The following is a 115,343-nucleotide window of genomic DNA, read 5'->3' on the forward strand; positions in this document are numbered from 1 at the left end:
AGCGATTTAATCGGTTTATTCCCGGCGGCGGGGGTGTCCTCCTCCTGCCAGCCCACCCCCGCCACCCCGGCCAGGCGGTGCCGCGCCACCACGCATGGAACCCGTCGGCATTGCCGGCCGGCGGCCGACTCAGAGCCCCCCTCGGCAAAGAAGAAGGGTTCCCCGCCCTGATACGCACCTCGCGGCCCTGACACGCACCTCGCGGCGGCTGCACCACGTCGTCGACGTCAACCTCGGGTCGCCATGCCACGAGCGCCACAGCGCGGCGTACACGCCGCCCGCACGCACCAGACCGGCGTGCGGTTGAGCCGAGGCAAAACCTGATTCATTCCAGAAGAGTGGACTATATTCATCACGTGCCGTCCGACTTCGAGACCCAGCTGCGGGCGGTCTCGCTGCGCGTGACCCGGCCTCGACTGGCGGTGCTCGCAGCGCTGCGCGACCATCCGCACGTCGACACCGACACGGTGATCGCGCTGGTGCGGATTGCCCAGCCCACGGTCTCCCACCAAGCGGTCTACGACGTGCTGCGCGCGCTCACCGACGCCGGCCTGGTGCGGCGCATCCAGCCCGCCGGGGCGACCGCCCGCTACGAGTGCCGGGTGGGCGACAACCACCACCATGTCGTGTGCCGCTCCTGTGGCGCGATCGCCGACGTCGACTGCGCTGTCGGCCGTGCCCCCTGTCTTACCGCCTCCGACGACCACGGCTTCACGGTCGACGAGGCGGAGGTCGTCTTCTGGGGCACCTGCCCCGGGTGTGCGGCCGAACGCACCTCCCAGTGGTCCGCCAGTTCGGAAGGAACCAGATGAGCGACATGCAGGACAACGCTCCCTCCAGCGCGCAGGGCGTGGACAAGAAGGAGGCGGCCGGCTGCCCGGTCGCGCACGACTCCGTGACCGCGCACGGCAGCGAGAGCGAGAACCCGGCGATCGACTCGCCGACGCCGAAGACCGGAGGTCGTCCGCGCACCAACCGGGACTGGTGGCCCAACCAGCTCGACCTGTCGGTGCTGCACGCCCACTCGTCCAAGTCGAATCCGCTGGGGGAGAGCTTCAGCTACGCCAGGGAGTTCGCCAAGCTCGACGTCGAGGCCCTCAAGCAGGACATCGTCACGGTCCTCACCACCTCGCAGGACTGGTGGCCGGCCGACTTCGGCCACTACGGCGGCCTGATGATCCGGATGAGCTGGCACGCGGCGGGCACCTACCGCATCCACGACGGTCGCGGCGGCGCCGGCGACGGCGGGCAGCGGTTCGCCCCGCTCAACAGCTGGCCGGACAACGCCAACCTCGACAAGGCCCGCCGGCTGCTGTGGCCGGTGAAGCAGAAGTACGGCCAGAAGGTCTCGTGGGCCGACCTGCTCGTGCTCGCCGGCAACGTCGCCCTGGAGTCGATGGGCTTCAAGACCTTCGGCTTCGCCTTCGGGCGGGAGGACGTCTGGGAGCCCGAGGAGATCTTCTGGGGCCCGGAGGACGCCTGGCTCGGCGACGAGCGCTACGTCTCCGAGAAGGAGATGGCGCCGGAGGTCGGGGCGACCGAGATGGGTCTCATCTACGTCAACCCGGAGGGCCCGAACGGCAACGCGGACCCGGCCGCGGCGGCCCACTTCATCCGCGAGACCTTCGCCCGGATGGCCATGAACGACGAGGAGACCGTCGCCCTCATCGCCGGCGGCCACACCTTCGGCAAGACCCACGGCGCCGGCATCGCCGACGACCACGTGGGCCCCGAGCCCGAGGCCGCCCCGCTGGAGGCGCAGGGCCTGGGCTGGCTGAGCACCTACGGCAGCGGCAAGGGCGCGGACACGATCACCAGCGGCCTCGAGGTGACGTGGACCGACGTACCGACGCAGTGGAGCAACCGCTTCTTCGAGATCCTCTTCGGCCACGAGTGGGAACTCACCACGAGCCCCGGCGGCGCGAAGCAGTGGGTCGCCAAGGACGCCGAGGCGATCATCCCGGACGCCCACGACCCGTCGAAGAAGCACAAGCCGACGATGCTCACCACCGACCTGGCGCTGCGCGTCGACCCGGCGTACGAGAAGATCTCGCGCCGCTTCCTGGAGAACCCCGACGAGTTCGCGTTGGCGTTCGCCAAGGCCTGGTACAAGCTGCTGCACCGCGACATGGGTCCCGTCAGCCGCTTCCTCGGCCCGTGGGTCCCGGAGCCCCAGCTGTGGCAGGACCCGGTGCCGGCCGTCGACCACGAGCTCGTGGGCGACGCCGACGTCGCCGCCCTGAAGGCGAAGGTCCTGGCGTCCGGCCTGACGACCGCCCAGCTGGTCTCCACCGCCTGGGCCTCGGCCGCCAGCTTCCGCTCCACCGACAAGCGCGGCGGCGCCAACGGCGCGCGGATCCGTTTCGAGCCGCAGCGCAGCTGGGAGGTCAACCAGCCCGAGCAGCTCGCGACGGTCCTGGAGGCCCTCGAGGGCATCCGGCGGGAGTTCAACTCCGCCGGCGGCGCGAAGATCTCGCTCGCGGACCTGATCGTGTTGGCCGGCTCGGCCGCCGTCGAGAAGGCGGCGCGCGACGCCGGCGTCGAGGTGACCGTGCCGTTCCACCCGGGCCGCACCGACGCCAGCCAGGAGCAGACCGACGTCGAGTCGTTCCGGGTCCTCGAGCCGCGTGCCGACGGGTTCCGCAACTACCTGCGCCCCGGCGAGAAGACCCAGCCGGAGGTGCTGCTCCTCGACCGTGCCTACATGCTCAACCTGACCGCGCCCGAGATGACCGTCCTCATCGGCGGCCTGCGTACCCTCGGGGCCAACGTCGGCGGCACGCGGCACGGCGTCCTCACCGACCGGCCCGGCGTGCTCACCAACGACTTCTTCGCCAACCTGCTCTCTCCGGGCACCCGGTGGAAGGCGTCGGAGTCCGACGAGCACGTGTACGAGATCCGGGACCTGGCCACCGACGAGGTGAAGTGGACCGCCACCGCGGTCGACCTCATCTTCGGCTCCAACTCCCAGCTACGGGCCCTCGCGGAGGTCTACGCCAGCCAGGACGCGCGCGAGAAGTTCGCGGCGGACTTCGTAGCCGCCTGGACCAAGGTCATGGAACTCGACCGCTTCGACCTCGCCTGACCCGGCTCCGCACGACGAGCCCCGGCCGATCCGTCAGCGATCGGCCGGGGCTCGCCCCACGATGCGGTCCCGGCGGCCGGCGCTGCGGGACGCCCGTCGACGGCGGCGTGAGAGCGCGCCCGGGACGAGGCCGCGAGGCTGGCTAGCATCTGCCCATGACGTTCTGGGTCCACTACGTGATCCCACCCGGCGCGGCGGCCGAGGGCATGCTCGTGCCTCCGGGTGACGACGTCCTCGTCTTCGCGCAGACGGTCGAGGTGGGCCCGGGCGACCGGACCGTCGAGTTCTCCCTCCTCGCCGCCGGCGACGGAGTCCAGATCGCCACCGACATCGACTGCACCGCGTTGCTGCGGGGAGAGCCGGAGGAAGTCGCCGTCGTCCGGGCCGTGGACAGCTGGGTGCTGGAGCGCGCCGCACAGGCCGGGCGGATACACGAGCTGCTGCTCCACCGGTGGCACGAGGTCAGCTCAGAGTCCCACCGGTCGTCGCTCGAACCGCTGCGGCGATGGCTTCTGGCTCACGACCGCCCCGGCGACTACTGGAAGCTGCTCGGCACGGCGGCCGGGCAGCCGAGCCGGGGTGATCGAGGTGGCCCCGCCTCCAGGAGGGACGCCATCCCCGCGGCCCGCGTCACATGACGTCGCCGAGCTGGTCGGCCCGGCGAGCGCCAGGGCCGCGCGTGTCCGGCGAGGAACGCAGCCGCGGTGGGCCGGCGGGCACCTCACCCGGCGGCTCCAGCGGTCGCAGGGGGCGTTGACGCTCAGTCGCCCGGGCCCGCCGGCGCCGCGCCGTTGTCGACGAAGTCGAAGGTCAGGCCCTCACCGGCGTCGCCCTCGCGCACCCGTTCGACGACCAGTCCCTGCCGATCCGTCGCCCGGAGGCGGACCTCGCCCTCGCCGCTGATCGTGTAGGTCGGGCGGCCTTCGCTCTTCTCTCGCGTCTTCTCGATGGTGAACAGTTGGCCGGCCCGGCCGGCGTCGCAGGGGGTGGCCACGACCGTCGCCGGGGCGCTGCCGTCGTCACGCAGGCCCATGCAGTCGGGCTCGCCGCCGCCGTGCGCCTTCGCGGTCCGGATCTGGTACTTGTTCCCGCGGGCGGGCAGCAACACGAACAGGCTCTTGTCCGTGTCGCCGTCGGTCAGGTTCAGTCGACCCTTGGCGTCGACCGCCAGGATCGACTCGAACGATCCGACCGGCCGCAGGACGATCTGCCGTTCGCCCCGCATGATCGGGTCTGCGCCGCCGGCCGCCCCGGGGCTGGCCGTCTGCGACTCGGTCGCCGACGTGGAGCCGGTGGGCGAGGGCGTGTCGCCGCCCCCGCTGGCGGGTGCCGACGTCACCGGCGAGGCGGTCGGTTCCCCGGCCGGGGGAGTCGCCGTGGTGCAGGCCGGCACGGACGCGGCGACACCGACGGCCAGCGCGGCCGCGACGGCGGCACGCATCGCGGGGAAGGGGGACGACAGGTTCGGCATGGCCAACTCCTTGAGTGGATCTCCACGAGCCTAATCCGCCACCGCTGCCCGCGCAGAGGTCGTGCCGCCGCTCAGGATCCGAGTGCCTGGCACGCCCACCGCCCCGCCCCGGGGCGGCAGCCGCCGCGTGCGCCGCCCGTGCTCCGCGACGGTCGTCGACATACTCGGCTGCGACGCGCGGAACCTGGTCGACGCCAGGCAGGTCGCCGACGTCCTCATTCCGCGCGTCTGACCACGTCCCGGAGGGCGGTCTCGTACCGCCCGACGGGCGAGCCGGCCGGAGCCGGCCTTGCCGAACGCGATCTGCAACGCCAACCAGGCGACGGCCGACGCGGTCAGCCGGGGCGGAGTCGGCGGTACTGCGGCGCGAGTCCACCGAAGCCGAGACCGTTCTCGTCCAGGGCGTTGTAGACGGTCAGCCAGCCGTCCGGGAACCGCAGGGCCACGGTCACGGCGCCGTCAGCCAGGTCGCCGCCGGCCCATTCGAGAAGCTCCACCGCCTCGACCCGTTGCCCGCGCCGGGCCGCCAACACGGCGGGGACGTCGTCGCGCCACCGCAGGCGGAAGTCGTCCGACGTCGGCCACACGGGCGCCCGCGTCACGTCCACCGAATTCCACGTGATCGACAGATCGTCGAACTTCTGGGTGGTTGACCTCCACGCGCTCGCCGGCGAAGTCGAGCACCACCGGGCAGTCGGCGAACCACTCGTCGTCATCGTCGTCCCACACCACCCAGGTGCGGGTCAGCCGGCGGCCGACGAGGCCCCGCAGCCGGCGGCCGTGGCGGTCGGTGATCTCGTCGATCCCGTTGAGCCAACCCGGTCGGTAGCCCGCGACACCGAAGTCGAACACCACCGGGGGATTGTGCCTGACACCCCGCCACCGCTCGGCTCCGGCAGCCGTCCCCGGGCGCCGCACCCGTTACGAGGGGAGTCGACGCCGGGCGCGGCCGTCGGCCCGCCGTCCGGGCGCCCACCGGCCACAGTGGTGCGTCCCGCCCGGCGGGTCCTGCGGTCGTCACGTATGCTGCGGCGGGTGTCCGCCCAGGCGATCATCGATGGCTACGGCGCGTCCCCCACGGCCGCCCACCAGTGCCGGCGCGCGCTCCCCGATCGGCAGACATCGAGGTCGATGGCCTCGGCGGAGCGGTGGACCCCACGCGGGTGACCACCTCTGAGGCGCGAACGAAGGAGCGAGTCCGTTGACCGGTACCCGTCTCATACCGGCCGTCGAGCGTCCGGACGATCCGCCGGCCCGGCTCTCGGCCTGCGTCATGGCCCATCCCGCACGGCAGACGGCCGCGGAGCGTCTCGCCGGAGCGCTACGCGAACTCGGCGCGGGGGTGGTGACCGACCCGAAGCCCGGCTCGGCCGGCGGCACGCTGCGCACCTCGCGCCTGGCGTGGTCGCGGGTCGAGCCGGGCGCGACGCACCACCTCGTCGTCCAGGACGACTCCGTCCTGGCACCGGATTTCGTACGGCACGCACTCGCCGGGCTGCGCGCGCTGCCGGGGCACGCCCTCGGACTGTTCACCGAGTGGGGTTCGTTCACCTCGTACGCCCTGCGGACCGCCGCGCTCGTCGGCGCCGACTGGGTCGAGGTCGTCGACGGGTACATGCCGGCCCAGGCCCTCATCCTGCCGGCCGACGTCGCCCGCGAGTTCGACCCGTACGCCGCGCGGGTCGCCGCCGGCGACGAACCGGACGACGAGGTCCTCCTGGGCTTCCTGCGGGCGATGGGCGTGCCCATGGTCGTGTCGGTGTCGAATCTCGTCCAGCACGGCGACGAGGTGAGCATCGCCGGCAACGGCTGGCACGGCCTGCGCAAGGCCGCGTGCTGGCGGGCGGCCGACGCGGTGGCGCCGGGCGGGACCGTCCTCGACCGGATCGCCCTGGTGCCGTTCTTCTCCTGGTTCACCGGGAAGGCCATCTGCCGGTTCCGCCACCAGCCGACCAGCGACGACTGGCGGCAGGTGCCGGCCGTCGACCTGCTGCGGGCCTACGGCCTCGGGGACGACGACGTCCGGCGCCTGATCGCCAACGCAAGCCCGCCACGCACGGGCGACACGGCGGTGCCGGCCGATCTGACCGAGGCCCTCCTCACGGCGGCGGTCGCCGTGGGGCTCGTGGCAGCCGAGTGCGGCGCCCTCGGCGGCGCGCGGACCAAGGAGCCGGTCGCGGCAGCCGCGCTGGCCACCCTCGCGCCGGGTGGCCTGCGCAACTTCGTGGCCGGCGACGCCCTTCCCGCGGTGAGCGAGCGACTGCTCCCGGTCGTGGAGGCGGCGACGCAGTTGGGCCTGGAGACGGCGCAACGGACGTCCCGCTCGGGCCATGACCTCCCGGCGGCCCGCCACTCTCCACAGTGGTCCGGCCCTATTGATGATCACTCCGGCCGTCGATAGGCTCGCCGCGTCTGGTGGTCGGTCCCACGCCGATGACCTCGGGCGGTAGGGGAGGCTCGGTGGCACCTTTGGCGCTCGCCGTCAGGAACCGGTCCACCCGCTGGCTCGAGATGATCCGCCTGTTGCCGCACGCGGGGCGCGGTCTGGCCCTCGGCGCCCTCGCGCTGAACCTCACGCTCGGCCTGCTGCCGTCGGCGTTCATCGTCTCCACCAGCCTGCTGCTGTCCCGGGTGCCGGACCTCGCCGCGGCTCCCGGAGGGCTCTCCTGGGGTGGCATCGTGGTCGCCTTCGCGGTGGCCCTCGGCGCGTTCGTCCTGCAACAACTGCTGACGCCGTTCCAGTCCGCGGTCACCGAGGTCATCGCGCGCCGGGTCGACGAGGTGTGCATCGAGCGTCTGCTCCACGCGTCGCTGGACGACGCGCCGATCGCCCTGCTGGAGGACCCCGAGGCGCTGGACCTGCTCGCCGACGCGCGGGCGGCGTTCGAGCGGCAGGCGTACACCCCCGGCGACGCCGTCGCGGCGATTCCCGCACTGGTGTCCCGCTACTGTCAGCTGACAGCTGCCGTGGTGCTCGTCGGTCTGGTGTTGAGCCCGCTCGCGGGGCTGACCCTGATGGTCACCGCACTGGTCATCCGGGCGGGGGTTCGCGGCACGCTCGGGCGTTTCGCGGCGGTGTCGGAGTCCCTGGCCGGGCACCGGCGACGGGCCGGGTACATCAGTGGCCTGGCGACCGGCGCGACCGCCGCCAAGGAGATCCGCGTGTTCGGGCTGCTGACCTGGCTGCGCGAGCGGATGCGCTCGGACACCATGGCCAACCTCCGACCGATGTGGGCCGGTAGCCGACGCCTGCAGTTCTGGCCGTTCGTCGGGTTCTCCGCGGTCGGGTTCGTCGGTGGGGCGGTCGCCATCACGATGCTGGCCGTGGCGGCCGGCCGGGGACAGGTCGACCTCTTCGCACTCGCCGTCGCCCTGCAGGGGGTGCTGATCCCCATGCGCTTCGGCGTCTACTTCCCGGAATGCGACGTGCAGACGCAGTTCGGACTGCACTCCTTCCACGCCCTGAAGCGTTTCGAGCAACGAGCGGCCAGCGGCAGGCCGGTCGACGCGCGGGCGACGGCCACGCCGGTGCGACCGAGCCGGGAGATCCGGTTCGACAAGGTGAGCTTCCGGTACTCCGCGGACGGTCCCGCGATTCTCGACGGCCTGGACCTCACACTTCCGGTCGGCCGCTCCACGGCCATCGTCGGCCTGAACGGCGCCGGCAAGACCACCCTGGTGAAGCTGCTCGCCCGCCTCTACGAGCCGACCAGCGGGAGGATCACCGTGGACGGGGTAGACCTGACCCGCTTCGACCCGGACGCCTGGCGCCGCCAGCTCGCGGTGATCTTCCAGGACTACGTCCGCTACGAGCTGACCGTGGCGGAGAACATCGGCTTCGGGGCGCCGCAGCTGCTCGCCGACGACGAGGCGATCCTGGCCGCGGCCGAACGGGCCGGTGCCCTGGACGCGCTGAGCGCGGCCCCGGACCCGCTTCGGACGCCGCTGTCCTCGCGCTACCCCGGTGGTACGGACCTCTCGGGCGGGGAGTGGCAACGGATCGCCCTCGCCCGGGCGCTGCTCGCCGTCCACGGCGGTGCCTCGGTGCTGGTGCTCGACGAGCCGACCGCGCAGCTGGACGTCCGGGCGGAGGTGGAGTTCCACGAGCGGTTCCTGGCCACCGCGAAGGGGATCACGAGCCTCCTGATCTCCCACCGTTTCTCCACGGTCCGCCACGCGGACCAGATCGTGGTGATCGAGCGCGGCCGGGTCGTGGAACGCGGCGACCACGACGAACTGGTTCGGCACCACGGCCGGTACGCCGAGCTGTTCGAGTTGCAGGCGAGCAGGTTCCGGACGGGCGCGGCCGAACCGACGGCGGCGAGATGACGAGGATCGCCCGGGCGGCCGGCTTCCTCCTGCGCCTCGGCTACCGAACCGACCGCCGCAGACTCTTCACCGCGATCGTCCTGATGACGGTGGGCTACCTCTCGACCCCGATGATCGGTGTCGTCCTCGCCGCCTTCACCAACGCCGCGCTCGCCCGGGACGGCACGGTGGCCGTGGCGCTGGCCCTGGCCGCGGCCCTGCTGCTGGTCTTCGAACTGACCATGATGCACTTCGCCCACCTGTCCTACTTCGAGTTGGGCGACCTGGAGCAACTGGCCCTCACCGACGAGGTCGCCGCGATCGTCAACGGCAGCGCCGGCATCGGCCACTTCGACGACCCGAAGTTCGCCGAGACCCTCACCCTGGTGACCGAGAACCTGATCCGGGTACGGAACGCCCTGGAGTCCACGCTGCAGTTGGGCGGAGTCGTGCTGCAGATCGGCGTCACCGCCGTACTGCTGGTCAGCGTCGATCCCTGGCTCGTCATGCTGCCGCTCGCCGCCCTACCGCCGGTGCTGCTGAGCAACCGTGCCCAGCGGATGATCGATGTCGCCCAGGAGACCGCCGCCGTCGACATCCAGGTGTCCCGGCACCTGGTGAAGGTGGCGACGACCGGTAGCTCCGCGAAGGAGATCCGGCTCTTCGGCGCCCGGGACGTGGTGGTCTCGCGGCAGCGAGCGGCCTGGGCTGCGACGACCCGCCTGCTGTGGCGGGCGCACTGGCGCAGCGCCCTGCTGCGCGCCGGTGGGCAGGTGCTGTTCGCGGCGGCGTACGGGACGGCGATCTTCCTCGTCATCCGAAGCGTGGTGCGCGGCGAGGCGAACATCGGTCAGGTCGTCCTGGTGCTCACCCTCGCGGTCCAGGTCAGTGTGCAGGTGGCCGGTCTGCTGGGGATGCTCGGGCTGTTGCAGCAGATGGGTCGTACCGTCGAGCGCATCGACGAGCTGCGGCAGTTCACGGCCGCTTCGGGGCCTGCCCCCGCGGCCGCTGCGGTCCGGCGCCGGGAGCAGGCCGGCCAGCCGCCCGTCGGGCGGACGGCGGTGTCGCGGACGCCCGTGCGGCTGCGCCAGGGGATCCGGCTGGAGCAGGTGTCCTTCGCCTACCCGGGCGTCGACGAGGCCGTGCTCCAGGACGTCTCGATGGAGATCCCGGCCGGCAGCACGTTGGCACTGGTCGGTGAGAACGGCGCGGGCAAGAGCACCCTGGTGAGGATCATCTGTGGCCTCTGTCAGCCGACGTCGGGCCGGATCACCGTGGACGGCGTCGATCTGCGTGAGCTGACCCCCGAGCACTGGCGTTCCCGGGTCGCCACCCTGTTCCAGGACTTCGCGCGTTTCGAACTGCTGCTCCGGGAGAACGTCGGGACGGGCCGGCTCGCGGCTGTGGACTCCGACGAGGAGATCATGACGGCGCTCGACCAGGCGGGTGCGCGGGGCATCGTGCAGCGGGTTCCCGGCGGCCTGGACGGACTGCTCGGGCACAGCTACGGCGACGGCGTCGAGCTGTCCGGCGGTCAGTGGCAGGCGCTGGGGCTCGCCCGTACCCGGATGCGGCCCGACCCGCTGCTCGTGGCCCTCGACGAGCCGGCGGCGGCCCTGGACGCACTGGCGGAACACGCGATGTTCGAGCGACTCGTGAACACCGCCGCGGACGTGCGCAGAGAGCGGGGTGTGATCACCGTCTTCGTGTCACACCGCTTCTCCACCGTCCGGGCCGCGGACCAGATCGTCGTCCTCGGCGGGGGGCGGGTGCGTGAGTCGGGCAGCCACGCCACGCTGATGAGCGCGGGCGGCCTCTACGCCGACCTGTTCACCGTCCAGGCGAACGCCTACCGGTGACGGCGGCTCCGCGTCGGCGGCCGGGTCGCCCCGGCCGCCGACGGTGGGAAGCGCCGCGCCGAACGGCGCCCTACCTCGTGCCGGCGAATCTCCGGTCCACCGGGTAGCGGACCTCGGTGCGGGAGGACGCCGCCATGAACTCGCAGTAGGCCAGGTGATAGGCGAGGCCGGCGAAGTGCGGAACCGTCTCGTTGAACAGGTACGTGAAGTGGTCGATCTCGACGCGCCCGCGCCAGTCCTGCAACAGCAGACCGGAGTTGCGTCGCGCGACCCCGCGCAGGATCTCGGCGGCGGCCTCGTACTCCTCCCTGGCCTGGCGGACCAGCCCGCGGTTGATCTCGGCGTGCAGCAGGTCGGGTTCCAGCGCGAGCGCCGCCGTGAAGGCCGCTTCGGCTTCCTCCAGCTCGTTCAGCATGAGATGCATGACGCCGACCATGTTGAGGAAGATGGAATCCTCCGGGGCCAGTTTGGCGGCGGTCTGGAACGCCGCGAGGGCCTCCTGCGGACGGTCCACCGCACGGAGCACATGGCCGTGGTAGCCCCACACCCGCGCTGCCGACGGATCCGCCTCGACGGCCCTGGAACTCCACTCGACCGCCTGCTCGAAGTTGCCGAGGGCGCGCTGCAGGAAGCCTGCGTAGGCGGGCCAGAGGCCACTGCCGGGGAAGTCCCCGATCTGCTTCTCGGTGAGGTCGAGGTATCGCCGCAACTTGGCGGTGCGGTCCGCGACCGGCCGGACGTTGCCGGGATGGTTGAGGACGAGACCCGAGGGCGCGACGACGCCCCCCACGTCCTGCACCGCGTCCTCCACCGACTCACCCACGAGCCGCCGGTACCGGATGTCCGGGTGGCTCCGGAAGATCCGGGTCGGGCGGTCCACCCAGATCGCGCCCACGGCCGTGAGGTTGAAGCGAAGGACGGTGTAGGCGAGATGGTCGTCGGCGGCCTGCGCGATGCAGGCGGCGACCCGTGGCCACTCGGTGGCGGGGAACTCCTCGTCCGCGTCGAGGAACAGCACCCAGGGTGTCTTCACCCGCTCCAGGGCCAGGTTCCGCGCGGCGGAGTAGCCGCCCTCCATCGTCGTCTGGATGAACGTGTCGGTGTAGGAACGCGCGATGTCCTGCGATCCGTCGCTCGAGCCGGTGTCCACGATGACGACGTCGCCGCAGACGGGAGCGGCCTCCGCGAGGCACCTCGGGAGGAACGGTGCCTCATCCTTGACGATGAGGCACAGCGTGAGCTCCGGAATTCTGATCTTGTCCAGTTCCAACGGTCTCTCCATGGTCCGGTCCGTCAGGGCACGGCTGTGGGGTGGGCGGCGGTCGATTGCGTCCATCGGTCTCTGCCGGATCAGGGCCCCGGCTGCATGCGCCGCGTCGCCTGCCGGACCGTCGTCGCCCAGGCCCGTTCGGCCGTCAGGGCGTCGTCGTAGCTCTGCGCGAGCCCGTCATCGAGCGTGCCGCCGCCGGCGAGCGCCCGCTCCACGAGCACGCGCCACCGTTGCGCGGCGGCTGCCGCGGCGAGCTGGCAGGCCGCCGCGTCGGCGGGGCTGGCGCCGGCCCGGTACAGGATCAGCCGCGCCGCGGCCCCCAGGATGTGCTGGCTGTCCACGTAGCCGAACTGGCGCCACGCGGAGTCCGGTGTGACCCCGGCCAGGAACTCGGCCTTGCCCCGTACCGGTGCCTCGCCGGCGAGAACCGCGTCGGCCACGTCGGCGAGCTCGGTCGCGGCGTCGCGGGCCACTGCGGCGGCGGTCGTCGACGTCGGTCCGGCCGAGACGGTCATCACCTGCCCGACCAGGTAGGGAACGCCGTGGGCGGCCCAGGCCAGGTGCGCCCGGACGAGGTGTTCGCTCGGCACGTAGGCCGTCGTGCAGACGTCGCCGAGAACCTGCCGGAGGGTGACCGTGGGCTCGAACGGCACCGCGAACCGTAACGGGGTCTCCCAGGGATCGGGCGGCGCCTGCCCACCCGTCGAGCCGACGTGGAACAGCCTGGCGTTCGTCAGCGATTCCAGGTGCAGCCCGTCGAGCACGGTGAACATCTCGCGCTGCCTGCGGTAGCCGGTCACCACGATGACGTGCCCCGAGTGGTGGCCCTCGTAGTAGGCGCGGCACGACGGCAACTCACCCATGTCCATGGGAAGCAGCGGAACGCGGTCCTCACGCAGGAGCCCGGCGAGCGTCTCCACCACGTTCTCGTCGCCGGAGCTGAACGTGTCGAGACGCAGTCCCAGGTGCGTGCGGAAGATGCGGTCCTGGACCGCGTCCACCTCGGCGCCCATGCCGGTGTCCCAGCCTGTCGCGCTGTCGGCGCCCCGCCAGCGGTCACCGACGTCGTAGCGGTCCCACCGGTGGTCGTAGTGGACCCAGAGTTGGAAGTGCACGTAGAAGGCGTCGTGTCGCTCCCGGCCCCACCGGGACGCGGCGAGCGCCCGGGGCACCCAGAAGCAGTGGAGCCCGTCCCGGTCGTACATGAGTGGCACGTGGGAGTGCGTGAAGCCGTCCAGGTCGATCTCATCCATGTGTTTCCCCGCGCTGCTGGTCGTGCCGCGTCCGCTCGTCCGACACCCGGGCCGCCCGCCCCGACCCGGCTGGCGGGGCCGACCGGCCGGCGAGTCGTCGGCCAGCCCGCTGAAGTGGCTGACCCGGTCGCGTGGCTGGGAGGAGGAAGTAACGGAACGCACCACCGTGGACCAGCGGGAGCGTCGACAGGGCGCGGCCGGACGGTGACGCGGCACCGCGGTGCGGGGTGCGCGTCGACCGGCGCGCTACGTCAGGGGTGACGACGTGGGGGAGCATGCGCGACACCGGGCGTTCCACCCGGATCGGGGCCCTCATCGGAGTCGATGCCGTGACCGTCGGTCCGAGATCGGCTGTGTCGAGGCCGGTGACCGACTCGGAAGGGCTGTGAGCAGGGCGTACCCTCAAGCCGTCTTCTTCCTTCCCGTCGCGCGCCGGTGGGCGTGGCGGTCTTGCTGAGGACGGCTCGACGGTACGCGATCAACCGTCTGGGCACGACCCGTCGCAGGCCCCGATTTACCGCGGGTGGAAGCCCGGAGACGGCGGCGGGTACGAGCCGTCCGACGTCTCCGACCGGTCCACTATGGATGTCTGGTCGCGGCGGTCGGGCCCTGTCGTATCCGAGTCAGCGGTACAGGAGGCCGCAGGCCAGCAGCGCGCAGCCGAGCCAGCCGCTGAACGCCGCCAGTGTGCCCGTGGCCGTCGCCGACGCGATCCGGCCGACGAGGAACCGGTGCACCAGCAGCGAGACGACCAGGCTTCCCGCGAGCGGCAGCGCGCCGAGCCGAAGCAGGTCCCATACGCCCGGGCCGTCGTAACACGCCAGCGTTTTCTCCGCGCACAGCCTCGCGGGGCCGGGGGATTCCGGGCCCAGGCCCAGGAACCCCGGACCGAGGATCCAGGTCGCCGCGGCGATCGGTGCGAGCACGGCGAACGCGTACCAGCCGGCCAGCACGGCGAGGCTCCGTCGGGCCACGGTCCACTGCATCGCGCGACACTAGCAACCGGGGCACGGCCGACCGTCGGCGTCGACGCCCACCGGATCGCTGCGGGCCGCCACCGCCCCCAGCGCGGGCGGCGCGACCGAGGTCCGGCCGGTCGCCCGGGTCACGGCGTCAGGCGCTTCTCGAACCAGTGGTGGGCGTAGGGCTCGGCGTTGTACGCCTCGATCTCGCGGTAGCCGCAGGCGCGGTACATCGCGATCGCCTCGGTGAGGGTGCGGTTGGTGTCGAGCCGGACGGCCGTCCAGCCCCGCTCGGCCGCGTGCCGTTCCAGCTCGCTCAGCATCCGCCGCCCGATCCCGAGCCCGCGTACGGAGTCCGCCACCCAGACCCGCTTGATCTCGGCGGGCGCGTCCCGGTGCAGCTTGACCGCGCCGCAGCCGACCGGCTCGGCGTTGAGGGTGGCGAGCAGGAACACGCCGGCCGGGGGGACGAGTTCCTCGTCGTGGACCGGATTGCTGCGGCCCGGGTCGAACCCGCCGTCGAAGCGTCGCGCGACCTCCCGGGCGTAGGCCCGCACGCACGCGCGGGCCCGCGGGTCGCCCGGCGGGCAGGGCCCGATGAGCACCATCGACGCGACGAGCAGCCGCTCCACCTCGGCCATCGCCGCGACGAGCCGCTCGCGGCGTCGCCCGGTCAGCGGCGCCAGGATCGACCGGGCGAACCCGTCGGAGCGCTCGTCGAGTTCGGTCCACTCGGCGCGGCCGGCGTCGGTGAGCGCGGCGACCCGGACCCGCCCGTCCCCGCCGACCTGGTCGGAGGGCCCGACGGTGACCAGCCCGTCGCCCTCCAGCGCGCGCAGGAGGCGGCTGAGGTGGCCCGAGTCCAGCCCGAGCCGGGACCGCAGCGCCGCGACCTCGGCACCGCCGGGGCCGATCTCCCACAGCAGGCGGGCCTGCGCGAGGGGGCGGGCCCGCGCCATGTACTCGTCGTCGAGCGCCCCCACCCGTTGGGTCACCGTCCGGTTGAACCGCCGCACGGCGGCGATGTGCTCCGCTTCCATGATGCCTGACCTTAGTCAGGCATATGCCGCCCGCGCCAGCGCCGCGCGCAGGAGTGCGGGGCGGGGCCCTGCCGGCGATCCTGCGGGGGCCGGCGCGACGGCCCCGGGTCGGCGCCCGCCGCGCCGCCCCCGGGGCCGTCGAACGGGCCGTCCTCAGGAGGCGGTGCAGGAGCGCACCTGCGGGCGGGTCCAGGTGCCGTTGGCCATCGTGGTGAACCCGAAGACGTTGCCGCTGCCGTTGGACCGCATGGTCATGACGTTCCCGCTGCCGTCCCAGCTCGGGGTGCCGTTCCAGGTGGCGGAGACCTTCTGCGGGGGCGTCACCTCGACGACCACGGTCCAGTTGGTGGCGCCGCTGACCGTCACCTCGCTGTTGAACCGGTCGCCCCACCGGGTGCCGTCGCGCAGGGTGGCGGTGCAGCTTCCGCCCGGCGGCGGGGTGGTCGGGCCGGTCGTCGGCGGCGGCGTGGTCGGCGGGGGAGTGCCGTTGTTGAGGGCGGCGAGGACCGCGTCGTACGCGGGCTTGCGGTTCCCGCCGTTGTCGAACAGCAACGGTGTGTCGGAGGCCCGCCAGGAGTCGCTGTCCCGGATCCCCCACACGGTGATGCCGGTGCACCGGGCGACCGCGAGGCAGTCGTTGACCACGTTGCGGTACGTGGTGGGCGAGGCCCCGGCGATGTCCAGCTCGGTGATCTGCACGTCGACGCCGAGCGCCGCGAAGCTGGACAGCGTGGTGCGGTAGTTGCCCGGGTAGGGCGAGCCGCTGTTGAAGTGCGACTGGAGGCCCACGCAGTCGATGGGCACGCCGCGCTGCTTGAAGTCGCGGACCATCGCGTAGACGGCCTGGGTCTTGGCGTGGCTCCAGTCGTCGGTGTTGTAGTCGTTGTAGCAGAGCTTCGCGCCGGGGTCGGCGGCCCGGGCGGCCCGGAACGCCGCCTCGATCCAGTCGTTGCCGGTGCGCTGAAGGTTCGAGTCGCGCCGGGCGCCGCTGCCGCCGTCGGCGAACGCCTCGTTCACCACGTCCCAGGCCACCACCTGACCGCGGAAGTGGGTGGCCACCTGCGTGACGTGGTTGAGCATCGCCTGGCGCAGCGCGCTGCCGCTCATGTTCTGCATCCAGCCGGGCTGCTGCGAGTGCCAGGCCAGGGTGTGGCCCCGCACGCTCATGCCCCGGCTGCGGGCGTGGCTGACGATCCGGTCGGCGTTGGCGAAGGTGAACTGCCCCTGCTGCGGCTCGGTGGCGTCGATCTTCATCTCGTTCTCGGGTGTCACCGAGTTGAACTCACGGTTGAGGATCGTGACGTAGGTGTTGTCGCTGAGCTTGTTGGCGGCGACGGCGGCGCCGAAGTAGCGCCCGCGCTCCGCCGCCGACGCGCCCAGGGTGGTCCCGGCGTTCGCCGCGCCGGGCAGGACCGTGGCGCCGGTCGCCGCGAGCAGTCCCACGGCGGCGACGACGAGGGCCGCGCGTGTGCGCGAGCGCGATCTCGGCCGGGTGTCCCGGTGGCACCTCTCGATCATTCCTGCTCCTTCCGGGGGCCGTTCCGCACCGTCGGGGGCGGACCGGTGTGGTGGGGGGTGTGCCGGACCGGGGCCGCTCGGCGGACTGCGCGGCGGGGGCTGCGAACCCACTGTCATCGACCCCGGTGGATGTGGAGTATGTCAGCGCGACGCGCGGACGAGCAAGAATTTCCGGAAAACTATCGAGAGCCTAGAAGGGGGTCTCCCCGGGGCGTCCGGGAGGCACGGCAGGTCAGCAGGGTTAGATGAAGCACGATGGGCACTCGTGCCGATCCTCGTGCGATCAGTGCGAGTGCCCGTCGGCTGGATTTTTCGGGGTGGTTCCGTAACGGGGCAGGGGTGTTGTCAGGCCCGGCCGCCCGGCGATCAGGCCCCGCGCCTGGCCAGGCCGCCCATCTTCACCGCCGTGAACACCGCCGCGGCCAGCGCCACGTCGGAGAGCAGCATCAGGCCGATCGCGTACGACCCCTGCACGCCGTACACCCAGCCCATCACCAGCGGCGGGACGAAACCGCCGAGCCCGCCGGCGGCGCCGACCAGCCCGGTGACCGCGCCCACCTGGTCGGCGGGGGCGACCCTGCCGACGAGGGCGAACACGGCCCCGCTGGACGCGCCGAGCAGCACCGCCATCCCGAGCAGCGCGATGGTCGCCACGGGCAGCAGCGCGGGCTCGAAGGCCTGCACCACCGCGAAGGCGGCCACCCCGCCGAAGCACCACACCAGCACGGGCACCGGGTGCAGCCGGTCGGAGAGCCAGCCGCCCAGCGGGCGGGCGAGGACGGCGAGGACCACGAACCCGGCCGTACGCAACGCGCCGTCGGCGGCGTCCAGGCCGTAGGCGGTGCCCAGGTACGCGGGCAGGTACACGCTGAAGGCCACGAACCCGCCGAAGCCGACCGCGTACAGGAAGCACAACTGCCAGGTCACCGTCAGCCGGCCGACCGTCGCGAGACGCCGCCACGCCGACCCGGTCGGCCGGACGCGGTCCGGCGCGTCGCGCAGCAGCAGGAACGACAGGACCGCGTAGCCGGCGAGGATCGCGGCGACGAGCAGGAACGGCGCCCGGGCGCCGTAGGCGTCGGCGAGCCGGACGGTGGTGAAGTTGGCGATCGCGGTGCCGCCCATGCCGATGCCGAACACGCCGATCGCGAAGCCGCGCCGCGCGGGCGGGTACCAACCGGAGACCAACGGCACGCCGACGGCGAAGGCGGTGCCGCCGATGCCGAGGAAGAAGCCCGTCACGATCAGCGCCGGGTAGGAGGAGACCGCGCTCAGGGTCAGCACCGGCACGATCGTGGCGAGCGTGACCAGCGGGAAGACCACCCGGGCGCCGTACCGGTCGGTCAGGGCGCCGACCGGGATGCGGCCCAGCGACCCGACCACCACCGGTACGGCCACCAGTAGGGACTGCGCGGCGAAGCTGAGGTCGAGGCGTTCCTTGATGCCCGGCCCCAGCGGCCCCAGCAGCGCCCAGCCCCAGAAGTTGACCAGGAAGCCGAGGGTGGCAAGGACGAGCTGGGTCGTGGCGCCGGACCTGCCCGGCCCCGGTGCGCCGGTAGTGCCGGGGGAGGCCGCACCCGGCTTCGGGGTGGCCCGCGTCGACTGTCCGTCAGGGGCGATGCTCATGGCTGTTCTCCGTCGAATCGTCCTGCTGCGGCCGTCACCGGCCCGAGCGGCTGCGGCCCCCGCGCGGGGTGGGCAGCTTCGGCGGGCCCTCCCAGCCGGGGCGGCCCGGCCGCAGCCCGGGCCGGTCGTCGCGGCTGCGGTAGACGACGTACGGGCGGGTGGCGTAGCCGACGGGCGCGCTGAACGCGTGCACCAGCCGGGTGAAGGGCCAGAACGCGAAGAGGGCGAACGCCGCCAGGATGTGGATCTGGAAGGCCACCGGCACGCCGGCCATGACCTCCGGGTCCGGGCTGAGGTAGAACAGCGACCGGAACCACGGCGAGATCGTCTCGCGGTAGTTGTAGCCGGGCCCCGACACGTTGGCGCGCACGGTGGCCCAGAGTCCGAGCACGATCACGCCGGCGAGCACCACGTACATCGCCTTGTCGTTGCGGGTGGTGGCGGCGAAGACCGGGCCGGTGAGGCGCCGACGGGCGACGAGGATGCCCAGGCCGATCAGGGTGCAGAAGCCGGCCACCGTGCCGACGAACACGGCCATCAGGTGGTAGCCGTGCTCGGTGATGCCGACCGCCTCGGTCCACGACTCGGGGATCAGCAGGCCGCCCACGTGCCCGATCAGGACCATCAGCACGCCGAAGTGGAACAGCGGGCTGCCCCACCGCAGGATCGTGCTCTCGTAGAGCTGCGAGGAGCGGGTGGTCCAGCCGAACTTGTCGTACCGGTGACGCCAGATCAGCCCACCCACCAGGACCACCAGGCACAGGTACGGGTACACGACCCAGAGCAGCGTGTTCATCGGTCTCGTCCTCCGTTCGCGGTGGCGGTGCTCCGGGCGCTCACCGGTGGCCTCTTTCGTTCGCGACTGCGGTACTCCGCTGCGCTGCGTTCCTCGCGCTCACCGGCGACCGCCCAGGGTGGTGGTGTCGACGAGCCCGAACGGCTCCAGGCCGACCTGCTCCACCGGGGGGCCGGTACGGGCCAGCCGGGCCGCGGCGGCGAGATCCGCCGGCCCGGCGGGCGGCAGCATCTCCCGGACGGCGGCCACCGCCTGCCGGTACACCGACCGCTCCCGCCCCAGCGCCTCCACCAGCAGGTCCAGGCCGACCCGGCTGTCCCGCAGCAGCCGCCACCCGCCGTCGTCCACGGCGGACAGGTCGAGCACCGCGGGCAGGAAGTCGGGCAGCTCGCCGTCGACCACCTCCAGGCCCGCCCGCTTGTACGCGGCGGCGAAGCCGACGAGGGCCTCGCCCCGCTTCCGGGTGTCCCCGCACGTGTAGTACGTCAGGTGCAGGCAGCAGCGGCGGCGGAAGTCGAACAGCTCGACGTACGCCGAGCGGAGCTGGCCGGGGTCGGTGGCCTCGCGGTGCGCGACCACCTCGCGCAGCGGCCCGGCGACCGCCGCCGGCAACTCGTCGAGGGCGGCGCGCAGCACCGGCAGCGCCGCCATGACCTCCCCGTCGGGGTAGCGCAGCAGCAGCGAGGCGGCCCGCGCCCCCACCGCCCGCCAGGTGGGCCCGCTCATCGTCCGTCCCCGTCCTGCTCGGCGTCACGAGGTCGGGGCGGGAAGAGCCCCTTCGGGGTGCCCTTGCCGTCCCAGTTGAGCAGGTTCACCCGGCGGGGCTCGTCGCCCGGGTCGGTGAACCCGTCGGCGGTCTGCCGGTCGCGCAGCATGTGGAAGGTCTCCACCTGCACCGGCACCGGCGTGCCCGACGACTCCCCGAAGGGACCCTGCCCGTACGGGCCGCCGCCGCCCATGCCCGGGCCGCCCTCGTAGTCGAGGCTGCACTCGGTGGCGATCTTCTCCAGCCCGTGCGCGTCCTCGGCGTGCGCCGCCGGGATGACGTAGCGCTGCTCGTACTTGGCGATGGCCAGCAGCCGGTACATCTCGTCCATCTGCTCCCCGGTCATGCCGACCGCGGCGGCGATCGACTCGTCGGGCGCCTCGCCGAGGTTGATCCGGCGCTGGTAGGAGCGCATGGCCGCGAGCCGGTTGAGCACGGCGCGCACCGGAGCGGGATCGCCGGCGCTGAAGAGCTCGGCGAGGTACTCCACCGGGATGCGCAGCGCGTCGATCGCGCCGAAGAGGTTGCCCGCGTCCTCCGCGTCGTGGCCGGTGTCGCGCAGCACGTCGGCCACCGGAGACAGCGGCGGGATGTACCAGACCATCGGCATGGTCCGGTACTCCGGATGCAGCGGCAGCGCCACCTCGTACTTCATGATCAGGTCCCAGACCGGGGAGCGCCGCGCGGCGTCGATCCAGTCGTCGGGGATGCCGGCCGCCCGGGCGGCCTCGACCACGGCCGGGTCGTGCGGGTCGAGGAAGACCGAGCGCTGGGCCTCGTACAGGTCGTCCTCGTCCCTGACCGCCGCGGCCTCGGCGACCCGGTCGACGTCGTAGAGCATCAGCCCCAGGTAGCGCAGCCGGCCGACGCAGGTCTCGGAGCAGATGGTCGGCTGGCCGATCTCGATGCGCGGGAAGCAGAACGTGCACTTCTCGGCCTTGCCGGTGCGGTGGTTGAAGTAGACCTTCTTGTACGGGCAGCCGGTCACGCACATCCGCCACCCACGGCACCGGTCCTGGTCGACCAGCACGATGCCGTCCTCGGCCCGCTTGTAGATCGCCCCCGAGGGGCAGGACGCCGCGCAGGACGGGTTGAGGCAGTGCTCGCAGATGCGCGGCAGGAAGAACATGAACGTCTTCTCGAACTCCTGCTTCACCTGGTCGGAGACCTTCGCCAGCACCGGGTCGCCGGCGGCGATCTCGTTGCCGCCGGCAAGCGAGTCGTCCCAGTTGGCGCTCCAGGTGATCTTCGTGTCCTGGCCGGTGAGCAGGGACTTCGGCCGGGCGACGGGCGTGTCGTCACCCGCCGGCGCGGTGAGCAGGTGCTCGTAGTCGTACGTCCACGGCTCGTAGTAGTCCTGCATCGACGGCAGCTTCGGGTTGGCGAAGATGCCGAACATCTTCTTCACCCGGCCGCCGGAGCGGGGCTTCAGCTTCCCCGAGCGGGTTCGCACCCAGCCGCCCTGCCACCGCTGCTGGTCCTCGTACGTGCGTGGGTAGCCCTGGCCGGGCCGCGTCTCCACGTTGTTGAACCAGACGTACTCGACGCCGGACCGGTTGGTCCACGCCTGCTTGCACGTCACCGAGCAGGTGTGGCAGCCGATGCACTTGTCGAGGTTCATCACCATCGCCATCTGGGCCATCACGCGCATCAGTACTGCACCTCCTGCGAACGGCGGCGGATCACGGTGACCTCGTCGCGCTGGTTGCCGGTGGGCCCGAGGTAGTTGAACGCGAACGACAACTGGGCGTACCCGCCGATCAGGTGGGTGGGCTTGACCAGCAGCCGGGTCAGCGAGTTGTGGATGCCGCCGCGCCGGCCGTTGACCTCGGCCTTCGGCACGTCGATCACCCGCTCCTGGGCGTGGTACATGTAGACCGTCCCCTCGGGCATCTTGTGGCTGACCACGGCCCGGCAGACCACGACGCCGTTGCGGTTGACCGCCTCGATCCACTCGTTGTCCCGTACGCCGATCTTCGCGGCGTCGATCTCGCTCATCCACATCGTCGGTCCGCCCCGCGACAGCGTCAGCATCAGCAGGTTGTCCTGGTACTCCGAGTGGATCGACCACTTCGAGTGCGGCGTGAGGTACCGGACGGTGATCTCCAGCTCGCCGTTGCGGCCCAGCCTCGGCTCGCCGAAGAGCCGGTGCATGTCCAGCGGCGGCCGGAAGATCGGTAGCGCCTCGCCGGCCTCGTGCATCCAGTCGTGGTCGAGGAAGAAGTGCTGCCGCCCGGTGAGCGTGTGCCACGGCTTGAGCCGCTCGGTGTTGATGGTGAACGGCGAGTAGCGTCGACCGCCGTGCTCGCTGCCCGACCACTCCGGGCTCGTGATCACCGGTACCGGGCGGGCCTGGGTGTCGGCGAAGGTGATCTGCTTGCCCTCGTGCTCGGCGGCCAGGTCCGCCAGGCGTACGCCGGTGCGCTTCTCCACGTCGCGGAAGCCGGCGGTGGCGACGCGGCCGTTGGTGGTGCCGGAGAGGGCGAGGACCGCCTCGCAGGCGTGCACGTCCGTCGCCAGCGACGGCCGCCCGTCGGCCACCCCGCCGCGCACCTCGCCGTTCTTGCGGCGCAGGTACGCCACCTCCGGCCGCACGTCGACCGCCACGCCCTTGCCGGACGTGCCGAGGGTGTCCATCAGCGGGCCGAGCGCGGCCAGCTTCTCGGCGACCGCGCCGTAGTCGCGCTCCACCACCACCAGCTTCGGCATGGTCCGGCCGGGCACCGGCGTCTCGCCCTCGGCCGCCCAGTCGCGCACCCGGCCGTGCGGGGTCGCCATCGCGTCCGGGGTGTCGTGCAGCAGCGGCGCCGCGACGAGATCCTTGCGTACGCCGAGGTGCTCCGCCGCCAGCGTCGAGAACGCGCGGGCAATGCCGTGGAAGGCGTCGAAGTCGGTGCGGGTCTGCCACGGCGGGTTGATCGCCGGGGTGAACGCGTGCACGAAGGGGTGCATGTCGGTGCTGCTCAGGTCGTGCTTCTCGTACCAGGTCGCGGCCGGCAGCACGATGTCGGAGAAGAGCGTCGTGGAGGTCATCCGGAAGTCCAGCGACAGCAGCAGGTCGAGCTTGCCCTCCGGCGCCTCGTCCCGCCAGGTCACGTCCTTCGGCCGCAGCTCCTCGGGCGCCTCCTCGGCGCGCAGGTTGGCGTCCGTGCCGAGCAGGTGCCGCAGGAAGTACTCGTTGCCCTTCGCCGAGGAGCCGAGCAGGTTGGCCCGCCACACGGTCAGCACCCGCGGCCAGTTCTCCGGGGCGTCCGGGTCGGTGCAGGCGAAGCGCACCCGTCCCTCGCCGAGCTGCTCGGCCACCCAGCCGACCGGGTCGTCGGGGCGGGCGGCCAGGGCCTCGTCGGCCAGGTCGAGCGGGCTGCGGTCGAAGGTCGGCATCGACGGCATCCAGCCCGAGCGCGCCGACTGGGCCAGCAGGTCCATGGTGTGCTTGCCGGCGAAGGCGCCCGTGCCGATGGGGGAGGAGACCACGTCGGCGGAGTACGTGTCGTAGCGCCACTGGTCGGTGTGCACGTACCAGAAGGCGGTGCCGATCATCTGCCGCGGCGGGCGGACCCAGTCCAGGCCGAACGCCAACTGCGCCCAGCCGGTCGCCGGTCGGCACTTCTCCTGCCCGACGTAGTGCGCCCAGCCGCCACCGTTGACGCCCTGACAGCCGGTGAGGGTCACCAGCGCCAGGATCGCCCGGTAGGTGGCGTCGGAGTGGAACCAGTGGTTGGTGCCGGCGCCGAGCAGGATCATCGAGCGGCCGCCGGAGCGCTCCGCGTTGTCGGCGAACTCCCGGGCCACCCGGGCCACCTGCGCCGCCGGCACGCCCGTGATCGGCTCCTGCCACGCCGGGGTGTACGGCGTCGCGGCGTCGTCGTAGCCCGCCGGCCACTGCCCGGGCAGCCCGTCGCGGGCAACCCCGTACTGGGCCAGCAGCAGGTCGAACACGCTGGTCACCATGATTTCTTCGCTCGCGCCCGTCCGCCGGATGCGCCGCGTCGGCACCCCGCGGCGCAGCACCTGCGGGGTGTCGGTGTCGAAGCGGGGCAGCTCCACCTCGACCGCGTCGCCGGCGCCGAGGCAGGTCAGCGCCGGCTCCAGGTCGCCCAGGTCGAGGTTCCACTGGCCGTCCCGCTCGCCCCAGCGGTGCCCGAGGCTGCCGCGCGGCACGGCGGGCGCGTCGGTGGCCGAGTCCCACAGCACCGTCTTGAAGGCCGCCTCCTTGCCGTCCTCGCCCAGGTCCTCGGCGGTGAGGAACTTGCCCGGCCGGTACGCGCCGTCGGCCCCCGGCTCCAGCGTCACCAGGAACGGCAGGTCGGTGAAGCGGCGGACGTAGTCGACGAAGCGCGGGGTGCGCCGGTCGACGAAGAACTCCTTGAGCACGACGTGCCCCATCGCCATCGCCAGCGCGCCGTCGGTGCCCGGCTGCGCGGGCATCCACTCGTCGGCGAACTTGACGTTGTCGGCGAAGTCGGGGCTGACCACCACGACCTTCTGGCCCCGGTAGCGCGCCTCGGCCATCCAGTGCGCGTCGGGGGTGCGGGTCACCGGGACGTTGGAGCCCCACATGACGAAGTAGGAGGCGTCCCACCAGTCCCCGGACTCGGGCACGTCGGTCTGGTCGCCGAACACCTGCGGCGAGGCCACCGGCAGGTCGGCGTACCAGTCGTAGAAGGACAGCATCGACCCGCCGAGCAGCGACACGAACCGGGCGCCGACGGCGTGCGACACCATCGACATCGCCGGGATCGGGGAGAAGCCGGCGACCCGGTCGGGACCGTACTCGGCGATCGTGTGCACGTGCGCGGCGGCGATCATCTCCTGCGCCTCGTCCCAGCCGATGCGCACCAGGCCGCCCTTGCCGCGCGCCTTCTGGTAGCGGCGGCGGCGCTCCGGGTCGGCCTGGATGTCCGCCCAGGCGGCGACCGGGTCACCGAGGCGCGCCTTGGCCTCGCGGTACATCTGGACCAGCACACCCCGGGCGTACGGGTAGCGCACCCGGGTGGGGGAGTAGGTGTACCAGGAGAACGCGGCGCCCCGGGGACAGCCGCGCGGCTCGTACTCCGGTCGGTCGGGCCCGACGCTCGGGTAGTCGGTCTGCTGCTGCTCCCAGGTGATGATGCCGTCCTTGACGTACACCTTCCAGGAGCACGAGCCGGTGCAGTTGACCCCGTGCGTGGAGCGCACCACCTTGTCGTAGGACCAGCGGTCCCGGTAGAAGGCGTCCGCCTCCCGGCCGCCGATCTGGTGCAGCGTCCGGCCGTCGGCGGACACCTCGGCCCGGCGCACCAGGCCGCCCATGGCCAGCAGCGCCCGCCCTGCCCCCTCGGTCGCTCGTGACATATCCACATCCCTCCGGTAGATCACCGTGAGCCCCACGTTTGCGGCGATTACCCCGGAGCGCAACCGGAGGCGGGGGCCCGGAGCCCATCGTCGCGACCCACAGCCCGGGGCGACCGGGCCGAAGGTCCCGAGATCATCGGGACTTCCGGCGGCCGGTCCCGGCCCAGCTCGGGCGGCATATCTCGCCGCCTGAGCGGCGGTGGCGGGCACCGCGATCGACGTCGATAAGCGTGCCGGCGGCGAGGAGTCCGGCTTCCCCGTGACCTACCGCGCGGCGCCGGCCGCCGGGGTGATCCGGTCCCAGGCCGGGATGGGCAGCGCGATCACCGCGGCCGGGAAGAGCCCGTGCTCCTCGTTGTCGATGTGGCGGTGGAGCCGGTCCAACGCGGCCAGCACCGCCGGCCAGTCCGGCGCCGTCCGGTCGACCGCGCCGAGCACCCCGTGGATGTCCTCGTGCTCGGCGCAGAGCTTTTCCACCGCGTCGGCCAGGCTGCCCTCCGCCCGCAGTTCGACGAAGAGCCCCTCCTCCTCGGTGGTGGTGTGCGGGATCAGCAGGGCCAGCAGGGAGTCGAGCGCCGCCAGCGCGTCCGCGCCGCCGGCCCGCACCGCGTCACGCACCCGGCCGGCGGCGTTGGCGATCGCCTCGTGCTCGGCGGAGAGTTGGCCGACCAGGGGGAACTCCCGGCAGCCGCAGTAGTTGCACATGCTGATCATCTCCAGGATCACGACGACGTCCGGTCCCATCCTCGGCGCGGCCGCGGCACCGCCGGCAGGGCCGACCGGCCCGGTACGCCGGGACGACGGGCCCGCCCCCGACCGTCGCCCGCCCGTCGCGGCTGCACCGCCGCCCGCCTGCCGGCTCAACGGCGGCCCGTCGGGTGACGGCGTGGCTGGCCGGCCGGTCGCCCGGCTATGGTGGGCGCATGCAGGATCGGCACGGCCTCCGCCGCGCCGGCAGGCGGGTCTCGCTGCCGGCGCTGCTGATGCTGACCGTGCTGGTCATGGTCCTCTCCGCGGCGCGGGCCGTCGGGCTGTGCATCGTGTTCCGGCGCGCGCGACGGGCCGTCCCCGGCTGCGTGCCCGCGTGGTCGGCCGACCGCGCTCCGCCCGGGCTGACGTTCGCCGTCTGAAGCCCGTCCGCCTTCCCGCGTCCGACGACGCGGGCCCGTGGCTTGGAGCGCCATGCCCACCCCGCACCATGATCGATCCATCCTGCCCCGCTCCGTCCGCGACGGAGCCCGGATCATGCCCGCCCCGCGACGGGGGTGGTGAGCATGCTTGCCCCCGGCGCGTACGCCCGTCTCGGCCTGCGCCATCCCGTCGCCCTCGACCTGGGCACCTCGACGGTGCGGCTGTGGACGCCGACGTGCGGCACGGTCGTCGCCGAGCCCGCCGTCGTCGCGTGGAACTCGGCCGGCGCCCAGGCCGTCGGGCGGGCCGCCATCGCGCTGCGCGACACCGGTGACGTGAAACTGGCGTGGCCGGTGCGGCACGGCGTGGTGACCGACTTCTTCGCCTGCGTACACCTGCTGCGGGTGGTGGCCGCGGCCAGCGGACGGCCCGCCGACGACGTCTCCCCGGTCGTGGTCGGCGTGCCGGCCACCGCCACGCTGCGGCAGAAGGACCTGCTCGTCGCGGTGGTTCGCCACGCGTTCGGCGGGCGCGTCGCCACGGTGGAGGAGCCGCTGGCCGCCGCCCTGGGCTGCCGGGCCGACCTCGACGGCGACGACGTGGTGGCGGTCGACATCGGACAGGGCCGCACCGAGATCGCCCACATCGCCGACCGCGCGGTCGAGGCCGCCGAGCGCGTGGACGTGCCCAACGCCCTCGACCAGGTGTCGCTGATCGCCGCCGCGGTACGACGTCTGGGCGCGCGGCCCGTGTGGCCGGGGCGCCGCCGGCTGCTGATCACCGGCGGCGGGGCGGTGCACCCCGAACTCGGCGCCCGGCTGGCGGCGCTGACCGGTCGCGTCGTCACTATGCCCGCCGATCCGCACCTGGCCACGCTCGCCGGCCTGCGCCTGCTGCTCACCGGCTGAGGCGGTGGGCGGCCGCCCGGCCTGCGGTGCCGCGCGACCGCCCACCGCGCCGCCCCATCGCGCCGGGACCCGACCCGTCCCGGCCCCTCCCCGCATCCCCTGGAGTTTTCGATGGACGTCGAACTGACCCCGCTGCCCGGTATCGGGATCCGCCGCATGTTCACCACCGCCGCCGGACTGCGCGTCGGGGTGGTGACCCACCACGCGGGCGGCCGGCGCGAGCTGGTCCACTCCGACGGCGACGACCCCGACGCCACCCGCAGCATCAGGCTGGAACGTGACGAGGCCGTCGTCCTGGCCGGACTGCTGGGCCTACTCGACGCCCTCGACGTCACCGCCTCCGGCGCCGGAGTTCCGGCGACGACTACCCCAGCCGTCGGCGGGTAAGCCCCCCCGACCGGCCGGGGGAGGAGGCGACGTGGGGCGAGCGCCGGGTGGTCCGCCGGGCCGCCGCCGGACACCGGTGACGCTCAGCCCTGCTGTCGTAGGTAGGGGCCCAGAAGCTCCCGGGTGAGGGCGAGCACGGCGGCTTCCGGGGTGCCGTTCTCGATCATCTGTGAGGACGCGTAGACCACCGCCTGAACCAGTTCCGCCGCGGCGGCCGGGTCGCTCGCGCCGTGCTCGGCCAGGGCCGCCACCAGCGGCGTACGCAGCTGGTCGTGCAGGACGCGGCTCTCCTCGGCGAGGACGGCGCCCGGCACGCTGGCGGCGAGCCCGCGCATGACCGCGTGCTCCCCCTGGGCGACGAGGCGCAGGTTGGCCTCGACGTAGGCCAGCACCCGCCCGCCCGGGTCGGTGGCCTGGTCCATCTGCTGCGTGACGTACGCCGACCACTCCGGGAACATGTCGGCGATCACGGCGTTGAGCAGGTCCTCCCGCGACTTGAAGTACTGGTAGACGCTGGGGCGCGCCAAGCCTGTCCGCTTGCCCACCTCGGCCAGGCTCGGCGCCTGCGCCCCGCTCTCCGCGAGGATCTCCCGCGCCGCCGCCAGGATCGCCCGCCGCTGCCGGGCACGGTGCTGGGCCACCGTGGGCGCCTGGATCTTCGGCACGGAACCCCCCCCATCGTCACGGCACGGGCATCAGTCGCCCGTCGATCATCTCGTACACCGTCGTGCAGTGGCGCAGCACGTCGTGGTCGTGGGTGACCATGACGGTGGCGACGTCGTTCTCCTTGGTCTCGCGGGCGAGCAGCTCCACCACCTCGTGACTGCGGGCGCGGTCGAGGGCGGCGGTCGGCTCGTCCACCAAGAGTAGTCGTGGCCGGTTGACCAGGGCACGGGCGATGCCGACACGTTGCCGTTCGCCACCCGAGAGCTGGTGCGGTCGGCGGTTCGCCTTGTGGGCCATCCCGACCTCGTCGAGCAGGGCCGTCGCCTCGCGGGCCCGGGAGCCGTGACCGCCGAAGCGGGCCGGCAACCGCAACTGGTCCACGGCGGTCAGCGCGGGAATGAGGTTGCTGGACTGGAACACGAAGCCGACGAACTCCCGGCGCAGGGCCGCCCGCGCCCGCGCGCTCGGCACGGTCATGTCCCGCCCGGCGAGGGTGACCTGGCCCGAGGTCGGGACGGTCAGCCCGCCGGCCACCGCGAGCAGGCTGGACTTTCCGGCCCCCGAGGGGCCGACGACCGCGACGAACTGCCCGGGGGCGACGGTCAGGTCGACGCCGTCCAGGGCCGGTACGGTGTCGTCGCCGTCGCCGAAGCGCAGGCTCACGCCGCGCATGACCAGTCCGGTGTCGGTCATCGGTTCGCTCCCAGTGCGGTCAGCGGATCCACCGCGGCGATCCGGACGATGGCCACGGCCGCTCCGACCAGGCCGAGGACGAGCAGGAGGAGGGCGGCCACCGCGGTCGCCGGCGCGCTGAGCGCGAACGGGATGTTGCTGCCGACCAGGCTGCCGGCCGCGGTGCCCACCGCGACGCCCGCGCCGACGGCGAGCAGCAGCAACGCGAAGGCCTGGGCCAGCCCGTCGCGCAGCAGGTATCCCGTCGGAGCGCCCATGGCCCGCAGCACGGCGATCTCCGCGCGGCGTTGGATGGTCCACACGGTGAAGAAGGCACCGACCACCAGCGCCGAGATGGCGTAGAGGAACCACTCGATCAGTTGCAGGGTCGACGTCTCGGCGGTGTATCCGGGCGAGGCGCCGTACGACTGGGTGCGGGACAGGCTCTCGGTGCCGGCGGCACGGTCACCGGCCGCCAGGTCGACCTCGGCGCCGTCGGCGGCCCGCACCGCCACGGCGGTGATCTCGTCGTAGGTGCCGCCCGGCACGGGCTCGCCGGGGCGGACGCCGGCCTTGATCTCCTGCCAGACCCGCAGCGGCAGGTAGGCCACGTCGACGTGCCCGAACGTGTGCTGCTCGGCCATGGCGCCCACCACCGTGAGCCGGGTGCCGATCCGGTCGACGGTGACCGTGTCGCCCACCCGCAGCCCGGCCTCGATCGCGGTCCGGCTCACCACGATGCCGTCGGCGGCGTCCAGCCGGGCGCCCTCGGCCACGGGCGGGGAGAGGAACGAGTCGGTGGGCACGCCGAACAGGGCGAGGTCGATCTCCACGCCCGAGTCGCTGCGGGCGTTGATCAGCGCGTTGCCGAAGGGCGCCGCGTCGGCGACCCCGGACTGCTCCTTCCACGACTCGACCGCCGAGGCGTCGACGACGCTGCGGGAGAACGCCGAATCGTGCTGCACCCCGTCGGCGAAGGCGAAGGAGGTCGCCGGGATGCGCTGGAGCCCCGACACGCCGTCGTTCACCAGGCCCGTGGAGAGCCCGGACAGCAGCACCACCAGCACCGCGATGAGGGCGACGACCGCCCCCATCAGGCCGAACCGGGCCTTGGCGAACCGCAGTTCGCGTACCGCTAGGAACATGCCCACCACCGGGGGCGCAATTTTACCGACTGCATGTCGGCATCGTACCAACATGCTGTCGGCATCCTTGCCCGGCGCCGGCGGGGCGGCGCCTGGCTACACCGACCCGACGAACTGGCTGACGTGGTAGGCGGTGCTGCGGTTGTCGGGTGTCCTGGTCCACTTCGAGACCATCAGGTGCAGGTCGTTGGGCCGCCGGCTGGACCACGGATGGATGAAACCGCCGTAGAGGCCGGGCTCCTGCCAGGAGGTGACCTGGATCCGCTCCGGCGTCCAGACCCGGTCCGGCCCGTCCGCCGTGCGCGTGACGATGCACCCGGTGGCGCAGTTCAGGTAGGACATCACCCAGGTGCCGTCGGCGAGCCGCCGCACCGAGGGCTCGCCGAAGCGGCCGGTCAGGATCGGGGTGCACGGGCGGCCCCAGCCCCAGTTGCTGCCGTTCCAGCCCCAGCCCTCGTACGACTCGGGGAAGAACAGCCGGTCCCAGCGGACCCGGCGCAGCATCATCGGCCCGTGCTGGCGGCCGGCGCGCACCGAGAAGACGTACACCCAGTCCCCGTCGCGCTGCATCGTCCACATCTGGAACGGGTCGGTGTTGGCGCCGTCGTTCCACCACTTCAGCGGCGTACGGATGAAGTCGTTGCCGTTGTCGCTGTAGGCCAGCCCCGCGTAGCGCGACCGCCAGTGCGGCCCCGCCGGGCCGGCGGAGTGCCAGTTCTCGATGCTCATGTACGACACGAGCTGGCGGCCGGTCTCCGGGAAGGCGATGCCGTCGTTGGGGATGACGGTCACCTCCCAGAGGCCGTCGATGCCGATCCCGTGGTGGCCGTTGTGCATCAGCTCCGGGGCCCGGCCGTTGCCCGCGACGCGGGCGGCACTGTCGAAGACGATCCCACCGGCGGCGCCGGGGTGCACGGCGGAGCGCAGCATCACCGGTGAGCGCCAGTCGTTGGGCAGCGGCGGACCCTCGGGCCACGGGGTGTCGAACGTGTCGCCGAACAGGTAGCCGATCGAGCCGTTCTCCAGCACGTACGGGATGCCGAGGTCCGTGCCCGCGACCCGCCACCGGTGGTTGGTGTCCAGGTCGGCGCCGGTGAGGCGCTTCTTCCACGAGGCGGCCCGGGCCGTGCCGGGGGCGAGGACCGGCGCGACGGCGGTGGCCAGGCCGGCCGCGGCGACCGTACCGAGTAGCGAGCGGCGGGTGATCGTCATGACCGTCCTTGTCGCGAGGGGGCCCGCAGGGCCGCGGACGTGGGGACCGGACCGGGCGCGCCGGCCACATTCAACCATCGATGTCGATGTGTGGTTGGAACGTACGGCCAACCGGCCGGCATGGTCAAGGACCGCCGGTGCGCCCCGACGCCACCCCCGCGGACCGGCGGCGGGGCCCGGTCGCCGGACTCGTCGACGACGAAGCCGCACGTGGCGGATTGGACGGGGCCAGCGCGGGCATGACAGGGTGCTGCTGGTGCGCACGGGTGAGGGGTAAGCGTCTGTGGCCGATCCGCATACAGGCTGGTCTTCCGGCGATCCGCAGGCGGTGCTCGACGGCTTCGAGCAGCTGCCCGGATTCGTGTGGATCTTCGAGGGGCCCGAGCTGCGGGTGGTGGCCGCGAATCCGGCGGTACGCGCCGCCGTCGGCAACCGCAGCGGCCTGATCGGTGAGCCCTTCCGGCAGGCGGTGCCGGAACTCGCCGGCCAGCACATCTTCGAACTGCTCGACCAGGCCCTGCACGGCATCCGTTCGCACGGCTACGAGCAGCGCGTGCTGACCGACCGGGACGGCGACGGCAGGCTGACGGAAGCCTTCTACACCTTCGACATGGCGCCGTGGCACAACCCGGACGGCTCGGTGCGCGGGGTGATCGTGCAGGCCGTCGACGCCACCGGTGTAGTGGCCGCCCGGCAGGCTGCCGAAACCGCCGCCGCCACCGCCGAACGCCGCTACCGTCAGGCCGCCGGCCTGGTCCTGGAGCTGCAACGCAGCCTCCTGCCCGACATGTTGCCCGTTTTGCCGAACGTCCAGGTCGCCGCGCACTACCTCGTCGCGAGCAGCGACCTGGTCGCCGGCGGGGACTGGTTCGACGCGGTCCCCCTGCCCGACGGACGGCTCGCGCTGACCGTCGGCGACATCGTCGGGCACGGCGCCACGGCCTCGGCGGCCATGGGTCAACTCCGCACGGTCGCCCGGCAGGCGTTGCAGTCGGGGGGCGGCCTGCCGCAGGTGCTGGCCGCCCTGGACGACTTCGCGGCGCGCACCCCCGCGACCCGGGCCGCCACCACCTGCCTCGCGGTGCTCGACCCCACCAGCGGGGCGCTCGAGGCGGCCAGCCACGGACACCCGGCGCCGCTGGTGATCGGCGCCAGCGGCGACAGCCGGTACCTGCCGCTGGCGCCCGCGGGACCCCTGGGCACCGGAGCCGGCCCCGCCCCGGTCCACGCCTGCCAGCTGCGGGCCGACGACGTCCTGCTGCTCTACACCGACGGCCTGATCGAGCGACCCCGGCAGAGCCTGCGCGAGGGCGCCCGCGTCCTGGCGGACACCGCCACGGCAGCTCGGCGAGGAATGTTGACCGAGGCCACCACCGTCCCGCAGCGGCTACCCGACCGAATCTGCACCCTCGTCACGGAGCGCCTCGCCCTGGCCGGCGGCGGCTTCGGCGACGACACCACGCTCCTCGCCGCCCACCTCCTGCCGAAGCCCGTCGCGCCCCTGCACCTGACCCTTCCCGCCGACACGACGGCGCTGCGCCCGATGCGTCGGCAGATGAGCGACTGGCTCACCCGGATCGGGGCCAGCGGCCCGGATGCGAGCGACCTCGTCCACGCCGCGGGGGAGGCCGCGACCAACGCCATCGACCACGCCTACCCCAGCGGCACGGCCGGGATGTTCACGGTGCACGCCACCCTGGACGACCAGGGCGTCGTGCACGTCACCTGCGCCGACCAGGGACGGTGGCGGCCACCGGTCCCCGACCCGGGGGGCCGCGGCCGTGGACTGACGATGATCCGCGGGCTCGTCGACCGGGCGGAGGTCCGGCACACCGAGGCGGGCACCACCGTCGGCATGCACCACCACATCGGCCAGGCCACCAACGTCACCACCGTGGCCACCGCCCAGGCGGCCGGCCCCCACAAGCAGGCCACCGTCGCCGAGGAGTTCGCGGTCGCCGTCATCGAGACACCGGCGGGTCGGGTGCTGCGGGTGCAGGGGCCGGTGGACCTGGTCACCGGCCCACAGCTGCGCGCCGCGATCATGCAGGCCAGCCGCGGCGGCAGCCTGCCGCTGACCATCGACCTCACGCCGGTCACCCACCTGAGCAGCACCGGCGTGAAGATCCTGCACGAGGTCGGTCGGATCATCACGAGCCTGCGCGTCACCGCCACCGGGCAGAGCCCGGCCCACGGGGTGCTGGAACTGACCGGGCTGGGGCACCTGCTGCCGGAGGCCACCGCGAGCGGAAGCGACACCGGGCACCAGCGGTAGTCGGACCGGACAGCCGCGTGGCCGCCCGCCGGCACGGGAGGCATCCTGGTGGCGGCGGGCCGTCACGGGTACGGGCCCGCGCCGGACCCCGTTCCGGGAAAGAAAACCCGGGCGGGCTGTCCAATCGGCCGTCTCCCGTCCGTAGTGAGGGCGTACGGCGGTCGTGCCGTACGACAGGGACGCGACACGAGGGAGTCGGATCGTGAAGTACATGTTGCTCATCAACGCCGGTGCGGTCGGCGAGGACGGCGGGGCCGACGGGTGCGACGTCGGCGACTGGATGGCCTACGACAAGCAGGTGCGCGAGGCGGGGATCCTGGTCTCCGGCGAGTCGCTGGCGGACCTGGTCACCGCCACCACGGTGCGGGTCGGGCAGGACGGCAGGCGGACCGTCACCGACGGCCCGTTCGCCGAGACCCGTGAGATCCTCGGCGGCTTCTACGTGATCGACGTGCCGGATCTCGATGTCGCGCTCGACTGGGCGGCGCGCTGCCCCGGCGCGCGCGGGGGCGGCTCCGTCGTGGTCCGGCCGGTCGCCGAGTTCGGGAGCTGAGCGCGGTGGGCGGAGCGCCCGCCGGCACCGGGGGGACGGACGAGGCGCCGGCGGCGGTCGTGGAGGCGGTGTTCCGTGAGGAACGCGGTCGACTGCTGGCGGCCCTCGTCCGCCGCTTCGGCGACCTCGACCTGGCCGAGGAGGTCACCTCCGAGGCCGTCGAGGCGGCGCTCGCGCGGTGGCCGGTCGACGGCGTTCCGCCCAGGCCCGGCGCCTGGCTGATGACCACGGCGCGCCGCAGGGCGGTCGACCGGCTGCGCCGGGACCAGGCCCTCGCCGCGCGGCTGGCCATCCTCCAGGCGGAGGCGGACCGGGCGGACCCCGCCCCCTCCTCGGGGACGGACGGCGGGCTGCCGGACGAGCGGCTCCAGCTCTTCTTCACCTGCGCGCACCCGGCGCTCGCGGCCGAGGACCGCGGGGCGCTGACCCTGCGCTACCTGGCCGGGCTGACCACGCCCGAGGTGGCCCGGGCCTTCCTGGTGCCGACGGCGACGATGGCCAAGCGGATCACCCGGGCGAAGAAGAAGATCCACGAGGCCCGGATCCCGTTCCGCGTGCCCGGCGCGCAGGAGCTGCCGCAGCGGCTGCCGGGAGTGCTCCAGGCCGTGTATTCGATCTTCACCGAGGGCTACGCGGCCAGCGACGGCCCGCGTCTGCAGCGGCTCGACCTCGCCGAGGAGGCCATCCGGCTGGCCCGGATCCTGCGCCGGTTGCTGCCCGCCGAACGGGAGGTCGCCGGGCTGCTCGCGCTCATGCTGCTGGTCCACGCCCGCCGCGACGCCCGCACCGGCCCGAACGACGAACTGGTGCTGCTCGACGAGCAGGACCGGGGCCGCTGGGACCGCCCGATGATCGCCGAGGGCCTCGACCTGGTGCCCGTCGCGCTGACCGGCGGCCCGCCCGGCCCGTACGGCGTGCAGGCCGCGATCGCCGCCCTGCACGTCGAGGCGGCGGACCTCGCCACCACCGACTGGCCGCAGATCGTGGCGCTCTACGACGTGTTGCTCGCCCTGGCGCCGTCCCCGGTCGTGGCGCTGAACCGGGCCGCCGCCGTGGCGATGCGCGACGGCCCGGGGGCGGGCCTGGCGCTGCTGGACGAGCTGGCCGACGAACCGCTGCTGCGGGGGCACCACCCCTACCCGGCCGCCCGGGCCGACCTGCTGCACCGCCTCGGCCGGCACGCCGAGGCCGCCGAGGCGTACCGGGAGGCGCTCGGCCTGGCCGGCACCGGACCCGAGCGGGCCCTCCTGCGACGCAGGCTGGAGGCGATCGAGCGGCCCCGCCCGTCGGGGACGTGACGGCACCCGGCCGGGTCCGGGCCCGCGCGCCGTGCGGGCGGGGGAGGGGAGGTGCCGCCCGCCCGGCCCGGGGCGCAGCTGATCTGGCACGATCGGAGCCCATGCATCCCTTCGGGCGCTTCCTCCCTGCCGGGTTCAACCAGGTGGCCGCCGACAGCTGGGCCAACGACGAGCGGATCGTGATCCAGGCGACCTTCTTCAACCTGGTTCCCGACCTGCCCGCCCCGCTGACGGATCCGGCCGCGCTGCGGCGGGGGATGGCGAAGATGGCGGCGGCCCAGGGCGGCGCGCTCATCGAGGCGGACGTCACGCCGGTCGGCGGCCAGCCGGCGCTCCGCCAGATCGTCAAGGTCAAGCTGCCCAACCAGCCGCACGGCCAGGCGTTCCTGGGCAGCTACATCGTGCCGAAGGCCGCGTGCAGCGCGGTGTTGCGGGTGCAGGCCGCCGAGAGCGGGAGGTCCGGCCAGCGGGAGGCGACGGTCATGGACCAGGTCGGCCCCACGAACTACTTCCGGCCCCACCCGTACGGGCCCGACGGCGAGGGCGGCCTGCCGTCGCACGTCGCCGACGACCCGGCGTACGACGCGCGGTTCCCGCAGCACCCCCTGACCCGGGTGCGCCAGGTGATGGCCCAGCTCGCCCGGCAGGTCGAGCTGCACCCCGGCTTCGCGGCGCTGCCACCGTTCGCCGGCTGAGCCCGGGCGCGCGGCGGAACTCACCGCCCGCCAGCTGCGCGGCGCTGCGGGCCACGCTGCCCGAGCACATGATCCCCTCGCGCTTCGTGCAGGTGGCGGCGATACCGTTGACCGCGCACGGCAAGACGGACCGCCGGCGCCTGGCCAGGGGGGAATATCCCGTCAGTCCCGGATCACCCGGACGATAGACTGCCCAGACCCGGGCCGCGCACGGTCGCGGCCGGGTGCCCCCAGCGGCAGAGATGGAGTTGTAACCCGTGCTGACGATGCAGGACGCGCTTGCCCGCCTCGACGAGTACTGGATCGGGCAGGGGTGCCTGACCGTACAGCCGATGAACACCGAGGTGGGTGCCGGAACGCTCAACCCTGCCACGTTCCTGCGTGTCCTCGGTCCCGAGCCCTGGCGGGTCGCCTACGTCGAGCCGTCCGTGCGTCCCGACGACGCGCGCTACGGCGAGAACCCGAACCGCATCCAGTGCCACACCCAGTACCAGGTGATCATCAAGCCGGAGCCGGGCAACGCCCAGGAGCTCTACCTCGGCAGCCTGGCGGCGCTCGGCATCGACGTGCACGAGCACGACGTCCGCTTCGTCGAGGACAACTGGGCCTCGCCCGCCCTGGGCGCCTGGGGCCTCGGCTGGGAGGTCTGGCTGGACGGGCTGGAGATCACCCAGTTCACCTACTTCCAGCAGGCCGGCGGGGTGAACCTCAAGCCGGTCTCGGTCGAGATCACCTACGGCATCGAGCGCATCCTCATGGCGCTCCAGGGCGTCCGCCACTTCAAGGAGATCCGCTACGCCCCCGGGGTCACCTACGGCGAGGTGTTCGGGCAGGCCGAGTACGAGATGTCCCGTTACGCCCTCGACGACGCCGACGTCGAGTCGACCCGCCGGATGCTCGACCTCTTCGCCGCCGAGGCCCAGCGGATGATCGATCTGCGGCTGCCGATCCCCGCGCACACCTTCGTGCTCAAGTGCTCCCACGCCTTCAACGTGCTCGACGCCCGGGGCGCGATCTCGACCGCCGAGCGGACCGCCGAGTTCGCCCGCATGCGCAAGATGTCCGCCGCCGTGGCCGAACTGTGGGTCGAGCGCCGGGCCGAGCTGGAGCACCCGCTGGGCGTGGCGTCCGCCGCCGAGCCCGCCGCCGCGCCGGCGCTCACCCCGGCTGCCGGCTCCGGCGCCCGCCGCCTGGTCCTGGAGGTCGGCGTCGAGGAGATGCCGCCGAGCGAGGCCCGCTCGGCCGTCGCCCAGCTCCGGACGCTGGTCACCGAGGCGCTGGCCACGACCCGCCTGGAGCACGGCGTCGTCGCCGTCGACGCCACGCCCCGCCGGCTGGTCGCCGTGGTCGACGACGTGGCCGCCCGCGAGGCGGACCACGAGCGGATCGTGCGCGGCCCGCGGCTCACCGCCGCGTTCGGCGCCGACGGGTCGCCCACCCCCGCCGCCCTCGGCTTCGCGCGGTCGCAGAAGACCGACGTCGACGCCCTGGAGCGCGTCGACGTGGACGGCGTCACCTACCTGGCGGTCGTCCGCAAGGAGCAGGGCCGCGACGTGCTGACCGCGCTCTCCGGCGCGCTCGCCACCGCCGTCGGGACGCTGCGCTCGGCGAAGAACATGCGCTGGTCCGACCCGCAGCTGTCGTTCACCCGGCCGATCCGCTGGATCGCCGCCCTCTGGGGCGACGAGGTCGTGCCCTTCACGGTCGGTGCGCTGGCCGCCGGCCGCACGACCCGGGTGCTGCGCAGCAGCGCCCAACCGCAGTTCGACGTCGCCTCCGCCGAGGAGTTCACCGACAGGTTGGCCGCGGCCGGCATCGTGCTGAGCACGCAGGCCCGCCGGGAGACGATCGTCGAGGGCGCGGTCAAGCTCGCCGCCTCGGTCGGCGGTCACGTCGACGTCGACGGTGAATCCGCCCTGCTCGACCAGATCGCCTACCTGGTCGAGGCGCCGACCCCGGTGCTGGGCTCGTTCGAGGTGGACTACCTGCGCGTGCCGCACGCGATCCTGACCACGGTCATGCGCAAGCACCAGCGCTACCTGCCCGTGCGCGACCAGGACGGCGGGCTGCAGCCGTACTTCGTCACCATCGCCAACGGCGCGATCGACGAGGACGTCGTGCGGGCCGGCAACGAGGGCGTGCTGCGCGCCCGGTTCGAAGACGCGTCGTTCTTCTTCGTCGCCGACTCCGAGGTGGCGCCGGAGCAGATGCGGACCCGACTGACGACGCTGACCTTCGCCGACAAGCTCGGCTCGATGCACGACCGGGCCGACCGGATCAGTGCCATCGCGGCCCGGCTGGCCGACGCGGTCGACCTCGACGCCGCCGACCGGGCGGTCCTCGACCAGGCCCGTGAGCTGGTCAAGTTCGACCTGGGCTCGCAGATGGTGACCGAGCTGACCAGCCTGGCCGGTGTCATGGCCCGCGAGTACGCGCTCGGCGCGGGGAAGCCGGAGCCGGTCGCGCAGGCGCTGCTGGAGGTGGAGCTTCCGCGCAGCGCGGGTGACGCCCTGCCGGGCACGCCGGCCGGCGCGATCCTCTCCCTGGCCGACCGCCTCGACTACCTGTGCGGCCTCGCCGCGACGGTGGGCCTGCCGACCGGGAGCAGCGACCAGTACGCGCTGCGCCGGGCGGCGCTGGGCCTGCAGGCGGTGCACCGGGCCTCCGCGGTGCTGTTCCCGCTGTCGCTCGTGGACGGGTTGCGCATCGCCGCGGCACAGCAGCCGGTCGACGTGCCGGACGCGGTGCTCGACGGGATCGGCGAGTTCCTCGGCCGGCGCCTGGAGCAGGCGCTGTCGGAGGAGGGCGTCCCGGTGGACCGGGCCCGCGCCGTCATGCTGCACAGCGACCGGCCGGCCCTGGTCGACGCGCTGTTGCGCCGGCTGCAGCAGGTCGAGGACGACGAGGACTTCCGGCGGCTGGTGGAGACGATGCAGCGGATCCGCCGCATCGTGCCGGCCGGCACCGCCCCGACGTACGCCGCCGAGGTGCTGCGCGAGCCGGCGGAGCTGCGCCTGCACGGGGCGCTGCAGGCCGTCGCCGGGTCGCTCGGGGACGTGACCGACCTGGCCGCGTTCGCCCGCGACACCCGCGAGCTGAACGCGGCGGTGACGGCGTTCTTCGAGGACGTGTTCGTGATGGCCCACGAGCCCGAGGTGCGCGCGGCCCGGCTGGGGCTGCTCGCCGCCGTCGCGGACCTCGGGACGCCGGCCCTGCACTGGGAGCACCTGCGCGGCGCGTAGCGGCGCCGCGGCGGACGCCGTCACCGCGGGCCACCCGGGTGGCCCGCGGTGACGGCGGGGCTCAGCCGACCGACTTGTTGTAACTGTCGATGGCGCTCTGCACGCTCGCCGCGGCGTCCTTCATGGCCTGGTCGGCCGGCTTGCTACCGACGATCGCCGCCTCGAGGCCGTCCTCGGACGCCTTGCGGGCCTGCGGCATCACGCCCAGCAGGCACCCGGCCGACGCGACCGACGGCGGCAGCGCGTGCAGCTGGTCGACGGCGGTGCGGAACTGGGGGAACTTCGCCATCCAGTCCTTGTCGATCTGCTCGTCGAGCGCCTTGGCGTTGATCGGCACGTACCCGGTGCTGGTGTGCCACTTGGCCTGCTGGACCGGGCCGGAGGCGAACTTCACGAACTCCCAGGCGGCCCGCTTCTCCTTGTCGCTGTGGCCGACACCGTTGATCCACAGCGAGGCGCCACCGATGATCGGCCCGCCGGTGGACGAGCTGCTCACCTTCGGGTACGGGGCGGTGAGCACGGTGAACTTGCCCTTCGCGGCGTCGACGTAGCCGCGCAGCACGCTGGTGGACTCCAGGTGCATGGCGACCGTGCCCGACTTGAACGCGGCCTGGGCGTCGTCGGTCTTGCGGCCGGTGTTCGTCGCGTAGCCGCCCTTCACCAGGTCCGTCCACCACTGCGCGACCCGCACGGCCGTCTCCTGGTCGAACTGCACCTTGGTGGCCAGGCCGCTGCGCCCGTTGCCCTTGTCGCAGTACTCCTTGCCGTCGGTGGCGAGCAGCTGCTCCACCAGCCAGCCGTAGATGGCGGCGTTGAAGCCGTACTGGACGGTCTTGCCGCTGGCGTCCTTGACCGTGAGCTTCTTCGCCAGCTCGCCGATCTCGGTGAGGTCCTTCGGCGGCTTCGTCGGGTCGAGGCCGGCCCGCTCGAACGCCTCCTTGTTGATGTAGAGCAGGGGCGTCGAGGAGTTGAACGGCATCGACCAGAGCTTGCCGTCGACCGAGTAGTAGCTGGCGATGTTCGGCTCGATGTCGCCGGCGTTGAAGCCGTCCTTCTCGATGAACCTGTGCATCGGCACGACCTGCTTCGAGTCGACCATGAAGCGGCTGCCGATGTCGTAGATCTGCACCAGGGCCGGCGTGCTCTTCTGCTGCACCGACGCCTTGTACTTCGCGATCGTCTCGTCGTAACTGCCCTGGAAGACCGCCTTGACCTCGACCTTGCCCCCGCTCTGGGCGTTGAAGTCGGCCACGAGCTGGTCGACGGCGGTGGCGTTGGCCCCCTTCATCGCGTGCCAGAACTCGATCGTGGTCTTGTCCGTGGCCTTCTCCAGCACCTCGGCGCCGGGCGCGTCCAGCGCGCCGCTGCCGCCGTCGGTGCCGGACCCGGAGTCGCCGCAGGCCGTGAGCGCGGCGGCGGCCACGACGGCGACGAACGCCGCCGCCGTACGGCGGAGCCGAGGTCTTCTCATTGGTTCTCCTTCTCGATGGTTCAACGCAGCGCCCCGGCGGTCAGCCCGCGGACGATGTAGCGCTGGCCGAAGATCACGACGGCCAGCGTGGGCAGCAGCGACAACGCGACGCCGGCGAGGACGAGACCCGGCTGCGCCGCCTCGGCGTCGTTGAGCTGGGAGATGCCGATCTGCAGCGTCTGGAACTCGGTGTCGCGGATCAGGATCAGCGGCCAGAAGTACTGGTTCCAGGCCGAGAGGAAGACGTAGACCCCGACCGCCGCGATGGAGGGCTTGGACAGCGGCACGATGACCCGCCACAGCAGCCGCCAGTGGCCGCACCCGTCGATCACCGCAGCGTCGCGCAACTCGCTGGGAAACTGCAGGAACGCCTGCCGCAGCAGGAACGTCCCGAACGCCGAGGCGAGGAAGGGCAGCACCAGGCCGAGGTACGTCAGCCCGCCCCGCGTCAGGCCCCAGTCGGAGATGGCCAGGTAGTTGGGGATGATGATCGCTTCCCACGGCACCATGAGGGTGGCGAGGAAGAGGCTGAACGTCGCCGCCTTCGCGGGCAGGCGAAGGAACGCGAAGGCGTACGCGGCGAAGATGCTGGTCACGACCTGCGCCACCGTGACGACCCCGGCCTGCACGGCGGAGTTCGCGTAGAAGCGGCCGAGCGGCACCGAGCGGAACACGTCGGTGACGTTCTGCCAGTGCAGCGCGCTCGGCACCAGCGCGGGCGGATAGGTCGCCAGGTCGCCGGGGCCCATCACGGCGCCGACGAAGCCGTAGTAGACCGGGAAGAGCACGGGGATCGCCGCCAGGCCGAGCACGAGGTAGACGGCGACCCGCCCGAGGTTGAGCTTTTTCATCGGTAGTGGACCCGCCGTTCGAGGACGCCGAATTGGACGGCCGTGCAGCCGAGCATGATGACCAGCAGCACGACGGCCTGCGCGCTGGCCGCGCCGAAGTCGGAGGAGCCGAAGGCGAACGCCTTCTCGTAGATCGAGTAGACCAGGGTCGTGGTGGCCTGGTCCGGCCCGCCCTTGGTCAGGATGTGGATCTGCCCGAAGCTCTGCAACGCGTGGATCGTGGAGACCACGACGAGGAAGAACAGCTGCGGGGAGAGCAGCGGCACGGTGATCCGCGACGCCAGCCGCCACCCGGTCGCGCCGTCCAGCCGCGCCGCCTCGACCACCTCGGGCGAGATCGCCGAGACCCCGGCGGAGAGCACGAGGATGTTGTAGCCGAAGTTCATCCACACCGTCGCGGCGCAGACGGCGGGCAGCGCGATCGACGGGTCGGTGAGCCAGTTGACCCGGTCGATCCCCAGCGAGCCGAGCAGGCCGTTCGCCACCCCGATCGCGGGGTTGTAGATGACGGCGAAGATGACCGACGCGGTCGCCACCGAGAACGCGAACGGCAGCGCGAACGCGGTGCGCAGCGTCCGTACGCCGCGGATGCGCGCCTCCAGCAGCAGCACCACGAAGAGCGCGCCCAGCACGGCCGGCACCACGGAGAAGAGCGTGAACAGCGCCGTCGTGGCCAGCACCTCGCCGAACTCCGCGGACAGCATGTCCCGGTAGTGTGCCGCGCCGACGTACTCCGACGCGGCGCCGAAGATGTCGTTGCCGTGCACCGACAGGTACAGCGTCCGCCCGAGCGGCCAGAACACGAACAGGGCGAAGACCGCCACCGAGGGCAGCAGCATCAGCCAGGCGAGACCGGTTTCGCCGAAGCGTGCGCGCCGGACCTGTCGGGCGGTGGAGGGCGCGGACACGGGGGTCAGGGAGCGGTCGCCCGGTGGCGCGCCGACGGTGGAAGGGGGAGGCACCGCAGCACCCTACCAACGCCATCGAAGGATAGACATCATTTGGTCACGGGCGTGTAAGGCGCCGTACATGCCGTGTTCATCTGGTGCCTGTCGGTCGAATCCGAGGCGGATCGCCGGGAGGGCGTCGAGGCCAGGTGCCGCTCGGCGCACCCCGTACCGCCGTGCGCCGCGCGACGCGGAAGGCGCCCGCACCGGCACGGACGCGGGACGCGTCCGCACCGGTACAGGCGCCCGGCGGGCGAGCAGGCCGGCGTGCGGCGCCACGGCGAGGTCCTCGCCGTGGCGCGCCACCGTCAGCGCAGGCGGGCCTCGATGGCCTCGATGATGCGCGGGCGCAGTTCCGCCGCGCGGACGACGGCGTCGACGGAGCCGACGTCGACCGCGCGCTGGATGTTGTGCACCCGGTCGAACTCCGCGGCCACCTCGCCGAGCTTTTCCACGCGCACCGACGAGCGCAGCTCGTCGAGCTCCGCGGTCAACGCCGCCCGGTCCGTGCCGGAGGCGGCCGCGACGCGGGCCTCCAGCTCCCGCACGCGCGGGTCGGCCGCGGTACGGGCGTTGACGTCGCCGGAGAACACCACCGCGGCGGCGGGGGCGCCGCCGAGCACCGAGGCGAACGAGCCCTCCAGCGCGAGCACGGTCATGTTCGGGTTCAGCGCCTTCGAGAAGACCACGAACGCGCCACCGTGGTACCGCGAGATCACGCAGAACACGATGGGCCCGCGGAAGTTCACGATCGCGCGGCCGATCTCGGCGCCGTACTCCAGTTGCAGCTTCCGCATCGACTCCGGCGAGCCGTCGAAGCCCGACAGGTTCGCCAGCACCACCAGCGGCCGGTTGCCGCTGGCCGCGTTGATCGCCCGCGCGGCCTTCTTCGACGACCGCGGGAACAGCGTGCCCGCGGTGTAGGTGTCCGGGCCGTCGGTGGGCGGGAACCCGCGCCGCGGCACCGCCCGCGACTCGATGCCGATCAGGCACACCGGCATGCCGCCGAGATGTACGTCCTGCACCGCCACGGTCTCCGCGTCGGCCATGCCCGCCCACCGCTCCAGCACCGGGTGGTCCTGGTCGGAGAGCGCCCGCATCACGGTCCGGATGTCGAACGGCTTCTTGCGGTCCGGGTTGGCCTCGGCGGAGAAGATCTCGCCGACGGTGGTGAAGTCGCTGCCCACCACGACGTGCGGGAAGTCGGAGATGTCGCGGTCGACGGGGTCGGTCGTCCGCGCCCGCCGCGGTGCCTCCTCGCCGGGCGCGACGTACGTGTGCTCGTAGTGCGCCATCAGCACGTCCCGCGCGGCGGTCAGGTTCGGCGCCCAGTACTGCGCCTGCCCGTTCGGGCCCATCACCCGGTCGTAGCCGCCGATGCCGAAGTTGTCCTCGGCCGACACCCCGCCGGAGAAGTCGAGCGACTGCTTGCCGGTGAGCACCATCGCCGAGTCCGGCGTCATCACCAGGACGCCCTTGGTGTGCATCAGCATCGTCGCCTCGGCGTTCCAGTACGGCTGCGCGCCGACGGTGATGCCCGCGACCACGATGTTGATCTCGCCGCCGTCCTGGGTGAACTCGACGATCCGCTTGAGCGCCGCAGCCACCCAGTCCATGTTCTCCGTGCCCGACTCCATCGAGATCCGGGCGCCCGCGGACAGCGCGTACCACTCCAGGGGCACCTGCATCCGCTCGGCCAGGTCCAGCGCGGCGATCACGCGGCGGCACTCCGGCTCCGACAGCGCGCCGAGCGCCTTCGTCGGGTCGCCGAGCAGCACGACCCTGGTGACGCCCTGCGGGTGCCGCCGGGTCGGCGTGGTCACCACGCCCGCGACGATCGCCGCGCTGTTGCGCCCCTTCGGCCGGTCGACCGGCACCAGCGCGTGGTCGTCGTCGAGGTCGTGCTCGACGAAGTTGCCGAGCAGGCCGGTCAGCTCGTACGGGTACACCGCGTTGCGGCTGCTCGCGCGCAGCACCTTCTGCCGGTAGTCGTCGAGCGGCTCGACCGGCTCGTCCGACGGCTCGCCGACGGTCAGCTCGGTGCCGCCGGTGGCGTCGAAGGAGATGCGTACGGCGATCTTGCTCAGTTCGCCGGTCCGCCGGTCGCGCTGGCGCGCGATGAACAGGATCTCCTCCAGCCCGGCGCCCGCGGTCGTCGGCAGCACGCGCCGGGCGATCATCCTCAGCTCCGCGCGGGTGAGGTCGCTCGGCGGCCAGACGTAGACCACGATCCGGTTGGTGCTGAAGCGCTTCTTCGACGGCCGCCGCGACTGCGCGCGGCGGATCGAGTCGAGGCAGGTGGCGAGGACGTCCTCGGCCGTCGGCAGCGCGACCAGCCGGCCGTCGTGCTCGCGCAGCTCGGTCAGGTCGCGCACCTGCGCGAACGCGACGAGGCGGTCGTCCGACGGGTTCTCCCGCGCCACGCACTGGAAGAGGTAGACCTCCTCGTCCGACGACGGCAGCCGGGTGAGGTCGAACTTGCTCAGCCGCTCCATCTGCATCCGCTGCGCGATGTACGGGTGCAGGCCGCGGATCAGCCGCTCCTCGATCATCCCGATGGTCGAGGGACGGAACGTGAAGTGGTGGTGCATCACCGCGCCGCTGCGACCCGCGACGGTGGTGGTCAGCCTGCGGACCTGGTTCGGCAGCGGGTGCGCGCTGACGACCTCGTGCAGCGCCGCCGCCATCGCGTCGAAGTCCGCCGGCTGGTTCTCCCAGGCCAGGTAGATGTCGACGTCGATGGCGTCGTGGCCGCTCGCCAGCTCCGTGAGGCCGCGCAGCGCGCTGCCCAGCGCGTCGAAGCTCACCGCGGAGGAGACCACGCACGAGTCCGTCCGCTCGGCGACGACGAACGTGCAGCCCTCGGCCTCGCTGGTGCGGACGTCGGTGAGGTCCTTGTTGCCGTAGTACCGCCGGGTCAGCACCTCCAGCATGACCGCGTTGTCCAGGTGGTCGCGGACGATCCGCTGGCCGAGCAGCCGCACCAGCGGCTCGGTGGAGCGCACCATCTCGGCGATGCGCTCGGCGCGGTCCGGCGCGTCCGGGTGCGCGTCCAGGTGGCGCAGGTGGCGGCGGACGTCGGCGTAGACGCGGGCGCGGTTGCGGCGCAGCAGCGGCTGGGCGAACCAGGCGAACACCACGCCGCGCGCGAGGTCGCAGACCACGGGGAAGCGGACCTGCGTCGCGGCCACCAGCCGCTCCAGCGCGAGGCCGGCCGGCTCGCGCAGCGACTCGTCCGGCGGCGGCTCCCGCAGCCAGGCGCGCAGCAACGTCGCGACGACCGTGGCGTCGGCGGACGCGCGCTGCTGGGCGAGGAAGATCCGGAACACGGCGGCTTCGAGCGCGGGGGAGCGCTCCAGCTCGGTGACGCCGTAGTGCCCGAGCGCCTTGGCGAGCTTGGCCTGGAACGCCTCCGGCAGCCCGGCCCGGTCGACGTCGAGGCACTGCAGGTAGGTGTGGAAGTACTCGCGGGCGCTGGGCACGTGGCCGGCACCGCCGCCGTCCTCGCCCGTCGGCCGGTTGCGGCTCAGCTCGGTGAGGTCGGCGAACACGCCGATGAGGCCGAGTTCGTCGGCCAGCGGCCGGTGGCCGTCCTCGGTGGCCGCCCGGCGCGCGGCGAGGTAGTCGTCGAGCAGCCGGCGCTCGTCGTGCGGGTCGACGTCGAAGCCGAGCAGCAGGCTGCGCAGGTCCTCCTGGCCGCGCGTGGCGCGCTCCCGCGCGGGGATGGTCGCGGGCGCGGCGGGCAGGTCCAGCTCGACGGCCTCGCCGGCCGAGGTCTCACCGGCCTCGGCGTCGTCGGCGAGCGGCTCCAGCCGCAGCAGCGGCGCACCCGTCTCCACCTGGGTGCCCACGGCCACGACGCATTCCTTCAGCCGCGCCCTGAACGGCGCCCGCAGCACCGTCTCCATCTTCATGCTCTCCAGCACCAGCACCGGCGCGCCCGCCTCGACCTCGGCGCCGACCTTCAGCGGCGTGGCGACGACCAGCGCGGGCGAGGGCGAACGGAGGACGCCGCCCTCGTCGCGGCTGACCCGGTGCGCCACGCCGTCGACCTCGACCAGGTGGATCGGGCCGTGCGTGCCGATGAGCAGGCGGTAGCGGGTGCCGTTGACGAGGATCTGCCCGGTGTGCCGGTCGAAGCGGTCGAGCTCGACGTCGGCGGTGCGGACGGTCGTACCCGCCTCGATGCCGACGCGGAACCGGTGCGCGCCCACCCGCGCGACGCGCACGCGGTACGCGACGCCCCGCAGCTTGAGGTCGAGCGGCCGGCCGCTCTCGTGCTGTACCTGCGGGCGCCCGCCGAACGCCGTCGACAGCAGCCGCTGCCGCTCGACGCGTTCCTCCTCCTCGTACGCCTCGATGGCGGCGGCCGCCAGCGCGACGGCGGAGTGTCGGTGCGTCACGAGCCTGCCCTCGCCCCGGACGCGGTCGATCCAGCCGGTGTCCGCGCTGGCGTCGACCACCTCCGGCTGGTCGAGCAGGTCGAGCACGAAGCTCTTGTTCGTCGTGCCGCCCTCGATGATCACCGTGGTCTGCGCCATCGCCCGGCGCAGCCTGCCGAGCGCCTCGTCGCGGTCGCGGCCGTACGCGATGATCTTCGCGATCATCGAGTCGAAGTCGGCGGGGATGGTGTCGCCCTCGCTGACGCCGGTGTCCACGCGGATGCCCGGCCCGGCGGGCAGGTCCAGCCGCGCGATGCGGCCGGGGGAGGGCGCGAAGTCGCGGTCGGGGTCCTCGGCGTTCAGCCGGGCCTCGATGGCGTGGCCGCGCTCCACCGGCGGCTCGCCCTCGAGCCGCCCGCCCGCGGCCACGTGCAGCTGCGCCTTGACCAGGTCGAATCCCGTGGTGGACTCGGTGATCGGGTGCTCCACCTGCAGGCGGGTGTTGACCTCGAGGAACGCGAACAGCTTGTCGCCGGGGTGGTAGAGGAACTCCACGGTCGCCGCGCCGCGGTAACCGACCGCGACAGCCAGCCGTTCGGCCGACGCCTTGAGTTCGGCCGTCTGCTCCGGACCGAGCACCGGCGACGCCGACTCCTCGATGACCTTCTGGTTGCGCCGCTGCACCGAGCAGTCGCGGACCCCGAGCGCCCACGCGGTGCCCTGGCCGTCGGCGATCACCTGGACCTCGACGTGCCGGGCGCCGGTGACCAGGCGCTCCAGGAACACGACGCCGCTGCCGAACGCCCGCGCGGCCTCCTGGCTGGTGCGCTCGTAGGCGTCGGCGAGCTCGGCCTCGCTCGTGATCACGCGGATGCCGCGCCCGCCGCCGCCGGCGGTCGCCTTCAGCATCAGCGGGTAGCCGATCCCGGCCGCCGCCGCCAGGGCGGCGTCCAGGGTCTCGACCGCGCCGCGGCTCCACGGCGCGACCGGCACGCCGACCTCCTCGGCGAGCAGCTTCGCGCCGATCTTGTCGCCGAGCTTGCGCATGGCGTCCGGGCTCGGTCCGACGAAGGTGACCCCGACCTTCTCGCATAGCTCCGCGAACGCCGGGTCCTCGGCGACGAAGCCCCAGCCGACCCACGCGGCGTCGGCCCCGGTCTCCACCAGCGCACGCTCCAGCACCTTCAGGTCGAGGTACGGGCGCGCGGACGCGGGACCGAGGTCGTAGGACAGGTCCGCCTCGCGGACGAAGGTGGCCGTACGGTCGACGTCGGTGTGCAGGGCGACGGTCTCGATCCGTGTCCCGGTCTCCGCGGCGATGTCCCGTACGGCGTGGATGAGCCGCATGGCGGCCTCACCACGGTTGACGATGGCGACACGACTGAACACCGACCGAGCCCTCCTTTAGACCAATGATGCGCGCGCCGCGATGCGGCGGCACCTTCGGCAGTGTCCACCCTTCTGCCTGTGGATCAAAAGGTCAGGGGGCCGAGTCCTCGTGGCGAGCGCCGGGCATCACGGCCATGAGCAGCCAAAACGCCGCCCGGGGCCTTGATCGTTTCCCGGCATGTGCTGCGGTCTTCCACTTCGTGGGAGGGTCCTTCCATCGTGCTCAGATGTTACTGACGGGTCCGTCTCGACCGGCGCCGCCGCGCGCCGGCCAGGGCGTGGCCCTCGGGCGTGCTCGCGCGGGTCGTCCCGTGCGAGCGCGACGTCGCCGCCGTGGGCCTGCGGACCGACCACGGCGCGCGAGGTGCGGGGGCTCAGGAAGGAGCGGTGCCGTCGTCGAGGTCGCCGGCGAGCGGCTCCGGGACCCGCATGCGCCACGCGTCGGTGACGAGTTCCCTCAGGCGGTCCACGGTCACCTGCGCCAGCCGCAGCATGACCAGGGGCAGCCCGTCGTACGCGGGCGTGGTGAAGAAGACCTCGGGCTCGCCGAGGAGCAACGCCTGCTTCTCCGCCTCGTCGCCGACGTACAGCACCGCGACGTCGGTCCGGATGACGCGCGGCCTGCCGGGTCGGCGCTCCGGGTAGGACCAGACGAACCCCTTGTCGGCGACCCGGAAGTCGAAGCCCTCGCTGTCGACCTCGACCACGTGCGGCAGCGCCCGTGCCAGGTGCCGGACGTCGTCGGCGTCAGCCATCGAGGTTGCTCCAGAACATCGTCTCCCGCACCCGCGCAGACTAGCCGCCGCGTGGGACACGACCGCGCCCGGCGAGCCCGTTTCCACTGCCTCGGCGCGCCTCGTCGCTCGCCCCACGACCGCCGCCGCAGGGCTGTGAGCTCGGTTACCTCACCGCCGAGCGGGAATGAGATCACCGGATCCGGATTTGGAGCCAGATGTGACTCCTGCACCCTGCCCAGCCCGGCTGCGCACCGACCGGTCGGAGGCGAGCCGATGACGGCCGCCGTCGACGCCCCCGAGAACCCGGCAGCCCCGCTGACGCGGGGTGACCTGATGAGCCCCCGGCAGCGCCTGCGGCTGGTCCTCGTCCTCGGCTCGCTGACCGCGGTGGGCCCGCTGACCATCGACATGTACCTGCCCGCGCTTCCCGCGCTCGTCGCCGACTTCCAGACCACGTCGGCGGCGGTCCAGCTGACCCTCACCGGCACGCTGGCGGGCCTCGCCCTCGGCCAGTTGCTGATCGGCCCGCTCTCCGACGCCGTCGGCCGGCGCGCCCCGCTGATCGCCGGCGTCGCGCTGCACGTCGTGGCGTCGCTGCTCTGCGTCGTCGCGCCGAACATCGCGGTGCTCGGCGCGTTGCGGGTGGTGCAGGGCCTCGGCGTCGCCGCGGCCTCCGTGGTCGCGATGGCCGTGGTCCGTGACCTGTTCGACGGCGCGGCCTTCGCCAAGCTGCTCTCCCGGCTGCTGCTGGTCATGGGGGCGGCGCCGATCCTCGCGCCGACCCTCGGGGGCGGGGTGCTGCGCTGGACGGACTGGCGCGGCGTGTTCGTGGCGCTGGCCGCGTTCGGCGTCCTGCTCGTCGTCGTCGCCGCGCTCGGCCTCCCCGAGACGCTGCCGCCCGACCGGCGCCGGCGCGGTGGCGTGGTCGCGACGGTGGCGCTCTACGGCTCGCTGCTGCGCGACCGTACGTTCGTGGGCCTGGTCCTGGTCGCCGGGCTGGCCATGGCCGCGCTGTTCGCGTACGTGGCCGGGTCGTCGTTCGTCCTGCAGGAGCAGTACGGCCTGGACGAGCAGGAGTTCGGGTTCGCCTTCGGGGCGGGCGCGGTCGGGCTGATCGCGGCGACCCAGTTCAACGTACGGCTGCTGCGCCGCCACTCGCCGCAGCGGATCCTCGTCGTCGCCCTGGGCGCGGGGAGCGTGGCCGGACTGGCGCTGCTCGCCTTCGCCGTGACCGGCCTCGGTGGGCTGCCGAGCCTGCTGGCGTCGCTGTGGGTGGTGCTCGCGGCGGCGGGCCTGGCGATGCCGAACGCGCCGGCCCTGGCCCTGTCCCGCCACGGGGAGGCGGCCGGTACGGCCTCCGCCCTGCTCGGCGCCGTGCAGTTCGGCGTCGGTGCGCTGGCCGCGCCCCTGGTGGGCGTGCTGGGCACCGGCGCGGTCGCCATGGCCGTCGTCGTCGCGGGGGGCATGCTGGCGGCGACGGCGGTCCTGCTCGTGGTCGTGCGACCGGCCCGGCTCGCCGGCCTCGAGCCGGATGCGGTGGTCCTGGCCGCGCACTGACCTGTCGGCGGACCGATCCGCAGCGGGGCAGCCGTGCCGGAATCGCGGAAGCGGGCATCCGTCGCGCGCCCGGCCGGCTCAGTCTGTTCCGGCAGCGTCCGTGCGTGCGTCAAGGTCCGCTTGACGTGGCGGGCCGGCGACGGCCCGCTTCCCCGGAGGGCGGACCGGCGGCAGGCGGGGGCTAGGTAGGGCTTCCTGCTCACGTGAGGCCCGCTCAGGTGCTGGGCGGGTTTTGGCCGCGCCGCCAAACCTCACCTTGGACGGCATGACGCTCCGCCGCGTACCGCTCTTGCGTAGACCTGGCATCGCGGGCCGCAGCCGAGTCCTCGGGCGAGGAGTGCCGCTTCCGGTCTCGCCAGCCAAGGAAGATGAATGCCGCGATCAGCAACGCGACAACCGCTACGAGGGACACCACCACCGGCTTCATGCCATCGACGCTACGACATGCGTGTCAGAAAGCGCCGTCGGCTTCGTCCGGCGGGTGACTGACTCGGGGAGTCGTAGCCCTCAGTTGACCGATGAGGCACCACCCAGTGGCGACACCGAGCACCGTGGTCATCGATCCGTAACCGATTCCCCGACGAACACATGATCATGGAGCGGCTGCCTGCCACGCTGCGGTGACACACAGCTCATCGACGGTCCAGCGGCCGTCGCGTTCACCGTCGCGTAAGAGCCACCGCACCCGTGGCAGATCCGCTGTCGGTGGAACATCGAGGACGACAAGTCCGAACATGCCCGCCCCGCTCACCTGCAACGGGGCGAAGTCAGCCAGGACAACGTCCTCGAAGTGTTCAAGATCGTTCCCATCAGGGGCCCAGATGCGGATCGCGCAGTAGCCCGATGCCGCGACCTTCTCCTTGACCCACCACTGGCCGTCGCGGTCGCGCTCGACACGAAAAATGTCGTGCATCGCGGCGTCGAACGCGCCCCGCGGCGCCCTCGGCAACCGCACCCGATCCGGTGCCACCAGTTCCGCGCCCATCCCCATGCTCGTCGCATTGCTGCCAGGCGGCATGAGAAACCACACCTGCACCCACCCGTCCGGCAGGTTGAGCATCAACTTTCTCCTTCCCGGCGATCGATCAGCGTTCGACACCCTAAGCACGCAGGGCGCCACCGATATTGGCAGCGGTACGCGGCGATCCCGGTCGTTCTTGGGCAGGCCGGAGACCACCACGACGTGACGACCAGGCCGGGCCGCCCGTGGACGATAACCTGCTGTCCGAGAACTGGCAGGGACGCCGGTATTCGGAGCGCCCAGAAGGTGAATCATGGTGAGTATGGACCGGGCGATGATCGCCGAGGCGGCGATACGCCGTATCGACGCGTGGCTCCGACAGCACGCGCCCCGAGCTCGTGCGGTGCTGCGACCGCCGGCTTCAGAGACCGATCTCGCAGCGGCTCAGGAGGCGGTCGGCCGGCAACTGCCACCCGACCTGCGGGCCTGGTGGCTGTATGCCGACGGAGCACGTTTCGGCCTTGACGTCGATGGCGGCACGCTCATCCCGCCCGGTTTCGTTCCCTACTCTGTCGACCAGGCCCTCGAGAGCCGCCGATTGTGGATGGACGTCGCCCGGCAGCTCGCGCTCTTCGACCAGCTGGAAGCCTTCATCAGCTCGGAGAACAACCGTCCGGCCGGAACGAGATGCGACACCTGGCTGCCCGCCTGGCTGCCCGTCGCCACCAACGGAGGCGGCGGAAACCTGTTCGTGGACCTGCGTGGCGGCCCTAAGCACGGCTGCGTCATGGAGTTCTACCGGGATGTGGGAGCCATGGCTGAGCACGAGTGGGCGGACATGGCCGCAATGCTCTATGACATCGCCGACCGTCTGGCGGAGAACGAGGCGTACCTTGATGACGCGGGCCGGATCTTCTGGCCGTGATGCCACACCAACGGTCGCTGGAGCCCGGCGGAAACTCGCCGGTCGCGATGCGTTCGGCGAGGTCGTCGGCGGTCTGCTCGTAGCGGTAGCACGGTGGAAAGCGGTTGTCGGCGAGGTGGTGGCCCCCTAGCCTGCTGGCTGTGCATGCCCCCAAGCAGCGGATGCGCCGGGTGAACCGGTGAGCAGCCGCCTCCGCGAGGTCGCCCGGCAGACGGTGGCGATCGCCGAGTTCGGCCGGTACCGCACCGGCGCCGGCGACGAGGTCGTCATCGGTGCGCAGGTGCGGGCCGCCGTCGCCGGCACCCGTCACCACCTGCCCGACGAGGTGCTCCCGGTCGGGGAGACGGTGGCCGGGGCCGGCGACGTCGAGGTGACGTACGAGTCGACGTTGCAGGCGGCCCACCGGCTCGGGCCGGGTGCGGCGTGTCTCGTGTTCGCATCGGCCAAGAATCCGGGCGGCGGGTTCCTCGGCGGGGCGAAGGCGCAGGAGGAGAGCATCGCGCGATCGTCCGCGCTGTACCCGTGCCTGCTCGCCGCGCCCGACTTCTACGCGTTCCACCGCGGCCAGCGCGACCTGCGATACAGCGATCGGGTCATCTACTCCCCGCGCGTGCCGGTGTTCCGTGACGACAAGGGCACCCTGCTCGACCAGCCGTACACGACGTCGTTCCTGACCGCCGCGGCGCCGAACCTCGGCGCGATCGTCCGCAACCAGCCCGCGCACGCCGCCGATGTGCCGGCGGTCCTGCGCCGCCGTGCGCGGCGGGTGCTCGAGGTGGCCGCCGCGCACGGGCATCGGACGATCGTGTTGGGCGCGTGGGGGTGTGGCGTGTTTCGCAACGATCCCGCCACGGTGGCGGCTGCCTTCGCCGACGCGCTGCGCGAGGTCGACCGGTTCGACCGCGTGGTGTTCGCCATCCGCGACAACCTGTCGGGCACTCCCGTGTACGGCGCGTTCGTGGCACGTTTCAGGACCACCGCGCCCGGCCCGGCAGGCGGTCGCGGCTGAGCGGTGCGGCTCGACGACGCGCGAGCCCGGTGCCAACCGCGCAGCGCCGCCGGCCGTGGTCAGCGCGGCTGCTCGGCGAGGCCCCGGATGCCCTGCAACGTGTCGGTCATGGCGTCCCGCAGCGCGGCCAGCCGGCGTTCGATGACCTCCTCCTCGTGCTCCGGGGCCCGGTCGATGACCAGGCTGAGCCCGGTGCGGCTGGGGCCGATCCGCACGGAGTGCGACAGCCGGCAGCCGCCGTCCTCGGCGGTGAGGCGGTACTGCCAGGTGGCACCCGGCCGGCTCGGGTCGGCGGGGCCGCCGCCGAAGCGGTTGTCGGGGTCGAGCACCACCCAACCGAAGACCTGTGGCTCGTCGAACCGCACGATGTGCGAGACGGTGCGCCACTCGCCCAACGCGGGATGCTGGTTGTGCCCCTCGAACCGGGCGCCGAGCTTCGGCCCCTCGCTGCCGTCCAGCCACCGCACCCGGCGCAGCTCCGAACTGAACCGCACGGGCAGCTCGATGTCCGTGACCAGCTCCCACACCCGGGCGGGATCGGCTGCCAGGTGGAGGTCGCACTCGACCGCCGGGCCGTCGACGTAGCGCACGGCATCCTCCTTCTCGTGTCCTTCACGGTCCTTCGCTCTTTCCGACCGCACCCGCCGTCGGAGGACGGGCGACAGCCGCACCGCACAAGGATGGCCCTCGGAGGGCCGACCGCGCAGCCCCGACGCGCTGACGCGTGTCGATCGGTGGCGCCGCCGCGATCGGCGTGACCGCCCGCGGTGCGGGGCGGTCCGGCAGGTGGGGGCCGGTATGGGCCCGTCCGGCCGCTGGGCCACGCTCGCCCTCGCTGTCGGTGTTACGACCGGCGGGTGACCCGGCGTCGGGGTCATGGCGGCGGCGCAAACGGGTATGCCGACGCATGGGAACCGAGGTGGTCGTGGTCGGCGCCGGCTTCTCCGGGCTGGCCGCCGCGCTCACGCTCGCCCGCGCCGGCGTGCGGACGCGGGTGCTGGAGGCGCGCGACCGGTTGGGTGGGCGGGTGCTCACCCGGTGGCTGGCCGACGGCACCCAGCTCGATCTGGGCGCCCAGTGGGTCGGCCCGACCCAGGACCGGGTCAACGGGCTGCTCGCCCGGTACGGGATCGCCACCTTTCCCTCCGCGGCGTACGGCGCGTCGTCGGTGCTGTTCCCCGACGGCCGGCACGCCGGGCCGCCCGAGGCCGCCGCGAAAGTCCTCGACCTGCTCGACGCCTACGCCGAGCGGGTGGACCCCGCCGCGCCGTGGGCGGGGGCCGAGGCCGCCGAGTGGGACCGTACGACGCTGGCCGGCTGGCTGCGCGCGGCCGCCCCGGACCCGGCCACCGCGCGCTATCTCGGGCGGCTGCTCGCGGGCGGTCTGCTGGCCGCCGGGCCGGACGAGGTCTCCCTGCTCCAGCTGGCGTTCTACCTGCGCGCCGGCGGCGGCAGCCGGGCGCTGCTCGCCATGGCCGGTGGCGCGCAGCAGGACCGGATCGTCGGCGGACCGCCGGTGCTGGCCGAGGCGCTGGCCGCCGCGCTCGGCCCGGACGCGGTGCGGCTCTGCGCGCCCGTGCGGGCGATCGGGCAGGACCGCGCCGGCGTGGTCGTGCACACCGACACCGACCGCGTCGAGGCGGACGCGGTGGTGGTCGCCGTGCCGCCGACGCTGGCCGGGCGCATCCGGTACGACCCGCCTCTGCCGCCCCTGCGCGACGCGCTCACCCAGCGGATGCCGATGGGCTCGGCGATCAAGGTCCACGCGATCTACCCGGAGCCGTTCTGGCGCGCGGACGGCCGTTCCGGTGTCGCCTTCTGCCTCGTTGGGCCGGTCACCGAGACGGTGGACAACAGCACCCCGGCCTCCCCGCGCGGGGTGCTGACCGCCTTCAGCTACGGCCCGGAGGCGAACGCCCTGCGACGGATGTCGCCGCAGGCCCGGCGCGCCAGCCTGCTCGACGCCCTGGCCACCGTCGCCGGACCGGCGGCCGGACGGCCCGAGGAGTTCGTCGAGTACGACTGGTCGGCGGACGAGTGGACGCGGGGGTGCTTCTGCGGGGCGCCGACCCCCGGCTCGTGGTGCGGCTACGGCCCGGAGCTGCGCCGACCCGTGGGGCGGGTGCACTGGGCCGGCACGGAGACCGCCACCCGGTGGGCGGGATACCTGGACGGGGCGATCGAGGCCGGCGAGCGGGCGGCGGCGGAGATCCTGGCGCGGCAGGGCAACTGACCCCGCCGCGCCGCTTCGCGGACCCGTCCGGGGGCCGCGGCTGTGCGACGATCGTCGGGCGTCGTGCCGACCGGTCCGCCCACGCACCGGTCTCCGGCAGGCATGCGGGAAGGCGCCACCTCGTTCGTCCCCCTTGGAGAGCATGATGTCCATGTCCCCGGCGCGGGTGCTCGCCGCGCTGAACGCGGTGCGGCCACCCGACCGGGCGTCCCCGGTCATCGGCAGGGCCGTCGTGATCGGCGGCAGTGTCGCCGGGTTGATGGCGGCCCGCGTGTTGTCCGACTACGCGGAGAGCGTCGTCGTCGTCGACCGGGACGATCTACAGGTGACCGGCGGGCGGCCGGGCGTGCCACAGGGCACGCAGCTGCACGCGCTGCTGCCCGGCGGCTTCCTCCAGCTCGAGCGGCTGTTTCCGGGATTCCGCGAACAGGCCGTGGCCCAGGGGGCGATCGAGGCGCCGCCCGCCGCCAGGCGGAACTACCTCGACGGCCGCCTGAAGGTCGTCGTACCCGACGACGCCGACAGCCTGGCGGGCACCCGACCCCTTCTGGAGGGGCTGATCCGCCAGCAGGTGCTGCGACTGCCCAACGTCAAGACGGTCACCGCCCGCGCCACGGGTCTCGTGTGCGACGGTGCCGTGACCACCGGGGTCCGCTGCGATGCCGGTGGCGTGCCCGGCGTCGAGTCGGGCGATCTCGTGGTGGACGCCATGGGACGCTCGAGCAGGCTTTCCGAGTGGTTGGAGCAGGCCGGCTGGGATCGGCCCGCCCTGCGGCGGATGACCGTGAACCTCAACTACGCGACCGCCCTGTTCCGACGCCGTGAGGCGGACCCCGAGGCCACGGTCGTCCTGGCGCTGCACACGCCGAGGAAGTCGTCGGACGTGGCCGGCGCCGCGTTCTTCGCCGTCGAGGGCGGCCGGTGGATGGCCATGATGGCCGGTTACGGCGAGAACCGTCCAGGGCGCACCGCGGACGACTTCGTACGCCGGCTGCGCGACCAGTTCCCGCCGGAGTTCGGCGAGGTCGCCGGGAACGAGCTGCTCGGCGACGTCCAGACCTACCATCATGCCGACAGCCGGCGGCGGGACTTCCACGGGCTGAAGCGGCTCCCGGCCGGGCTCGTCAGCGTCGGCGACGCGGTCGCCTCGTTCAACCCGGTGTACGGGCAGGGGATGACGGCGGCGGCCCTGCACGCCGCGTGCCTGTCGACGTACCTGCGGTCGGGCCCGGATCCGGGCGTGCCCGCGCGCCGGTTCTTCGCCCTGCAGAAGGTCGTGGTCGACGTGGCCTGGTCGATGTCGACCTCCGCCGACCTGGCGCTGCCGCACGTCGACGGGCCCTACCCGCGCGGCTACCGGTTCTCCAGCTGGGTCAGCAGGCAGATCGTCGCGGCGACCGTCACGGACGTGCCGACCGCCCGGCGCTTCAACGAGGTCGTGTCAATGCGTGCCCACCCGAGCTCGCTGGCCACACCCGGCGTGATCCTGGGCGCGCTGCGCGCCAACCGCCGCGCCCGCTGACCGGGCCGCCGAGGCCACCCGCCGGGGCCGGCGTCCGGGTGCCGGCCGGCGACTCGCGGAGCCCGGTGGAGCCCTGAGGTCGGCTGACCGCTCGGGGTGAGCTGCGACGCTGTCCTCGGTCCCACCCGGACACCCGGCTTCGCACGTCACCACTGGTCCGTGCCGCCGCCGCTCGGTGGTCGTCCCCGCCGTGACCCGGTCTCGGCGGTCACGGCGGGGATCCGTCGGTCAGAGGGTGGTTTCGCCGTTGAGGCCGAAGAAGTCGTGCCATTTGGTGCTGGGGTTGAAGGTGGTGCCGGTGGAGAGTGCGACGTAGACGTCGTTGGTGGTGTTCTTGGTGAAGACGATGATGTCGTCTTTGCCGTCGCCGTTGGCGTCGGCGAGGTAGGGGAATTCGCCGGTGAGGCAGAAGTGGTCGTGCCATTTGATGGTGGTGCCGGCGAACGACGTGCCGGTGGAGGTGGCGGCGTAGACGTCGGCGTTGGTGTTGCAGGTGAAGGTGACGATGTCGTCGCGGCCGTCGCCGTTGATGTCGCCGACGCGGGGTTGTTCGGTGCCGACGGCGAAGAGGTCGTGCCATTTTTGTGGTGTGCCGAAGGTGGTGCCGGTGGAGAGGGCGACGATGACGTCGGAGGCGGTGGTGGGTCCTTGGGTGAAGGTGATGATGTCGTCTTTGCCGTCGCCGTTGACGTCGCCGAGGGCGGGGTGTTCGCCGGTGATGGAGAAGTAGTCGTGCCACTTCACTGCGGTTCCGGTGAATGATGTTCCGGTGGAGAGGGCGACGTAGACGTCGGCGGTGTTGTCGTGGGTGAAGGTGATGATGTCGTCGCGGTTGTCGCCGTTGACGTCGCCGACGGCGGCGACTTCGGTGTGGGGGGCGAACCAGTCGTGCCATTTGGTGCTGGGGTTGAAGCCGGTGCCGGTGGAGAGTGAGACGTGGACGTCGGCGAGGGTGCCGTGGGTGAAGGCGACGATGTCGTCGCGGTTGTCGCCGTTGAAGTCTCCGGTGAGCAGGGTTTCGCCGTTGAGGCCGAAGAAGTCGTTCCACTTGACGGAGGTGCCGGCGAAGGTGGTGCCGGTGGAGGTGGCGACGTAGACGTCGTTGAGGGTGCCCTGGGTGAAGGCGACGATGTCGTCGCGGCCGTCGCCGGTGAAATCCGTGGGCGAACCCGCCAGATACCGACCACCGGCACCGGCGTTGACCAGGGAGATGTAGTAGTTCCAGTTCCAGTGGGGACCGGGATCGGTGTGGTCGTTGCCCGGCATCTCGTGGTGGCCCTTGATCGCGGTGCGGTTCTTCGGCAGGCCGTACTTGTCGCAGAGGTAGCGGGTCAGCGCGGCCGACGAGCGGTACATGGCGTCGGTGAACCAGCTCGGGTTGTCGACGTAGCCCTCGTGCTCGATGCCCAGCGAGTACGGGTTGGCCGACCGCGCGTGGTAGGCGGTGTCGCCCTCGCGCACCATCTGGGTGACCTCGCCGTTGCTCGACTTCACCACGTAGTGCGCGCTCACCCCCGCCGACGGGTTCTGGAACCAGCTCACCGTGCCGGCGTACGAGCCCTGGGTCACGTGCACCACGACGGTGGTGATCCGCGAGGACCGGCCCGCCGCGTAGTTGCCGCCGTACGCCGCGATCCAGCGGGCCGGCGCGTACTCCGGCACCGCCGCGGCGAGAGCGCCCGGCGCCGCCGCCCCGGCGGGGGCGACGCGGGCGTAGCGGCCGAGTTCCGGCTGTACCCGCCGGGGCGCGACCCGTACGGAGGCCGTGGTGATGCCGTCGCGCAGGAGGTCGTAGACGTGGTCGGCGTACAGGCGGGCCGTCGCGTCGTCGGCGGCGTGCGCGTACCGCGCGACCACCGGGTACCAGGCGGAGAGCCGGTCCCGGTCGGCGGCCGTGAGCCGCTCGGCGTCGGCGATGTCGCGCAGGAGGGCCGCGCCGCCCCTGATGTTGGCTGAGGTCACCGACCTGAGAGCGGCCACCGGCTGCCCGGTCAACTCGGCCGCCCGCTCCAGGGTGCGTTGCCGGGGGTTGCTGACCAGGTGCATCACGCCGTAGCCGTTGGCCTGGCTGGGCTGGCCCTCGTGGCCGTCGAGCCGGGTCTCGCCGTAGCCGACGGCGACCAGCAGGTCCCTGGGTACGTCGAACTCGCCGGCCGCCCGGATGAAGGCCGTGTCCAACGCAGTGGTGGGCGTGGCCGTGGCGGCGGTGGCCGGCGCGACGGGGCTCAGCAGCGCCGCCGCGAGGACGGCGGCGGCGCCTGCGCGCCAGGAGAGTCTGCTGGGTCTCATGGTGGTCTCCCGTCCGCGGGTCACAGGGTGGTCTCGCCGTTCAGGCCGAAGTAGTCGTGCCACCTGGCGCTGGCGCCGAAGCCGGTGCCGGTGGAGAGTCCGACGTAGACGTCGTTGGTGGCGCCCTTGGTGAAGACGACGATGTCGTCCCTGCCGTCGCCGTCGACGTCGGCGAGGTAGGGAAACTCGCCGGTGAGGCAGAAGAAGTCGTGCCACTTGACGGTGGTGCCGGCGAACGACGTGCCGGTGGAGGTGGCGGCGTAGACGTCGGCGTTGGTGTTGCAGGTGAAGGTGACGATGTCGTCGCGGCCGTCGCCGTTGATGTCGCCGACGCGCGGCAGTTCGGCACCGACGGCGAACAGGTCGTGCCACTTCTGCGGGGCGCCGAAGGACGACCCCGTCGACAGGGCGACGATGACGTCGGAGGCGGTGGCGGGTCCCTGGGTGAAGGTGATGATGTCGTCGCGGCCGTCGCCGTCGACGTCGCCCAGGGCCGGGTACTCGCCGGCGATCGAGAAGTAGTCGTGCCACTTCACCGCCGTCCCGGCGAACGACGACCCCGTGGACAGCGCCACGTAGACGTCGCCGGCCGCGTTGTGCGTGAAGGCGACGATGTCGTCGCGGCCGTCGCCGTTGACGTCGCCGACCGCACCGATCTCCGCGCCGGGGGCGAACCAGTCGTGCCACTTCTGGCCGCCGCCGAAGCTGGTCCCGTTCGACAGCGCCACGTAGACGTCGCCGGTGTTGCTGTGCGCGAAGGTGACGATGTCGTCGCGGCCGTCGCCGTTCACGTCACCGGTCGAGGCCGTCTCGCCGCCGATGGAGAAGAAGTCGTTCCACTTCACGGAGGTCCCGGCGAAGCCCGCGCCCGTGGAGGTGCCGACGTAGACGTCGGCGAGGGCGTTCTGGGTGAAGCTGACGATGTCGTCGCGCCCGTCCCCGCTGACGTCGGTGGCGGACCCACCGGCGATGGCGTGGGTGCGCGCCGCCTCGTCGAGCAGGGTCCGCGCCTTGGCCGCCACCTGGTCGTAGCGGTCGGGGAAGCCGGAGCGCTGCACGCACTGGGCGACCTGACCGGCGGTGTAGCGGGGGTTGTTCCGGTCGCAGACGATCGCGCGGGTGATGTACTGCGTGCTGGCGTAGACCGGGTCCATGATCTGCTCCGGCGTGCCCCAGCCGTAGTCCCAGCGCTGTTGGAACACCCCGAGCGAGGACTTGTCGCCGCACGGCAGGTTGTTCATGTGCGACTCGACCCAGCCGGCCTCGAACGCGGAGAGCATGACCTTGTCGTTGACGTCGTGGGCGCGGGCGACCCGGTAGACGATCAGGCTGATCGCGGGGTCGTGGTTGGCGGGGATGGTGGAACAGGCCAGTGTGCCGATCGGCGCGTCGGCCTGCGCCGGCGCGGTCGCCGCGACCGACGCCAGCGCGGTGCAGAGGCCGACCAGCAGGGCGAGGGGAGTACGTCTCACGATGCTCCTCTGAGGGGTGTCAGCGGGGCGGCGAGCGGTTCCGCCACGGGGGCGCGCTCTCCCGCCGGGAGGCTGACGGATGCGCCGCCGCGTCGACACCTCCTCGTCGGTGGGAAATCGATTGCCGAGGAGTATCGCCAGGACCCAGACGGCTGTCAATGCGTCCTGGAATCTTCCTTCGGCAACTGAGCGGCGGCGGTAAAGTATTGACATCTCGCGATGTCCGCAGTTGACTGCCGAGCAATCGATTTCCCGCGGTTCCGCCGGCCATCCTGGAGGGACATCCATGAAGCCCCACGTACGCCGCTGGCTGGCTCTGGCCGCGGCGCTGGCGAGCATGATCCCCCCGTCGGCGGCGCACGCCGCCGAGCCCGCCCCGGCCCCGCGCGGTGCCGGGGCGCTCGCCGTGGCGGACGACAAGGGCCCGGTCGGCTGGGACGTGTACCGCCGGCTCGACCGGCTGCCCGAGCTGGCCGCCGGCAGCCGCATCCGGCAGTTCTCCAGCTTCGCCCGGGACGGCTCCAACGACGATGGCTTCGTCGGCACCTACTCGTGCCTGCGGCAGGCCGGCGGCTGCGTCATCGCCGAGGACCGCGGAGCCGGCGAGGTGCAGTCCATCTGGTTCACCCGCGACGACGGCAACGTCAGCGCCACCGGCTGGATCCGCATCGAGCTCGACGGCGTCACGGTGGTCGACACCGGCCTGCAACGCCTCGTCGACGGCGGCCTCGGCCACCCGTTCGTGTGGCCGCTGGTCACCAACGCCGACCAGACCTCCGGCGGGGTCACCGTCAAGGTCCCCATGCCCTACCGCGAGTCCATGCGGATCACCACGCAGTTCAATCCGCTCTTCCACCACGTCACCTACCGGACGTTCGCCGACGCGGTCGGGGTGCCCACGTTCGACCCGACCGACCCCGCCGCCGACGTGGTCGACAAGCTGCGCGCCGCCGGCCAGCGCGACCCGAAGCCCACCCAGCCCGGCGCGAGCACCACGACCGCCCGGGCCGACGTCCCGGCGGGCGGGCAGGCGACGCTCGCCACGCTCACCGGCCCCGGCGCGGTCACGGCGCTGCGGTTGCGGCTGCCCGACGCCGCCGCCACCGCGTCGACGCTGTCCGGCCTGCGGCTACGGATCGCCTTCGACGGGCGGGGCACGGTCGACAGCCCGGTGGGCGAGTTCTTCGGCGCCGGCCTGGGCGAGCGCTCCGTGCGCTCCCTGATGTTCGCCATGGACCCCGCGCCCGGCGGCTGGTACAGCGCCTGGTGGCCGATGCCGTTCCGCGCCACCGCCACCGTCTCGGTCGCCAACACCACCGGCGCACCCGTCACCGGCGTCCAGGCGGAGGTGACCACCGCGCCGGGCACCGCCTGGACCGGCGCCCTCGCCGCCGACGGCCCCGCCGGCTACTTCACCACCCGGTCCCGTCGGGCGGAAACGGTGGGGGGCAGCGACTGGACCGTCGCCGACCAGGCCGGCCGGGGGCGGTTCGTCGGCGTGTCGCAGACCGCCCGTGGGCACATCACCGGCGGGAACACCCGCAACTACCTGGAGGGCGACGAGCGCGTCCACGTCGACGGCTCGCCCACGCCGCAGATCCACGGCACCGGTACGGAGGACTTCTACGAGTCCGGGTGGTACTTCAACCGCGGCGAGTACAGCGGCGCCTTCACCGGCAACACCGCCCACCTGTTGCGCTCCGGCGGCTGCGCCGACGAGTGCGACGCCATGTACCGGCTGATGATCGGCGACGCGGTGCCGTACGTGACGGCGCTGCGCTTCGGCATCGAGCACGGCCCCGCCAACGACATGCCGGCCGAGTACGCCTCGACCGCCTTCCTCTACACCCAGCCGACCGTCGCCCTGCGCCGCACCGACACGCTGGTCACCGGCGACGCGGCCAGCCGCGCCGGGCACGCGTACGCCGACTCCGGGACGCAGTACCCGCTCACCGCCGGGTACGAGGGCGACGACGACAACGTCCCCGTCACCGGCCAGGTGCGTGCCACCGCCGGCGCCGTCAGCTTCCGGCTCGCCGTCGACCCCGCCAACCAGGGCGTACGGCTGCGCCGGCACGGCGACCAGGCCGGCGCGTACCAGGAGGCCGCCGTGTCGGTCGACGGCAGGCCGGCCGGGGTGTGGCGGCAACCGCTGGGCAACGACCGGCAGCGCTGGCTGGCCGACGAGTTCGTCCTCGCGGCCGCGCTGACCGCCGGGCGGTCGACGGTCACGGTCACCCTGACCCCGGCGGCCGGCGCCCCGGCGTGGACGGCGGCCCGCTACGAGGCCGACAGCATGGTCGCCCCGTTCCTCGACACCACCGCGCCGGGCGCGGTCACCGGGCTCGGCCTGGCCGCCGGCCGGGTGCACGCCCTCGGCCTGTCCTGGTCGGCGTCGCCGGACGACGTGGGCGTCGCCAGCTACCGGGTCTACGCCTCGCGCAACCCCGGCGTCGCGATCACCCCGGCCAACCTGGTCGGCACCACCCGGACGACCACCTTCCGGCACGGCCCGCTGCCGGCCGGACAGACCCGCCACTACCGGGTCGTCGCGGTCGACGGCGCTGGCAACAGCTCCGCGCCGTCGGCCGAGGTGTCGGCGACCACCCGCACCCGCAACACCAGCGACGCCAACGGCGACCGCCGCGACGACGCCATCGCGTTCACCCGCGGCGCCGCCGCCGACGTGACCACGTCCCTGTCGGACGGCACCAGGTTCGTGCCGGACGCCCGGAGGTGGAACGACTACTTCGCCGTCGGCCAGGAGATCCCGTTCACCGGCGACGTCGACGGCGACGGGCGGGCCGACATCGTCACCTTCACCCGCGGCGACAGCGCCGACGTCTACGTGGGGCTCTCCACCGGCACGACCTACGCCGCCGGGGCCAAGTGGCACGACTTCTTCGCCACCGGCACGGAGATCCCCGCGGTCGGCGACGTGAACGGCGACGGGCGCGCGGACATCATCACCTTCACCCGGGGCGCGGCCGGGGACGTGTACGTGGCGCTGTCGACCGGCAGCGGCTTCGGTCCCGGCGTCAAGTGGCACGACCACTTCGCGCTCGGCGACGAGCTGCCGGCGGTGGGCGACGTCGACGGCGACGGGCGCGACGACGTCGTGACCTTCACCCGGGGCGCCACCGCCGACGCCTTCGTCTCCCTCTCCGACGGGACCCGGTTCGTCGAGGACGGCTGGAAGTGGCACGACTCGGTCGCGCCCGGCGATCAGCTGCCGGCGCTGGGCGACGTCGACGGCGACGGGCGCGACGACGTCGTGACGTTCGCCCGGGGCACCACCGGCGACGTCTTCGTGGCGCTCTCCGACGGCACCCGGTTCGTCCCGCAGGCCGCCAGGTGGCACGACTGGTTCGCGGTGGGCGACGAGCTGCCCGGCGTGGGCGACTTCAACGGCGACGGAAGGGCGGACCTGGTGACGTACACCCGGGGCACCAGAGCGGACGTGTACGTGGCGCTGTCGACCGGCGGCGGCTTCGGCGCCGGTGTCCGGTGGCACGACCAGTTCGCCCCCGGCGCCGACCTGCCCCGCCCGAGCGTGTCGTGATGCGCGCGCCCCGGATGCTCGCGGTGCTCCTGCTCGGCGCCGCGCTGGTGGGCGTCCCGGCCGCGCCGGCCGCCGCCGAGGAGGTCGTACGGGCGGAGGCGGAGTCGCTGACGGTGCTCTCGTCCACCGCCCCGGTCGAGGCGCAGGCCAACTGCTGCGGGGTCGCCTGGTCGGCCGGCCGCCAGCTGTGGCTGCGCGCCGCCCGGGCGGGGGACTCGGTCACCGTGTCGCTGCCGCCGGTGCCGGCCGGGCAGTACGACATCGGCGGCGTGCTGACCCGCGCCGCCGACTACGGCACCCTGCGCTTCGCCGTCGACGGGGTGGCCGTCGGTCAGCTCTTCGACGGCTACGCCCCCACCGTGCGGCGCGTCGAGGCGGTGCCGCTGGGATCGGCCTCGCTCACCGCCGGCAGCCACCGGCTGACGGTGACGGTGACCGGCCGGTCCGCGTCCTCGACCGGGTTCTTCGCCGGCCTGGACACGGTCACCCTGCGCCGCGTCGGCCCGCTGGCGGCGGTCACCACCACGGCGTACGAGACGGTGGCCGAGACGCCGGCGCGCGGGCCGCTGACCCGGGTCTACGACCCGGGCGCGGGGGAGCCGACGGCCTGGTACTACAACGACCACACGATCGTGCGCGACCAGCGGACCGGGCTCTGGCACGCCTTCGCCATCGCCCACGCGGAGCCGGGCGCGCCGCAGGACGAGAAGAGCTTCGGGCACGCCACGGCGCCCACGCCCACCGGGCCGTGGACGAAGCAACCACCGGCGCTGACGGCCGACCCGGCGAGGGGCGAGCAGTGGATCTGGGCGCCCCACGTCGTCTACGACCAGGGCGTCTACCACATGTTCTACGCGGCCGGCAGCCCCGACTACGCGAACTACCGGATGCACCTGGCCACCTCGACCGACCTGTTCACCTGGACCCGCAGCCCGGCCAACCCGCTGTTCACCGACGGCTGGGAGGGGCGCGACCCGATGGTGACCCGGGTCGGCGACCGGTGGGTCATGTACTACACGGCGACCTCCCACCCGCAGGGCGGCAACCACGTGGTCGCCTACCGCACGAGCACCGACCTGCGGACCTGGAGCGGCCGGGGCGTCGCGTACGCCTCGCCGCACACCGGGCGGGCAGCCGGGCAGACGGAGTCGCCGTTCGTGGTGCGCCGGGGGGACTGGTGGTACCTCTTCGTCTGCTGCGACGGCACCGACTACGGCGCGGCGTACCGGCGCACCGCCGTCTACCGCAGCCGGGACCCGCTGCGCTTCGAGGGGGCGGAGAAGGTGACCGTGCTCGACGCGCACGCCGCGGAGATCGTGGTGGACGGGGGGAACTGGTACCTGAGCCACGCCGGCTGGGGCCAGGGCGGGCTGTGGCTCGCCCCGCTGACCTGGTCCACCCAGGTCGTCGCCCGGGGCTACCAGGTGAGCACCGGCTTCCTGCGCGCCGACGTGCGCACCTGGCCGCACACCCGCATCGCGTCGCTGGCGGTCGACCCGGCCGGCGGCGGGGCGTACCGGCCGGCGCTGGACTCGTCGCACCGGGGGACGGGGCCCTACCTGGCGGTCGGGCGCTTCGACGTCACGGACCGGGCGGGCCCGCCGGCGCGGGTGGACGTCTCCGCCGACGGTTCCCGGCTCAACCTGGTCGGCATGCGCATGGGCGACGAGCCGGTCACCGCCGACTGGCTGCTGACGGTGGCGCCGCGCTGGACCGGGCCGGCGCTACAGAGCGACGTCACCTGGTCGGTGACCGGCCCGACCACCGCGCCGGTGTGGGAGGTGGCGTTCAACGTCGACGGCGCCCTGCCCGCGGTCGGCGACCCCGCCGTCGCGGCCCGCCCGACCGGGGACGTGAGCGGGATGCCGACCTGGTCGATGACCTCCGGCACGGACCTGTCCCTCGTGGCCGCGCACCGCTGGGCCTCGGCGTGGCGCGGCGACAACACCTGGTACGACGCCGGCCACGCGATGGCGGCCTGGCAGCCGCTCTGGCGCAACGGGGGCACGGCGTGGCCGCCGGGGTCGTACCCGGGCGGGACGTGGCGGTTCGCCGCCAGCGGGGTGGGGCGGGACACCTCGTTCGCCGAGACCGTCCACGCGGCGGTCAACGCCGTGCCGTGACCGGTCGCCCCGGTGCGGGTCGGCGGTGGCCCGGCCCGCACCGGCGGCCTTGACAGCATTTCGACGCTCCTCTATGTTTCGCCAGAAATCGATTTCCGATCTCTCCGGAGGCCCGCGTGAGCGACCAGGTGGTCGTCGCCATGTCCGGCATCACCAAGCGCTTCGGCGGCGTGCACGCCCTGCGCGGCGTCGACCTCACCCTGCGCGCCGGCGAGGTCCACGCCCTGCTCGGGGAGAACGGGGCCGGGAAGTCGACCCTGATCAACGTCCTGTCCGGCGTCGTCACCGACCACGACGGGGAGATCTCGATCGGCGGCCGGCCCGTACGCTTCGCCGGCCCGGCCGCCGCCCAGGCCGCCGGCATCGCCACGATCCACCAGGAACTCGACCTCGTGCCGGCGCTCTCCGTGGCCGAGAACCTCGTGCTCGGCCGGGAACCGCGCACCCGGCTGCGGACGCTCGACCGGCGGGCGATGACCCGCGCCGCCCACGACTGGTTGGGCCCGCTCGGCGCCGACCTCGATCCGCGCCGGCCCGTCGGCTCGCTGCGCGTCGGCGAGCAGCAGCTCGTCGAGATCGCCAAGGCGCTCTCCCTCGACGCCCGCGTGCTCATCATGGACGAACCGACCGCCGCGCTCGCCGACGCCGAGGTGCGGCGGCTGATGTCCACCATCCGCGCGCTGCGCGAGCGCGGCGTGGCCGTCGTCTACATCTCCCACCGGCTCGAGGAGATCGAGCAGATCGCCGACCGGGCCACCGTCCTGCGCAACGGCGAGGTGGCCGGCACGCTGCGCCCGGACCGCGCCGACCGGCAGCGGATCATCACCCTGATGGTCGGCCGACCGGCGGAGGCGCTGTTCGGCGCGGGCTCCGGCGGCGCCGGCGCGGCGAACCCCGCCGGGCCCGCCGTGCTGGAGGTCGACGACCTCGCCGTGCGGCCCCGGGGCACCCGGCCCGGACGCTGCGAACCCGCCGGCGTCAGCCTGACCGTCCGCGCCGGCGAGATCGTCGGCCTGGCCGGCCTGATGGGGGCGGGCCGCACCGAGCTGCTGGAGACCCTGTACGGCGCCGGCCCGCCCGGCCGCCGCACCGGCCTGGTCCGGCTGGCCGGCCGTCCGTACGCCCCGCGCGGCCCCCGGTCCGCGCTGCGCGCCGGCGTCGGCTTCGTCCCCGAGGACCGCCGCCGCTCCGCCCTGGTCCTCGAACACCCCGTCGGCCGCAGCATCGTGCTGGCCGCCCTGCGCCGGCTCAGCACCGCCGGAATCGTCCGCAACGGACGCGAGCGGGACGCGGTGCGCCGGCAGGTCGCCGCCCTGGCGATCAAGACGCCGTCGGCCGCCGCGCCGGTCGGGTCCCTCTCCGGCGGCAACCAGCAGAAGGTCGTCTTCGCCCGGCACCTGCTCACCCGCCCCCGCCTGCTGCTGCTCGACGAGCCGACCCGCGGCGTCGACGTCGGCGCCAAGGCGGAGATCTACCGGCTGCTGCGCCGGCTCGCCGACGACGGGATGGGCATCCTGCTCGCCTCGTCGGAACTGCCCGAGCTGACCGGCGTCTGCGACCGGATCGTGGTCCTGCGGCGCGGGCGGGCCGTCGCGGAACTGCCGGCCGACGGGTGCACCGGCGAGGACATCCTGACCGCGGCCATGGGCGGCGCGACCGCCGGAAGGGACGACCGATGACCCACCTGCGCGCACCGGACCAGGGGCCCGGCACGCCGCTCGTGCCGGCCGGCGGCGGCGCGGCGGCCGGCGCGGGCCGGTGGCGCCGACCCGGCGGCCGGGGCGACCTCGTCGAGCGGCTCTTCGCCGTGCAGAGCCTCTTCGCGCTGCTGCTGGTGTTCGTGCTGGCCATCGCCGTCTCGCCCCGCCGCGACGGCGAGATCCTGTTCCTGTCCACGGAGAACCTCGGCAACATCGTCCGCGCGGTGTCCGAGATCGGGATCATCGCGATCGGCATGACGTTCGTCGTCCTGCTCGGCGGCATCGACCTCTCCGTCGGCGCCATCCTCGGCCTCTCCGCCGTCGGCACCGCGACGCTGATGGTCGACTCCGGCCTCGGCATCCTGCCCGCGGTCACCGTCGTCCTGCTGATCGGCGCCCTCTTCGGCGCGTTGCAGGGCTACGCGACGGCCCGCCTCGGCATCCAGTCGTTCATCGTCACCCTCGCCGGCCTCCAGGTCGCGCGCGGCCTCGCCCGGATCTGGTCGGGCGGGCTCGGCGTCCCGATCGCCTACGGCGACGGGCCGCAGGAGGCGCCCCCGGCGTTCGAGATCCTCAACGGCACCGTCAACGGGGTGCTGCCCGTGCCGGCGGTGCTGTTCATCGGCATCGGCGTGGCCGCGATCGTCGTGCTGCGCAAGACCGCGTTCGCCCGCCACGTCTACGCCATCGGCGGCAACGAGAAGGCCGCCCGCCTCTCGGGCGTACCCGTGCTGCGGGTGAAGGTCGCGGTCTTCGCCGTCGCGGGCCTGCTCGCCGCGGTGGCCGGCATCATCCACGCGGGGCAGCTCAACCAGGGCAGCCCCAACGACGGCGCCGGCTACGAACTGGACGCCATTGCCGCGGTGGTCATCGGCGGCACCAGCCTGGCCGGGGGCACCGGCTCGATGGGCGGCACGCTCGCCGGGGCGCTGCTGCTCGGCATCCTCAACAACATCCTCGCGCTCAACAACATCGACGCCAACGTGCAGCTACTGATCAAGGGACTGGTGATCGTGGCCGCCGCCGGGCTGCAGAAGCTACGCCGCAGCATCGCCTGAACCGCCACCTGACAAGGAGCGTCATCATGCGCACCCGTACCGTCCTTCTCGCGCTGCTGTGCACCGGCGCGCTCGTCGCCTCCACCGCGTGCAGCGTGGAGAAGCCGTCCGACGGCGGCGACGCCGCCGCCGCGAAGTGCGGCGCCGGCAAGGACTTCCTGATCGGCATGTCGCAGGCCAACAACGCCGAGCCCTACCGGCAGGTCATGAACAACGACGTGCAGACGGCGGCGAAGGCCGTCGCCGGATTCAGCGTGGTGGTCTCCGACGCGGCGCAGGACAACAGCAAGCAGGTCGCCGACGTGGAGAACTTCCTCACCCAGAAGATCGACCTGCTGATCATCTCGCCGAACGAGGCCAAGCCGCTGACCGCCGTGGTGCGCAAGGCGTACGACCGGGGCGTCCCGGTCATCGTGCTGGACCGCAAGGTGGAGGGCGAGGCGTACACGGCCTTCATCGGCGGGGACAACGTCGCCATCGGCAGGGCCGCCGGCGAGTTCTACGCCACGACGCTGCTGCCCGCCGGCGGCAAGGTCATCGAGATCGCCGGGCTGCCCGGCTCCACGCCGGCGGCCGAGCGCGCCCGGGGCTTCCGGGAGGGCATCGCGGGCAACCCGAAGATCGAGGTCGTCGCCTCCCAGCCCGGGGACTGGCTGCGGGAGAAGGGCCAGTCGGTGGCCGACGCGCTGCTCAAGGCGCACCCCGACGCCGCCGCCGTCTACGCCCACAACGACCCGATGGCCGAGGGCGCGTACCTGGCCGCGAAGGCGGCCGGGTTGCACACGAGGGTGAAGTTCACCGGCATCGACGCGCTGCCGGTGCCGTCGGGCGGCATCAAGGCCGTCGAGCAGGGCCGGCTCGCCGCGACCTTCCAGTACGCCACGGGCGGCCGGGAGGCCGTCGACCTCGCCCGCCGGATCCTCGTCGACTGCGCCACGGACGTCCCGCGCAGCACCACGCTCGACACGATGCGGATCACCAGGGAGAACGCCGCCGAGACGTACGCGAAGCTCGGTGGCGTCGCCTGACCGCCGCGCGGCCCGGCCCGACGGCCGCGACCCGGACCCGCAGATCGGGGGGAACTGGCATGACGGTGGCCGCGGTGCTCGGAGTCGACATCGGCACGTCCAGCAGCAAGGGCGTCCTCGTCGACCTGACCGGGGGCGTGCTGCGCTCCCGCGTGCGGGAGCACCGGGTGGACCGGCCGCGACCCGGCTGGGTGGAGATGGACGGCCGCATCTGGTGGGAGGAGTTCGTCGCCCTCACCCGTGAGCTGCTCGCCCCCGGCGACGCCCACGTGGTGTCGGTCGGGGTCAGCGGCATGGGGCCGTGCGTGCTGCTCACCGACGCCGCCGGCACGCCCCTGCGGCCGGCCATCCTCTACGGCGTGGACACCCGGTCCACGCCGCAGATCGCCCGGCTCACCGAGCGCTTCGGCGCGGACGAGATCCTGCGCCGGTGCGGCTCGACGCTGTCGACCCAGGCGGCGGGGGCGAAGGTCGCCTGGGTCGCCGACGCCGAGCCGGAGCTGTTCTCCCGGGCCCGGCGGCTGTTCATGCCGAGTTCCTGGCTGGTCTTCAAGCTGACCGGGCGCTACCTGCTCGACCAGCACTCGGCCAGCCAGTGCACCCCGCTGTACGACACCCGGGCCCAGACCTGGTTCCGGCCCTGGGCCGACGAGATCGCCCCGAGGCTGGAGTTGCCCGAGCTGCGCTGGCCCGGCGACGTGGCCGGGACCGTCACCGTCGAGGCGGCCGAGGCGACCGGGCTGCCGCCCGGCACCCCGGTCGTGACCGGGACGATCGACGCCTGGTCGGAGGCGGTCAGCGTGGGCGCCCAGAACGTCGGCGATTTGATGCTCATGTACGGCACGACGATGTTCCTCGTGCACACGGTCCCGCACCGGCTGACCAGCCCGTCGCTCTGGGGCACGGTCGGGGCGCTGCCGGGCACCCGCAACCTGGCCGGCGGCATGGCGACCTCCGGGGCGATCACCGGGTGGCTGCGGGAGCTGTTCGACGCCGCCGACCACCCCGAACTCCTCCGCCTGGCCGAGCGGTCCGGGCCGGGCGCGCGGGGACTGCTCATGCTGCCGTTCTTCGCGGGCGAGCGGACCCCCATCCTCGATCCCGACGCCCGTGGCGTCATCGCCGGCCTGACGCTCTCCCACGGGCGCGGCGACATCTACCGCGCGGCGCTGGAGGCGACCGGGCTGGCGGTGCGCCACAACATCGAGACCATCGAGGCGGCCGGCGGCGACATCCGACGCGTCGTGGCGGTGGGCGGCGGCACCCGGGGCAGCCTCTGGACGCAGATCGTCTCGGACGTCACCGGCCGGGCCCAGCACATCCCGTCGGTCACCATCGGCGCCAGCTACGGCGCCGCGTTCCTCGCCGCCGGCGCGGTGCAGCGGGTCGACATCCACCGGTGGAACCCGATCCGGGAGGTCCGCGAGCCGCGCCCGGCGCTCGCCGTCGACTACGCGGAGCTGTACGGGCTGTACCGGCAGCTGTACGCCGGCTCGAAATCCGTCGCCCACGCGTTGGCCGCCCGGCAGACGCGCCTCGCGACCCCGCCCCAGCCAGGTACCGACGAGCCAGTGGAGGAAGTCGACCCGTGAGCAACTACACCATGCCGGTGCTGCTCGACCCGCCGGCCGCGGCCCCCCGGACGGTCTACACGGTCGCCAGCGGCGACCTGCGGCTCAGCGCGAACGTCGCCGGTTGGCCGACGCAGCGACGTCTGGAGGCGGACCTCGCCGCCGCGGTCACCGCCCTGGGCTGGCACACCCAGCGGGCCCACCCGGTGGACGCCGCGGCGGGCCACGGCTTCATCGACAGTCAGCGCGCCGGCATCGAGGTCTTCCAGCGGATCCCGGTCGACGCCCCGCTCGTCGTCGTGGAGGCGGTGTGGCAGTACAGCCATCACGTGCTGGCCGGGCTGCGCGCCCACCGTGGGCCGATCCTGCTCGTGGCGAACTGGAGCGGGCAGTTCCCCGGCCTGGTCGGCCTGCTGAACCTCGCCGGCAGCCTCACCAAGGCGGGCGTGCGCTACTCGGCGCTGTGGAGCGAGGACTTCACCGACGAGTGGGCCCGCGACGGGCTGAAGGCCTGGCTGGAGACCGGCGAGGTGGTCCACGACGAGAGCCACGTGCGCGACCTGCCGCCGTTGCCGGCCGACGCCGAGGTCGAGCTCGGCGTGGCGCTGGCCCGCCAGCTGCGGCGCCGGCCGGCCGTCATCGGCGTCTTCGACGAGGGCTGCATGGGCATGTACAACGCCATCATCGACGACGAGCTGCTCAACCCGCTCGGCGTCTTCAAGGAGCGGCTGTCGCAGAGCGCGCTGGTCGCGGAGATGGCGCGGGTGCCCGACGAGGAGGCGCAGGCGGTGCGGGCGTGGCTCGACGCCGCCGGGATGACCTTCCACACCGGCACGGACGAGGCCACCGAACTGACGGACGCCCAGCTGCTCAGCCAGTTCAAGATGTACATCGCCGCGCTGCGCATCGCCGACGACTTCGGCCTGGACGCGGTCGGCATCCAGTACCAGCAGGGGCTCAAGGACACCGTCCCGGCGAGCGACCTGGCCGAAGGGCTGCTCAACGACGTGCGACGACCGCCGGTCACCAGCCGCGACGGCTCGCGCGAGCTCTATCCGGGACAGGCCCTGCCGCACTTCAACGAGGTCGACGAGGGCGTCGCGGTGGACTCGCTGGTCACCAACCGGATCTGGACCGCGATGGGGATGGACCCGGCCACCACCCTGCACGACATCCGCTGGGGGGAGCGGTACGGGCCGGACTTCGTCTGGGTGTTCGAGATCTCCGGCTCGGTCCCCGCGTCCCACAACGGCGGCTACGACCGGTCGTACAGTATGCGGCAGCCGCCGATGTACTTCCCGCTGGGCGGGGGCACCCTCAGCGGGGTCTCCCGGCCGGGCGAGATCGTCTGGTCGCGGATCTTCGTCATGGACGGGGCGCTGCACGCCGACCTGGGCCGGGGCACCGTGGTGGAGCTGCCGGCCGCCGAGACGCGGCGCCGGCTGCGGGCCACCACCCCGCAGTGGCCGATCATGCACGCCGTGCTGCACGGCGTCGGCCGGGACCAGCTGATGGCCCGGCACAAGGCCAACCACGTCAACGTGGTCTACGCCGACGACGCCGACGCCGCCGACCGTGCCCTGCGGGTCAAGGCCGCGATGCTCGACGCGCTCGGGGTGCGGGTGCACCTGTGCGGTGCCGTGGCGCTGTGATCCCGGGCAGGCGTCGCCGACGCCGGCTCACCGGGCCCGGGCGGGCCCGCCCCGGCCGTCCGCGCGCTGCCCGTTCTGCCGGGGCAGGGACCGGACCGAACTCTCGCGGACCCGCAGGGTCGTGCGCAGGGTGACCGTCGAGGATGCCTTCGCGGGATTGGCGATCCGCTCGGTGAGCAGCGACGCCGCGGCCCGCCCCAGGTCGTACGTGGGCTGCGCGACGGTGCTCAGCGAGGGCCGTACCAGGTGGGCCCAGGGGATGTCGTCGAACCCGACCACGCCGCACCGGCTGGGCACGGCGACACCCCTGTCGACCAGGCACTCCACCGCGCCCACCGTCATCAGGTTGTTGGTGACGAAGACCGCGTCCGGTGGCTCGGCCGCGCTCAGCAGGGACGCCATGGCCTGGTAGCCGCCACCCTCCCGGAAGTCGGCGTACCGGACCATGTCCTCCGGCGCGGTGCGGCCGGACGCGCGCAGGGCCTGCTGGTATCCGCGTAGCCGCTGCACGGCGGTGGAGATCCGCCGCGGTCCGGTGATGCAGGCGATCCGGCGGTAGCCGTTGTCGATCAGGTGGGCGGTGGCCGTCCCGGCCCCGTGGACGTTGTCGACGAGCACGGTGTCGACGGCCACGCCGTGGGGCTGCCGGTCGATGGCCACGACCGGCATCCCGGCCTCGGTCAGCCGGTTGATCAGGGCCGGTCGCCCCGACGGCGAGATGATCACGCCGGCCATCCGCTCGGCCAGGGCCGCGGTCACGTAGCGGGTTTCCTTTTCGGGATCCTCGTCGCCGTTGCAGAGCACCACGGAGAAGCCCGCCTCCTGCGCCACGTCCTCGATGCCGCGCACCAGCGACGTGAAGAACGGGTTGCCGATGTCGGAGATGATCACTGCCCAGAGGCTGGTGCGCTGCCGGCGCAGGCTGCGGGCCACCGCGTTGGGCCGGTAGTCCAGGTCGAGCATCGCCTGGCGTACCCGCGCCGCCAGGTCCGGGTCCACCGACGAGTGCCCGTTGAGCACCCTGGACACCGTCGACGCCGAGACCTCGGCCATCCGAGCCACGTCATAGATGGTCGTCATGCGGTCGTCCCCTGTCGGTGTCTCGCGCCCAGTCCCGCACCGGACCCGGGATGCGACCGCACGGGCACCACCGTCCGTTGCGGCCCACCATCCGTCAGTGGTCGGCCCTGAGATCCTAACCGGCAGGGAATCGATTTCTTGTGGACGTCCTGGCCGCGCGACGGGTGGGGCGCCCCGCCGCCCCACCCGTCGCGCGCCGCTTCGGCGGTGCCGGCGTCAGCCGCAGGAGGCGTCGCGGCAGGTCACCTCGACCTCGTACAGCCGGGCCTGCCTGTCCCGGCTGGCGAGGACGTCGAGGCGGACCGCGCTCGCGCGGACCGGCGCGAAGCTGTGCGTGGTGACCTGGGTCGTGTTTCCGGTGACCTCGGCGAGCACCTGCCAGGCCCCGTCGACCAGGCCGGAGATCCGGTACGAGGTCAGCTCGTACCCGCCGTACTGGTGCAGCCGCACGGTGTCGACCAGCTCCGTACCGGCGAACCGGACCTGTAGCCAGTGGCTGTCGGCCGGCTCGGTGATCCAGCGGCTACCGGAGCTGACCCGGTTGCCGTCGATCACGTGCGACGGCACGTACTGCCGCCACCAGCCCGAGGCGGTGGCCTCGGCGCCCGCGGAGGCCAGGGCCACGTTGCGCCACACGGCGGCGACGGTCGTGGTGGCGCTCGCGGTGAACTGGCGGGGCTGCTCCGGCCGCGTGCCGTGCGGGGCGTCGACCGTGACGGTGGCGCTCTGCTCCGCCGCGAGCTTGCGGACCCCCACGGTCAACGGGACCTCGACGACCGCGAACGGCGCGAGCCGCACCTCGGTCGGCGCCGGGGCGACCCACCCCTCGGGGACGACGGCGCCGAGCTGCGCCGTCACCGGGGTGCCGACGTCGTTGCGCAGCACGGCGGTGATCCGGGTGTCCACGTCCGAGTCCGGCCGGACCGTGGTCCGCAGGGGCAGGGCCGAGACGGTGAGCAGCGCACGGCGGTCGGCGGGGGCCGTGCTCAGCGCGAGCGTGGGGAAGGCCTCCAGCTCCTGGTAGCGCGGCCAGGCCAGGGTCATCTGCCAGGACTCCAGCCGGTGCACGACCGCGGTCACCTCGTGCCGGCCGTCGTTGCCCGCGCGGACCGGGGTGCCGGCGAACTCGTCGGCGAAGAGCTGGTCGGCCAGCGCCCTGGTCCGCTGCACCGCGAGCTGGTTGGCGCCGTCGAACACCTTCGTCATGTACTGCGGGTCGTCGCCGTTGTCCCGGGCGTACGCCTGGACCTGGCTGAGCACCTGGTTGCGGTAGACGTGGGTGTGGGCCAGCTCCTGCAGCGTCAATTCGACGTGCGCGGTGGCGGCACGGAGCAGGATCGCCTCGCGCGCCTTCTGGAAGGGGATGCCGTTCGCCTCGCCCGGGAAGCCCGGCAGGCGTCCGGTCCGGCTGGCCTGCAGCAGCGCCGCGCGGACCACCGACTGGGAGATCGACAGGCCGATGTTCCAGCCGGACCACCCGGCCAGTTCGCCGAAGCGGACCCGGGGGGCGAGCAGCGCACGTAGCTCGCCGTCCACCTTTCCGGCCAGCGCGTCGTCGCCGACCGCGACGAGCCGGCCCCGGGCCACCGCGTCGTGGATCCGGTCGGCGAAGGGTTCCAGGCTTCCGCCCCCGGCGGTGTTCGCCATCAGCAGGACGTCGGCGTCGGGAGCGTCCGAGGGGCGGGCGCCGAGGGTACGCACGTACTCGTCGACCAGGGTCGCGTAGGGGACGTCCTGGTAGGGCGCCACCCACGTCTCGCCGGGGGTGCGGGACCACTCGACGTCGACCGTCGGGGCGGCGCCGAGCCGTTCGGTGACGTGCCTGGCCACCAGCAGCGCGCCGAGGATGTCCGCGCCCGGGTAGATCCTGACCCGGTCCTGGACCCCGAGTTTCGCCGCGAGCGCCGCCAGGGCCGCCTTCTCCAGGCGGTGCGGGCCGTGCTCGGTGGCGTCGTCCTGGCCGAGGATCAGGTAGTCGATGGTGCCGTCGGCGACCCGCTGGATCATGTCCCGGTTGATCTGGTGGTCCCGGGCCCGGGCGCAGAGGAAGTCCGCCTTGATCTCCTCGGGGATCTCGCTGGCGACCTGCTCGTACTCGGCCCGGCGCTCCTCCTGGCCGAGGTTCTCCACCTGGTCCATCAGGATGGCCCAGCGCCGGATCGGACCGGAGTGGATGCCGGGGTAGCTGCTGGTCGGCTCGATGGTGAGGCGCATGATCACGTCGAACGCGTACAGGGGTTTGTCGGGGTTGCTCCGCTTCACCTCGTCGAGCACGGAGAGCCGCCGCCGGGCGTCGGCCAGGCTGGTCTGGCAGGTCCGGGAGGCGACCAGGCCGCCGTAGGCGAGCATCGGGGCCGCGACGACCGAGCCGTCCGCGTCGGCGGCGGCCTTGCGCCACCAGTCGCCGACCGCGTCGGCTTGGCCGTAGGTGAAGTACTCGCCGAGCAGGTCCTTCGGGGGTGTCAGCGCCTCGTGCCCGCCGGCCTCGGCGACCGCCACCGGCGTGTGCGCGGTGAACGGCCGGTCGTCCAGCGGTACGACGGCGAGCCGGCCCAGGTCGGTCGGCGCCGCGGCGGCTGCGGCCGGGGTGCCCGGCGGGGCGACCGCGAGGGTGAGGGTCACCGCGGTCGTGGTGATGAGGCTGAGGACGCGGGATGTCAGTCGTCTGTCGCGACGCATCGGTTCACTTTCGTCGTGGTGGTGGTGCACGGGGTCGTCGGTCGCGCTCGGTGGCGCCGTCACCGGGTGCCGGCGTATCCGACCGCCTTGAGGATGCCGAGGCCGTTGTGGGCGACGGGGAGGGTGCCCCGGGTGCCCTTGCACAGGTGTTCGGTGGTGTCGCTGTCGCCGTCGAGGTCGTCGGCGTCCCGGGCGGGCAGGAACATCGCGGCCAGCGAACGGTCGAGCAGGGCGTAGAGCGCGTCCTGCCGGTCCGCCTGCTGCAACCGTTGGTAGCCCGCGGCGAACTTGGCGGGCACCACCTGCTTGCGCAGCTCGGCGAGGATGCCGAAGCCGACGATGTCGTAGTACTTCGCCTCGGCGTTCTCGTCGGGCGGGGTGAGGCGGAAGAAGCCACCGAAGGACAGGTGCGGGTCGTAGTCCCGCGCGTCGCCCGACGGGGTCGGGCCCTGGTTGTCCGGCGGGTAGTACGGGTCCACGGCGCCGGCCGCGGCGTCGTCGACGCAGTCGAGCGGGTCGCTGGCCGAGGCCGTGTGCCAGCCCGGGAGGCTGGTGTACGTGGTGTAGAGGGTCGTCACGGCGGCAGCCGCGGCACTGGCGCCGTGGAGCTGGCGCTCGTGGTCGTAGAGTCCGGCCAGCCCGTACTCGACCATGTCGGTGCCCAGGGTCCCGCCGGCGATCTGGCCGTTGCTGTAGGCGCAGGAGCCCTTGCGGTGCCACCGGTTGTCGCGGCAGTCGGCGCTGTATGCGCTCTGCGCGACCACCCGGTTCTGGCTGGTGGCGGGGGAGGCGAAGTCGAAGGTGTACCAGTCCGCGCCGAGTTGGAGTCCCGTGCCGAGGAACTGCCGGGCGGTGGCGGCCGACTGACCGTACCGGTCGTCCGGCGGCGCCACGGCCGTCTCCAGCCGTTGCAGGAACGCGATCGCGGTGAGGTTCCAGGTGGACATCGTCGAGTAGAGGTTGCTCCAGCTGGAGATCTGGTCGACGTAGCCGCCCGGCGGGGTGGTGGGCTGGCCGAGTCCGTCGACGAACGGATGCACGCCGTAGGCCTGGTAGTAGGCGCGGGGGTCCTGCATGCGCAGCAGGAACTCGCCGATGCCGGTGGCGGCGTCGAGGTAGGCGGCGGTGCCGGTCGCCTCGTGGGCGGCCAGCAGCGCCTCCCCGCACGCCGCGTTGCCGAACGAGGTGAAGTAGCGGATCTGGCCGTCCGGGGTGCTCGCGACCGCGTCGTCGAAGATCTTCGGCGCGTTTGGGTCCTTGGGCAGCCGGTGGGCGAGCACCGCGCCGGCGAACTCGTCGACGAGCCCGGTCTCCACGCTGGACAGCGACCGCTGCTCGTACGCCGCCCGCTGGTCGAGATAGACCGAGATGAACTGCAACGAGGTGCAGGCGGCGGTGCTCTGCCGCGGCCCGCCGACGGTGCACGGACTCGCCGCGGTGCACGCCCGGCCGGCGATCACGAGCTGGTCGCCGTGGACGTGTTCGATGTCCCGGCGCAACCCGTTGCGGACCCCGTCGTACGACGCCACGAGCCAGTCGAAGTAGCTGTCGACGAGGGGGACGGGAGTGGCGGCGGCGGCCGGAGCGGTCGGGACCGGCAGCGCGACGCCGACGAGGAGCGCGGCCAGCAGCGCGCCCGCCCGCGCCCTCACCGTGACCCCCCGTCCGGGGTCAGGACGATCCGGGGCTCGGCGGCGATCTCGCCGGTGCGGTTCCACGGCAGGTGGAGGTGCCAGGCGTCGAGCCGGTCCACGCGGGCCGTCACCGACGCCCGGCCGTCGCTGCCCAGGGCGAGCGTGGCCCCGGCGAACTCGTCGGCGAACAGCTTCTCCGCGTGCGGGGTGGTGTTGTCGACCGCGTACGCGTTGATCTCCGGGAAGTGGGTGGCGATGTTCTGCGGGTCCGGCTCGCCCAGCGCGGAGGCGTAGGCGGTGGTGGCCGTGCGGACGTTGTTGCGGTACGAATCGGTCTGTACCAGTTCCGAGACGGACAGTTCGATGCTGGCTCGGGCCGCGTCGTGCAGGAGGGCCCGCCGTGCGGCCAGGACCGGCTCGCCGACGGCGCCGGGCGCGCCGGGCGGCAGGTCACCGCGGACCGAGCGTTGCCGCAGCGCCCAGCGGGACGTCGCCTGGGCGAGGCTGATCCCGACGTTCCAGCCGGAGTAGCCGGCCAGCTCGACGTACCGGATCCGGCCGTTGAGCAGGAACAGCAGGCGCCGGTCGGAGTGCCCGGCGATCGCGTCGTCGCCCAGGGCCACGGGGCGTCCGGCCCGGACGTGGGCGACCAGGCGGTCGGCGAACGGCGCCACCGACGCGGAACTGCCACCCGTGTTGGCCATCAGGACCAGGTCGGCCTGCTCCGGCCGGTCCACGACCGTCCCGCCGAGGATGTGGACGTAGCCCTGGACGAGTTGGGCGTACGGGATGTTCTGGTATGGCGCGGTCCACGCCTCGCCCGGCACCCGGGAGTACTCGATGCTCACCCGGGGTCGCACGTCGGCGTCCCGGACCGCGATCTTGGCGATGAGCAGGGCGGCCACCACGTCGGCACCCGGGTAGATCACCACCCGGTCGCCGACGCCCAGCTCGGTGATGCGGGCGGCGAGTGCCTGGGACTCGGGTCGGTGCAGGCCGTGGCCGGTGGCGTCGTCCTGGCCCACCACGAGGAAGTCGAAGATCCCTTCGGCCGCCCATTCGATCATCGTCAGGTTGAGCCGGTGGTTGCGCGCCCGGGTGGCCAGGTAGTCGTCGCGCACGTCGGCCGGGATCTGGGACTCCAGCGCGTCGAGTTGCGGGCGCTTCTCCTCCATCGCGAGGTTGTCGACCTCGTCCTTCACGGTGGCCCACGCCCGCAGCTCGTTGCGCCACGGCCCCTCGGGGGTGAGCCGCATGATGGTGTCGAAGGCGTAGAGCCGCCGGTGCGGGCGGCGCCGTCGGACGGCCCGCACCGCCGCCAGCCGGGCGGACGCCTCGGCCTCCGGCACCGAGCTGTTGCGGGAGTTGAGCAGTCCACCGTAGGCGAGCATCGGCAGGGCGACGACCAGCGCGTCCGCCTGGGTGGTGGACGAGGTGAGCCACCGGCCGACGGCGCGGCCGTCGCCGGGGGTGAAGTGCCGCCCCAGGGTCTTCCGGGGCGGCAGCACGGTGTCGTAGCCGGCGCCGGTGGCGATCTGTTGCGGGGCGTACCAGGTGTAGGGCCGGTCGTCGAGCGGGACCAGGGCGATCGTGCCGAGCCGGGGGGTCGCCGGCCGGGCGTGCGCCGGGGACGCGAGGGCGGTGAGGCCGGCGCCGGTGAGGCCGGTGAGGCCGGCGCCGGTGAGGCCGGCTGCCCGGAGAAGGCCGCGGCGGGACAGGGCGTGATCAGGCATGTCGGCTCCTTGCGTTGCCGGGGGATGCGCTGAGTCTTGGATCAACAGGAACCCCGGGTCAAGACCGCGGGAGCCTGTAATACGTATTACTGCCTCCGGCCGCCCTTGACACCGGTTCCGCGGGCCGGGCAGCATCCACGGCGACAATCCTCGATACGCGACGCTTGAGAAGGTGGCCGATATCCGTGTCCGCAGGGCGGGGCAGGCTGACGCAGCACGAGATCGCGCGGATGGCCGGAGTCAGCCAGACGACCGTGTCACTCGTGCTCAACGACCGTTGTGAGGCGGCCTGGCGGATCGCCCCGGAGACCCGGGAACGGGTGCTGCGCGTCATCCGCGAGACGGGTTACGTCGCCGACCCGCTCGCCCGGCGGCTGCTGCAACAGCACAACCAGATCCTCGGCGTGTTCACCTACGAGTCGGTGTTCCCGAGCACCAGCGCCAACTTCTACCACCCGTTCCTGTCCGGCATCGAGGCGTGCGCGGAGAGCATCGGGTGCGACCTGCTGCTGTTCACCAGCGCCCCCGTGAGCGGCGGCAGCCGGCGGATCTTCCACGACAACAACCGCATCCGGCTCGCCGACGGATGCGTGCTGCTCGGTCGGGAGATTCCCCGCGACGAGCTGGCCCGGATGGTCGCCGGCGACATGCCCTTCGTGTCCGTCGGTCGACGCGACGACGCCCACCTACCCTCCGGTGAGGGCGGTCCGGTGCCCTACGTCGGCGCGGACTACGCCCAGGCCACCGCCACCCTCGTCCGCCGCGCCGTCGACCTCGGACACCGGGTGCTGGCGTACGTCGGCGCCGGTGCCGGCGCCGAGTCCGCCACCGACCGGCTCGCCGGCTTCACCGCCGCGGTCCGGGAGACCGGAGTGGACGGTCGACACGAGCCGGTCGGCGGCAGGACCTCGGCGGAGTTGCTCGACGCGCTGCGCTCGGCCGGGGTCACCGCCGTCTTCTGCGAGGAGCTGGTCGAGGCGGCGGCGGTGGCCGAGGCGGCGCGGGCCCGGGGCCTGTCCGTGCCCGGTGACCTGTCCCTGGTGGCCCTCGGCGATCCCACCCGCCAGGCCGAGACCGACCTCGACTTCACCGGCTTCCACATCGCCCGCAGGGAGATGGGCTGGCAGGCCATCGAGGTGCTCGACGACATCCTGCACGGCCGCGGCAGCGACCACCAGCGCCTGCTGCCCTGCCAACTCGTCGAGGGCGAGACCCTGGCCTCCCCGAGCCCGGCGACCGGTCGTGCCTGACCACGGCAGCGCGCCGGGGGAGGAGGCGCCGGGCAGCGCGGACGACCTGTCGAGGGACACCGCCCGGACCATCGGGCTGGCGAGCCGGATCCTGCTCGCCTACTTCGACGACGACATGGGCCAGGTCGCGGCGCTGGTCAACCCCCGGCCGCAGGAGGCGGTCGAGGCGCTGATCGTCCTGGCGCAGTCGGCGATGGTGCGGGCCACCGGCGGGCCGGCCGAGGCGATGGCCACGCTGCGCGAGTTCGCCGTACGGGCCGAGATCGAGCTGGGCGAGAACTACCCGGACCGACGGCGTTGACGCGGCAGGCGTCAGGTCACGCCCGGGTGATCCGTACCGCGTCGGCGACCACGTAGCCGCTGCCGCCGGTCCAGCGACTCACCCCGACCTTGTTGCCGTCGCCGGCCGCGAGCGTGAACACGCCGATCGACACCCACCGCCCGCCGTTGACGCGCTGGTCGACCGAGACCGTCTGGTTGCCCGAGGCGGTGGCGACGAGGTAGGGCGTCTGGCTGTTGTAGCCGGGGTCGGCGGGGTACCAGACCGAGATCTCGTAGCTCCCCGTCTCCGGGACGTCCGCCCGGTACCAGGCGACGTCGCTGGCCGACGTGGGGCTCGCGAAGCGGTAGTCCGTGCCGTACCGGCTGCTGGAGTACGCCGACGTGCTCCAGTTGGTGCTCGCCGTGAACCGGCCGGACGTGGTGTTGTCGACGGTGGTGCTCCACTGCTGCGGGGGCGGCTGCTGGGCCGTGCTCACGTCCAGGTAGTTGCGGTCGATCTTCATCGTCACGCCACCCCAGGTCTCCGTCACGTCCCCGGCGTACTGGTGCAGGCGCTGGTGGTTCGCGTAGTAGGCGTCGGAGCAGTAGGAGCCGGCGTCGGTGTCGGCCACCCCGTTCCACCAGGCGATCCAGATCTGGTCCAGCCTGGTGTAGCTCGGGTTGTAATACTCCAGGCAGACGTCCCTGATGCCGGAGGACCCGCTGGAGTACATGCCGGCCAGGTAGCCGTGGGTGTGCAACCGCTCGACCCAGCCGGACAGGAACGACAGCACCGCGGCGCGACACGCCGTGGTCGTCGGGTAGTGCTCGATGTCGTTGTAGATGGTGCTGCCGGCGCCGATGCCCAGCGCCCGCGCGGCGTTGGCGGCGCTGTCGGCGGCGGTGCGGCCCTGCGACCGCGCCGTGTTGGGATCGCCGGACATCTTCGGCGCGCGGGTGCCGCAGGGCGCCTGGTAGCCGAGCTCGATGGGGATGAGCCGCCAACCGTTGGCGGTCTGGTTGCTGACCCAGGTCGCCGTCAGGTTGGGCTGCGCACAGGTCCGGCTGGCCCCGCTGATGTAGATGCCCACCGCTCGGTACGGCGAGCTGGCGCGCCACGCGTTCATCGCCGACTGCGACGGGGCGGCGCAGGTGTCGAAGCCCTTACCGACGAAGGTGCCGGGCTGCGGACCGACCGCCGACACCGCCACGGACTGCGGCTGTGGGGCCGGCGCCGGTTCCGCGACGGCCGCCGAGCCGAGCGTGATGGTGAGCCCCGCCGCGGTGGCGAGGCCCATCAGCCATGTGGTCGTCCTTCTCATCCCGGTCTCCCTCGAAGGTTTCCTTGCACGAGGTTGAAGTCAGTGAAGAACTTTTACACACGCATCGAAGGTTGGCAATAGCGTCGGATTGGTTACGTGTTGGTTACCAGGCGCAGGGCGCGTAGTCCTTCAGGAAGCAGCCGTACAGGTCCTCGCCCTGCTCGCCGCGGACGATCGGGTCGTACACGCGGGCCGCGCCGTCGACCAGGTCCAGCGGGGCGTGGAAGCCGGCATCCGCCAGCCGCATCTTCGTCGGGTGCGGCCGCTCGTCGGTGATCCAGCCGGTGTCGACGCTGGTCATCAGGATGCCGTCGGTCAGCATCTCCTGGGCGCTGGTCCGGGTCAGCATGTTCAGCGCGGCCTTGGCCATGTTGGTGTGCGGGTGCCCCGGCCCCTTGTAGCCGCGACCGAACTGGCCCTCCATCGCCGACACGTTCACCACGTACTTGCGGCGGGCCTTGGCCGCGGCCATCGCCGGGCGCAACCGGCTGACCAGCACGAACGGCGCCGTCACGTTGCACAGTTGCACTTCCAGCAGCTCCACCGGGTCCACCTCGTGCACGCGCTGCACCCAGCTGTTGACCGGGTCGAGGTCCGGCACCAGCCCGCCGGCGTCGATGGCGGTGGACGCCGCGATCCGTTCCGGCGAGGCGGAGCCGCTGGTCAGCGCGAGCGCGGTGAGCGCGTGCGGGGTGAGCGCCGTCGATTCCGGCGCGGCGGTCAGGCTGCCGGCCGCGTCGCCCCGGCCGGCCGGGTTGGCGAACGTGACGATCTCCGGCAGGGGGCCGTCCGGCAGGGCCGCCGCCTCGGCGGCGACGAGCTGCGCGTACGCCCCGGGCGTGCGACGGACGGTCTGCGCCGCGTTGTTGATCAGGATGTCCAGCGGTCCCTGGTCGCTGACCGAGTCGGCGAGCGCGATCACCTGGGCCGGGTCGCGCAGGTCGATCCCGACGATCCGCAGGCGGTGCAGCCAGTCCCCGCTGTCCGGCATCGCCGCGAACCGGCGGACCGCGTCGTGCGGGAACCGCGTGGTCACCGTGGTGTGCGCGCCGTCGCGCAGCAGTCGCAGCGCGATGTACATGCCGATCTTCGCCCGGCCGCCGGTGAGCAGCGCCCGCCGCCCGGTCAGGTCGGTGCGGGCGTCCCGGCGCTCCCGGTTGAGCGCGGCGCAGGGCGGGCAGAGCTGGTGGTAGAAGGCGTCCACCTCGCGGTAGCGCTGCTTGCAGACGTAGCAGCCGCGCGGGTTGTGCAGGAAGCCGGCCGTGGTGCCCTCGGTGGGGGAGGCGAGCGGGATCCCCTGGGTCTCGTCGTCGATCCGGCCCGGGGCGCCCGTGGCGGTGGCCGCCGTGACCGCCCGGTCCGCCGCCGCGATGGCGTCCCGCCGTTCCTCGCGCCGGCGCTGCTTGATCACCTTGTAGAGTCGCGCGGTGGCCCGCTGCACCCGCACCACGTCCGGGTGGTCGGGAGGCAGGTTCTCCAACGCCTCGAAGACGCTGAGGCAGGCCTCCAGCTGGCTCCGGTCGATGCCCTCGTGGCCGTTTTCCGTAGTCTTGTCCGCTGCCATGCCGTCGCTGTCTCGTCCCGTTTCCCGCGCCAGGTCTTCCCGGCCCATGCCAAGTCCGACCCGGAACTGTACGCACCGCACGGGCGCCGGCGCATCCCGCCGCCCGCCGACGGGCCCGGGGCCCACCTCGGAGGCTTCAGGCCGGCGTCGTCGGCCGGCGGGGCCGACCGACCGCGTGCAGGTGCCGCAGCACCTGCGCCCACGAGCGGGTGAGGGTGGTCTCGTGGTAGGGGATGTCGTGTTCGGCGCAGAACCGGCGGACCAGCGGCCGGGCGCGCCGGAGGTTGGGCCGCGGCATGCTCGGGAAGAGGTGATGTTCGATCTGATAGTTCAGGCCACCGAGCAGGGCGTCGAGGAACCAGCCGCCGCGCACGTTGCGGGAGGTGAGCACCTGGCGCCGGAGGTAGTCGAGCCGGTCGTCGGCGGCGAGGATCGGCATGCCCTTGTGGTTGGGGGCGAAGGCGCTGCCCAGGTAGAGGCCGAGCAGGCCCTGGTTGACGAGGATGAACGCGACGGCCTGCACCGGGCTCAGCACGAGGACCACGGCGCCCAGGTATCCGACGGCGTGCAGGGCCAGCAGCGCGGCCTCCGCGGGGCGTCGCCGGAGCCGGCGTGAGCCGACGACGGCCTTCACGCTGTTCGCGTGCAGGTGCAGGCCCTCCAGCAGCAGCAGCGGGAAGAAGAGGTACGCCTGGTACCGCACCACCAGTGCGCCGAGTCCCCGCTGATCCCGCGCCTGCCCCGAGGTGAACGACAACGGCCGGACGACGATGTCCGGGTCGTGACCCTCGGTGTTCGGGTGCGCGTGGTGGCGGTTGTGCTTGTCCACCCACCAGCTGTAGCTGAGGCCGATCAGTAGGTTGCCGTGGACCAGGCCCACCAGGTCGTTGGCGCGACGGGTGCGGAAGATCTGGCGGTGACCGGCGTCGTGACCGATGAACCCGGCCTGCGCGAAGACCACCGCGAGGACGGCCGCGACGCCCAGCTGCCACCACGATTCACCGAGCCACCCGAACAGCGCCCAGGCGCCGACGTAGCACCCGCCGAGGGCGCCGATGCGCAGCGCGTAGTAGCCGCGCCGCCGATCGAGCAGGCCCGCCCGCCGGATCAGGCGCGACAGTTGCGCGTACTGGCTGCCGTCGTGACGTCGGGTGTCGAGGGTCGCATCGCTCATGGTCGCGGCTCCGTGCACGTGGCGTTCTCGGCCTGTCGACGACGTCGAACAGGTGGTCCTTCAAGACGAGCGAGGTGAACGGCGAGCGTGCGTCAGCATCGACGGCGAGCAGCGACACGCCGGCCCAGCTTCTGCTGACGCATCGTCACGACGAGGCCCACGACGGCAGCGGCGGCGGCGACGATCAGCACGGGGCGATGGCGGGCGGCCGATCGAATCCCGACCAGCCGGTCGCGCAGCGCACGGGCGGCGGCGGGCCCGCTCTCGGCCGCCGATCCGGTGCTGACGCTGTCGCGCAGGACCGCCAGCCCTTCTGCCGCGCCGTCGCGCAGGGCGGCCCGGCGTCGCCGCGCGGCACGGGCCATCGCGTCGAGCTTCGTACCGCTGTTTCCCGGTCGGGCCGTCCGGACCGCCTGTGTCGTCCTCTCCCGCACCGCCTGAGCCGAGCCGGTGAGGCGTTGTCGGGCGCGACCTCCGATGTCGAGGGCCCTGTTCCGGCCCCGGGCCCTCACGTCGGTCCTGGCCGCCAGGGCCTGCACCGTGGCACCGAGTTCCGCCCGGGTCGCCTCGATGTCCGCACGGGTGCGGTCCGGGTCGTTGCTCTCGTTCGGGGTCATCACCCTCGTCCCTCCTTGGCGGCCTGCCGCACCGACTCCACGTCCGCGCGCACGCTGTGCAGCGTCGACTCCGGCGTGACGGGCATCGTCTGCTTCACCTGCTTCTTCCCGAACAGCGCGAGCAGCCCGGCCACCGCGAAGAGGACCACCGCGACGACCAGCGCGGCCACCCACGCCGGCATGAGCTCGGCGAGGACCAGGACGAGCGCGGCAACGAGCGCCCCCGCTCCCAACAGCGCCATCCCGCCCGCGCCACCGACCATCGCGGCGCCGGAGCCGGCGCGTCTGCCCTTGGCGGTCAGTTCCGCCCGGGCCAGTGCCAGTTCCTCCCGCACCAGGCGGGTGATCTGGTCCGTCGCACGCTGCACGAGCTCGGCGACCGTGACCTCCGCCCGTGGCCCGTGGGCCGCCCGGGCGTCGCTGGGCGGGTCACTCATCCGCCCTCACCTCCGAAGGGCAGAGTCGGCACCTCGTGCCGGGGCACGCTCGTCGGATGCCGTCGGGTGGGCGCCGCCTGGTCACGCCGGGCAGGGGCGTTCCTGCCCGGTCGCGGGCGGCGCTCCCCGTCCTCACCGCGCCGCGGCTGCCGGTGCCGTCTGCTTGTCCCGGCCGGCCGCGCCGCCGGGGACCGGTACCCCGCCTGTGCCCGCGTCGGCGAACGCGCTGTCCCGCAGGGCGGGAAGATCACCGGCGGCCGCGTCACCTCCGGCGCGGCGACGGCGGGCTCGTACGACGGCCGCCGCCGCCACCACCGCTGCCAGGGACATCGCTGCCGCCTGCAGCAGCGGCACCCTCCTGCTACGTCGACGCCTCATGCCGCACTACCCCTCTCAGTTCCGAGTCGGACCTTCCTCTCATCGTGGAGACAGCACAGCGGCGGTGAGGGGCGATTCGGCGCATTCGACACGGTCGGGTCATGCGGACCCGATCCTGGCTGGAAGCGCGCACGCGCGGGCGCGCTCCCGGGCGGGTCCGCTGCGGCGCGGCTCGCGCTGCCGACGCCGGACCTTCGTGGGGCCGGCCCTCGGTGCCCGGGGTCCTGCTACGCACTCTCGGCGGAACACGCGCAGCCTCCGCCGCGACGGCAGACGGTCAGCTCGGCATGCCGGCCCTGAGCCGGGCAAGGGACTGCTTCAACAGCCGCGAGACGTGCATCTGAGACAATCCGCACCGCTCGGCGATCGACTGCTGGGTCAGCTGGCCGTGGAACCGCATCGTGAGGATCCGGCGCTCCCGCGGGGGGAGGTCGGCCAGGAGCGACCGAAGCACGAGGTGATCGTCCACCCGGGCGAAACCGGGATCGACGGTCCCGATGAGCGCGAGGGTGCCGAGGTCGTCGGTGTCGTGCCGCGGCGCGTCGAGAGACATCAGCCGGTAGGCCTGCGCCGCGAGGGCGGCGGCCTGGATCTCCTCGACGCCCACCTCCAGGTGGTCGGCGAATTCCGCGGCACTCGGATGGTGGCCCCGTGACTGCGTCAACTCCGTCGTGACGGCGCGCATCCTGCCGTTCAACTCCTGGACCCGGCGCGGTACCCGCATGGCCCAGGTGGTGTCCCGGAAATGCCGACGGAGCGCACCGAGGATGCTCGGGACCGCGTATCCGGAGAACGGCACACCTCGCTCGACGTCGAACCCATCGACGGATCTGACCAGGGCCAGCGCCGCGACCTGTGCCAGGTCGTCGTACGGCTCTCCGCGTCCGACGTATCGGCGGGCCAGTTGGCCGGCCATCGGCAGGCCGCTCTCGATGATCCGGGCCCGCAGCCTCGCGCGGCCGGGATCGTCGCGGTGCAGTGCGGCGAGTCGGCGCAACAACTGTTCGCGACTGCCCGGTACGTCGAGCAGTCGGGGACGGGACACGGTCGGGGTGGGCTTGACCATCGTGGAACGCCCCTTCGGGCCGGTGGCGACGAGATCGGCGGCCACCGGGGACCCGGGCGACAACCCCACCGTACGCCCTGCCGGTGGGCGGGGCACCACCGGGACGTGCCTGGGGAGCGCGACGAGGAGAAGGCGCCGCACCGCCGGCGACTGAGCCGATGCTCAGGCGGGCCGTCGGGTCGGCGGCTCCGGCGAGAGCTGCTCGGAACCGTCGACGATCGCCCGGGCCAGATCGGACAGTGGCCGGTTGCGGCTGCGGGCGCTGTCGCGCAACAACGAGAAGGCCTCTCCCACGTCCAGCCCGAGGCGCTCGGCGAGGATCCCCTTGGCCTGTTCGATCAGGACCCGGCTGCGCAGCGCGGTCTGCAACTGCTCGGCGAGGATGTCGCGTCGATGGATGGCGCGGTGCTGGAGCAGTCCGATGGTGGCCACGTCGGCCAGGGCCTGCCCGAGGCGGAGCCTGCCGTCGTCGAGCGCGCCCGGGTGGGTGTCGAAGAGGTTCAGCGCCCCGATCACCTCGGAGCGCAGGCGCATGGGCAGGGCGTGGACCGCGGCGAACCCGACCTCGGCCGCGGCGGCGGTGAACCGGGGCCACCGGCCGGCGGTGCACAGGTCGACCACCGACACGGCACGACCCGTACGGAAGCAGTCCACGCTGGGACCCTGGTCGGTCTGCAGCTGGAACAGCTCCAGCAGCCGGGTGCGCTCGGAGGAGGCAGCCACCACCTGGAGGGTGTCCCGCTGGTCGGTCAACAGCAGGCCGGCCGCCGAGACGCCCAGCAACTGGACACATCGTTCGGTCAACGCGTGCAGGAACTCCAGCACGTCGAACTCCTCGACGAGCGTGTCGGCCAGCTCCACGAACACGTCGGACAACCGGATCTCGGCCATGTCACTCACCCTCGTCGTGTGTCTTGTCCCGCCGGCTTCCGGCGGCCCCGATGGCGCTCCGCCCGGCACCCTCCGACGGCGACGGACCGGGTCGATGCCGGGGTGGGGCACCACGACCGGATCGTTCTCGAAGCCCACCGACTGGCCACGCAGGAAGAACCTGCTTCCCCGACCCGCTCGGGCCCGTCGCGTCCACTGAGGTGACGAAGCGTTCCGCTGGTTCGTCTGATGACCTCCGGCTGCGCCCCGGACGGTCGGGCTGCGGCGAACCGGCGATGCGAGCGGCGTTCACACCGTACTCCCGGACCGTCTCCCGCGCGATGCGCGGCGCCCGCCGGGCCCCCCGGGTCACCGTGCCGGCGGCTCCCTGTTCAGGACGGCGGCAAGCTCGCGGCTGACGAGATCGTCGTAGCACGTGGCGACGCGGGGCGCCGGTCCGTCGGTCTCGCGGAGCCGGTCCGCCGCCCGGCGGGCGGCGATCGCGGTCACCCAGGCGACGCCGTCGAGCTGGCGGGAACCTGGCAGCGGCGCGAGCCGCCACACCTCGACGAAGACCGCCCGGGTCACCGCGACCGCGGGCGCCGGGCTGCCGAGGCTCTCCCGGACCTGGGCGAAGACGGCGGGGACGAGGCGGCGGTAGAAGCGGCCGAAGGCAGCCGGATCCCGGTCCGCGATCCGCCTGACGAGATCGTCGACGGACTCGGGGCCCGGGACGACGTAGCCGGTGGGGCCGGGCATCCGATGCTCCTGGTGTTGTGCCTGCGGTTCGGGGCACCACCAGGGACCGGGGCGGCTGCTACGTGCCTCACCCTACGGCACGGCCCTGCCGCGGAGCGGATCGCGCGGCCGCCGTCTTCTGTCGGCTGCGGGATGCGGGGTCCTCACGACAGGGGTGTCGGGTACGGACCCGGCCGACGTGAGGGTCGTTCCGAGTATTCAGGTCTGGCGTCGCTCGGGCGGGCCGGAATCCTGCAGGTCGAGGGGGCAGAGAATTTCGGAAGTTGAGGGGACATTATGGGCTTACATGTGTAAAAGTCCGATTACCTATATTTGTACGTGTGTGGCTTCGGCCCCGCAGTCGCGACAGCGCCGGCCGGAGACGCACCATGAGAGGGCCACAATCGTGACAGTCACCCGAACCCGTCATCTTCGGCGCGCGGCAATGCCGGCGCTCGCAGCCGTCGCGGCCGCCACCACGGCCATCGCTGTGCTGATCGTCAGTGGCACCGGCGCCAGCGCGGCCGAGGCACCGGTCGGCCTGGGGACAGCGGCGAACTTCTCCGTACTGGCCGGCTCGGAGGTGACCAACACCGGTCCGACCATCCTGGAGCAGAGCCTCGGTGTCCATCCCGGCAGCCAAGCGACCGGCTTCCCACCGGGCGCCGTCGCCGGCGAGATCCACCTCGCCGACGGCGTCGCCCTGCAGGCCAAGAACGACCTGACCACCGCGTACAACGACGCCGCGGGTCGGACGCCCTTCACCAACCGGCCGGCGGAACTCGGCGGCGCCACGCTGACCCCCGGGGTGTACCGGATCGGCGCCGCGCAACTGACCGGCCAGTTGACGCTCAACAGTCAGAACGACCCGGCGGCGGTGTTCATCTTCCAGATCGCCTCCACCCTCGTCACCGCCGCGAACAGCAGCGTCGTGTTCATCAACGGCGCCTCGCCCTGCAACGTCTACTGGCAGGTGGGCAGCTCGGCGACGCTCGGCACCGGCACCCGGTTCGTGGGCAACATCCTGGCCCAGACCTCGATCACCATGAACACCGGCGCGACCTTGCAGGGCCGGGCCCTTGCCCAGACCGGCGCCGTCACCCTCGACACCAACACCATCAACACCCCCGCCTGCCTGCAGCCGACAGGAAGCCCGACCACCACCCCCACGGGCACTCCGACCGGCCAACCCACCGGCACCCCGACGGGCACCCCGACAGGCACCCCGACGGGCACTCCGACCGGCCAACCCACCGGCACCCCGACCGGTACTCCGACGGGCACTCCGACCGGTACTCCGACGGGCACTCCGACCGGCACTCCGACCGGTCAGCCCACCGGGAGCCCCACCGGCTCGCCGACGGGACAGCCCACGCGAACGCCGACCGGTGTCCCGACCCCGAGCCGCACGCAGCTGCCGGTGACCGGTGCCAGCGGCGGTGGTGCGCTCGTACCCGTCCTGACCGGCCTCGGCAGCCTCGCCGTCGCCACCGGCGCGAGCCTGCTCTTCCTCTACCGCCGCAGGACCTCCGAGTCCTGACCGGGCAGACCCCGGCGGCCGCTCACCGGCCGCCGGGGTCGGCACGGCTCAACCAGGTGGGTCCGACACCGACGCGCACCGTCCTGACCCGCCTTGCTCGACAGAGGTCGTGAGACCGGCCGGCCGGCGGTGCGCGCCGGCCGCTCGGCACTCAGCCGGACCCGTGCCCGACCATCGCCGCGACGAGCGCGTCGAGGGGTACGGTGGCGAAGCCGACCCGGGCGTCGCTGGCCCCGTACGGCAACCAGAGCAGGTCGTCGTGGAGCAGACCGCCGCAGGAGTAGACGACGTTGGGCACGTACCCCTCGCGCTCGGTGTCGTCGGGGGCCAGCAGCGCCCCCGGCAGCTCGGCGATCACCCGCTCCGGGCGGCGCAGGTCGAGCAGCAGGGCCCCGATGGCGTAGCGGCGCATCGGGCCGACGCCGTGGGTGAGCACCAACCAGCCCGCCTCGGTCTCGATGGGCGATCCGCAGTTGCCGACCTGGATCAACTCCCAGCTGCGACGCGGCCCGTGCAGCGGCACCGGGGCCTGCCAGGTCTGGTCGTCGGTCAGGACGGTCAGGCCGATGGTCTCGCCGTCGGAGCGGCAGAGCGCCAGGTGCCGGCCGTCGACGGTGCGGGGGAAGAGCGCCATGCCCTTGTTCCGGGCGCCCGGTCCGCGCATCGGGTCGATCCGGAACCGGCTCAGCTCGTCGCTGGCCAACCTCCGGGCGGCGATGCGTCGACCGTCGTAGGCGGTGTACGTCGCCTGGTAGGTCGCGACGCCGGCGTCGTCGACGAACCTGACGAACCGGGCGTCCTCCATGCCGTTGCTCTCCGCCGCGGTGGCCGGCCAGAGCACCCGCTCGTGCAGGAGGGTCTCGGCCGGGAAGGCGACGGCGTAGCTGGCCGCGGAGATCCGGCGCAGCTGTTCCAGCGTGTCCGGGGTGGTGTGGCGGTAGAACAGATCGGGCGGCAGGGCGGCCAGTACCCGTTCGAAGCCGGCCTCGTCGTACCGCTCCGGCAGGGCCGCCAGCACGGCCGCGCAGACCTCGTTGTCCCAGCCCTCCTCGCGCAGCCCGGCGGCGAGCAGGTCCCGTCGGTGTCGCACGTGGCCGCGCCGGCCGCTCACCAGCGGTCCCGACCGCCCCCGCACGGCGAGGCGGCTCCCGGGCCCCAGCACGGCGCTGGCGAACCCGATGGAGGAGAGATGGCCCTCACCGATCTGGCGCAGGCTGACCGCCACCCGCAGCTGCCCCGGTTCCAGCGCCGACTGGTCGGGGTGGGCCACCATGGACGGGTTGCACAGCGCGGCGGCCTCGACGGCGTACTCGTGGCTGAAGTAGGCGCCCACGAGCAGCCGCGCGGTGGGGGAGAGCTGCCGGGTGCGGGCGACCCGGTGCCGGACGAGTTCGTAGTGGTGCCGGAAGGTGCCTTCCAGGTCGCGGTGCCGGCCGCCGAAGTCGTGCAGCGTCCGCCGGAGCAGGGTCTGCGTCTCGTCGGCGTCGAGGCCCGCGATCCGGTCGACGAGATCGTGCGCGCGGGTGTGCGCCACCGCGGCGTCCTCACCCGGGACGAAGAGCTTGACGACGACCCGCCGGGGGTCGGGAGCGAGGGTGAGGCTCTGGCGGGTGGCCAGGATCCCGGTCACGACCGCTGCCGGGCGTGCTGCAGGGTGGAGATCAGCGCCAGGGTCGACTCGGCGCCCTGGTTGAAGTTGGGGCCGTGCGGGGTGAGCCCGTCGTAGCCGCCGCCGGTCGCCGGGTCCCACATGGCCATGCCGAGGTCGTTGTTCCCCAGGAACCATCCGACGGCCCGCCCGAGCCCGATCCTCCAGGCCGGGTCGCCGGTGATCGCGGCGGCGGTCGCGCACGCGTCGGCGAGGGCGGCGACCTCGATCGGTTGCTGGTCGTGGCGGGGACGAGCGCCGTCGCGCCGCCAACCGCCGACGGGCACGACCGAGAGCCGCCCGTCGCGCACCTGCAGCTCGCACAGCCAGGTCAGCATCCGCAGCCCGTCGGCGAGCAGTGGGGCGTTGCCGCGCAGCTGGCCGGCGGCGATGACGACCTCCGCGAGCGCGGCGCTGGCGTAGCTGAGCCGCTCCTGCGGCCACGGCCAGCGCGGATCGGGGCCGCCGGGGCCGACGACGGCGGCGGCGTCGTCGAGCAGCGCCCCCGCGGCGGCGTGCCCCGGATGGCGGCGCAGCACCTCGGCGGCGCCCAGCCCGGCGAAGGCCATGGCGTGCGGCGCGGCCGACCGCCGGGCGGCGCCGCGGCTGAAGGCCACCAGCGCCTCGGTGCGGATCCAGGCGGCGGGGTTGCGGGCGGCGGCCGTCCCCAGCCCCCACAGCGCCCGGCCCCACCAGTCACCGAGGCCGGGCTGGTCGGTCCAGCGACGGTCGTGGCCCAGGCGGTTGCGGAAGGCGCCGCGCCCGTCCTGGGCGTGGGTCAGGAAGGCCAGGTAGCGCTCGGCCAGCCCGAGCACCTGCGCCGACGGCTCCGGCTCCCGGCTGGCGACCAGCAGGCCCCGGGCGACGTCGTCGGTGCAGTAGCCGTGTTCCCTACGGACGATGGCGTGCCGGGCGTGCTCGAAGAGGCCGGTGTCGTCACTGAGCCGGGCCAGGTGGGCGAAGCTCGGCGCGGGTGCCGGCATCTCCACGCCGCGACCGATGTCACCGGCCGGGTCGCGCGACGTGCTCACGCCGCTGCCGGGGCGACCGTGGGCGAGCGACCGGCGATGAGCCGCCCGGCGAGGGCCTCGTACCGCGCCGCCACCGCCGGCCAGCGCAGGTCCGCCGCGATCGACCGGGAGCGGCCCGCGAGGTCGGCGGACAGGCCGGGCTCGGTGAGGATCCGCCGGATCGCGGCCGCCAGCGCCGTCGGGTCCCGATGGGGTACGACCAGCCCGGGGCCGCCGGTGAGCAGCTCGACGGCGTGCGGGAAGGGCGTGGCGACGACGGGGACGCCGGCGGCCACCGCTTCGATCAGGACGCCGGAGGTCACCTGCTCGGTGGAGTCGTAGGGCAGCACGACCACGTCGGCGGAGCGGACCAGCGCGGCGAGGGTGGCCTGGTCGTGGTACGCGGCCTGGTAGTCCACGGCGTGCGCGACGCCGAGCTGCGCGCCGAGGAGGTGCAGGCCGGCCCGGTACGTCTCGCCCTGATGCTCGATCACCTTCGGATGGGTCCGGCCGGCGACGGTGTACGTGGGGGTCGGGTCCAGGTCCTGCAACCGGGCCAGGGCCCGCAACGCCCACTCGATTCCCTTGCCGGGCCCGAGCAGCCCCCAGGTGAGCAGGTGCGGTCGGGTCCGCCGCAGGGTGGCGGCGCCGACGGGGTCGGCCGCGCCGTGCGGGATCACCGACACCTTCGCCGGGTCCACCGCGTAGCCGACGAGCAGCCGGTCGTGGGCGGTGCCGGTCATCGTGACGACCGCGCCGGCCGCGGCGACGATCTGCTCCAGCAGCGTCTTCTGCCGAGCCGACGGCTGACGGAGCACGGTGTGCAGGACCACGACGCTCGGTACGGTGAGCCGCCGCAGCAACGGCAGGACGTCCTCGCCGTCGGTGCCCGGATAGATGCCGTACTCGTGCTGCACGACGGCCACGTCGAAGGCGTCGAGCGCCGCGGCGGCGCCCCGCCAACCGGCCGCGTTCCGCGTCGACCAGGTGTGCACGACGGTGGGTTCCGGGCGTTGGTCGTCGCCCGGGGCGGTGACCCGTACGACGCCGCCGGGCGGTCCGCCGGCGGTGAGATGGGCGGCGAGAGCCGAGTTGAAGGTGGCCAGTCCGCAGCGGGTCGGCGGGTGGGTGCTCAGGAAGCCATAACGGGTGGACATCGGGTGCCGTGCCTTCCGGTTGTCGGCCGCCGCCGAGGGACGGGGCGGGCCTCACGAGGTAACGGCGCACGTCGGCGGCGTGGACGGCCGACGGAACGGGCTCAGGGGTGACCGCCGCGTCAGTGGGGCGGGGATGGTGCTGAACCTGGATCGAGCGGAGCCGGATCCGTGGCGGATCGCGGCATCTGGACAGTGTCAGCGTTTCGGTCGACCGGTGAGGTCGTCGTAGACGGCCAGGTAGTCGGTGACCATCCGGTCGGCGGAGAATCGTTGCCGGGCCCGCGCCCGGCAGCCGGCGCGGTCGATCGACGACACCCGACCGACGGCCTCGACGGCCTGCGCGACGGTCCGCACCAGCAGCCCCGTCACCCCCTCGTCGACCACCTCGGGCATCGACCCCCGGCCGTACGCCACGACCGGCGTCCCGCAGGCCATCGACTCCACCACGGACAGGCCGAACGGTTCGTCGAAGGCGATGGGGTGCAGCAGCGCGGCGGCGCCGCCCAGGATCTCGCCGCGGCGGCGTGGGCCCACGGCGCCGAGGAAGGTGACCCGTTCGCCGTCGACGTGTGGGGCCACCTGCTCCCGGAAGTAGCGCTCGTCCTGCACGATGCCGCAGATGGTCAGCGGCCGACCCGCCCGCCGGGCGATCTCGATGGCGGTGTGGGTGCCCTTGTCGGGATGGATCCGGCCGAAGGCCACCAGCCCTGGGCCGGGGTGCGGGGTGAACGGCAACCCGGCCAGGTCGACCCCGTGGTACACGGTGGCGAGGTAGTCGAGCCCGGAGATCCGGTCGGCGTCGGAGATGGAGACGTAGGCCGAGCGGCCCTTCTCGTACGCCGGCAGGATCCCCGCCCCGGAGAAGCCGTGCACGGTGGTCAGCAGCGGGGCGGCGCAGTGCGCGGCGAAGGCCAGCGGCAACCAGTCCAGGTGACTGTGCACCAGGTCGAACTCGGCGGAGCGGGCCAGCGCGTGGGAGACGTGCATCGCCTCCCAGACCCGCCCGTCCATGCCCGGATCCTCGGCGTAGCCGCGTGGGCACACTCCGTCGAGGGTGGCGGAGGTGATCGAGTCCAACGTCGCGAAGAGCGTCACCTGCACGCCCCGCGCGACGAGTCCCTCGGCCAGGAGGCCGGTCACCTGCTCCCACGGGCCGTAGTGGCGCGGCGGCGTCCGCCACGCCACCGGGCCCAGCAGGGCCACTCTCACCGCGCCGTCGACCCGCCGAGTTCGGTGAGGTCGAGACGCAGGGTCGCGAGCAGCCCGGCGTGCCGGGCGGTGTCGACCTGCGCCGGCAGCTCCCGCTCGACCCAGTCGGCCCTGGTGTGCTGGCCGCGTCGACGCAGCGCCGAGACGATCGTGTGCCGGGACACTGTCATGGTCCGCTCCTTGGTGGTGATGGTGGGAAGGTCGTCGGTGCGCCGCTGCCGCGGCGGGGGCGTCGTCGGTCCGGGCGCCGGTGCGGGCGTCCCGGCGTCGACCGGGTGGGAATCGACGGGGGCGGGGGCGTCGGGGGTGGTGCGCAGACGGCCGCCCTCGCCCTCCCAGGTGTGCCTGTCCGCGCTGCCGGTCCTCGTGTCCGACGTCGTGCCGGCGGCGACGAGCAGCTGTGGGGAGTGGACCAGGTTGCCGGCGGTGGCGGCGAGCGCCATCGCCGCCTCGGCCAGGCCCGCCGGGGTCTCCGGCGGTACGACCAGCAGGTCGACCCGGTCGTCGTTGAGGCAGATCGCGGTCAGCAGGGTGGCCGGTTGGCTGGTGAAGTAGCCCAACCGCAGCACCCTGCCGTCGACGGCCAGCTGGCGCGGGTTGCCGTCCCAGGTGTCGGCGTTGAGCACCAGCCGGACGATCGGACCGTGCAGCAGGTCGATGGCGAGGACGAGGCCGGGCAGCTCGGCGAGCGGATCCGTCGAGCGGGGCCACCAGCCACCGTCGAGCAGCGTGCGCGCGGAGCGGGTCGGTTCGATCCGCAGGCGCGGCGGCGACGGGGGAGCGAGGGCGTGGGTCGAGGGCGTCATGTCGGATCCTCATCGCCGTGACCGCGGCGTAGCGGTGGGGTCGTGCGTGCAGTCGCGCCGTGCGGAGCGCCGGTTCGCCCACCCGTCCGGTCGGATCGTCGGCCCGCCCCGCTCAGCGGCGGTGCTGTGGCGAGGCGCGGATCGCCGGGGTGCCGATCGCGGGGGCCGTCGTCCGGCTCGCGCCGACGCCGGTCGACGCGGCCCTGGGGCCGGGCGGCCCGGGCGTCGGCCCCGGGCCCGGAAGCGAGAGGAGTGTCCCGGGACGATCGGTCGTGCCACCGCGGATCGGGTGCGGACGTCGCACACCCGCGGACGGAGCCGGCGTGGCGGGCACCCCAGGGGTGGGATGCCGTCGTTTCCGGGGTACCCCCAGCCTACGCCTGTCCGGGCCGCTCCGCGCGGCACCGCCGTTCCCGGTGGCCGACACCCGCCGGACGGCCCGCGTCGGGCGGCCCGCGTCGGCGGCTCCCGACCGCTCCGCCCCGCCTCGTGACCGTGCTCACCGGTGCGCTCCCGTTGACCCGGCAGGAGCGCGAGCAGGTGCGACAGGCGGTCGCCGAGCCCGCCGTGCTCGGGCCCTGGCTGCCGGCCCCGGACTGACGTCCCTCGTCCCCGGCCGGGCAGGGCGTGCCCGAGCGCGACCCGATCGTGCTCCCCGTCCACGGCTGACGGCGCCGCTGACCGGGCGCCACCGGGCCGCGACGAGGCGGCCCGGCGCCGGCACGACCCGCGCGACGGCTGCCGCTCGTCCACGGACCCGGCCGTCGAGGGGCGCCAGCCGGTGCCCGGTCCCGCCGGTCGCGGGTCGGGTGATCGTGTCCTCTGGGAAGGTTGGGGCATGGCCGCGCCGTTCCGCCCACGTCTGACCGACTGGACCGTCTTCGTCCCGCTGCTGGCGATCCTGGTGCTGATCCTGACCTGGGGGCGAGACCTGTCCGGCCCCGTCGTCGTGGTGGTGGCCCTGCTGCTGGCCGGCGCGGTGCTGGCCGCCGTGCACCACGCCGAGGTGGTGGCCCACCGGGTGGGGGAGCCGTACGGCTCGCTCGTGCTCGCCGTGGCCGTCACCGTCATCGAGGTCGCCCTGATCGTCACGCTCATGATCAGCGGCGGCGAGAAGACGCAGTCGCTCGCGCGCGACACCGTCTTCGCCGCCGTCATGATCACCTGTAACGGCATCCTCGGGCTGTCGCTGCTGATCGGGGCGCTGCGCCGCCGGGTGGCGGTCTTCAACTCCGAGGGCACCGGCGGGGCGCTGGCCACCGTGACCACCCTCGCCGCGCTGAGCCTCGTGGTGCCGACCTTCACCACCAGCCGGCCCGGCCCGCAGTTCAGCCCGGCACAGCTCGCCTTTGCCGCCGTGGTCTCGCTCGCCCTCTACGGCCTGTTCGTCATGGTGCAGACCGGCCGCCACCGCGACTACTTCCTGCCCGTCAACAACCAGGGGCGGGTGCTCGACACGGCGGGGCACGCCGAACCGCCGTCGGACCGGGCCGCGCTGCTCAGCCTCGGCCTGCTGCTGGTGGCGCTGGTCGCCGTGGTCGGCGACGCCAAGTCGGTGTCCCCGGCGATCGAGTCCGCCGTCGCCGGGGCGAACCTGCCCCCGTCGTTCGTGGGGGTGGTCATCGCGCTGCTGGTGCTGCTGCCCGAGACGATCGCCGCCGCCCGGGCCGCCCGCCGCGACCGGGTGCAGATCAGCCTGAACCTCGCCCTGGGCTCGGCCATGGCCAGCATCGGGCTGACCATCCCGGCGATCGCGCTCGCCTCGATCTGGTTGGAGGGCCCGCTGCTGCTCGGCCTCGGCGGCACCCAGGTGACCCTGCTCGCCCTCACCGTCGTCACCAGCGTGCTGACCGTGGTGCCGGGGCGGGCCACGGTGCTCCAGGGCGGCGTGCACCTGGTGCTGCTCGCCGCCTTCGTCTTCCTCGCCGCCAGCCCCTGACCACCCGCGGCCACGCGCGGCGCTCAGGCGTCGTCCAGGCGGGCGGCGCGGGCGTGCAGGTAGCGCTGCCGCGCCAGGTTCGTCGACCGTCCAGCCGCCGAACGGTAGGCGTCCCGGGCGGCCGTACGGTCGCCGAGCAGTTCCAGCAGGTGCGCCCGGACGGCGGGCAGGCGCGGGTCGTCGCCGAGCCGCCCCCGCTCGGCGAGCCCGTCGACGAGGGCCAGCCCGGCGGCCGGGCCACGGCTCATGGCCACCGCCACCGCGTGGTTCAACGCCACCACCGGGCTGTCGGACAGCCGCATCAGCACGTCGTACAGCGCGGTGATCTGCGCCCAGTCGGTGTCGGCGGCGCCGGCCGCCTCGTCGTGCACGGCGGCGATCGCGGCCTGGAGTTGGTACGGGCCGACCCGGCCGCGGGGGAGCGCGGCGGTGACCAGGGCGACGCCCTCGCCGATCTGCTCCCGCTTCCACCGGCTCCGGTCCTGCTCGGCCATCGGCACCAGCTCGCCGTGCGGGCCGGTCCGCGCCGGCGCGCGGGCGTCGGTGAGCAGCATCAGCGCCAGCAGCCCGGTGACCTCCGGGTCCTCCGGCAGCAGCCGGTGCACGAGGCGGGTCAGTCGGATCGCCTCCGCCGACAGGTCGGGGCGCAGCAGCGCCGGCCCGGTCGTGCTGGCGTACCCCTCGTTGAAGATCAGGTAGAGCACGTGCAGCACGGCGGCGAGCCGTTCGGCGCGCTCGCCGCCATCGGGCATCCGGAACGGCAGGCCGCTGTCGCGCACGCGCTGCTTGCCCCGGGTGATCCGCCGGGTCATCGTCGCCTCCGGCACCAGGAAGGCCCGCGCCACCTCGGCGGTGCCCAGCCCACCCACCGCCCGCAGGGTGAGCGCGACCTGCGAGGCCGGCGACAGCGCGGGATGGCAGCAGAGGAAGAGCAGGACCAGGGTGTCGTCGGTTCCACCCGCCGACCGGTCCGCCGCCGGGGCCAGCCGGTCGGCGGGCAGCACCCACCGTGCCACGGCGTCCTCCCGGCGCCGCCGGGCCTGCTCGGCGCGCAGGAGATCGGTCAGCCGCCGGGCGGCGACGGTGATCAACCAACCCCGCGGACTGTCGGGTACGCCGTCGCGCGGCCAGCCGGTGGCCGCCGCGATCAGCGCCTCCTGCGTCGCGTCCTCGGCCAGGTCGAAGTGACCGTAGCGGCGGGTCAGCGCGCCGAGGACCTGCGGCGCCAGCTCGCGCAGCAGCCCCTCGACGCGCCCACCGGTCACCGTCGCGCCTCAGCCGTCGAGGTCGTCGATGCCATCGGCGATCGGCCGGACATCCACGTACTCGCCGGGACGGTCGGGATCGACGAAGTTGGCCGCGATCTCCACCGCCCGGTCGAAGCTGTCGCAGTCGATGACCGTGTAGCCGGCCAGGACCTCCTGCGTCTCCGGGTACGGCCCGTCGGTGACCACGGGCAGACCGCCGCTGAACCGGACCCGTCGGGCGTGCACCGGGGCGGTGAGCCCCTGGGCGTCGACCAGCTCGCCGGACTCGGCCAGGCCCTGGTGCAGCTTCTCCATGTGGGCGTGCATCGCCGCCACGTCCTCGGCGGACATGACCGGCCCGTCGGTAGCGCCGCCGGCCATCGCGTCGTAGTCCCGCTGGGAGCCGTACAGCAGAATCATGTACTTCACGGTCTCTCCTCCTGCGGCGCCCTCGCGGCGCCGCTCACCGGAGACGTCGGAGCCGGCGAGCCCTTCCGGACACGTGCGCCCGCCCGCCGCGTCCCGATCGTATGGCCGTGCCGCCCGGACCGGGTGGACCGCCGCGGCCCCGGCGCCGTGGTCGGCTGTGCCCGGGCATGACGGGCCCACCGCCGGGGTACTGGACGCCGCAACGCCGACGCCGGGGAGGGCACTGTGACGACGCGCGTGGGACGCCGACCGCGAAGCTCGCTGGCCGGCCTCGTGGTGGCCCTCGTCGCGGCGGCCGGGTGCGTGGTCGGCGGGGTGTCCGAACCCGAGGGACGACAGCCCGCGCCGCCGCGTCCCGGCGGTGGGTCCTCTCCGGGTGCCGAGCAGACCCGGGCCGACGGCACCACCAGCGTCGCGGAGTTCCGGCAGGACGTCGCCGACGCGCAGAGCATCGCCGAGCGGTACTGGGCCGCCCAGTTCAAGGCCTCGGGGCAACGGTTCCGCCCGATCCGCCGGATCATCCCGTACCAGCGGGCCGGGGAGGTCTCCTGCGGCAGGCAGCCGCTGCCGCGCAACAACGCCGTCTACTGCTCGGTAGGCGACTTCATCGCCTACGACGTGAACTGGTCGGTGGCCGCGTTCCGCCAGGTCGGCGACGCGTTCGTGTTCTACCTGCTCGGCCACGAGTACGCGCACGGCATCCAGGCCCGCCTCGGGATCCGCCACTCCTACACCATTCAGCAGGAGTTGCAGGCCGACTGCATGGCCGGGGCCTACCTCGGCGACTCGGTGCGCGCAAAGGCGCTGCGGCTCGCCGACGGCGACCTGGAGGAGTTCCGCGAGGGGCTGCTGGCCGTCGGAGACGCCCCCGACCAGCCCTGGTTCGCCGAGGGCGCGCACGGGACCGCCGAGCAGCGCACCGAGTCGTTCTTCCGCGGCTACGAACGGTCCCTGGGCGCCTGCGGCCTGAGCTGAGCCGGCCGGGTCAGAACTCGCCCCACCACTGCCGCACCCGCATCGACGCGCCGCCGCCGTTGTCGCCGATGTTGGGGTCGTTGAAGGAGAAGACCAACTGCGGCGGCATGCCGGCGTTGTAGTAGAGCATGCAGCCGCTGTCGGCGCCGATCGGGAACCACCGGCCCGAGCCGTAGATCAGCCCGGTGCGCAGCACCAGCATGGACCCCGAGGTCACCTTGGCGATCAGCGCGTAGCGGGGGGCGTCCGGCGCGGGCCAGCCGCTGCCGGCCAGCGGCAGCTCGCCGGCGATGGACTTCTGGGTGCCCCAGTGGTCGATGCGGACGTTGCCCAGGGCGGACACCCGGAACACGTCCCGGTCGAGCATGCCCACCGGCGTCGGCCACGCGGTGTGCACGTTGCCCGGCGCGAACCAGTACCGCTCGTCGGCGTGCTGAGGGGTCTCCAGGTCGTAGCACCGTTCCAGCGGCAGGCTCGCCGCGGCGGCCGGCCCCGCCGGCCAGATCGCGACGGCGGCGGCGAGCAGGACCACGGTGCACCGGGAGACCAGGGATCGGACGCGCATGGCGACCTCCGGGCGAGGGGCCGCCGTGACGGCGGCCGGCTGTCCCCGAGTCTCGCGCCCGCGCGCAACCCGTCGGCCAGGTCACCCCCGCGGCACCTGGGCGCGCCCGCGGCGTGCCGGCTGGGAGGATCCCCGGGTACGCACCCCGAGGGAGGCCCCGCTGAACAGCCATCACCCCGCCGCCGTGCTCTTCGACATGGACGGCACCCTGGTCGACAGCGAGAAGCTGTGGGACGTCGCGCTGCGCGAGCTGGCGGCGGAGTACGGCGGCACCCTCTCCGACCCCGCCCGCCGGGCCATGGTCGGCACCAGCATGGCCGCCTCCATGCGCATCCTGCACGACGACCTGGGCCAGCCGGGGCGCGACCCCGAGGTCAGCGCGGCGTGGATCAACGCCCGGATCCTGGAGCTGTTCCGCACCGGGCTGCGCTGGCGTCCCGGCGCCCTGAACCTGCTGCGGGCCGTCCGGACGGCGGGCATCCCGACCGCGCTGGTGACCTCCAGCGGCCGGCCCCTCGTGGAGGTGGCGCTGGACACCCTCGGGCGGGACAGCTTCGACGCCGTCGTCTGCGGCGACGAGGTCGACGCGGCCAAGCCGCACCCCGAGCCGTACCTGACCGCCGCCCGGCTGCTCGGCGTGCCGATCGCCCGCTGCGTGGCGATCGAGGACTCGCCGACGGGGGTGGCCAGCGCGCTCGCCGCCGGCGCGGCGGTGCTGGCCGTACCGGCGGAGGTGCCGATCGGGCCGCTGGACGGCGTACACCAGGTGGAGAGCCTGACCGGCGCGGACCTGGAGCTGCTGGCCGCCCTGCTCGGCGCGCCGCCCGAAGCCTGACGGACGAGGGGCCCCGCCGACCGGCGGGGCCCCTCGTCCGTGCGTGGGGATCAGTCGTGGGCGATGGCGCCGAGCACGTTGATCCGGGCGGCCCGGACCGCCGGCAGCGCCGCGGCGACCACCCCGACGATCGCGGCGAGGCCGAGGAAGATCCCCATCTGGGCCCAGGGCAGCACCAGGTCGGTGATCCCCTCGTCCCGCAGCGCCTCGACCACGGCCGCGCCGAGGCCGGCGCCGACGACGACGCCGAGCAGCGCGCCGAACACCGAGATCACCACCGCCTCCACGGTGATCATCCGCATCGTCTGCGCCCGGCGCAGGCCGATGGCCCGCAGCAGCCCCAGCTCCCGGGTGCGCTCCAGCACCGACAGCGCCAGGGTGTTGACGATGCCGAGCACGGCGATCACGATGGCCAGCGCCAGCAGGATCTGGATCATCGTGAGCAGCCCGTCCAGCTGGCCGGTCTGCTGCTCGATGAACGCCGCCCGGTCGGCCACCGACACCTCGGGGGAGTCGGCCAGCAGCGCCTCGATCTGCGGCTGCACGTCGGCCACCCGGGTGCCCGGTGCCAGCTGGACGAAGCCCTGGATCGGCTGCGGGATGGCGAAGCCACGCGCCGCCTCCGCCGGCAGCACCACCGGGTTGGTCAGCTGGGAACTGGCGTAGATTCCGCTCACGGTGTAGGTCCGCGCCTCGCCCCGGGACGTCTGCACCGGCACCTTCGACCCCACGGAGAGGCCGCGGGCCGTCGCGGTGTCCGAGCTGACCAGCATCTGGTCCGGCGTCAGCCGGTCGATGTCGCCGGCGGTGGGCTCGGCCCCGAAGATCTGCCGCAGCGCGGCGACGTCGCTGCTCGCCGCCACCCAGGTGCGCTCGCCGCCGACCATCGCCATGTCGCCGTACTCGCCGTCGGCCAGGCGCACCCCGGGGATCGCGGCGACCTTCGCCAGCACCGCCGGGTCGAAGCTCGGCGGCCGGGGGCCGCTCTGCGCCCCGGCGATCACCAGCTCCGCCTTCAGGCTGTCCTGGGCGAGCCCGCCGATGCTGCTCTTCGCCGAGTCCAGGATCACCGTCACCCCGGTCACCAGGGCGATGCCGACCATCAGCGCGGCGGCGGTGATGGCGGTGCGGCGCGGGTTGCGCCCGGAGTTGAGCCGGCCCAGCCTGCCCGGCACCGACCAGGCGAAGACCGCGCCGAGCAGGCTCACCACCGGCCGGCTGATCAGCGGCGTCAGCAGGGCCACGCCGATGAAGGTGAACAGCACCCCGCCGAGGATGGTGGCCAGGGTGTTGCCCCCGGCGTTGCCGGTGAGCCCCAGGGCCAGCAGCGCGCCGCCCACCGCGGTGACGATCGCGCCGGCCACGGTGACCTTGGTCAGCGGACGGTCGGGGGTGGCCACGTCCTGCATGGCCGCGATCGGCGGGATCCGCGAGGCCCGCAGCGCCGGCAGCAGCGCCGCCACCACGGTGATCACGAGGCCGACGGCGAACGCGCCGATCACGGCGGACAGCGGCACGCCGACCCCCGCCAGGCTCAGCCCGCCGGCGAACGTGCTGAACAGGTACGCCAGCAGCGCGCCGATGCCGATGCCCGCGCCGAGGCCGAGCACCGAGGCGACCAGCCCCACCGCGACGGCCTCCAGCACCACCGACCCGATGATCTGCCGGCCGCTGGCCCCGACCGCGCGCATCAGCGCCAGTTCCCGGGTGCGCTGCGCCACGATGATCGAGAAGGTGTTGAGGATCAGGAAGGTGCCCACCAGCAGCGCCACCGCCGCGAAGCCGAGCAGGATCCGGTTGAAGAAGGACAGCGCCTCCTTCATGCCGGCCGCCGCGTCCTCGGACAGCTGCGCGCCGGTCTTGACCTCGAAGTCGCCGCCCACCGCCGCCGCCACGGCGTCGCGCAGCGCCGCGTCCGACATCCCGTCGGCGGCGGTGACCGAGATGTTGCTGAAGGTGTCGGGCGCGCCGAGCATCAGCTTCTGCGCGACCGGCGTGGTGAACATGATCTCGTTGGCGCCACCGATGGAGTCCCGGCCGCCGCTGTAGCCGAACACGCCGACGATGGTGAACTCCTGCTTGGGCTGCAGGGTCAGCACGCCGACCCGGTCGCCGACCTTCACCTTGCCGGCCGCCGCGAGCGCCTTGTTGACGACGATCTCGTCGTCGGCCTGCGGGGCCCGCCCCTCGCGCAGCTGCACCAGGTCGTTCTCGCCGGTCCAGTTCTCGCCCAGCTGGGGCGGGCCGAACGAGGCGACCACCTTGCCGTTGCTCCCGATCAGCCGCGCCCCGTCGACGCCGACCACGCCGGTGGCCTCGGCCACGCCGGGCACCGCCCGGACCTTCTCCAGGGTGGCCGCCGGCACCGGCGGGGCCACCTGCATGCCCTCCGCCTCGCCGACGTCGATCTTCGGCTTGCCGGCGACGTTGACGTCCACGCCCTCGTACGCGTCGGCGAAGATCGCGTCGAACGAGCGGCCGAGGGTGTCGGTGAGCACGAACGCGCCGGAGACGAACATGACGCCCAGCACCACGGCCAGGCCGGAGAGGATCAGCCGGACCTTGCGGGCCAGCAGGCTCTTGAGGGTCGCGCGGAACATCAGCGCGCCACCTCGGCGAGGGTGTCCAGCTTCTTCATGGTGTCCAGCACCGTGTCGGCGGTCGGCTCGATCAGCTCCGAGACGATCTGCCCGTCGGCGAGGAAGACCACCCGGTCGGCGTACGCGGCGGCGGTCGGGTCGTGGGTGACCATCACGATGGTCTGCCCGTGCTCGCGTACCGAGTTGCGCAGGAAGTTGAGCACCTCCGCGCCCGCCCGCGAGTCCAGGTTGCCGGTCGGCTCGTCGGCGAAGATCACCTCGGGCCGGGCGACGAGCGCGCGGGCGCAGGCCACCCGCTGCTGCTGGCCGCCCGAGAGCTGCGCCGGTCGGTGGTCCAGCCGGTCCCGCAGCCCGACCGTGGCGATCACCGTGTCGTACCAGGCCGGATCCGGCTTGCGCCCGGCGATCGACAGCGGCAGCAGGATGTTCTCCTTGGCCGTCAGCGTCGGCAGCAGGTTGAACTGCTGGAAGATGAAGCCGACCTTGTCCCGGCGCAGCTTCGTCAGGCCCGCGTCGCCCAGGCCGGTGACCTTGGTGTCGCCGATCGACACCGTGCCACGGGTCACCGAGTCCAGGCCCGCGAGGCAGTGCATCAACGTCGACTTGCCCGAGCCCGAGGGCCCCATGATGGCCGTGAACCGGCCCCGCTCGAACTCCGCGCTTACCCCCCGCAGCGCGACGACCTGCGCCTCGCCGCTGCCGTACACCTTCCACACGTCGCTCGCCCGGGCCGCGGCCTGCGCCTGCTGGCCTACCGTCGCGGTCACGTCATCTACCTCTTCCGTCTGTCTTCGGTCCGCGCCGCCCCCGCTGGTCCGGCGCGGCAGTCCCATCATCTGTGCCCGCCGGCCCCGATCCGTCCGACTCCGGGCGGAGCCATGGCGGATTTCGCGCTGCGGGTGCCCCCCAGGGCCGACTCAGGGTTGCCCCTGAGCGGGCGGCCGGCCGAGGGCTTCCCCGCGGGCCGGGACCGATCCTGCACAGTGACGCCGCGTCAGGGTCAACCACGCCGCGCCGTCTGCGGTCACGGTACGTGACGGCGACAACCGCGCCGTCCTGCCGCGGCGCATCCGGCGGTACGCCCCGGCGCCGGCTGGCGACGAGGCGCTACGCCCGCGGGCGGACCAGACCCGACTCGTACGCCAGCACCACGGCCTGCACCCGGTCGCGCAGCCCCAGCTTGGTCAGCACGTGCCCGACGTGGGTCTTGATGGTGGTCTCGCTGACCGACAACGCCCGGGCGATCTCGGCGTTGGACAGCCCCCGGGCCACGTGCACGAGCACCTCCCGCTCCCGCTCGGTCAGCGCGCTCAGCGTGCGGGGCGGCGCGGCCGCGGGGTCGGGCAGCGCGTCGGCGAAGCGGTCCAGCAGGCGTCGCAGGATCCGCGGCGCCACCACCGCGTCCCCGGCCGCCACGGTGCGGATCGCGGCCACCAGGTCGTCGGCCGGCACGTCCTTGGCCAGGAAGCCGCTCGCCCCGGCCCGCAGCGCCCCCACCACGTACTCGTCCAGGTCGAAGGTGGTCAGGATCAGCACCCGCACCGGCAGCCGGGCATCGACGATCGCGCGGGTCGCGGCGACCCCGTCCATTCGCGGCATCCGGATGTCCATCAGCACCACGTCGGGCAGCAGCCGGCGGGACAGCTCCACGGCCTCCAGGCCGTCGGCGGCCTCGGCCACGATGTCCAGGTCGTCCTCCGTGCCCAGCACCATCCGGAAGCCGGTACGCAGCAGCGGCTGGTCGTCGGCGAGCAGGATGCGCACCGGCCGTGCCGGCACCGTCGCGTCGGTCACCTGATTCCCCCGTCCCGATCCCCGCTCACGCCGCCACGCCCCGGGGGTCCACCGGGATCCTCGCCGACACCCGGAACCCCCCGCCCGGGCGAGCCCCGGTGCGTAGGACACCACCGTAGAGGGCGACCCGCTCCCGCATCCCGACCAGGCCGTGCCCGATCCGGTCGCCGTCGGGCCGGGGGCCGCGCCCGGTGTCGACGATCTCCACGTCGACCGTGCCCCCGTCGAAGCTCAGCAGCACCTGGGCGGTGGCCCCGCCGGCGTGCTTGAGCGTGTTGGTCAGCGCCTCCTGGGTGATCCGGTAGAGGGTCAGCGCCACCCCCTCCTCCAGCGCCCCCGGGGTGCCCTCGACCCGCAGGGTCACCGGCAGGCCGGCGTCGCGCACCTGCTCCACCAGCGCCTCGATGCCGGCGAGTCCCGGCTGCGGGGCCAGGTCGGCGGCCGGCTCGGCGTCGGTACGCAGCACGTCGAGCAGGCGGCGCATCTCCCGCAGCGTCGCCCGGCTGGTCTCCTCGATGGTGGCGATCGCCCCGTCGGCCGCCCCCGGGTCCTTCGGCAGCACGCGACGGGCCCCCGTGGCCAGCACCCCCATCACGCTGACGTGGTGCGCGACCACGTCGTGCAGCTCGCGGGCGATGCGCCGGCGCTCGTCGGCGACCGCCCGCTCGGCCAGCGAGCGCTGGTTCTCCTCGGCGGCCCGGGCCCGTTCCCGCAGCGCCTCGGTGGAGGCCCGACGGGCGTGCACCGCGCGTCCCACCGAGTACGACACCGCCCCGACCAGCAAATTGTTCAGCACCAGGTAGGCGGGGCTGACGTTCGCCAGCATCTCGTCGGGCGGCGGCGCGAGGGCGCTGGTGGCGCCGACCGGCACCCACAGCACCAGCGCCGCCACGGCCGCCGTCCGCCACGGCCCGGCGGCGGCCGCCGTGTAGGTGAGCACCATGAAGGTCATGCCCTGCGTGGTCGGCGCGGGACCGAGCAGGAGAGGCACCGCGAGCGTCGCCACCGCCATCGCGACCGCGGCCCACGGCGCCACCCGCCGCCACGCCACGGGCACGGCGCAGACCACGCTCCAGCCCAGCGCCGCCAGCAGGCGCCCCGGCCAGTACTCGCGGGGAGTCAGCGCGGTGAGCACCACCTCCGCCACGACGAGTCCGCCGGCGAGGAGCGCGTCCGCGGCGAGGGGGTGGCGGCGCAGCCACGCCCGGGGACCCGAAGTCATACCGCGACGCTATCCGCCGTCGCGCCCGATTGATCGTCGCCGGCGGTGAGCCCGCTCTCCTCCCTCAGGAGGAGAGCCGCTCATCCTCACCGAGGGCTGATGCCCCAGCTGGGGCTCGGGCTCAGGCTGGGGCCGAAGCCCTGGCCGGCCGGAGCCGGGGTGGGCCGGAGCCGGGGCTGAGTCGGGGCGGCCGGAGCTGGGGCCCTAGCCGGGGCCGGGCGAGCCGGGGCCGAAGCCCTGGCCGGCCGTGCGGCGGCCGGCCGGGTGGAACCACCGGTCACTCGTCGGCGCCGGGGGGCGTCGGGCGGGACCGGGCGTCGCGCAGCGGATCCGGCGCCGCCTGCGTCGGGAACGGCGGAGGGGTGCCCCCGAAGGTCGGGCAGAGCGCCTGGTGGCTGCACCAGTCGCAGAGCCGGCTCGGCCGGGGGCGGAAGTCCTGCTGGGCGGTCGCCTGCTCGATCGCCCGCCACAACGCCACCACCGTGCGCTCGAAGCGCAGCAGCTCGTCGGCGTCCGGGGCGTAGTCGCAGACCTCCGAGTCCTTGAGGTAGAGCAGCCGCAGCACCCGGGGCACCACGCCCCGGGTGCGCCAGAGCACCAGCGCGTAGAACTTGAGCTGGAACAACGCCCGGGCCTCGAACGCCTCCCGCGGCGCGCCGCCGGTCTTGTAGTCGACCACCCGCAGCGCCCCGTCGGGCGCCACGTCGAGCCGGTCGACGTAGCCCCGGATCAGCAGCTCCTCGTCGACCACCGCCGAGATCAGGCTCTCCCGCTCGGCGGGCTCCAGCCGGCGCGGGTCCTCCACCGCGAAGTAGCCCTCCAGCAGCCCGGCGGCGGAGCGGAGGAACTCGGCCGCCGCCGGGGAGTCGCCGTCGGCGAACAGCGCCGCCAGCTCCGGCTGCTCGGTGACCAGTCGGTCCCACTGCGGGGCCACCAGGTCGCCGGCCGCCGTCGGGGTGCGCCCGGCGGCCGGCAGGTCGAACAACCGCTCCAGCACCGCGTGCACCAGCGTGCCCCGGGCCTGCTCGACGGTCGGCCGCTCGGGCAGCCGGTCGATGCTGCGGAACCGGTAGAGCAGCGGGCAGGTCTTGAAATCCGCCGCCCGCGACGGCGACAACGAGGCCCGCACCGTCGCCGGGACCTCGGCCGGGGTCGAGGAATGCTGCGTGGTCACCGGTTCCGCCGTCATGCCCGGAAGGTTAGGGCACCGGTGTGACACCACCGCCGTCGCCGCACCGGAGCATGATCTCCCGCCGCGTAGCATCGATCCGGTGGAGCAGACGAGGCGACCGCGCCGCCGGCCCGACGCGCGCACCGGCCTGACCGTGGGCCGGGTGTTCGGGGTGCCGCTGCACCTCAACGGCTCGATGGTGCTGCTCACCCTGCTGGTCACGGTGCTGTACGCCGAGTTCGCCCGCCGTCAGCTCGACCTGTCCCAGCTCGCCGGCTACCTGATCGGCTTCGGCTTCGTGGTCTCCCTGCTCGGCTCGGTGCTCCTGCACGAGCTCGGCCACGCCCTCACCGCGCGCCGCTACGGCATCGGTGTGCGCGGGATCACGCTGGAGCTGCTCGGCGGCTACACCGAGATGGACCGGGACGCCCCGACGCCCCGCGTCGACCTGCTGGTGTCCCTTGCCGGCCCCGCCGTCTCCGCCGTGCTCGGCGTGCTCGCCGTCGCCGCCACCCTCGCCCTGCCCGACCGCACCCTGGCCAACCAGCTCGCCTTCCAGCTGGCCGTGAGCAACGTCATCGTCGCGCTGTTCAACATCCTGCCCGGGCTGCCGCTCGACGGCGGCCGGGCGCTGCGGGCGGCGGTCTGGGCGGTGACCGGCGACCGGCACCGCGGCACCGAGGTCGCCGGCTGGGTGGGACGCGCCGTCGCCGTCGGGACCGCCGCGCTGGTCGCCCTGCTCACCCTCACCCGCGACCTGGCGCCGCTGGCGCTGCCGTTGATGCTGCTCGTCGCGTTCACCCTGTGGCGCGGCGCCGGGCAGTCGATCCGGATGGCCCGGATCAGCCGCCGCTTCCCGCTGATCGACCTGTCCCGGCTGGCCCGGCCCGTGCTCGCCGTGCCCACCGGCACGCCGCTGGCCGAGGCGTACCGCCGCCGCGCCGAGGGGAGCACCCCGGGCGCGGCCCTCGTGGTCACCGACACCGCCGGCCGGCCGGTCGCCCTGGTCGACCCGGCGGCGGCGGAGGCCGTGCCCGTGGAACGCCGCCCGTGGCTGGCCGTCGACGCGGTCGCCCGCTCCCTGGCCAACCTGCCCGCGATGCCGGTCGGGCTCGACGGGGAACGCGTGATGGAGACCGTGCAGACCCACCCGGGCGCGCAGTACGTGGTGACCTCAGGCGAAGATGTCGTGGGCATTCTGCACATCGCGGATCTGGCTCAGCTCCTCGAACCTCAACGGAAGATGAACACGTGACCGCAACTCCCCCCGCCGCCACGGCCGACCCGGGCACCCCGGTGCCCGCCGACACCCCGGCGCTGCCCCCCGTGCACCGCGGCCCGTTCCGGCCCGGCGACCGGGTGCAGCTGACCGACCCCAAGGGGCGGATGCATACGGTCACCCTGGAGCCGGGCAAGGCGTTCCACACCCACCGCGGCATCCTGGAGCACGACGCGCTGATCGGCCTGCCGGACGGCAGCGTGGTCACCACCACCGGCGGCGGCACCGCGTTCCTGGCCCTGCGCCCGCTGCTGTCGGACTACGTGCTCTCCATGCCGCGCGGCGCCCAGGTGATCTACCCGAAGGACTCCGCCCAGATCGTCGCCATGGGCGACATCTTCCCCGGCGCCAAGGTCCTGGAGGCCGGCGCCGGCTCCGGCGCGCTGTCCTGCTCGCTGCTGCGCGCGGTCGGCACCGAGGGCGAGCTGCACTCGTTCGAGGTGCGCGACGACTTCGCCCAGATCGCCCGGCGCAACGTCGAGGCGTTCTTCAACGGGCCGCACCCGGCCTGGCACCTGCACGTCGGCGACGTCGCCGGCTGCTCCGAGACCGGCTTCGACCGGATCATCCTCGACATGCTCACCCCGTGGGAGACCCTCGACATGGTCGAGCGGGCCCTGGTGCCCGGCGGCGTGTTCATCGGCTACGTCGCCACCACCCCCCAGCTGTCCGAGCTGGTCGAGGCGCTGCGCGAGCGCGGTGGCTGGACCGAGCCGCGGGCCTGGGAGTCGCTGGTGCGCGACTGGCACGCCGAGGGCCTGGCCGTGCGACCGGACCACCGCATGATCGCGCACACGGCGTTCCTGGTCTCCGCGCGTAAGCTCGCCCCCGGCGTCACCGCACCGCCGCGGCGCCGCAAGCCCAGCAAGGGCGCCGAGGCGTACGCCGAACGCCGCCAGGCGCTGCGCGAGGCCGAGGCCGCCAGGCAGGCGGCCGCCGCGGCGCAGCAGACGGCGGCCGAGGACACGGAACGGCCGTGACGGGGCGGCGGGGCGACGAGGAGTGAACGGACGGATCCCGCCCGCCGGCGCGTACCGGCGGGTCGGGCACGGGGAGGTGGCATGAGCCGGCCCGGCTTCGGCGGGGGTGACCTGCCGGCGGTGTTCCCGGACTGGTCGCCCTACCAGGACCTCGAGTCGGCGGCCCGGGCGTACCTGCGGGACCCCGACGTCGCGCTCGAGGCGCTCGGCGGGGTGCTGCGCGGCGCGTCGGTGCTCGGCTTCACCCTGGAACGCTTCGTCAACGAGGTCAACGGGGTGTGGCAGGAGGTCGTGGTCTGCGACGGCAGCCGCCTCGTCCTCTGGCACGGCGAGGACGTGCCGCCGGGGGAGGGGCCACCGGGGTCGATGACCTCGTCGCTGCGGGTGGTGCCGGTCTCCACGGTGACCGAGGTCGGCTGCCGGCGCCGGCTGACCCGCGACGACGACGGCGGGATCCGGGTCGACAGCATCGACGTCTACCTGCTGCTCACCTCGCTGGACGAGGCGCCGCCCAGCGACGAGGCCGTGGGCGCGCCCCGACACGACGCGCTGCGCTTCGGCAAGACCCTCGACGACGGCGGCGCGGGCCAGATCGCCCGCCTGGAGGAGTTCGCCCGCCTGGTCGCCTCGGTGGTCGGCCGCCCGATGCTCTGAGCGGGTGCGCCCTGCTCTGAGTGGTGCGCCGGGCCGGCCGGGCCCTGAGTCGTACGCCCTGACCAGCCGGGTCGCCCGGGCTCGCACGGCCGGGTCGTCCTCCCGCGCCCGAGGGCGCGGGAGGACGACACGGCCGTCAGTCCTCCTCGGCCTCCGGGCCGGCCACCTCGACGCCGTCGCTGCCGCGCACCACGTGGATGCACTCGCCCGGGCACTCCTTCGCCGAGTCGATCACCTCGAGGCGCAGGTGCTCCGGCACGTCGACCCGGCTGCCCGGCGCCAGCCGCAGCTCGCCGTCGGGGCCCTTGACGTACGCGAGCCCGTCGACGTCGAACTCGAAGACCTCGGGCGCGTACTGCACGCAGAGCCCGTCGCCCGTGCAGAGATCCTGGTCAACCCAGACCTGCAACTGGTCCGTCACGACCTCCGCCACGGTGCACCCCCCATGTTCTCCCGTCCCACGCCCCGACGGTACCCGAACGCCCGGACCGGCCCCCCGGGCCACCCTTCGCGATCAAGGTTCGGTGACGAGCGCGTTGCGTGGGACCGAATCGGCCTCATAGCGGCTAGTGTTAGGGCAGAACGTTCAAGCCCCCCGGGGAGGTGGGACGTGGCACGCAGCGACGACGCGGACTCGCGCGCCGCACGGTGGGAGAAGGAGGCCCACGATCTCTCCACGCAGGTCGCGTTCCTTCAAGAGGAACTCGCTCTGGTGCGGCGCAAGTTGACCGAAAGCCCCCGACACGTCCGGCAGCTCGAAGAGCGGCTGGCGGCCACCCAGGCACAGTTGGCGCGGCTGACCGAGAACAACGACCGGCTCGTGAGCACCCTCAAGGAGGCTCGCGCGCAGATCGTGACGCTCAAGGAGGAGATCGACCGCCTCGCGCAACCGCCGAGTGGTTACGGCGTCTTCCTCGCGCGACACGACGACGGCACGGTGGACGTCTTCACCGGCGGACGCAAGCTCCGCGTCGCCGTCTCACCCTCGCTGGACGTCGCCGAGCTGCGGCGCGGCCAGGAGGTCCTGCTCAACGACGCGCTCAACATCGTCGACGCGTTCGGTTTCGAGCGGGTCGGTGAGGTGGCGATGCTCAAGGAGATCCTCGCGGGTCCCGACGGCAGCCCGGGCGACCGGGCCCTGGTGGTCTCGCACTCCGACGAGGAGCGCATCGTGCACCTCGCCGACACCCTGATCGGTGCGCCGATCCGGGCCGGCGACTCGCTCATGATCGAGCCCCGCTCGGCTTACGCGTACGAGCGGATCCCGAAGAGCGAGGTCGAGGAACTGGTCCTGGAGGAGGTGCCCGACGTCGACTACACCGACATCGGTGGCCTCCACTCGCAGATCGAGCAGATCCGCGACGCGGTGGAACTGCCCTTCCTGCACGCCGACCTGTTCCGCGAGCACCAGCTCCGCCCGCCGAAGGGCATCCTGCTCTACGGTCCGCCCGGCTGCGGCAAGACGCTGATCGCCAAGGCGGTGGCCAACTCGCTGGCGAAGAAGATCGCCGAGCGGGAGGGCAAGGAGAAGCACACCAGCTTCTTCCTCAACATCAAGGGCCCGGAGCT

The 115,343-nt window shown here is 73.3% G+C and carries 91 protein-coding genes and 1 pseudogene (1 of these 92 only partly in view); 38 read left to right on the forward strand and 54 right to left on the reverse strand.

The annotated features are described in order from the left end of the window. Positions 1–356: 356 nt before the first annotated feature. From AB0G08_RS06245 to AB0G08_RS06255, 3 genes are all read left to right on the forward strand, one after another. A complete protein-coding gene (locus AB0G08_RS06245; RefSeq protein WP_358083912.1) occupies positions 357–812 on the forward strand; it encodes a Fur family transcriptional regulator in 456 nt (151 codons plus the stop codon). After that, positions 809–3,085: a catalase/peroxidase HPI gene (katG, locus tag AB0G08_RS06250; protein WP_358083916.1), complete on the forward strand. Its 2,277-nt coding sequence runs from the start codon at positions 809–811 to the stop codon at positions 3,083–3,085. Before AB0G08_RS06245 ends, katG begins: the two co-directional genes overlap by 4 nt. 155 nt (positions 3,086–3,240) lie before the next feature. After that, complete coding sequence (locus AB0G08_RS06255) at positions 3,241–3,723, forward strand: hypothetical protein (protein ID WP_358083920.1); 483 nt, start codon at positions 3,241–3,243, stop codon at positions 3,721–3,723. Positions 3,724–3,845: 122 nt separating this feature from the next. Here the strand turns inward: AB0G08_RS06255 and AB0G08_RS06260 are convergent, their stop codons facing one another. Then, the gene (locus tag AB0G08_RS06260; RefSeq protein ID WP_358083923.1) at positions 3,846–4,556 is read right to left on the reverse strand and encodes a hypothetical protein; all 711 of its coding nucleotides are present in this window, start codon (positions 4,554–4,556) and stop codon (positions 3,846–3,848) included. An 82-nt stretch (positions 4,557–4,638) separates the two neighbouring features. Between AB0G08_RS06260 and AB0G08_RS06265 the strand changes: the two genes are divergently transcribed. Beyond that, complete coding sequence (locus AB0G08_RS06265; protein ID WP_358083926.1) at positions 4,639–4,788, forward strand: hypothetical protein; 150 nt, start codon at positions 4,639–4,641, stop codon at positions 4,786–4,788. Between the two features lie 103 nt (positions 4,789–4,891). Here AB0G08_RS06265 and AB0G08_RS06270 read toward each other — a convergent pair whose 3' ends face one another. Beyond that, a complete protein-coding gene (locus AB0G08_RS06270; RefSeq protein ID WP_358083929.1) occupies positions 4,892–5,053 on the reverse strand; it encodes a hypothetical protein in 162 nt (53 codons plus the stop codon). Then, positions 5,016–5,411, reverse strand: coding sequence for a hypothetical protein (locus tag AB0G08_RS06275; RefSeq protein WP_358083932.1), 396 nt, complete (start codon positions 5,409–5,411; stop codon positions 5,016–5,018). Before AB0G08_RS06275 ends, AB0G08_RS06270 begins: the two co-directional genes overlap by 38 nt. 346 nt (positions 5,412–5,757) lie before the next feature. Here AB0G08_RS06275 and AB0G08_RS06280 point away from each other — a divergent pair, with 346 nt between their 5' ends. From AB0G08_RS06280 to AB0G08_RS06290, 3 genes are read left to right on the forward strand one after another with little or no spacing between them, the layout of a single operon-like run. Then, positions 5,758–6,957, forward strand: a complete 1,200-nt coding sequence (locus AB0G08_RS06280) for a hypothetical protein (protein WP_358083935.1) — start codon at positions 5,758–5,760, stop codon at positions 6,955–6,957. A gap of 59 nt (positions 6,958–7,016) precedes the next feature. After that, the gene (locus tag AB0G08_RS06285; RefSeq protein WP_358083938.1) at positions 7,017–8,885 is read left to right on the forward strand and encodes an ABC transporter ATP-binding protein; all 1,869 of its coding nucleotides are present in this window, start codon (positions 7,017–7,019) and stop codon (positions 8,883–8,885) included. Next, on the forward strand, positions 8,882–10,723 hold the full coding sequence (locus AB0G08_RS06290) for an ABC transporter ATP-binding protein (RefSeq protein WP_358083941.1): 1,842 nt from the start codon (positions 8,882–8,884) through the stop codon (positions 10,721–10,723). Before AB0G08_RS06285 ends, AB0G08_RS06290 begins: the two co-directional genes overlap by 4 nt. A gap of 70 nt (positions 10,724–10,793) precedes the next feature. Here the strand turns inward: AB0G08_RS06290 and AB0G08_RS06295 are convergent, their stop codons facing one another. Beyond that, positions 10,794–12,005 carry a glycosyltransferase gene (locus AB0G08_RS06295; RefSeq protein WP_358083943.1) on the reverse strand — a complete coding sequence of 404 codons (1,212 nt, stop codon included), beginning with the start codon at positions 12,003–12,005 and terminating at the stop codon, positions 10,794–10,796. A 68-nt stretch (positions 12,006–12,073) separates the two neighbouring features. Next, entirely contained in the window at positions 12,074–13,246 is a 1,173-nt protein-coding gene (locus tag AB0G08_RS06300) for a BtrH N-terminal domain-containing protein (RefSeq protein WP_358083945.1), read from the reverse strand. Here AB0G08_RS06300 and AB0G08_RS06305 point away from each other — a divergent pair. Continuing rightward, the gene (locus tag AB0G08_RS06305; RefSeq protein WP_358083948.1) at positions 13,245–13,454 is read left to right on the forward strand and encodes a hypothetical protein; all 210 of its coding nucleotides are present in this window, start codon (positions 13,245–13,247) and stop codon (positions 13,452–13,454) included. The two genes, AB0G08_RS06300 and AB0G08_RS06305, sit on opposite strands and share 2 nt — an antisense overlap. Before the next feature lie 415 nt (positions 13,455–13,869). On the opposite strand, the gene AB0G08_RS06310 is transcribed toward AB0G08_RS06305, so the two are convergent. The 9 genes from AB0G08_RS06310 to AB0G08_RS06350 all read right to left on the reverse strand — a co-directional run bounded on the left by AB0G08_RS06310 (position 13,870) and on the right by AB0G08_RS06350 (position 25,993). Beyond that, the gene (locus tag AB0G08_RS06310; RefSeq protein ID WP_358083951.1) at positions 13,870–14,232 is read right to left on the reverse strand and encodes a hypothetical protein; all 363 of its coding nucleotides are present in this window, start codon (positions 14,230–14,232) and stop codon (positions 13,870–13,872) included. Between the two features lie 119 nt (positions 14,233–14,351). Continuing rightward, positions 14,352–15,248, reverse strand: a complete 897-nt coding sequence (locus AB0G08_RS06315; protein WP_358083954.1) for a bifunctional helix-turn-helix transcriptional regulator/GNAT family N-acetyltransferase — start codon at positions 15,246–15,248, stop codon at positions 14,352–14,354. Between the two features lie 153 nt (positions 15,249–15,401). Beyond that, a complete protein-coding gene (locus AB0G08_RS06320; protein ID WP_358083957.1) occupies positions 15,402–16,766 on the reverse strand; it encodes an endo-1,4-beta-xylanase in 1,365 nt (454 codons plus the stop codon). Positions 16,767–17,132: 366 nt separating this feature from the next. Beyond that, positions 17,133–18,392, reverse strand: a complete 1,260-nt coding sequence (locus tag AB0G08_RS06325; protein WP_358083960.1) for an MFS transporter — start codon at positions 18,390–18,392, stop codon at positions 17,133–17,135. A 34-nt stretch (positions 18,393–18,426) separates the two neighbouring features. Next, a complete protein-coding gene (gene narI / locus AB0G08_RS06330) occupies positions 18,427–19,188 on the reverse strand; it encodes a respiratory nitrate reductase subunit gamma (RefSeq protein WP_358083963.1) in 762 nt (253 codons plus the stop codon). Positions 19,189–19,287: 99 nt separating this feature from the next. Next, positions 19,288–19,914 carry a nitrate reductase molybdenum cofactor assembly chaperone gene (gene narJ / locus AB0G08_RS06335; protein ID WP_358083966.1) on the reverse strand — a complete coding sequence of 209 codons (627 nt, stop codon included), beginning with the start codon at positions 19,912–19,914 and terminating at the stop codon, positions 19,288–19,290. Then, positions 19,911–21,605, reverse strand: a complete 1,695-nt coding sequence (gene narH / locus AB0G08_RS06340; protein WP_358083968.1) for a nitrate reductase subunit beta — start codon at positions 21,603–21,605, stop codon at positions 19,911–19,913. The genes narJ and narH overlap by 4 nt, the downstream gene beginning before the upstream one ends. Beyond that, on the reverse strand, positions 21,605–25,288 hold the full coding sequence (locus tag AB0G08_RS06345) for a nitrate reductase subunit alpha (RefSeq protein ID WP_358083971.1): 3,684 nt from the start codon (positions 25,286–25,288) through the stop codon (positions 21,605–21,607). Before AB0G08_RS06345 ends, narH begins: the two co-directional genes overlap by 1 nt. Positions 25,289–25,552: 264 nt before the next feature. Further along, positions 25,553–25,993 carry a hemerythrin domain-containing protein gene (locus tag AB0G08_RS06350; protein ID WP_358084185.1) on the reverse strand — a complete coding sequence of 147 codons (441 nt, stop codon included), beginning with the start codon at positions 25,991–25,993 and terminating at the stop codon, positions 25,553–25,555. 218 nt (positions 25,994–26,211) lie between these two features. Here AB0G08_RS06350 and AB0G08_RS06355 point away from each other — a divergent pair, with 218 nt between their 5' ends. The 3 genes from AB0G08_RS06355 (at position 26,212) to AB0G08_RS06365 (ending at position 27,714) form a co-directional block, all read left to right on the forward strand. Next, positions 26,212–26,418, forward strand: coding sequence for a hypothetical protein (locus AB0G08_RS06355; RefSeq protein ID WP_358083973.1), 207 nt, complete (start codon positions 26,212–26,214; stop codon positions 26,416–26,418). 144 nt (positions 26,419–26,562) lie between these two features. Next, positions 26,563–27,327: a rod shape-determining protein gene (locus AB0G08_RS06360; protein ID WP_358083976.1), complete on the forward strand. Its 765-nt coding sequence runs from the start codon at positions 26,563–26,565 to the stop codon at positions 27,325–27,327. Between the two features lie 111 nt (positions 27,328–27,438). Further along, positions 27,439–27,714, forward strand: coding sequence for a potassium transporter TrkA (locus AB0G08_RS06365; protein ID WP_358083979.1), 276 nt, complete (start codon positions 27,439–27,441; stop codon positions 27,712–27,714). Positions 27,715–27,797: 83 nt separating this feature from the next. Here AB0G08_RS06365 and AB0G08_RS06370 read toward each other — a convergent pair whose 3' ends face one another. The 4 genes from AB0G08_RS06370 to AB0G08_RS06385 form a co-directional block, all read right to left on the reverse strand. Beyond that, positions 27,798–28,379 carry a TetR/AcrR family transcriptional regulator gene (locus tag AB0G08_RS06370; RefSeq protein ID WP_358083981.1) on the reverse strand — a complete coding sequence of 194 codons (582 nt, stop codon included), beginning with the start codon at positions 28,377–28,379 and terminating at the stop codon, positions 27,798–27,800. 16 nt (positions 28,380–28,395) lie between these two features. Further along, entirely contained in the window at positions 28,396–29,073 is a 678-nt protein-coding gene (locus tag AB0G08_RS06375; RefSeq protein ID WP_358083984.1) for an ABC transporter ATP-binding protein, read from the reverse strand. After that, complete coding sequence (locus tag AB0G08_RS06380; RefSeq protein ID WP_358084189.1) at positions 29,070–30,197, reverse strand: ABC transporter permease; 1,128 nt, start codon at positions 30,195–30,197, stop codon at positions 29,070–29,072. Before AB0G08_RS06380 ends, AB0G08_RS06375 begins: the two co-directional genes overlap by 4 nt. A gap of 96 nt (positions 30,198–30,293) precedes the next feature. Beyond that, positions 30,294–31,409, reverse strand: coding sequence for a DUF4185 domain-containing protein (locus AB0G08_RS06385; RefSeq protein WP_358083987.1), 1,116 nt, complete (start codon positions 31,407–31,409; stop codon positions 30,294–30,296). 283 nt (positions 31,410–31,692) lie between these two features. On the opposite strand from AB0G08_RS06385, the gene AB0G08_RS06390 reads away from it, so the two are divergent. The 5 genes from AB0G08_RS06390 to AB0G08_RS06410 all read left to right on the forward strand — a co-directional run bounded on the left by AB0G08_RS06390 (position 31,693) and on the right by AB0G08_RS06410 (position 39,472). Continuing rightward, the gene (locus tag AB0G08_RS06390; protein ID WP_358083990.1) at positions 31,693–33,684 is read left to right on the forward strand and encodes a SpoIIE family protein phosphatase; all 1,992 of its coding nucleotides are present in this window, start codon (positions 31,693–31,695) and stop codon (positions 33,682–33,684) included. A 211-nt stretch (positions 33,685–33,895) separates the two neighbouring features. After that, entirely contained in the window at positions 33,896–34,237 is a 342-nt protein-coding gene (locus tag AB0G08_RS06395) for a YciI family protein (RefSeq protein WP_357869477.1), read from the forward strand. Positions 34,238–34,242: 5 nt separating this feature from the next. Beyond that, positions 34,243–35,535: a DUF6596 domain-containing protein gene (locus AB0G08_RS06400; RefSeq protein WP_358083993.1), complete on the forward strand. Its 1,293-nt coding sequence runs from the start codon at positions 34,243–34,245 to the stop codon at positions 35,533–35,535. Positions 35,536–35,636: 101 nt separating this feature from the next. Beyond that, positions 35,637–36,230, forward strand: a complete 594-nt coding sequence (locus tag AB0G08_RS06405; RefSeq protein WP_358083996.1) for a hypothetical protein — start codon at positions 35,637–35,639, stop codon at positions 36,228–36,230. Positions 36,231–36,496: 266 nt separating this feature from the next. Continuing rightward, positions 36,497–39,472 carry a glycine--tRNA ligase gene (locus AB0G08_RS06410; protein WP_358084192.1) on the forward strand — a complete coding sequence of 992 codons (2,976 nt, stop codon included), beginning with the start codon at positions 36,497–36,499 and terminating at the stop codon, positions 39,470–39,472. Positions 39,473–39,533: 61 nt separating this feature from the next. Here the strand turns inward: AB0G08_RS06410 and AB0G08_RS06415 are convergent, their stop codons facing one another. The 5 genes from AB0G08_RS06415 to AB0G08_RS06435 form a co-directional block, all read right to left on the reverse strand. Then, positions 39,534–40,943 carry an ABC transporter substrate-binding protein gene (locus tag AB0G08_RS06415; RefSeq protein ID WP_358083999.1) on the reverse strand — a complete coding sequence of 470 codons (1,410 nt, stop codon included), beginning with the start codon at positions 40,941–40,943 and terminating at the stop codon, positions 39,534–39,536. 20 nt (positions 40,944–40,963) lie between these two features. Continuing rightward, positions 40,964–41,794: a carbohydrate ABC transporter permease gene (locus AB0G08_RS06420; RefSeq protein ID WP_358084002.1), complete on the reverse strand. Its 831-nt coding sequence runs from the start codon at positions 41,792–41,794 to the stop codon at positions 40,964–40,966. After that, positions 41,791–42,756 carry a sugar ABC transporter permease gene (locus AB0G08_RS06425; protein ID WP_358084005.1) on the reverse strand — a complete coding sequence of 322 codons (966 nt, stop codon included), beginning with the start codon at positions 42,754–42,756 and terminating at the stop codon, positions 41,791–41,793. Before AB0G08_RS06425 ends, AB0G08_RS06420 begins: the two co-directional genes overlap by 4 nt. Positions 42,757–43,049: 293 nt before the next feature. Next, positions 43,050–48,512 (reverse strand): carboxyl transferase domain-containing protein, encoded by a 5,463-nt coding sequence (locus AB0G08_RS06430; protein WP_358084008.1) that lies wholly within the window; start codon positions 48,510–48,512, stop codon positions 43,050–43,052. A 374-nt stretch (positions 48,513–48,886) separates the two neighbouring features. Then, on the reverse strand, positions 48,887–49,267 hold the full coding sequence (locus tag AB0G08_RS06435; RefSeq protein WP_358084011.1) for an MmcQ/YjbR family DNA-binding protein: 381 nt from the start codon (positions 49,265–49,267) through the stop codon (positions 48,887–48,889). A gap of 315 nt (positions 49,268–49,582) precedes the next feature. Between AB0G08_RS06435 and AB0G08_RS06440 the strand changes: the two genes are divergently transcribed. Further along, positions 49,583–50,806, forward strand: a complete 1,224-nt coding sequence (locus AB0G08_RS06440) for a multidrug effflux MFS transporter (protein ID WP_358084195.1) — start codon at positions 49,583–49,585, stop codon at positions 50,804–50,806. Between the two features lie 592 nt (positions 50,807–51,398). Here AB0G08_RS06440 and AB0G08_RS06445 read toward each other — a convergent pair. Further along, complete coding sequence (locus AB0G08_RS06445; RefSeq protein ID WP_358084013.1) at positions 51,399–51,866, reverse strand: DUF4265 domain-containing protein; 468 nt, start codon at positions 51,864–51,866, stop codon at positions 51,399–51,401. A gap of 223 nt (positions 51,867–52,089) precedes the next feature. Between AB0G08_RS06445 and AB0G08_RS06450 the strand changes: the two genes are divergently transcribed. Next, positions 52,090–52,692: an SMI1/KNR4 family protein gene (locus tag AB0G08_RS06450; protein WP_358084016.1), complete on the forward strand. Its 603-nt coding sequence runs from the start codon at positions 52,090–52,092 to the stop codon at positions 52,690–52,692. Between the two features lie 178 nt (positions 52,693–52,870). Continuing rightward, a complete protein-coding gene (locus AB0G08_RS06455; RefSeq protein ID WP_358084019.1) occupies positions 52,871–53,701 on the forward strand; it encodes a TIGR02452 family protein in 831 nt (276 codons plus the stop codon). 59 nt (positions 53,702–53,760) lie between these two features. On the opposite strand, the gene AB0G08_RS06460 is transcribed toward AB0G08_RS06455, so the two are convergent. Continuing rightward, positions 53,761–54,291 (reverse strand): SRPBCC family protein, encoded by a 531-nt coding sequence (locus AB0G08_RS06460; RefSeq protein WP_358084022.1) that lies wholly within the window; start codon positions 54,289–54,291, stop codon positions 53,761–53,763. Positions 54,292–54,608: 317 nt separating this feature from the next. On the opposite strand from AB0G08_RS06460, the gene AB0G08_RS06465 reads away from it, so the two are divergent. Both AB0G08_RS06465 and AB0G08_RS06470 read left to right on the forward strand, forming a co-directional pair. Next, a complete protein-coding gene (locus tag AB0G08_RS06465) occupies positions 54,609–55,934 on the forward strand; it encodes an FAD-dependent oxidoreductase (RefSeq protein ID WP_358084025.1) in 1,326 nt (441 codons plus the stop codon). 145 nt (positions 55,935–56,079) lie between these two features. Then, positions 56,080–57,456 (forward strand): FAD-dependent oxidoreductase, encoded by a 1,377-nt coding sequence (locus AB0G08_RS06470; protein ID WP_358084028.1) that lies wholly within the window; start codon positions 56,080–56,082, stop codon positions 57,454–57,456. 228 nt (positions 57,457–57,684) lie between these two features. Here the strand turns inward: AB0G08_RS06470 and AB0G08_RS06475 are convergent, their stop codons facing one another. Both AB0G08_RS06475 and AB0G08_RS06480 read right to left on the reverse strand, forming a co-directional pair. Continuing rightward, the gene (locus tag AB0G08_RS06475; protein ID WP_358084031.1) at positions 57,685–59,745 is read right to left on the reverse strand and encodes an N-acetylmuramoyl-L-alanine amidase; all 2,061 of its coding nucleotides are present in this window, start codon (positions 59,743–59,745) and stop codon (positions 57,685–57,687) included. Positions 59,746–59,765: 20 nt separating this feature from the next. Further along, the gene (locus AB0G08_RS06480; RefSeq protein WP_358084034.1) at positions 59,766–61,217 is read right to left on the reverse strand and encodes a VCBS repeat-containing protein; all 1,452 of its coding nucleotides are present in this window, start codon (positions 61,215–61,217) and stop codon (positions 59,766–59,768) included. A gap of 286 nt (positions 61,218–61,503) precedes the next feature. On the opposite strand from AB0G08_RS06480, the gene AB0G08_RS06485 reads away from it, so the two are divergent. The 7 genes from AB0G08_RS06485 (at position 61,504) to AB0G08_RS06515 (ending at position 73,911) form a co-directional block, all read left to right on the forward strand. Next, the gene (locus AB0G08_RS06485; protein ID WP_358084037.1) at positions 61,504–64,779 is read left to right on the forward strand and encodes a DUF2961 domain-containing protein; all 3,276 of its coding nucleotides are present in this window, start codon (positions 61,504–61,506) and stop codon (positions 64,777–64,779) included. After that, entirely contained in the window at positions 64,779–66,902 is a 2,124-nt protein-coding gene (locus AB0G08_RS06490; RefSeq protein WP_358084040.1) for a family 43 glycosylhydrolase, read from the forward strand. Before AB0G08_RS06485 ends, AB0G08_RS06490 begins: the two co-directional genes overlap by 1 nt. Before the next feature lie 116 nt (positions 66,903–67,018). Continuing rightward, positions 67,019–68,581 (forward strand): sugar ABC transporter ATP-binding protein, encoded by a 1,563-nt coding sequence (locus tag AB0G08_RS06495; protein WP_358084043.1) that lies wholly within the window; start codon positions 67,019–67,021, stop codon positions 68,579–68,581. Continuing rightward, the gene (locus tag AB0G08_RS06500; RefSeq protein WP_358084046.1) at positions 68,578–69,660 is read left to right on the forward strand and encodes an ABC transporter permease; all 1,083 of its coding nucleotides are present in this window, start codon (positions 68,578–68,580) and stop codon (positions 69,658–69,660) included. Before AB0G08_RS06495 ends, AB0G08_RS06500 begins: the two co-directional genes overlap by 4 nt. Positions 69,661–69,686: 26 nt before the next feature. Beyond that, on the forward strand, positions 69,687–70,688 hold the full coding sequence (locus tag AB0G08_RS06505) for a substrate-binding domain-containing protein (protein WP_358084049.1): 1,002 nt from the start codon (positions 69,687–69,689) through the stop codon (positions 70,686–70,688). 59 nt (positions 70,689–70,747) lie between these two features. After that, positions 70,748–72,280 carry an FGGY-family carbohydrate kinase gene (locus AB0G08_RS06510; RefSeq protein ID WP_358084052.1) on the forward strand — a complete coding sequence of 511 codons (1,533 nt, stop codon included), beginning with the start codon at positions 70,748–70,750 and terminating at the stop codon, positions 72,278–72,280. Then, positions 72,277–73,911: a fucose isomerase gene (locus tag AB0G08_RS06515; RefSeq protein WP_358084055.1), complete on the forward strand. Its 1,635-nt coding sequence runs from the start codon at positions 72,277–72,279 to the stop codon at positions 73,909–73,911. Before AB0G08_RS06510 ends, AB0G08_RS06515 begins: the two co-directional genes overlap by 4 nt. Before the next feature lie 27 nt (positions 73,912–73,938). On the opposite strand, the gene AB0G08_RS06520 is transcribed toward AB0G08_RS06515, so the two are convergent. From AB0G08_RS06520 to AB0G08_RS06535, 4 genes are all read right to left on the reverse strand, one after another. Next, positions 73,939–74,991: a LacI family DNA-binding transcriptional regulator gene (locus AB0G08_RS06520; protein WP_358084058.1), complete on the reverse strand. Its 1,053-nt coding sequence runs from the start codon at positions 74,989–74,991 to the stop codon at positions 73,939–73,941. A 216-nt stretch (positions 74,992–75,207) separates the two neighbouring features. Then, a complete protein-coding gene (locus AB0G08_RS06525; protein ID WP_358084061.1) occupies positions 75,208–77,670 on the reverse strand; it encodes a DUF4127 family protein in 2,463 nt (820 codons plus the stop codon). A gap of 59 nt (positions 77,671–77,729) precedes the next feature. Beyond that, positions 77,730–79,322, reverse strand: coding sequence for a hypothetical protein (locus AB0G08_RS06530; protein ID WP_358084064.1), 1,593 nt, complete (start codon positions 79,320–79,322; stop codon positions 77,730–77,732). Further along, the gene (locus AB0G08_RS06535; RefSeq protein WP_358084067.1) at positions 79,319–81,037 is read right to left on the reverse strand and encodes a DUF4127 family protein; all 1,719 of its coding nucleotides are present in this window, start codon (positions 81,035–81,037) and stop codon (positions 79,319–79,321) included. Before AB0G08_RS06535 ends, AB0G08_RS06530 begins: the two co-directional genes overlap by 4 nt. 185 nt (positions 81,038–81,222) lie before the next feature. Between AB0G08_RS06535 and AB0G08_RS06540 the strand changes: the two genes are divergently transcribed. Further along, complete coding sequence (locus tag AB0G08_RS06540) at positions 81,223–82,287, forward strand: LacI family DNA-binding transcriptional regulator (protein ID WP_358084070.1); 1,065 nt, start codon at positions 81,223–81,225, stop codon at positions 82,285–82,287. Next, on the forward strand, positions 82,280–82,588 hold the full coding sequence (locus AB0G08_RS06545) for a hypothetical protein (RefSeq protein WP_358084073.1): 309 nt from the start codon (positions 82,280–82,282) through the stop codon (positions 82,586–82,588). The genes AB0G08_RS06540 and AB0G08_RS06545 overlap by 8 nt, the downstream gene beginning before the upstream one ends. 16 nt (positions 82,589–82,604) lie before the next feature. On the opposite strand, the gene AB0G08_RS06550 is transcribed toward AB0G08_RS06545, so the two are convergent. From AB0G08_RS06550 to AB0G08_RS06590, 9 genes are all read right to left on the reverse strand, one after another. Further along, positions 82,605–83,870 carry a glycoside hydrolase domain-containing protein gene (locus tag AB0G08_RS06550; RefSeq protein WP_358084076.1) on the reverse strand — a complete coding sequence of 422 codons (1,266 nt, stop codon included), beginning with the start codon at positions 83,868–83,870 and terminating at the stop codon, positions 82,605–82,607. Between the two features lie 103 nt (positions 83,871–83,973). Then, on the reverse strand, positions 83,974–85,434 hold the full coding sequence (locus tag AB0G08_RS06555) for an SDR family NAD(P)-dependent oxidoreductase (RefSeq protein ID WP_358084079.1): 1,461 nt from the start codon (positions 85,432–85,434) through the stop codon (positions 83,974–83,976). A 136-nt stretch (positions 85,435–85,570) separates the two neighbouring features. Further along, positions 85,571–86,608 carry an acyl-CoA desaturase gene (locus tag AB0G08_RS06560; RefSeq protein WP_358084082.1) on the reverse strand — a complete coding sequence of 346 codons (1,038 nt, stop codon included), beginning with the start codon at positions 86,606–86,608 and terminating at the stop codon, positions 85,571–85,573. Positions 86,609–86,700: 92 nt separating this feature from the next. Beyond that, positions 86,701–87,225 carry a DUF3618 domain-containing protein gene (locus AB0G08_RS06565; RefSeq protein ID WP_358084085.1) on the reverse strand — a complete coding sequence of 175 codons (525 nt, stop codon included), beginning with the start codon at positions 87,223–87,225 and terminating at the stop codon, positions 86,701–86,703. Beyond that, on the reverse strand, positions 87,225–87,662 hold the full coding sequence (locus AB0G08_RS06570; RefSeq protein WP_358084088.1) for a phage holin family protein: 438 nt from the start codon (positions 87,660–87,662) through the stop codon (positions 87,225–87,227). The genes AB0G08_RS06565 and AB0G08_RS06570 overlap by 1 nt, the downstream gene beginning before the upstream one ends. Before the next feature lie 132 nt (positions 87,663–87,794). Further along, positions 87,795–87,992, reverse strand: a complete 198-nt coding sequence (locus AB0G08_RS06575; RefSeq protein ID WP_358084091.1) for a hypothetical protein — start codon at positions 87,990–87,992, stop codon at positions 87,795–87,797. A gap of 325 nt (positions 87,993–88,317) precedes the next feature. Continuing rightward, a complete protein-coding gene (locus AB0G08_RS06580) occupies positions 88,318–89,151 on the reverse strand; it encodes a SigB/SigF/SigG family RNA polymerase sigma factor (RefSeq protein WP_358084094.1) in 834 nt (277 codons plus the stop codon). A 117-nt stretch (positions 89,152–89,268) separates the two neighbouring features. Further along, positions 89,269–89,997 carry a GAF and ANTAR domain-containing protein gene (locus tag AB0G08_RS06585; RefSeq protein WP_358084097.1) on the reverse strand — a complete coding sequence of 243 codons (729 nt, stop codon included), beginning with the start codon at positions 89,995–89,997 and terminating at the stop codon, positions 89,269–89,271. A 348-nt stretch (positions 89,998–90,345) separates the two neighbouring features. Beyond that, positions 90,346–90,735: a hypothetical protein gene (locus AB0G08_RS06590; RefSeq protein WP_358084100.1), complete on the reverse strand. Its 390-nt coding sequence runs from the start codon at positions 90,733–90,735 to the stop codon at positions 90,346–90,348. A 424-nt stretch (positions 90,736–91,159) separates the two neighbouring features. On the opposite strand from AB0G08_RS06590, the gene AB0G08_RS06595 reads away from it, so the two are divergent. Then, positions 91,160–92,254, forward strand: coding sequence for an ice-binding family protein (locus AB0G08_RS06595; RefSeq protein WP_358084105.1), 1,095 nt, complete (start codon positions 91,160–91,162; stop codon positions 92,252–92,254). Positions 92,255–92,405: 151 nt separating this feature from the next. Here AB0G08_RS06595 and AB0G08_RS06600 read toward each other — a convergent pair whose 3' ends face one another. From AB0G08_RS06600 to AB0G08_RS06620, 5 genes are all read right to left on the reverse strand, one after another. Beyond that, complete coding sequence (locus tag AB0G08_RS06600; protein ID WP_358084108.1) at positions 92,406–93,884, reverse strand: glycoside hydrolase family 130 protein; 1,479 nt, start codon at positions 93,882–93,884, stop codon at positions 92,406–92,408. Continuing rightward, a complete protein-coding gene (locus AB0G08_RS06605; protein WP_358084198.1) occupies positions 93,881–94,885 on the reverse strand; it encodes a glycosyltransferase in 1,005 nt (334 codons plus the stop codon). The genes AB0G08_RS06600 and AB0G08_RS06605 overlap by 4 nt, the downstream gene beginning before the upstream one ends. A gap of 44 nt (positions 94,886–94,929) precedes the next feature. After that, a complete protein-coding gene (locus AB0G08_RS06610) occupies positions 94,930–96,069 on the reverse strand; it encodes a glycosyltransferase (protein ID WP_358084111.1) in 1,140 nt (379 codons plus the stop codon). 195 nt (positions 96,070–96,264) lie between these two features. After that, on the reverse strand, positions 96,265–97,278 hold the full coding sequence (locus AB0G08_RS06615) for a glycosyltransferase family 4 protein (RefSeq protein WP_358084114.1): 1,014 nt from the start codon (positions 97,276–97,278) through the stop codon (positions 96,265–96,267). Beyond that, positions 97,275–98,084 (reverse strand): DUF5994 family protein, encoded by an 810-nt coding sequence (locus AB0G08_RS06620; protein WP_358084117.1) that lies wholly within the window; start codon positions 98,082–98,084, stop codon positions 97,275–97,277. Before AB0G08_RS06620 ends, AB0G08_RS06615 begins: the two co-directional genes overlap by 4 nt. Positions 98,085–98,922: 838 nt before the next feature. Between AB0G08_RS06620 and AB0G08_RS06625 the strand changes: the two genes are divergently transcribed. After that, the gene (locus AB0G08_RS06625; protein WP_358084120.1) at positions 98,923–100,023 is read left to right on the forward strand and encodes an ionic transporter y4hA; all 1,101 of its coding nucleotides are present in this window, start codon (positions 98,923–98,925) and stop codon (positions 100,021–100,023) included. Positions 100,024–100,046: 23 nt separating this feature from the next. On the opposite strand, the gene AB0G08_RS06630 is transcribed toward AB0G08_RS06625, so the two are convergent. Together AB0G08_RS06630 and AB0G08_RS06635 are read right to left on the reverse strand one after the other, a co-directional pair. Next, the gene (locus AB0G08_RS06630) at positions 100,047–101,288 is read right to left on the reverse strand and encodes a DUF6596 domain-containing protein (protein ID WP_358084123.1); all 1,242 of its coding nucleotides are present in this window, start codon (positions 101,286–101,288) and stop codon (positions 100,047–100,049) included. Positions 101,289–101,297: 9 nt separating this feature from the next. After that, positions 101,298–101,690 (reverse strand): YciI family protein, encoded by a 393-nt coding sequence (locus AB0G08_RS06635; RefSeq protein WP_358084201.1) that lies wholly within the window; start codon positions 101,688–101,690, stop codon positions 101,298–101,300. 216 nt (positions 101,691–101,906) lie between these two features. Between AB0G08_RS06635 and AB0G08_RS06640 the strand changes: the two are divergent. Further along, positions 101,907–102,674: pseudogene (locus AB0G08_RS06640) on the forward strand (neutral zinc metallopeptidase); the annotation flags it as partial. A 10-nt stretch (positions 102,675–102,684) separates the two neighbouring features. Here AB0G08_RS06640 and AB0G08_RS06645 read toward each other — a convergent pair. Beyond that, the gene (locus tag AB0G08_RS06645; RefSeq protein WP_358084126.1) at positions 102,685–103,239 is read right to left on the reverse strand and encodes a hypothetical protein; all 555 of its coding nucleotides are present in this window, start codon (positions 103,237–103,239) and stop codon (positions 102,685–102,687) included. A 184-nt stretch (positions 103,240–103,423) separates the two neighbouring features. Here AB0G08_RS06645 and AB0G08_RS06650 point away from each other — a divergent pair, with 184 nt between their 5' ends. Beyond that, positions 103,424–104,074, forward strand: a complete 651-nt coding sequence (locus AB0G08_RS06650; RefSeq protein WP_358084128.1) for an HAD family phosphatase — start codon at positions 103,424–103,426, stop codon at positions 104,072–104,074. A 50-nt stretch (positions 104,075–104,124) separates the two neighbouring features. Here AB0G08_RS06650 and AB0G08_RS06655 read toward each other — a convergent pair whose 3' ends face one another. From AB0G08_RS06655 to AB0G08_RS06675, 5 genes are all read right to left on the reverse strand, one after another. Beyond that, a complete protein-coding gene (locus tag AB0G08_RS06655) occupies positions 104,125–106,674 on the reverse strand; it encodes an FtsX-like permease family protein (RefSeq protein ID WP_358084131.1) in 2,550 nt (849 codons plus the stop codon). Then, positions 106,674–107,441, reverse strand: coding sequence for an ABC transporter ATP-binding protein (locus tag AB0G08_RS06660; protein WP_358084134.1), 768 nt, complete (start codon positions 107,439–107,441; stop codon positions 106,674–106,676). Before AB0G08_RS06660 ends, AB0G08_RS06655 begins: the two co-directional genes overlap by 1 nt. A gap of 340 nt (positions 107,442–107,781) precedes the next feature. Continuing rightward, positions 107,782–108,468, reverse strand: a complete 687-nt coding sequence (locus AB0G08_RS06665; protein WP_132237447.1) for a response regulator transcription factor — start codon at positions 108,466–108,468, stop codon at positions 107,782–107,784. A 25-nt stretch (positions 108,469–108,493) separates the two neighbouring features. Then, positions 108,494–109,690, reverse strand: coding sequence for a sensor histidine kinase (locus AB0G08_RS06670; RefSeq protein WP_358084137.1), 1,197 nt, complete (start codon positions 109,688–109,690; stop codon positions 108,494–108,496). Between the two features lie 277 nt (positions 109,691–109,967). Then, positions 109,968–110,879: a RecB family exonuclease gene (locus AB0G08_RS06675; RefSeq protein WP_358084140.1), complete on the reverse strand. Its 912-nt coding sequence runs from the start codon at positions 110,877–110,879 to the stop codon at positions 109,968–109,970. A gap of 145 nt (positions 110,880–111,024) precedes the next feature. Here AB0G08_RS06675 and AB0G08_RS06680 point away from each other — a divergent pair, with 145 nt between their 5' ends. From AB0G08_RS06680 to AB0G08_RS06690, 3 genes are all read left to right on the forward strand, one after another. Continuing rightward, entirely contained in the window at positions 111,025–112,116 is a 1,092-nt protein-coding gene (locus AB0G08_RS06680) for a site-2 protease family protein (protein ID WP_358084204.1), read from the forward strand. Positions 112,117–112,157: 41 nt separating this feature from the next. After that, on the forward strand, positions 112,158–113,120 hold the full coding sequence (locus AB0G08_RS06685; RefSeq protein WP_358084207.1) for a tRNA (adenine-N1)-methyltransferase: 963 nt from the start codon (positions 112,158–112,160) through the stop codon (positions 113,118–113,120). Between the two features lie 81 nt (positions 113,121–113,201). Then, positions 113,202–113,774, forward strand: coding sequence for a hypothetical protein (locus AB0G08_RS06690; protein WP_357873627.1), 573 nt, complete (start codon positions 113,202–113,204; stop codon positions 113,772–113,774). Between the two features lie 136 nt (positions 113,775–113,910). Here the strand turns inward: AB0G08_RS06690 and AB0G08_RS06695 are convergent, their stop codons facing one another. After that, positions 113,911–114,207, reverse strand: a complete 297-nt coding sequence (locus tag AB0G08_RS06695) for a ferredoxin (RefSeq protein WP_091106683.1) — start codon at positions 114,205–114,207, stop codon at positions 113,911–113,913. Positions 114,208–114,384: 177 nt separating this feature from the next. On the opposite strand from AB0G08_RS06695, the gene arc reads away from it, so the two are divergent. Then, on the forward strand, positions 114,385–115,343 hold the 5' portion of the coding sequence (gene arc, locus AB0G08_RS06700; protein ID WP_358084143.1) for a proteasome ATPase. It continues 823 nt past the right edge of the window; the window shows 959 of its 1,782 coding nt (coding positions 1–959); its start codon is at positions 114,385–114,387; the stop codon falls past the right edge of the window.

It is taken from the genome of Micromonospora sp. NPDC023644 (genome assembly GCF_040640115.1).
In the GTDB taxonomy this organism is placed as follows: Bacteria; Actinomycetota; Actinomycetes; order Mycobacteriales; family Micromonosporaceae; genus Micromonospora.

Excerpts from the sequence above, each read along its gene's own strand:
- AB0G08_RS06585 (WP_358084097.1), bottom strand. The coding sequence starts at position 89,997 with ATGGCCGAGATCCGGTTGTCCGACGTGTTCGTGGAGCTGGCCGACACG.
- AB0G08_RS06310 (WP_358083951.1), bottom strand. The coding sequence starts at position 14,232 with ATGCAGTGGACCGTGGCCCGACGGAGCCTCGCCGTGCTGGCCGGCTGG.
- AB0G08_RS06355 (WP_358083973.1), top strand. The coding sequence starts at position 26,212 with ATGCAGGATCGGCACGGCCTCCGCCGCGCCGGCAGGCGGGTCTCGCTG.
- AB0G08_RS06635 (WP_358084201.1), bottom strand. The coding sequence starts at position 101,690 with ATGATTCTGCTGTACGGCTCCCAGCGGGACTACGACGCGATGGCCGGC.
- AB0G08_RS06510 (WP_358084052.1), top strand. The coding sequence starts at position 70,748 with ATGACGGTGGCCGCGGTGCTCGGAGTCGACATCGGCACGTCCAGCAGC.
- AB0G08_RS06465 (WP_358084025.1), top strand. The coding sequence starts at position 54,609 with ATGGGAACCGAGGTGGTCGTGGTCGGCGCCGGCTTCTCCGGGCTGGCC.
- AB0G08_RS06445 (WP_358084013.1), bottom strand. The coding sequence starts at position 51,866 with ATGCTCAACCTGCCGGACGGGTGGGTGCAGGTGTGGTTTCTCATGCCG.
- AB0G08_RS06620 (WP_358084117.1), bottom strand. The coding sequence starts at position 98,084 with ATGACGCCCTCGACCCACGCCCTCGCTCCCCCGTCGCCGCCGCGCCTG.
- AB0G08_RS06500 (WP_358084046.1), top strand. The coding sequence starts at position 68,578 with ATGACCCACCTGCGCGCACCGGACCAGGGGCCCGGCACGCCGCTCGTG.
- narI (WP_358083963.1), bottom strand. The coding sequence starts at position 19,188 with ATGAACACGCTGCTCTGGGTCGTGTACCCGTACCTGTGCCTGGTGGTC.
- AB0G08_RS06490 (WP_358084040.1), top strand. The coding sequence starts at position 64,779 with ATGCGCGCGCCCCGGATGCTCGCGGTGCTCCTGCTCGGCGCCGCGCTG.
- AB0G08_RS06315 (WP_358083954.1), bottom strand. The coding sequence starts at position 15,248 with ATGGAAGCGGAGCACATCGCCGCCGTGCGGCGGTTCAACCGGACGGTG.
- AB0G08_RS06375 (WP_358083984.1), bottom strand. The coding sequence starts at position 29,073 with ATGACCGACACCGGACTGGTCATGCGCGGCGTGAGCCTGCGCTTCGGC.
- AB0G08_RS06450 (WP_358084016.1), top strand. The coding sequence starts at position 52,090 with ATGGACCGGGCGATGATCGCCGAGGCGGCGATACGCCGTATCGACGCG.
- AB0G08_RS06485 (WP_358084037.1), top strand. The coding sequence starts at position 61,504 with ATGAAGCCCCACGTACGCCGCTGGCTGGCTCTGGCCGCGGCGCTGGCG.
- AB0G08_RS06670 (WP_358084137.1), bottom strand. The coding sequence starts at position 109,690 with ATGACTTCGGGTCCCCGGGCGTGGCTGCGCCGCCACCCCCTCGCCGCG.
- AB0G08_RS06385 (WP_358083987.1), bottom strand. The coding sequence starts at position 31,409 with ATGACGATCACCCGCCGCTCGCTACTCGGTACGGTCGCCGCGGCCGGC.
- AB0G08_RS06535 (WP_358084067.1), bottom strand. The coding sequence starts at position 81,037 with ATGCCTGATCACGCCCTGTCCCGCCGCGGCCTTCTCCGGGCAGCCGGC.
- AB0G08_RS06520 (WP_358084058.1), bottom strand. The coding sequence starts at position 74,991 with ATGACGACCATCTATGACGTGGCTCGGATGGCCGAGGTCTCGGCGTCG.
- AB0G08_RS06300 (WP_358083945.1), bottom strand. The coding sequence starts at position 13,246 with ATGGATGAGATCGACCTGGACGGCTTCACGCACTCCCACGTGCCACTC.
- AB0G08_RS06260 (WP_358083923.1), bottom strand. The coding sequence starts at position 4,556 with ATGCCGAACCTGTCGTCCCCCTTCCCCGCGATGCGTGCCGCCGTCGCG.
- AB0G08_RS06320 (WP_358083957.1), bottom strand. The coding sequence starts at position 16,766 with ATGATCGAGAGGTGCCACCGGGACACCCGGCCGAGATCGCGCTCGCGC.
- AB0G08_RS06625 (WP_358084120.1), top strand. The coding sequence starts at position 98,923 with ATGGCCGCGCCGTTCCGCCCACGTCTGACCGACTGGACCGTCTTCGTC.
- AB0G08_RS06420 (WP_358084002.1), bottom strand. The coding sequence starts at position 41,794 with ATGAAAAAGCTCAACCTCGGGCGGGTCGCCGTCTACCTCGTGCTCGGC.
- AB0G08_RS06350 (WP_358084185.1), bottom strand. The coding sequence starts at position 25,993 with ATGTGCAACTACTGCGGCTGCCGGGAGTTCCCCCTGGTCGGCCAACTC.
- AB0G08_RS06440 (WP_358084195.1), top strand. The coding sequence starts at position 49,583 with ATGAGCCCCCGGCAGCGCCTGCGGCTGGTCCTCGTCCTCGGCTCGCTG.
- AB0G08_RS06405 (WP_358083996.1), top strand. The coding sequence starts at position 35,637 with ATGCATCCCTTCGGGCGCTTCCTCCCTGCCGGGTTCAACCAGGTGGCC.
- AB0G08_RS06360 (WP_358083976.1), top strand. The coding sequence starts at position 26,563 with ATGCTTGCCCCCGGCGCGTACGCCCGTCTCGGCCTGCGCCATCCCGTC.
- AB0G08_RS06555 (WP_358084079.1), bottom strand. The coding sequence starts at position 85,434 with ATGGCAGCGGACAAGACTACGGAAAACGGCCACGAGGGCATCGACCGG.
- narJ (WP_358083966.1), bottom strand. The coding sequence starts at position 19,914 with ATGAGCGGGCCCACCTGGCGGGCGGTGGGGGCGCGGGCCGCCTCGCTG.
- AB0G08_RS06525 (WP_358084061.1), bottom strand. The coding sequence starts at position 77,670 with ATGCGTCGCGACAGACGACTGACATCCCGCGTCCTCAGCCTCATCACC.
- AB0G08_RS06290 (WP_358083941.1), top strand. The coding sequence starts at position 8,882 with ATGACGAGGATCGCCCGGGCGGCCGGCTTCCTCCTGCGCCTCGGCTAC.
- AB0G08_RS06690 (WP_357873627.1), top strand. The coding sequence starts at position 113,202 with ATGAGCCGGCCCGGCTTCGGCGGGGGTGACCTGCCGGCGGTGTTCCCG.
- AB0G08_RS06415 (WP_358083999.1), bottom strand. The coding sequence starts at position 40,943 with ATGAGAAGACCTCGGCTCCGCCGTACGGCGGCGGCGTTCGTCGCCGTC.
- AB0G08_RS06395 (WP_357869477.1), top strand. The coding sequence starts at position 33,896 with ATGTTGCTCATCAACGCCGGTGCGGTCGGCGAGGACGGCGGGGCCGAC.
- AB0G08_RS06305 (WP_358083948.1), top strand. The coding sequence starts at position 13,245 with ATGTGTTTCCCCGCGCTGCTGGTCGTGCCGCGTCCGCTCGTCCGACAC.
- AB0G08_RS06565 (WP_358084085.1), bottom strand. The coding sequence starts at position 87,225 with ATGACCCCGAACGAGAGCAACGACCCGGACCGCACCCGTGCGGACATC.
- AB0G08_RS06605 (WP_358084198.1), bottom strand. The coding sequence starts at position 94,885 with ATGCCGGCACCCGCGCCGAGCTTCGCCCACCTGGCCCGGCTCAGTGAC.
- AB0G08_RS06470 (WP_358084028.1), top strand. The coding sequence starts at position 56,080 with ATGTCCATGTCCCCGGCGCGGGTGCTCGCCGCGCTGAACGCGGTGCGG.
- katG (WP_358083916.1), top strand. The coding sequence starts at position 809 with ATGAGCGACATGCAGGACAACGCTCCCTCCAGCGCGCAGGGCGTGGAC.
- AB0G08_RS06645 (WP_358084126.1), bottom strand. The coding sequence starts at position 103,239 with ATGCGCGTCCGATCCCTGGTCTCCCGGTGCACCGTGGTCCTGCTCGCC.
- AB0G08_RS06410 (WP_358084192.1), top strand. The coding sequence starts at position 36,497 with ATGCAGGACGCGCTTGCCCGCCTCGACGAGTACTGGATCGGGCAGGGG.
- AB0G08_RS06675 (WP_358084140.1), bottom strand. The coding sequence starts at position 110,879 with ATGACGGCGGAACCGGTGACCACGCAGCATTCCTCGACCCCGGCCGAG.
- AB0G08_RS06255 (WP_358083920.1), top strand. The coding sequence starts at position 3,241 with ATGACGTTCTGGGTCCACTACGTGATCCCACCCGGCGCGGCGGCCGAG.
- AB0G08_RS06575 (WP_358084091.1), bottom strand. The coding sequence starts at position 87,992 with ATGTCCCTGGCAGCGGTGGTGGCGGCGGCGGCCGTCGTACGAGCCCGC.
- AB0G08_RS06435 (WP_358084011.1), bottom strand. The coding sequence starts at position 49,267 with ATGGCTGACGCCGACGACGTCCGGCACCTGGCACGGGCGCTGCCGCAC.
- AB0G08_RS06475 (WP_358084031.1), bottom strand. The coding sequence starts at position 59,745 with ATGAGACCCAGCAGACTCTCCTGGCGCGCAGGCGCCGCCGCCGTCCTC.
- AB0G08_RS06365 (WP_358083979.1), top strand. The coding sequence starts at position 27,439 with ATGGACGTCGAACTGACCCCGCTGCCCGGTATCGGGATCCGCCGCATG.
- AB0G08_RS06595 (WP_358084105.1), top strand. The coding sequence starts at position 91,160 with ATGCCGGCGCTCGCAGCCGTCGCGGCCGCCACCACGGCCATCGCTGTG.
- AB0G08_RS06295 (WP_358083943.1), bottom strand. The coding sequence starts at position 12,005 with ATGGAGAGACCGTTGGAACTGGACAAGATCAGAATTCCGGAGCTCACG.
- AB0G08_RS06325 (WP_358083960.1), bottom strand. The coding sequence starts at position 18,392 with ATGAGCATCGCCCCTGACGGACAGTCGACGCGGGCCACCCCGAAGCCG.
- AB0G08_RS06610 (WP_358084111.1), bottom strand. The coding sequence starts at position 96,069 with ATGTCCACCCGTTATGGCTTCCTGAGCACCCACCCGCCGACCCGCTGC.
- narH (WP_358083968.1), bottom strand. The coding sequence starts at position 21,605 with ATGCGCGTGATGGCCCAGATGGCGATGGTGATGAACCTCGACAAGTGC.
- AB0G08_RS06560 (WP_358084082.1), bottom strand. The coding sequence starts at position 86,608 with ATGAGCGATGCGACCCTCGACACCCGACGTCACGACGGCAGCCAGTAC.
- AB0G08_RS06505 (WP_358084049.1), top strand. The coding sequence starts at position 69,687 with ATGCGCACCCGTACCGTCCTTCTCGCGCTGCTGTGCACCGGCGCGCTC.
- AB0G08_RS06345 (WP_358083971.1), bottom strand. The coding sequence starts at position 25,288 with ATGTCACGAGCGACCGAGGGGGCAGGGCGGGCGCTGCTGGCCATGGGC.
- AB0G08_RS06570 (WP_358084088.1), bottom strand. The coding sequence starts at position 87,662 with ATGAGTGACCCGCCCAGCGACGCCCGGGCGGCCCACGGGCCACGGGCG.
- AB0G08_RS06590 (WP_358084100.1), bottom strand. The coding sequence starts at position 90,735 with ATGCCCGGCCCCACCGGCTACGTCGTCCCGGGCCCCGAGTCCGTCGAC.
- AB0G08_RS06550 (WP_358084076.1), bottom strand. The coding sequence starts at position 83,870 with ATGAGAAGGACGACCACATGGCTGATGGGCCTCGCCACCGCGGCGGGG.
- AB0G08_RS06380 (WP_358084189.1), bottom strand. The coding sequence starts at position 30,197 with ATGTTCCTAGCGGTACGCGAACTGCGGTTCGCCAAGGCCCGGTTCGGC.
- AB0G08_RS06655 (WP_358084131.1), bottom strand. The coding sequence starts at position 106,674 with ATGTTCCGCGCGACCCTCAAGAGCCTGCTGGCCCGCAAGGTCCGGCTG.